Here is a 102,126-nt window from a genome sequence, read left to right on the forward strand (position 1 = left end):
TGTCGTTGTCGTTTCGATCGTTGGCCTCAGGCAAGTCAGTTGCCAAGCCATCAAGCTGCTCTTGTAAGTTGGCTTTTTCATTTACATTCGCAATATTATCAATCTGTTTCTGAGCGATCTTAATAGTTTCATCAAGTTCAGATTTTAAGGCGTCCAATTGTGCTTTTTCAGCTGGAGTAATCGCGCCATCTTCCCCTATAGCTTTAGCAATCTCAGCATCCAATTTCTGCTTAGCTTCCTTGGCTGTTTGCAGCGATTTTTCGGCTTCGCTCAGATCTTGATTATTCTCAGTATAATTTTTGTTATCTTTAGAGCCACTATTGTTAGAAGCAGCGCCAATCACTCCTGCCGTCGCCAGCCCAGCCAACCAAGGCAAAGCACCTCGCCCTGCTTGACCAGCCTCAATCCACCATGGAGCCACCAAGCTATCATCGCCCAGAATTTGACCTTCTATATCATTTAATTCAAGACGCGTAACAAAATCGCTCACCTCCCCACTTTCAGGAATGTAGTAATGGTAGTCGCCACTTTCTGCCAAACCGATCAAAGCGCTATCAAGATTATTGTAGAAATCTTCAATGATCAAATCAGCTTCGTCAGCATTATTCTCAAAGCTGATATGCAAATCCTGTCCAACACGTTTTGTAAGGATGCGCTCAGGACCACGACCTGTCGCTTGATCGATCAATTCATAATTGACCTTATTGGATGCTTGAATAACGGTTGGTGAGCCGTCTTGAGTAATGATTGTATATTCAGCAACGGTTTGGGTAGCAGTATTTAGTTTTAAAGAAATTGTTTTCATAATTTTTTCACTATATTACATCTAAATAAAATTAAAATATTTACAAAAATCGCATCATAAGTCCAAATATCATTGCAACAAAATGATATTGTATTACAAGACAAATTTTTCATGTGATCATGAGTTTAACTAGATAAATTCAAACATGATAATTTAATTATTAAATTTAAATATTAAATTTAATAATTAGACTTGTGCTATTATTACTCGCCATAATACTAACCTTGATTGGATTTTGCAAGTTTAATCGTGAACTGTTCAGTTTATTGAATAAAAACTAATATTTATCAATAAGATATGAATATTTATTTCAGATAATTTTATTTTATTAAGTTATTGAATAAAAAACTAACTAATAAAACAAACATTAGTTACAAATTTTAATTATTAATAATAATTACAGTCCAATAAATCACTCAAATTATTTGTACTTATTACTATATTTTTTATAACTGCAATTAATTGAATTATCTCATAAATTTTATGAGCAAATGTTTATTAGGTGTTAAATATTGTGGACAAATTTTGTCCATAATATTTTAATTGTTTCACGAAAATTCAAACTGAATAAAATTCATCTGTGCATTAAAATTTATCAAGTTAAATAAACGGGTGATTTTTACATTCATGATATAATATTGGACGTTTTGGTTTACAAAACTTTAACCAATAGCAATATTCATACATGAAGGTAATTTATGTCATCTTTTACCCTACGCTGTGCCATTGTATTGGCATTAGCCCCACTGTCTGCCGCAGCATTTGCCCAAGACACTCAACCCACTGAGCCAACCGTAATCCTTGATCCTGTGATCGTCACCGCTTCAAAAACAGACGGTCTTCTGAGCCAAACCCCTGCCCGTGTGAGCGTGATTGGTGAGCGTGAGATTCGACAAAATCCTGTCTCAAACCTTGCTAAAGTTATTGAAACAGACGCAGGCATCAGCTTGAAGCAATCAGGCGGTATCGGACAAATTAGCGAAATATCCACTCGTGGCACCAATGCTAACCACACCTTGGTCTTAAAGGATGGCGCAAGACTAAATAGCCAAAATCACCTTGCACCACTTTATCCTGCGTTTTTTGACTTATCTGATGTCAGCCAAATCGAAATCGTCAAAGGTCCTGCTTCGGTACAATATGGTGCAGATGCTGTGGGCGGTGTGGTGCAGATGCGCACATCGGCACCAAGCAAATCAGGCATCCAAATTACTGGTCTTGGCGGCGAAAATAATACCTACAAAGCTTTGTTAAAGGCAGATTTGGTGACCGATACAGGGTTATATGCTAGTATCCATGGTCAGCGCTTAGAGACTGATGGTACGCGTATTTTGGATAATCAAAATCGTGATCAAAAAGCAAACTATGACCAAAAAGGCTATGGTGCTGTGATTGGATTTAGTGATGATCGTTTAAGTACCAGCATTGGCATCAGTCAAAATGAAGGAATTAGTCAATACTTCAATTATGCAACTGGCAAAAATGACGCCACTCGTGATTTTGAAAATCAGCTGATCAACGCTAAGGCTAGTTTTGACGTCAGTCAGGACTTAACCATTGCTGCGCGTTATTCAGAATTCAAAGACACTCAAGTGGTCAATGACAGCGACCCTGATCATTTTAATACCAAAAATCAAGATGCTGACATTCACGCTAAATGGTATATCGCACCCAACCAAAACATTTTAGCTGGTATAAGCTATCTAAAATCTGACTTCAAAAGCGGCGATATTAAAGATGGCAAACAAGAAATAGACAGCTACGGCTACTATTTACAGCATCAATATAACAGCGATAAAATCAATACCCAATTGGGCGTCCGCTTAGAAGATAACGACCGCTTTGGCAACCATACTGTTGGCCAAGGTGCCATCCGTTACCACTTCACGCCTGCGACCAGCGTCTATGCCAATATCGGATCAGCGTTTAGAGCGCCAGCTTTGACAGAGCTGTATTATCAGACCAGCAGCTCCCAATTACACCCCGCAGATTGGCAAAGCTGGCATACCGACCCCACCAATTGGGTTACCAGCACTTACAACACCAACGGCAATCTTAATTTACAACCTGAAGAAAGCGTAACCTACGAGATTGGATTTGACCATCACCTTAATACCAATACAAAATTTTATTTATCAGGTTATTACAGTACAATTGACAACCTGATTGCTTATGGCACCGAATCAAATGATTATGTCAATCGCATTTATAATTCCAGCTACTATAATGTCAATGAAGCAACCATGAAAGGTGCAGAAGCTGGAGTAAAATGGGCAAAAGACGGCTACTTTGCATCACTAGACTATGGCTATGTTGAGACTGAGAATAAAGCGAACAATCTTGAAATTGCCTATCGCCCTAAACAAACATTGACTTTATCTACTGGTGTTGCCAAAGATGACTATGGGGTCAATTTATCCTTAGTGGCTCGCTCAAAAGCGTTTAGCAATGGTGCGAACACCGAGCGCGTCCGCGGCTACGCCACCGTTGATGTCGGCACTTACTGGCAAGTGACGCCAAATGCCAAATTCTTTGCCAATATTGAAAATATCGGTAATACTGAATATCGCCAAGTCAGCAATTTTGGTAATGGCTGGTATGTCAATGGTGGACGCTTGACCACCGCAGGTTTGACTCTGACCTACTAATATAAACCAACTTAAAAGCCGTTCAAGATGAGCGGCTTTTTTTAGTTATGATATTGTCTTTAAAATCAAGCGGATATTTGTTATAATATTAGGTTGCCAAGAGATGTTGCGTCCTTTTGAAGCGGTTTAAAAGGTCAGGCTTGGGGCTCTGATCAAGAGCAAAACAACGACATCTGCGTTTTTAACTTTTTTAACTTAGCCTATTTTAAGGAGTGGACGCAGTGTCTGCCATTGACCCAAATTTCACTGATTATAAAGTTGCTGATATCAGCTTGGCTGATTTTGGTCGCAAAGAGATTCGCCTTGCCGAAACAGAAATGCCTGCCTTAATGGGCATTCGCAAACGCTATGCCGATGAGCAGCCACTGGCAGGCGCAAAAATCGTCGGCTGCATCCACATGACGGTACAGACAGCAGTTTTGATTGAAACTTTGGTGGCGTTAGGTGCCGAAGTTCGCTGGACATCGTGCAACATTTTTAGCACCCAAGACCATGCTGCTGCTGCCATTGCCGCCGCTGGCATTCCTGTATTTGCTTGGAAAGGCGAAACCGAAGCAGAATATGAGTGGTGCTTAGAACAACAAATCCACAAAGACAGCAAGCTATGGGACGCCAACCTAATCCTAGATGACGGTGGCGATTTGACCGCTCTGATTCATGACAAATACCCACAGATGTTAGACAGCATTCATGGCATTAGCGAAGAAACCACGACAGGCGTTCATCGTCTGATTGATATGCTGGGTAAAGGAGAACTCAAAGTCCCTGCCATCAATGTCAATGATGCGGTTACCAAATCCAAAAACGACAACAAATACGGCTGCCGCCACAGTCTTAATGACGCCATCAAGCGTGGCACTGATATGCTCTTGTCAGGTCGCCGTGCCTTGGTCATCGGCTATGGCGATGTGGGCAAAGGCTCTGCCCAAAGCTTACGCCAAGAAGGCATGATTGTGCGTGTGTCTGAGATTGACCCCATTTGTGCGATGCAAGCGTGTATGGACGGCTATGAACTGGTTTCACCGTTTGTGGGTGGCGACCAAAGCCAAGGCGTGAACACGACGCTCCTACAAGACACCGATTTGATTGTGACCACCACAGGCAACTATCATGTGTGTAATAGCGACATGTTAAAAGCCCTAAAAGCCACCGCCGTGGTGTGTAACATCGGGCATTTTGATACTGAGATTGACACCGATTTTATGCGTAAGCATTGGACATGGGAAGAAGTCAAACCCCAAGTTCACCAAGTCTATCGCTCTGATGATGACGGCGATTATCTGATTGTGCTATCCGAAGGTCGCCTTGTTAACTTAGGCAACGCCACAGGACACCCATCACGTATCATGGACGGCTCATTTGCCAACCAAGTGCTGGCACAAATCCATCTTTATCAAGAAAAATTTGCCGACTTGCCAACCGACAAAAAAGCAGACAACCTGTATGTCAAAGTCCTACCCAAAAAGCTGGACGAAGAAGTTGCGGCCGCCATGGTGGCAGGCTTTAATGGCGTGATTACCAAACTCACCCAAGAACAAGCCGACTACATCGGCGTGCCTGTTGAAGGTCCCTTTAAGGCAGATGAGTATAAGTACTAATCAGTTTTGTATCACTCTTAGCTTTATCAAAGCGGTAAGTTCATTACCGCTTTTTTTTATTTAATCATAAATGATTGATGCTTGATACATCAGCACCGCACTTTTTACTAACTTAAAACCTTAACAGCTCACCCCAAAGGCAACGGGCGACAAGCACAGCTTTTTAAAGACTATCCAAGCGATGACATCCAAACCACAAGGTGTTGACTTCCTCCCCGCCCTATCGTTTGGGGATTCCTTCTACAAGACGGTCAAGCCCGACCGCAAGAATGTTTTTACTGGCATTAATATCTCTATCATGCCGTGCGCCACACTTTGCACAAGTCCATTCTCTGATTCGCAAACCTGCTCTACCTTTCGGACTACTGGACATATCGCCACAGCATGAACAAGTTTGGGTAGTGTATCGCTCTGATACGATTTCCAAGCGACAGCCTGTCTGCTGACATTTGTATTCCAGTTGTCGCTTTAATTCAAACCAACCAGCATCATAGACGCTTTTAGCCAGTTTGCCTTTTTTACTGTTAAATTGGGTGGTTTTCACATCACCGACCACGATTAGGGCATTGTCTTTGACTAATTGGGTGGTGAATTTATGAATTAAGTCTAACCTTGTATTTTTAATCTTGGCATGGATTGCTTTCACGCGTTGTTTGTTTTTGGCTCTTTGGGCTATCGCTAATTGTTTTGCATATTTGAGCGTTTGCTTAATGGTTAGCTTGTCACCGTTTGAGGTGGTCGCACTGTCTTTTAAACCAAGATCAATACCAACCGAACCTGTGCCACAAGTTTGTTTTGGATAGTTCTTGACAGTGAGACACGCATACCAACGATTACGGCTGTCTTGCACAATCTCACAGGTGTTAATTTGATATAGTGATAGGTTGTAGCTGTCCCATAGGTCAATGACTAGCTTTTGTCCTTTGGCTAGGGATAGTTGCAAGGTGGATTTTAAGCCCTTTTTACCGCTTTGTCGTGTCGCTAGGTGTTTGATGGCTGATTTCTTAAAGGGTATCCAGCCCAATGATTTGTGCTTAGATTTAGGGTTGTTGGTTCGCCACTTAAGCTTAGCTTTTTTAAATTGGCGACGCGATTTGGCGTGTATTTCATTGATGGCTTGAATGGTTTGAGAATGTAAGCCTAGTAGCTCACCACTGCCTTTGGTGTAGTCGTTTAAATCATAGGCAGATAAGAATTTGCCTGTGCGCTGTAAATATTTATAACCCAAGTCATTGACATAATTCCACACGAAATTGACTAAACCGCTTAGGTGGTTTAGTTGGTCTGTGTGTTTGTCTCGTATGCGTAGCTTGAGTGTTTTCATGGGTTTATTATATCATTTTATTAAGCTAAGAGAATAAAAAGTGAGATTTACCGCCTGATATCCACCGCCTAAAGTCGGTGGTTTTACGGCGGTGATGGATAAAATGAGTTTTAATGGCATATTTTTGTAAGATTTATCTCATCAAAAGCGTCTTATAAATATCTATGATCCAACAAGGAGCCGTTATGACAAAGCCACGCTTACGATCGCATGCCTGCGCCATCAGTCTTGGTATCTTTGCCAGTCTTAGTATGCTATCTGCTTGCGGTAAACCCAACGACATCCAAACCCAATCCATAACACATCAAGACATGCTGCCTAGCGACACCTTGGCGCAGTTATCCACCCTGCCCCAGCTCACCCAAGGCTTGGGCGCCACAGGCAAAAGCGTCATTGACCCAAATAAGCCCACCTTGGTCAAGTTTTGGGCAAGCTGGTGCCCTTTATGCCTATCCACCTTGCAAGAAACGCATGACTGGCGTGGCGACCCCAATTTGGCAGGCTTTAACATCATCACTGTTGCCAGCCCCACTCACTTAAACGAAAAAAATACCCAAGACTTTACCAACTGGTATCAAGCGCTGCAAGCCGATTATCCCAATCTGCCTGTGCTTATTGACAGCAGCGGTCAGCTCATTAAATCACTGGGCATACAAGTCTATCCCAGCTGGGCGATATTGGATAAAAACGGGCAACTTGTCTATCTAAATAAGGGCAATCTTAGCGTTGAGCAAGTGTCTTATTTGGCAAAAAACCCACAAGCATTGAGCGAGCTTAAAGCCCAAAGCCACCAAACTGCCATGCCCACCAAAGACAAAGACGGTGTGCATTATAACGACCAAGGCACGCCCCTAAATACCAAAACCATCTATTTGGCGGGCGGCTGTTTTTGGGGTGTGGAAGCCTATTTTGAGCGGATTGATGGTGTGGTAGATGCCGTCAGTGGCTATGCCAATGGCGATGAAACCCTCAAAAACCCAAGCTATGAACAAGTCATCGCAGGCTCAGGACACGCCGAGACGGTCAAAGTGGTCTATGATGCCGATAAAATGGATTTGGACACCCTGCTACGCTATTATTTTAGAATCATTGACCCAACCAGCGTCAATAAACAAGGCAATGACCGTGGCATACAGTATCGCACGGGCGTTTATTATACCGACCCAACCGACAAGGCAGTCATTGATCACGCCTTAAATGAATTACAGCAAAAATACAAAGCCCCCATTGTGGTAGAAAATCTGCCCCTAAGCCATTTTGCCCTTGCCGAAGACTATCACCAAGATTATTTGACCAAAAACCCAAATGGCTACTGTCATGTGGATTTAAGCCTTGCTAATGATAAAATTATCAGCAAAGCCCAAACCCTGCCCAAGGCAAGCACCATTCAAGAAGCCCTTGACCCCAGACGCTATCAAGCGTTTGATAAGGATAATTTAAAAAACACCCTAACCAAAGCTCAATATAACATCACCCAAAACGCAGGCACAGAGCGAGCATTTAGCCATGCCTATGACCATTTGTTTGATGATGGACTGTATGTGGATATTGTCAGCGGTGAGCCCCTGTTTTTATCCACCGACAAATACAACTCAGGCTGTGGCTGGCCAAGCTTTACCAAACCGATTGACCCACAAGTCATCACCGAGCATACCGACACCAGCTATAACATGGTACGCACCGAAGTACGCTCACGCATTGCCGATTCGCATTTGGGGCATGTGTTCCCTGACGGTCCAAAGGCACGGGGCGGACTGCGGTATTGTATCAATGGCGACGCCTTAAAATTCATTCCCAAAGCGGATATGGACAAACACGGCTACGGGGCGTTATTACCACTGATCAAACCTGCTCAGCCTTAAAGCAAACTGATAATGGCACAGCTTAGGTTGTGCCATTATTAATTCACTCAAAAAATCACGCCAAATCATTCAAAAAAGCTGTCATAATTTGATTCAAACTTATCAAAACTTGCTATAATAGCAAAATTTCAGTCATTTTTGAGATTGCTTCATGACACACACCTTAGACCGCTTGACTGCCATTGAGCAGCTGCTTGGCGAGTTAAAAAACGACTTACAAGCCACACCCAGCCATACGTCTAGCCAAGCAAAAACCACCAAAGTGCCGTTTTCTTTTGAGTTTTTTCCTGTCAAGACAGACGATGGGCAGGTGAAGCTGATGAAAACTTTTGATGAGCTCAATGCGCTAAATCCCACTTATTTTAGCGTGACTTATGGGGCGGGTGGTTCGACACGCGCACGCACACTGGGCATCGTTGAAGCCTTGATTCAGCAATCAAATACCCCCATTGCACCGCACATGTCATGTATCGGCGATACCAAAAGTGAGATTGCTGAGCTGCTTGAATTTTATAAATCACTGGGCGTCGACCGCGTGGTGGCTTTGCGTGGTGACTTACCATCTGGTCAAGTGGGTTATGGTGAGCTGCCTTTTGCGCTGGATTTGGTCAAATATATCCGCGAGCACAGCGGTGATTATTTTTCGATCAAGGTAGCAGCTTATCCAGAGATGCACCCACAAGCCAAAAATTTTGAAGCTGATATTGATAATTTGGTCGCCAAATATCATGCTGGCGCCAATGAAGCGATTACGCAGTTTTTTTATAATCCTGACAGCTATCTGTATTTGCGCGACCGCTTGGCAAAAAAAGGCGTGCATCAGGACGATTTTCCCATCATCGCAGGGATCATGCCCATCACCAATGCCTCAAACATCATCCGCTTCGCTGATGCTTGCGGTGCTGACATTCCTCGCTATATTCGCAAGCAGCTGGCTGACTTTGGCGATGATCGCAAAGCCATTCGAGCATTTGGCTATGACGTGGTGCACCATTTGTGCGAGCGCCTCATCCAAGAAGGCGTGCCTGCCTTGCATTTTTATAGCATGAACAACACCGAACCCAATAAGACTCTAGTGACTGAGCTGGGTCTGATTTAAGCTGTTTGACTGGTCAAATCATGCCAAGATTTTTTATTAATACACCGCTCACCACCGATCTGATTGGACAAAGCATGACCTTGCCTGATGATGTCACACATCACTGGTGTAAGGTGCTGCGCGCCTCTGTTGGCGATCGTGCTTTTTTGTTTGATGGGATGGGCGGTGAGTACGCCGTGACACTCACGCACATCAATAAAAAATCTGCCAGCGTTAAGATCGATGAGTACGATCCCATCAATCGTGTGCCAGTTTTTCAAGCAAGCATTGGTCTTGTGATGAGCCGCGGCGATCGTATGGATTACGCGATCCAAAAAGCCACCGAAATGGGCGTATCTCAGATCCATTTGCTGACCAGTGATCGCTGCCAAGCTCACCTAAAATACGAAAGAGATTTTAAGAAACTCACGCATTGGCAAGGTGTCGCCATCGCTGCTTGTGAGCAGTGTGGCATGAATATTGTCCCAAAAATCATCGCGCCCATCTCGCTTGATGAATGGGTGGCGACTTGTCAAGATAAGCTTAAACTGGTGCTTGCACTCAGTGAAGATAAACCTACCTTTGATAAGCCATTACCAAAACACATCAGTCTATTGATCGGTGCTGAAGGTGGCTTGAGCCCACGAGAGATTGATTTGGCGATCAGTCATGGCTTTATGCCATGGCGGATTGGTGAGCGCGTGCTGCGTACAGAGACTGCGCCTGTGGTTGCCTTGAGTGCATTGACCATTTTGGCTGACACCTGACTCTTTGACCCAATTTAATTAGCCGTATAATGCCTGCCATAGTCGCACCGCCTGCGCCATTGACTTGACATCATGCACACGCACAATATGCGCGCCCTGCTGTAGCGCAATAAAATGTGCAAGCGTCCCCAAATTATCTCGATCAATCGGTTGATGATTCTTAAGATAGTCAAGTCCGCTATTGGTTAAAATCTCACCCAAAAATCGCTTACGAGACACGCCAAACAGCATAGGCAGCTTAAAATGCTCAATGACCTGCTGTAAATTTTGCATGATTTGGATATGATGCTCATAAGTTTTTGAAAACCCCATACCGATATCGATGATGATTTTGTCTTGCTTGATGCCTGAAGCTATCGCCCCATTCACCCTATCTTCTAGCTCAGTGATAATCTCACCAAGTACATCTTCGTAATTTGCAAGTGTATTCATCGTCTGAGTCATAGTATCAGGTGCGCCGCGGCTATGCATGATGACCACAGGACACCCAAGCTCAGCGACCACATCACGCGCACCCTCTCGGCTAAGACCGCGCACATCATTGACAATGTCAGCACCTGCGCCAATCGCTTCTTGCATCACCAAAGGGTCACTGGTATCGACAGACAACCACAGCACATCACCAAAATTTTCACGAATGGCGCTAATGATAGGGATCACACGCTCAAGCTCTTCATCGGTACTCACTTTTGGCGCATGGGGGCGTGTGGATTCTCCACCAATATCAATGATATCAGCGCCATAAGCGATCATTTGCTCGGCATGACCCAAAGCAGCATCCAAATGGTTAAAACGCCCTCCATCCGAAAATGAATCTGGTGTGACATTGAGTACGCCCATCACTTTTGGCACATCAAAAGTCATGACCTTATCACGGTGGCGAATGGAGTTGGTCGTAGAATCAGACATAAAACACACTCAAGCTTAAAAATACCTTATAATACCATAACTTGATTTTTTGGGTAGGTCATCCCCATTAAAGCATTTTAAATTTCAATTTTAAGGATTTATATTGCAATATTTTGACAGACACGAAGGCGGAGAAAATGCCATTTTGGTTCATTTGGACATTCACCAGATCGCAGATCCAGATGACTTAGAAGAATTTCGCCTGTTGGTGCACTCAGCAGGCGCCAATGAAGTAGAAATCGTCACAGGCAGCCGCAGTAAGCCCCATGCCAAATACTTTGTCGGCACAGGTAAAGCCGAAGAAATCGCAGCGGCGGTCAAGCGCTTTCGTGATGCTAACGAAGAGGATGCTGATAACATCATTGTCATTTTTAATCACACGCTCACCCCAAGTCAGGAGCGTAACTTAGAATCACTGATCAAATGCCGTGTACTTGATCGCACAGGGCTTATCTTGGATATTTTTGCGCAGCGTGCACGCACTTATGAAGGTAAATTACAAGTTGAGCTAGCACAGCTTAATCACCTTGCCACGCGTCTTGTGCGCGGCTGGACGCATCTTGAACGCCAAAAAGGCGGTATCGGACTGCGCGGTCCTGGTGAAACTCAGCTGGAAACGGATCGCCGATTGCTTCAAATTCGGGTCACGCAGCTCAAAGCCAAACTTGATAAAGTCAAACAAACCCGCAAACAAGGTCGTGCTAAGCGCCAAAAATCAGACATACCAACCGTGTCATTGGTCGGCTATACCAACGCAGGCAAATCAACGCTATTTAACCGCTTGACCGACGATAATATCTATGCTGCCGATCAGCTTTTTGCTACGCTTGATCCGACGCTGCGCCGTGTGAAATGGCCGGGTGTGGGCAATGTAGTATTGGCAGACACAGTGGGATTTGTGCGCCATTTGCCGCACGAGCTGGTAGAAAGCTTTCATGCCACGCTAGAAGAGACGCTTGAGGCGGATTTATTGCTGCATGTGATCGATACCGCCAGTGAAGATATGCATGCCCAAATCGAGGCGGTGAATGATGTGCTTGAGCAAATACAGGCGGATGCGCCGATTTTATTGGTATTTAATAAGATTGATAAAAGTGGCGAGCCTGCCAAAGTACATTATCAAGACCAAGGCGTGCCGCATCGGGTTTATGTGTCTGCCAAAGACAATCTGGGCATGGATCAGCTGATGTTAGCAGTCCAAGAGCTGTTATCAGGGCATTTAAATCATTACACACTGACTTTGCCCCACCATGCAGGCGCCCTAAAAAACACCCTGCACGAGCTTGACGTGATTGAGTCAGAAAGCTTTGATGAGCTGGGTCATCAAGTACTGGGTGTGCGCCTGTCGCCTGCTAAGCTGACTCAGCTACTTGGGCAATACGCACTGAATCCCAATCAAGTCCTGCCCTCAGATCAGGCCAAAAGCTTAGAACCTGTGCTTGAGCCATTTGAAGAAGTGCTTAAGCAACATGATGATAAGTCAGACGATCAGCTGAATCCCTTTTGCTTATAATCAAAAAAGACTGCTTCATAAAGCAGTCTTTTTTGGTGCTGTCGCAATTAAAAATTAGCCATTAAATTTTTGTAGCGACGCAATCCGATCATCCAAAGTCGGATGTGAGCGGAATAAACTGGCAATGCTAAAGCCTTGAGATTGACCACTTGCGATGGCAAATGCTTTCATTGATTCAGGCATTTGATCTGGACGCGCTTCGGCAGGACGCAGGGCATTGAGAGCGCTGATCATCTTATCACGACCAGCCAGGCGTGCGCCCATCTCATCAGCACGGTATTCACGCAGGCGCGAGAACCACATGACGATCGCTGATGCCAAAATACCCAACAAAATATCCATCACGATACTGGTCACAAAATAGGCAATGCCTGGCGAATCACTTTCATTCTTAAAGATCGCACGATCCACAAAATTACCAATAATACGCGCAAAGAACATTACAAAGGCATTGACCACGCCTTGAATCAGCGCCAAAGTCACCATATCACCGTTGGCGACGTGACCGATTTCGTGCGCAAGCACCGCTTCGACTTCATCAGGTGTCATCGTATGGATAAGGCCTGACGATACAGCAACCAATGCTTTATTTTTATTCCAGCCAGTGGCAAATGCGTTGGGCTGAGCATTATCAAAAATACCCACTTCAGGCATGCCAATGCCAACTTCACGCGCTTGGCGAGCGACGGTGTCGACCAGCCACTGCTCTGTGCCATTTCTTGGGGTATCAATCACGACGGTGCCGGTTGATTTTTTAGCCATCCACTTGGACAAAAACAACGAAATGACCGAACCAATCATACCGTACAATAAACACATCACCGCCAAGCTGACATAGTTCAGCCCGCCCGCACCATGGACACTACCCAAGCCAAAGACCTGCGAGAGCACCATGAAAACGATGCTAAAGACGATCAATACGGCTAAGTTGGTTAATAAGAATAAACCAATTCGCATCATCTGTGAATTTCCTTTTATAAATCAAAAATATAACTGACAAAAGTCTTACTATTATAATGATAAATACGCAAAATAAAAGGCAAAAACTTCGACTCATCAAAGTTTTTGCCTGTATAGACACAAAAAGCTAACAACTTTTTGGGTTTAAGCAATTTTAATCCATCCTAAACGGAAGATCTCATTACTCATTGTTTGAAAAATAAATACGCGCAGAGGCTTCACGGCTAATCACAGGATTGCTTGGCGCCGCTTGGGTGACTGGCTGAGCATAGGAAGTCGTTGTGGTATTCACCTGTGCTGCTGGTGTGCTGTTCATCGCAAGCATAGTGCGATTGGCGTCATAGCCTTGATACAGCGCTGCATCCAGACGATAGATGTTATTATAGCGATCATTGACCTTGACCACATAGTTTCTGGTCTCACGAAATGGAGGAATGCCGCCGTGCTTTCTGACATTACCAGGACCTGCATTATAAGCTGCGATCACATGGTTTGGATTGCTAAATTGACGCTGCAAATATGCCAAATACTTGGTGCCGCCTTCGATGTTTTGGGCAGGATCCCACGCATTATACACACCCATATCACGAGCTGTGCCTGGCATTAGCTGCATCAGACCCATGGCACCCACGCGTGAACGCGCATTGGGATTAAAGCTTGACTCGGTGTGTATGACCGCCTTAATTAAGCCAGGATCTACGCCATGTCTTGCCGCAGATTCTCGGATCAGATGATCGTAGGCGCTACGCTCAGAATAGCCACCTGAATAGCTTGAATAATTACTTACCGCAAAATTGGCAGAAAAGTTGGTCGCAGACTCACCATTGGTATACAAACGGCTAACCACTTGAGGCTCACTGCTTAATCTGGTGAATTTTTGGGAATTGCTGGTATTGGTTTGCAAATTGGTCAATAGGCTAGACTCTACAGCGTTTTGACTATTTGCTAAAGTATAGGCTGTTGCCACAGTCGCATTGGCAGAGCCTTGAGGCGCAATATAAACCGAGACAGGGTTTTGGGCAAATGCACTACCGCTAAGCATGCCAAATGTCACTAAAGTCAGGGCATTTACATGGATTTTTGAAGTTTGCATATCGTCTGTTCGTCTTTTCTTCGGTAAAAAATTTGGCACATTATATCACAAAATTAATAAATAACATGATGAAACACTCATAACTACAAAATGCTACACTTTAGAAACACATAAACCCAACCATTTTTCTAAACTTTCAACAGTTTTGCTTGTTATTTGAAGCAGATCAGAGCGCTTTATTCATGAGATTATGTTATAAATAAAACACCCATTTACAGAGATTTTATTTTAAGACAGCCACCAAAGCACAGCCACAGGCAGCCACATGGCAGTCACCAAGCCATTGATCGCCAAGCCAAACGCTGCATAGCGCCCTGCTGTCGGACTGATCGTCCATGCTTCTACTGTACCGATGGCATGCGCCACCAATCCCAATGCCAAGCCTTGAGCGCGTTCATCGTGAATATTTTTAAATAAAATTCGGCACATGCCTGCACCCAAAATACCAGAAACGATGATGATCAAATTTGCCATCACCAAAGGCGCGCCAATGATTTGTGCAACCGACAATCCCACAGGCGTCGTGACAGAACGCGTCGCAAATGCCAAGATGGTATCCATATTAAGCGCAAACAGGTAGCTCAAAGACATCGGCAATATCGCCCCGACGATACTTGCCAATATCACCACCACACCCAGTTTTTTGACTGGCAAACCCTTAAAATCCATCCCTGCCAAGGGCACCGCCAACAGCACCGTACTATAACCAAGTAAGCGATCAAAAACAGGTCTGGCATGTGCGTAATAAGTATGATAATCAAGCCCAATGATGAATAACAAAAGTAGCGTCAATACAATGGCGACGATGATCATGGGCACGCCTTTGATAAACTTATTTAAGTAGCGCAGGACATATTTGGCGCCGACATGCGCAATCAAAGTGATGATAAAGGCGATCAAAATGGTGGTTGTATCAAGCATCATAACGCACCTCTGTCATTTTTGGCGTCGCGACCGGCAAGCCATAGTGCAGATAATTTGGCAAATGCCCAAAGCGGAATGAGAGTGCTGATAATAATGACTGCTGAGACCGGTAGCAAATCCTCGCCCAGTCCAAACAGCAAAATCCCTGCGCCTGCCGAAACCGGCAAAAAAGCAAAACCGCTATCAACCAGCAAGGTGCTTGCTGAACTTGATAACCATGTCGGCAGCCCTACCGTCATGCGCACACCTACCAGCACGACAAATAAGCTCACCAAACCCACGATATTTGCCGCCGTCGGCATCCCAAGCCAAGTACACACCACCAATGCCAGCTCACGAAACCCTACCACAATGGCGACTGTTCCTATCATTCCTAGCCAAAATCTTTTACTGCCCAACTTAAGCGTCATCGTTATTCCTTTAATATAAGCATCAAATATCAGCGGGTGTTTTACGATAGCTTACATTGAAACACCTGCTCAGTTCAAGGTCAAGCAGATGACCGATATATTCACTATTTTTATCAATGATACTAAAAGTTGCTAAATCCGCGATAATGATCGGCTTTGTTTGGCATTATTTTTGCTATCACTCTTTTAAAATAGGCTTTTAATCCCAATATACTCATCAGCTTTTGGAGAAAATTTGATGAATGAAAAGCCAGGATTTGTTATTAGAATATTTTTATAAAATGATAAATTTATATTTTTAATAAAAGCATGGCTAAGCCTTTCGCTGAGTTGAAAGCTACGCCAAAAGCCAGTATAATGAAATGTTTTTGACGCCGACCAAGAGACAAAATGCACATGAGTGAAAATAATCATATCACCGAAGATCACGACGCTTCTTCATCACAGTTAGGTGCACTGATTCGCCTAGGCAAGGAGCAAGGCTATCTCACCTATGCCGAAGTAAACGATCAATTACCAGAGTCCGTCACCGAAAGCGATCAAATTGAAGACATCATTCAGATGCTGACTGACGTGGGCATTCAAGTATTTGAAGTAGCCCCAGATGATGACGATATTTTGTTATCAGACACTGGTAGCGATGATGACATGGCAACAGATGAAGCGGCGGCGGTATTAGCATCTGTTGAGACTGAGCCAGGACGCACCACCGATCCTGTGCGTATGTACATGCGCGAAATGGGGACGGTCGATCTGCTGACCCGTGAAGGCGAGATTGGTATCGCCAAGCGCATCGAAGAAGGCACTCGTGAAGTTCAGTATATCATGGCGTATTGGCCAGGCACGGTAAAATTTGTGCTTGATGAATATCAGCAAGTGCTTGCTAGCGAGAAAAAAATCTCCGACATCGTTTCTGGATTCTTAAGTGGCGATGACAGCGATTTTATTTTGAGCGAAGAAGAAGTTGAGTTGGATCTTGACTCACCCAAAACCACGGTCGAAGATGACGCCGAAGAAGAGGATGATGGCGAGTCTGATAGCGCTGAGCTTGATGACACCGATGATTCAAGCCTTGACCCTGAAGAAGTGCGCGTCCGTTTTGAAGAGATGCAGCGCTTATATGATGTGGCCCAAGAAGCCCTAGCTAAGCATGGGCGTGGCAGCGAAGAAGTCAAAGCAGCTTATAATGAACTGGCCAATCATTTTATGCTCATCAAACTGAATAATCGCTTATCGGATCAAGTCATGAGCTTGATGCGTGAAGTTTATGAAGATGTGCGCACCAACGAGCGCCGTATCATGAAGCTTGTGATTCGCCGCGGCAAAATGCCTATGGATGAGTTTAAAAAGACCTTCCCAAGCAATGAAACCAATGTCGAATGGCTGTCTCACCGCATCGAAGGCGGTCCTGCTTTTGCCGACACTTTGGCCAAAATTGAGCCTGAAGTGGTCGCCTTGCAGCAAAAATTGTTGGCACACGAACAAGCCCTTCAAATGGACATCCGTGATATGAAAGCAGTGGCTCGCCAGATGGCAATCGGTGAGGCCAAGGCTCGTCGCGCCAAAAAAGACATGGTGGAAGCCAACTTGCGCTTGGTGATTTCTATCGCCAAAAAGTACACCAACCGAGGCTTGCAATTCCTTGATTTGATTCAAGAAGGCAATATTGGTCTGATGAAAGCGGTGGATAAATTTGAATATCGCCGTGGTTATAAATTCTCAACCTATGCAACATGGTGGATTCGCCAAGCAATCACGCGCTCTATTGCTGACCAAGCACGCACGATCCGCATTCCTGTGCATATGATTGAAACGATTAACAAAATTAACCGCGTCAGTCGTCAGCTACTTCAAGAAATGGGTCGTGAGCCGACACCAGAGGAGCTGGGCGAGCGTCTGGATATGGATGAGGCCAAAGTGCGCAAAGTCCTAAAAATCGCTAAGGAACCTATCTCTATGGAGACGCCGATCGGTGATGATGAAGATAGCCACCTGGGTGATTTTATTGAGGATAACACCATCTCAAGTCCAATTGAAAATGCAACGGCAGAAGGTCTTCGTGAAGCAACCCGTGAGGTGCTTGACAATTTGACCGAACGAGAAGCCAAAGTACTCAAAATGCGCTTTGGTATCGACATGCCAAGCGATCATACTCTAGAGGAAGTCGGTAAGCAGTTCGATGTCACTCGTGAGCGCATTCGCCAAATCGAAGCCAAGGCACTGCGTAAACTTCGCCATCCTTCACGCTCTGAGCATTTGCGCTCTTTTTTGGAAAATGATTAATCTTAATCTCAAATCAAACCTGCTGATATCATCGGCAGGTTTTTTATTTATCCGCGCCTTTGGGTCAGCGAGTCAGACTCACCACCCTTCAAAACAAAAACTTTGCCAGAAGCAAAGTTTTTTAAGATCAAGATTAAATCCAAAGGCAGCGATAGTTGAAAAAATACTTTGATGATCAGCCTGGTAAATTGGGCGGCGTTGAAGGTTTTGGTAAAGAATTGATACCATCATCATTATCATCAGATGATTTATTCACCAGATTACCTGATTCATCAAGTTCATCATTATGATAAGCCTCGATCGCCTCTCGGATGTCATCAGGCGCTTGGGCTTTTGACTCTTCTTTGGGTTTATTGCGCCCTAAGCGGCGGACAATCGAATCAGCAAAAATGCGATTGGCTTTTTCGTCTGCGGTTTCCTCAAAAATGATCTCACCCAGACTATTAATCTTGGCGTATTTGACCGTTTGTTTACGCGGCCAAAAAAAGTCTAGGGGGCGCGTGATAAAATGATTGGTAACCATCTTATAAAGCTGCTTCCATTCCGTGAATTTCACTTCTTTTGAGCGCAGTGCAACCATCAAGGCAAGCGAAAAGCTTACCAAAAGGTTCACCAAACCAATCAGCAGCACGCCAATAAAAGACAAGAGCGCAACCTGCCAAGTCAAGTGCTCAGGCGATAGGTAATACAGTCCATGCACAAAGTTGGCAGAAGCAAAAGCAATATGGCGAATATCTAAAGGCAGTCCAAGCATATAGCCCACTGTTGCTGTACTACCCAAAAAACAGCCAAAGATAAAGTTACCCATGATAGCACCAAGGTTGGCTTCCACAAAACTACCCATCTTATCTAGCCACCGCTTTGGCATCACACTGACGAGCATCCAGTGCCTGCGTATGCGTTCACCGATTTTATTATACGCCGCCAAATTATCATAATAGCCAGCAATCAAACCAGAAACAAACAAAAACACGCCAGCGATTGCCGCATGAGGCAATGCCAAAGAGCGGATTGGGTCTAGGTCATGCAGCAGATAAGCCGCCTGCGCGCCATCGATCATCGGTGTATCATAAAAATACCCCCACGCCAGCGCAATTAATAAAGCCACTGGCATCGCCACCGAAATATTGCCCAAAATGGCGATAAACTGCGTTCGCAAAATATCAACGACCAGTTCTGACAGCTTGGCCAGTTGCTGAGTTTTTTTGCCTGATGAGCCAGAAATGGTCGATGCGATCGCTGCCGCCGTCATTGCTGGCTGCTTGGTTGCAACCGTACCCCTAGCAATATGGATAAAAACAAAGCCTAAGCCATAAATCATGCTATTCACAAAAGCGCGTCCAATGGGCGCCAATGCCAAATGATAAGACAAAGTCTTTAGGGTCGCCATAAAACCGATAAATAAGCCGCCTATGGCTGCTTTTTTATACATTTTACGGTAGCCAGTTCTATCAGTACTGATATAGTGCTCGCCAACGCGCCCTGCATTTTCGGTAACTTTACGCGATAACAGGCGCGTATTTGATTCAATCAGTGAGCTAAAACTATAACGCGTCTTGGCAGTTTGCACCACCTCAACCGTCAGATCAACGATCGCTTGATCACGCTTATGCTCTGCATCACTCACCAGCTCAACCAAAGTCCGCATACGCTGCAAACTTTGCTCAAGGCGCGCCAACATATTGGTCAGACGAATTGAGATGCCAGTTTTATACACGCGCTTTCTTAGTGTATCGACAATATCTTCACATTGCTCCACCATCACCATCAACGGGGCAGGATCAATGTCCTGATCAGGCATCACATCTGTCATCAGATCCAGCTCATGCGCCTGTCGATACTGATTGACGAATAGTACCGCTTCTTGGTTTTGTGCCACAAATGCCGCTGAATAATTGAGCAGCTCAGGATAAAAATTCATCAGCTCAGGATGCAGACCAATGCCGCTGATGCGATAAGACAGGACAACGATGGCGTTTAAGATACTGTTTTTGGCTTGAGCCACCAAACTTAGGTCTTTTTCGGCTGGGCGAATCAGCTGCACCAAAGCATCCCAGCGCTCATCTGAGATAGACTCCACCCACTTCCAATCATTACGCCGATCAAACAGATAATTAGCAAGCTCTACCACCGAATCTTCTTCGGGTAAAAGCGGCAAAAATCGATGGCTAATTAAGCGCGAAACACTGCTTGAAAAACTTTGATCTGACGCAATGCCTGTATCAGTATATAGAGTAATTTGACGATATTTATTAATTAGTCTTAAGATAAAAGCTGCTAAGCCTGACCCGTATTCAGGGTTATCGCATAATAAATCAATCAGCTCATCAAATTTGGCGTCTACAATTTCATTATCTTCATCTTCGTCAGTCACGCGCAAGGCGTCGATCAAGCGCTTTAAGGCTTCAGGCTCTGGCAGCTCTTGTAGCACGACGATACGCTGTAATATTTGTTCAAGATTTGACGTGTCGTTTTCTAACACAATTAAACTCCACTGGCAAAAATAACGCTCACAAAGTGATGAGATGCTGACCGTTTTAGCGGCGGCTCATTTATTTTTAGTTTTTAAGGGTTGGTGATAGATATGGGTGAGAAATGGGTCTGCAAAATAAAAATAATTGTTAATGTATCACATTTAAATCCATTTACCAAATTTCATCTTTTAAATTTTTGATATAAATTGTATCAAAATCTTGTGATTTTCAAATAGTTGCTATTCTTCATAGCTATAATATCATTGCCCAAATATCAATAAAAAGCTGATATGAATCAAATCGCTAACATATAATAAAAATACAGTTTAAAAAAGGACAGGCAATCATGCCCATCCTTTGATATTTTTATTGATAATTTACACAAAGAACTCATTATCAAATGCCATAATTGCACTTGATCCTGCTTGCGCCATGTCAGCATGAGCGTATAGCTTAGGCAGAACACGGGCAGTGAAGTAGTCCGCAAGCTTTTGACGCTCAGCATAAAATTCACCATCCTTACCTGCGCTTGCTTTGACAATCAGCACATACATATAAGCATAGCACAGATAGCCCGCTGCGTGTAGATAGTCCACGGCACTGGCGTTGATGGCGTGTGGGTCATTGCCTGCTTTATCAAGCAGATCAGTGGTCAGCTCACGAACACGCTCGGCAGCTTTAAGCGTGGCTGCGCCAATTTGATGATCGCAATCGCTGGCAGCAGCTTGAATTTCTTCAAGCAATGCAAACATCGCCGCGCCACCATCTTTGACGACCTTACGACCCAATAAGTCAAGTGCTTGAATGCCGTTCGTACCTTCGTAAATTTGGCTGATACGCACATCACGAACGATTTGCTCCATGCCCCACTCTTTGATATAGCCATGACCGCCAAAAACTTGCTGACAATCCACCGTCGCCTCAAAGGCTTTGTCAGTCAAAAACGCCTTGGTGATCGGCGTTAATAGCGCCACTTTGGCATTGGCATTTTGGCGCGCTGTGTCATCATCGCTGAATTTGGCAATGTCCAAGTTATTTGCCACATACATCGCAAAGGTACGCGTTGCCACACTGTTTGCTTTGGCATTCAAAAGCATACGGCGAACATCGCCAAAATTAATGATCGGATCGGCTGCTTTATCGGCAAATTTGACACCATCATCAGCGCGACCTTGCAGACGCTCTTGGGCGTAGGCTGCCGCATTTTGATAAGCCAAGACACTGGCGCCAAGACCCTGTAGACCCATGGTCACGCGCTCATAGTTCATCATGACAAACATTGCCGCCAAGCCTTTATTTTCAGGACCAACCAAATAACCTGTGGCGTTGTCAAAATTCATCACACAAGTCGCAGATGCCTTGATACCCATTTTATGCTCAATTGAGCCTGCCTGTACACCGTTACGCTCACCCAATGAGCCATCACTGTTCACCAAGAACTTTGGCACCGCAAACAAAGAAATGCCCTTTGAGCCAGCTGGCGCATCTGGCGTCTTAGCCAGCACAAGATGAATAATGTTTTCGGTCAGATCATGCTCACCGCCCGTGATGAAAATTTTGGTACCAGTAATGGCGTAGCTACCATCTTCCTTAGGTACAGCGCGCGTTTTGATGATGCCCAAATCAGTACCTGAATGGCTTTCTGTTAAGCACATCGTGCCTGCCCATTGACCTGAATACATCTTTTCAAGATATTGAGCTTTTTGCTCATCACTTGCGGTAGCCAATAAGCTTAGCGTTGCCCCGACTGTCAAAATTGGATATAGGGTAAATGATTGGTTGGTCGCAAATAGCATTTCCTCAATCAGCATGGTCACCATTTTTGGCATACCTTGACCGCCGTACTCTGGGTCACCACCCAAGCCAATCCAGCCTGCATCGGCATAAGCACGGAAGGCTTCTTGGAAGCCTGATGGCGTAGCGACTTTGCCCTCACCTAGGTATTTGGCACCTTCTTCATCACCCGACTGATTTAATGGTAACAACACTTCTGTGGCAAATTTCGCCATTTCATCAAGAATCATATCAACCGTTTGCTCATCGACATGAGACAGCTGATCTGTATTTGACCAAAATTCAGGGGCTTTGAAAACTTCTTTTAGGGTAAAACGCATCTCATCAAGCGGAGCGGTATATTGAAGCGCCATAGACTTTCCTTATTGTTAAAAATTATATAAATAAAATCAATTCATTAAGACTGTCAAAGAACATCCAAAAAATCTTTAAGCTCAGAGTTTCTTTGCACAGTCTCATTAAATCCAAAGATCACGCTGTCATTTACTATAACTTAGACAGGATTAAAAGGCAAATTGTTCAGCATCCATCGCCATTAGGCTATCAAAGCCAGTATTAATGCGAGCTACATGAACCAAATGACGCGGCATCAGTTTGGCAAAATAAAACTCGGCAGTTTTGACTTTGGCATCATAAAAGCCGTATTCGCCTTGCAATGATTTGTCGGTGTCAAGATCGCCATCAAGCTCTGCCAATTTGGCTTTTGCCAATACAGCCGTTCTCGCCCACAGATACCCCAAGGTGACATAGCCACTAAAATACAAATAATCAACCGCAGCAGCGCCAACAGCTTCAGGGTTTAGCGTGCTTTGCATTGCGATGCGCGAAGTCAGATCGCTCCACTGCTTATTAAGCTTGGCAAGTGTCGTAATCATCTGACCGACTTCATCGTTATCTGCATTTTCTTGGCAGAATTTATGAATGATCTTGGTAAAGTTCGCTAACATGCGACCTTGTGAGCCAAGCACTTTTCTGCCAAGCAAGTCCAATGCTTGGATTTCGGTCGTGCCTTCGTACAAGCATGAAATGCGCGTGTCACGCAGGTTTTGCTCCATGCCCCATTCGCTGATGTAACCATGACCACCATAGACTTGTACGCCCATATTCGCTGACTCAAGACCAGTTTCGGTCAAGAATGCTTTGGCGATTGGGGTTAATAGTGACAACATTTCATCAGCAAATTTCACTTCGCTTGGATTTTCACCTTTGGCGACAGTATCTGCAAATTGAGACAGATAATACACCAGCGCACGACCACCTTCACTAAAGGCCTTTTGGGTAAGTAGCATGTTGCGCACTGCTGGATGATGGATGATGCTATCTGCTGGCTTGTTCGGCTCTTTGACACCTGATAAAGCACGCATGGCGGTACGCTCTTTGGCGTAAGTTAAAGACCCTTGAAAAGCAAGCTCAGACGCTGCCAAACCTTGGATGGCAGTGCCTAAGCGTGCCACATTCATAAAGGTAAACATGGCGTTTAGACCACGGTTTTTTGGTCCGATCAGATACCCTTTGGCATTATCAAAGTTCATCACACAAGTCGCTGATGCTTTGATCCCCATCTTATGCTCAATCGAGCCACAGCTGACTGTATTACGCTCGCCCACTGAGCCATCATCATTAACGATGAATTTTGGAACGATAAATAACGAAATGCCTTTGGTGCCCGCTGGCGCATCTGGCAGGCGAGCTAGCACGATGTGAATGATGTTCTCAGTCAAATCATGCTCACCTGCTGAGATGAAGATTTTTTGACCTGTAATGGCATAGCTGCCGTCTTCATTTGGCACAGCGCGCGTCTTGATGATGCCAAGGTCAGAGCCTGCGTGTGACTCAGTCAAGCACATGGTACCTGACCATGCCCCTGTATTCATTTTTTCTAGATATGTGGCTTTTTGGGCTTCTGTACCATGATGCTCGATGGTTTGAATGGCGCCATGCGACAGTCCCGGATACATCGCAAATGACCAGTTGGCAGTACCCATAATCTCACTGACTGCGCTTGATAGCGACACCGGTAAACCTAGTCCGCCAAACTCAGGCTCGGCATTGATCGCAGGAAAACCAAGCTCGCAGTATTGCGCATAGGCTTCTTTAAAGCCGGTCGGTGTGGTGACGACGCCATTATCAAACTGACAGCCTTCGATATCACCCGTACGGTTCAAAGGTGCAATCACCGACTGCGCAAAATCAGCTGCCGCCTCAACATAGCTATTAATTGTATCTGCATCTAGCTCTGCATAAGCAGACAGTTTACCATAGTGTGCTTGACTGTCTAACAGCTCGTGCATGACAAACTGGATATCACGGATAGGGGCAACATACTGCATGGTTCATTCCTTCATGATAAATAACGCTCAAACAGCCTTTGCTTCACTGAGCCAATCTTGGCTGATAAGCTCAATCAAAGCATCGCGATATGAGCGTCTAAAACTGATATACAAAATTCCTCTAATAAAATAGCCAATGCCATCCCACAATGCAAATCCCCCTTTTGACTCATCAGTCATAAAAGTAAGCTTGCAAAATGTTTGCCATCAAATATTGATTGTATTTTAGCATGGCAGTATGACAATTTACCCCAATATAAAAACCGTCCAATCGGTTCGGATTGGACGGTTTTTATAAGATCTCTCAATTACTTGATACGCATATCGCCTGTCTCAACGAAACGCTGATGCCATGATAGCGCTTCTAGTAGCAGATGTGGCGTGTGGATACCGCCTGCTTTTTGGCTCGCCACTAACGCACGATCATAATAATCGCGCAGCATATCACGATAATCTGGATGTGAGCAGTTCTCGATGATCAGTTTAGCACGCTCTTTTGGAGATTTACCGCGCAGATCTGCCATGCCTTGCTCAGTCACAATGAACATCACATCATGCTCGGTATGGTCGTGATGGCTCACCATCGGTACGATCGCAGAAATCGCGCCGCCTTTAGCGGTAGATGGGCTGACATAAAAGCTAAAGAAACCGTTACGCGTAAAGTCGCCAGAGCCGCCGATGCCGTTCATCATACGCGTACCCATGACATGCGTTGAATTGACATTACCATAGATATCAGCTTCGATCATTGAGTTCATGCCGATCACACCTAGGCGACGGATAACTTCTGGATTGTTGCTGATTTCCATTGGGCGCAAGATGATCTTATCTTTTAAGAACTCGATGTTTTCGTTAAAACGCGCCAATGCATCTGGGCTAAACGACAAGGCAGTCGCAGAAGCAGTTTTCATTTTCTTAGCCAAAATCAAATCAAGCATACCGTCTTGAAGTACTTCGGTGTAGCCTTCTAGGTCATCAAATGGCGCATCCAAAAGACCTGCCATGACTGCGTTGGCAACGTTACCAACACCAGACTGTAGCGGCAGTAGGCTCTTAGGCAGGCGACCTGCTTTGACTTCGTGATCAAGAAAATCAATCACTTGGGCGGCGATACGCTTAGAGACATCATCAGGTTCAGCAAACTTCGAGTTACGGTCGCCTGAATCAGTCATGACGATGGCAAGCACTTTATCTGGATCAATCGCCAAACCAGGCGTACCAACGCGATCAAACGCACCGACGATAGGAATTGGCTTGCGATGTGGTGGCAAGCCGACATCACCATAAATGTCATGCATACCCTCAAGACCTGGGCTTAGAGCAGCATTGATCTCAATGATCACTTTATCAGCATTTTTGACCGCCTCGACACCGTGACCGATACCCATCGCAAAGATCAGCTCGCCATTTTCAGTGATGGTGGTCGCTTCGACGATGGCGATATCAAATTTGCCATAAAACCCTTGGCGCATTTGCTGCTCAACATGCGACAGATGCATATCTTGATAAGCGATCTCGCCTGCATTGATGCCGTTACGAAGAGTTGGATCAGATTGAAATGGCGAGCGAAAATGTAGTGCTTTTGCCTCTGCTAGGACGCCATCACACTCAGGCGCAGTTGAAGCACCTGTTACCATACCGACAGTAAATTTTTCACCTTTTTCATGGGCAGCTTTAGCCTTATTAGCGATGGCAGTTGGTAGAGCTTTTGGGTAGCCTGCACCCGTAAAGCCTGTGATGGCAAGCATCATGCCATTTTGAACAAATTGGGCAGCTTCATCAGCACTCATGACTTTTTCGCGCAAACCTGCGTGTTTAATACGATCAATAGACATACTGTCTCCTTATAGATGTGTACAATTGTTTATAGCAAAAGCTATCAAGATTTTAGCACTAACCACAAATAAAATAAATAGCTTAGGCTAATATTTGTCATGATTATTCAAGATTTAAGCTCGTTTTGATGACAAATTTTAACCACCCTATTGCCTTTGAAAATGAGTCAAAATATCAATCTAAAAGCCAAAAAATATCGCCCATCAGGACGATATTTTTTATACTTTAGGCTTAAGTTATAGACCCGCCTTTAAGCTGGCTTCGATGAATTTATCTAAATCGCCATCAAGTACCGCACTGGTATTCGATGTCTCAACGCCTGTGCGCAGGTCTTTGATGCGTGAATCATCTAGGACATAAGAGCGAATTTGACTGCCCCACCCGATATCGGATTTACTGTCTTCAAGCGCTTGCTGTTTTTCCATGCGTTTTTGCATTTCTAGCTCATAAAGCTTAGCACGCAGCATCTTCATGGCGGTGTCTTTGTTGGCGTGCTGAGAGCGCTCATTTTGACATGCGACGACCACACCTGTCGGCTGATGGGTGATGCGTACCGCAGAGTCGGTGGTATTCACGTGCTGACCACCGGCACCGCTTGAGCGATACGTATCAATGCGTAAATCGGCAGGATTAATGTCAATTTCCACATTATCATCAATCTCAGGCGACACAAAAACCGCAGCAAACGAGGTATGGCGACCATTATTACTATCAAAAGGTGATTTACGCACCAAGCGATGCACGCCAATCTCTGTACGCAGCCAACCAAAAGCATAATCGCCTTTGACCGCGATGGTGGCGGATTTGATGCCTGCCACACCCCCTTCAGACACTTCCATCACGTCAGCCTTAAAGCCGTGGCTTTCGCACCAACGAAGATACATCCGAAGCAGCATCTGTGACCAGTCTTGGGCTTCTGTACCACCTGAGCCTGCTTGGATGTCAAGATAGCAGTTATTGGCGTCCATCTCACCACTGAACATGCGCTTAAATTCTAAGTCTTCAACCTTGGCAAGCGCTACATCAAGCTCGGATTGCACATCATCAAGCAGGCTTTCATCACCTTCTTCAACAGCCAGCTCAAGCATGGCAGCAGCATCTTCTAAGCTTGTGTCCAGCCCTTCAATCACGCCGATAATCCCATCTAGCATGGATTTTTCTTTACTGATTTTGGTGGCTTCTTCAGGATTGTTCCAGATGTCAGGATTTTCCAGCTCTAAATTGACTTCTTCAAGACGCTCTTTTTTGGTTTCGACGTCAAAGATACCCCCGAAGCTCTTGCCCACGGGCGGCTAAATCTTTGATCTGTTCTTGATATTGGGCAATTTCCATGATCTCTCCAGTAAAAATAATTCGGTAGCATGACCAAAATTGAAACGAAAAATTATAACAAATCTTGTGTAGTTTTACCATGCCAAACGCACAGTATAGCACCTAAATCATGGCTTGATGACGTGCTGCCTGATGACATCAATCACATCGACCAATCCACCACTTGCCACCCTTCTTCTTTGGCATGTGCTCTTAGGATATCATCTGGCGTTACACAGATGGCTTCATCAGCGTGGCTTAATAGTGGAATGTCGTTTTTTGAGTCAGAATAGGCGATGAGTTTATCAAAGGTGACACCTTGAGATTCAAAACGACTGATAAGATTTTTTAGATGATAAATTTTACCATCTTTAAAGTTAGGCTTATCCGCAACTTTACCTGTATAGGCATTATCCACCACTTCTAGACGAGTCGCCAAAGTGTGCTCATCATCCACCCCAAATAACTGAGCAATGGGCACCACCACAAAATCATTGGTCGCACTGATCACCACGACGGTATCGCCTTGGGCGCGATGAGAGGCGATTTGATCAATCGCCTTTGGACGCATATTTGGGCGTATCCAAGTCTTTAGATACTCATCTCGATAAGCCTGCAGATCGGTCATACTTTGGGTGCTCAAAAATGCCGCCACAAATTCATTGTATTCCACAGCATCAAGCGTGCCTGTGATATAATCTTGATAAAATTTATCATTAGCATCGGCATAGACTTGGAGGTCTACCAAGCCTTTTTTAACAATGTACTGCCCCCAACTGTGATCGCTGTCCACATTAATCAAAGTCATATCCAAATCAAATAGCGCTAAGTTTGCCATAATTTTCTCATCACTAATAAAATCAATACCTAAGATACCGCTATTTTGAATGAAAATGCTTGTCTCGTCAAACACTTCTGTTGGCAGAATCTAAAAAACAAGCCATAAAAAACAGGTCTTCAAACCTGTTTTTTATGGCTAAGCACAGACTACTGAGCGGCTTTCATTTTTGCCAACAGCTCAGCAATCTCATCATTGGCTTCTTTTTCGCTTGATAGATCGCCTTGGGGGGTTAAATCATCCACCACCTTAGGCAAAAGCTCGGCGATGCCTTGGCAAACTTCTGATTGGCTTGCGCCCGTTTGCTTACAAATTTGTTCAATTTCTTGATTGTCAAATAATCTGGCGATATCATCAGCATCAATGCCATCATTATTGGTATCAATATTCACCCAAGACTGGGCTTTATTTTGTAAGCCGCTGTTAGAAAATTTACCCAGCACGCCTGACAGACCGCCGTTTTTTTGGATAAATGCTAGTACAACTGGCAACAAAGCAAGCAACAGCGCACTTTTATTCATGCCAGCCGATTTGACATTACCGCCGCCTAAGACTGTGCCAAGGATATTACCTAAATCGCCAGCACTGGTATTTTGTTTATTACCGCCCAACAGACCGCCTAGCACAGAGTCTAACGCTGAGCCTTGTGCTTGTCTGCCCCCCATTTGGGTACCAAGCACACCACCTAACAGACCACCCAAGCCTGCACTTGCGGCATTAGATTGACCTGCGCCTGTCAAGCCGCTAAGCAGGCCACCCAGTCCGCCTTGCTGCGAGTTTTGTGACGATTGCCGAGCTTGCGGCTGCGGCTGTACGGCATTTTTTAAGACTTCTCCAACAATACTTTGTAATAAACTCATACGATTTCCCTTATCCTTAATAATCTGTTTTGTGATAACACTGTGCGATAACTTTTAACATTGTTTAACAACAACATTAAATAACGGTTTTATCTTAACAAAATCCAAGTCATCAAGGTACGGTGTTTTTGTAAACATTTGTGCTATTTTTGGTAAAGTCTTGCCAGTGCTGATAATTTTGAAAAATTCTGTGGATCTGTTTGATCACCAAAGATGACTACTCTCATGGGCTGCTTTTTTGGGCTGATGGCATAAAAATCCATCACCACCGCTGAACTTATCCCCAAATTCACCCAGCGGATATGGTGCAAATAGGCTTGATAGATCACTTGACCATCATTTGAGCCATCTTTGATAGCCGCTGACTGCTGTGAATGCACAGGAAACGATAAAAACCAAATGCCATCGATTTGACGGCTGCTCATTTGACGGATGCCTGATCGCTGATGATAAGCATAAAACCCGATCAATGCGCTAGCACACACCCCTAAGATCACCCACTGCCACCACAATAAGCCGACAGCCAAACAGATGAGTATCACCAAAAAGATGGCGACCATCCACAGATACCACCCTGCGCGCGTCGGCACAAAGGCTGCATCCAGCACCAAAGGATATTTAGAATAGACGCCCAAAATTTGGCTTACAATTTCATCATGACTGTTAGACAGCGTCAGTATGACGAAGCGATTTCATCTTATCAATCAAGGCGGCGACGCCGGGCTCTGATGGCATTTCTTGACCCAAAAAAAACACCAACAAATCCGGGTCTTCGTAGCTTAATAATGCTTCAAATGCCTGCTGCTCATCCGCGTCCGCACTCAAATAATGCGATTTGACATAAGGATCGATATAAAAATCCAATTCTTTAAGACCGCGGCGAGCTTGATAGATGATGCGGCGCTGTGCGTCGGTAGGCTGATGAGTCATACAATCTTCCCAAAAATTCATTTAAATTTTGCTATGCTTAGTATAGCAAAATTGCGTTATTTTTTACGATAAATTTTTAATCGGCGATTATTTATGATAATTTGTGATATACCCATTAAGTTATCAAATGAAATATGGATTTTTAATTTATCAGTGTTTATAATAGACCAAATTGCAAATCTAATAATTACCCTTCAATTCATTCTCACAGCGACAAAAGGATAAGCCATGACAATGATCAGTTCCACCACCTATTTGGCAAGCCCTGATGATTTTTCAGACAATTGCGGTTTTGGTTTGATTGCCCATGTAGAAGGCACGCCAAGCCATGATTTGGTCAAAACTGCGATCCACTCGCTAAGCTGTATGACGCATCGCGGCGGTGTGGCTGCCGATGGTCGCACAGGGGATGGCTGCGGTTTATTGATCGCAAAGCCTGACGCATTTTTTCGCGCGGTCGCTGCCGAAAACGGCTTTGAGCTGTCAGAAAATTTTGCGGTCGGTACAGTCTTTGTCAATTTGGATCAAGCCAAAGCCAAGCATAGTATGCAAGTCTTAAACGAAGCAATCACAGGCGAAGGCTTGGAAGTGGCAGGCTGGCGAGATGTGCCCGTCAATCTTGATATTGTCGGGGATATCGCACGCGAAAGCCTGCCGGATTTTAAGCAAGTCTTTGTCAATGCGCCAAAAGATATGCCTGCTGATGAATTTAATCGGCTACTATTTGTCGCGCGCAAAAAAGCAGAGCTTCAGCTGACCGAAGATGAGCTATTTTATGTGACAGCATTAAACTGTCAGACTGTGATTTATAAAGGTTTGGTGATGCCCAAAGACTTGCCAAACTTTTTTTTGGATCTGCAAGATGATCGCTTAAGCTCACACATTGTGGTATTTCATCAAAGATTTAGCACCAACACCCTGCCACGCTGGAATTTGGCTCAGCCATTTCGCTATCTGGCGCATAATGGCGAGCTAAACACCATCACTGGCAACCGTAATTGGTCAGTGGCGCGCACACCCAAGCTAAAATCTGACAAGCTGCCCGAGCTACAAGCACTGGCGCCGCTGGTGAATAGCACAGGCTCTGATTCATCAAGCTTGGATAATATGCTTGAAGTACTGATGAATGGTGGCATGAGCCTATTTCATGCCATGAGTATTCTGGTGCCGCCTGCATGGCAAAATGTCGACAGCATGGATATGGATCTGCGTGCTTTTTATGAATTTTATTCGCCGCACATGGAAGCATGGGATGGTCCGGCAGGCTTGGTAATCCAAGATGGTCGCTATGCAGTGTGTATGCTAGATCGAAATGGTCTGCGTCCTTCAAGATGGGTCACCACCAAAAATGGCTACATCACGGTGGCATCTGAGGTAGGTACATGGGATTATACGCCTGATGATGTCTTGGCAAAAGGTCGCATCGGTCCAGGTCAGATGCTGGTCATCGATACCTATAGCGGTCAGATCATGGATACCAAAACCATCGCCACCATTTTGAAAAAAGCTCATCCTTATCGCAAGTGGCTGCGCGAAAATGCCATGCGCATCCGCGACAATCAAGCCATCGAGCTATCACTGGCATCCGCCACCAAAGACACAGAGCATCTGGCAGCACTACAAAAGATGTTCCATATCACCAGTGAGGAGCGCACCGAGATCATCCGCCCTGCCGCCGAAAACGCTCAAGAAGCGGTCGGCTCTATGGGAGATGATACGCCGATGGCGGTGCTCTCACGCCAAATTCGCCATGTGGCTGACTTTTTTAGACAACAATTTGCACAGGTGACCAATCCACCGATTGATCCTTTGCGTGAATCGATTGTGATGAGTCTTCAAACTTGCCTAGGTGCCCAAACGGATGTCTTCAACCCTACCTCCAAAGACGCACACCGAATCATCTTATCATCGCCGATCTTATCAGCCAGTAAGATGCAGCAAATCGAAGCCACTCAAGACCCTGCTTTTTTGAGCCAAAGAATCGATCTTAACTATGATGACAGCCTAAGCCTAAAACAAGCCATTGATAACATCTGCCAAGAAGTCGTGGCTGCCATCAAGCAAGGCTACACTTTAATCATCTTATCTGACAAAAACATCAAAAAAGGCAAAGTGCCTGCCAATGCCGTTTTGGTGACTGGCGCTGTGCATCATCACTTGATCCAACAAGGCTTGCGCGCCGATGCCAATTTGATCATCGAAACAGGTCTGGTGCGTGATCCGCATCACGCCGCTGTCTTGATCGGTTTTGGGGCGACGTGTATTTATCCGTATTTGACTTATGAAGTGATTGATCATTTGGTGGAAACAGGTGAAATCAACACCGACGCCTTGAGCGCACGCGCCAATTTCCGCAAAAGCTTAGATAAAGGCTTATTAAAAATCCTATCCAAAATGGGCATCTCAACCATCGTCTCTTATCGCGGCGCACAGCTGTTTGAGGCGGTGGGACTGTCGCCTGAGATTGTGGATTTATGCTTTGTCGGCGTGGCAAGTCGCATCAAAGGCGCTACCTTTGAGGATTTGGCAAATGATCAAGCCATCCTAGCCAAAAATGCCTTTACACGCCGTACGCCCTTGGATAAGGGGGGTTTGATTAAATTTGTCTTTGATAAAGAATATCACGCCTTTAATCCAGATGTCGTGCGAGCGCTGCACAGCGCGGTTCGCTCAGGGGATTATCAGGAATATCAAAAATATGCCGACATTGTCAATCATCGCCCTGTGGCGACCATTCGTGATTTGCTCGCTCTAAAAACTGGCAGTGAGATTGATCTTGATGAAGTCGAAGGCATCGAGTCCATCCTACCGCGTTTTGACTCGGCGGGGATGTCTTTGGGCGCTTTGTCGCCTGAAGCACATGAATCCATCGCGATGGCAATGAACACCATCGGCGGTCGCTCAAACTCAGGAGAAGGCGGCGAAGATCCAGCGCGCTACGGCACGCTCAAAAATTCAAAAATCAAACAAATTGCTTCGGGTCGATTTGGGGTGACACCTGCATATCTGCGCTCTGCTGAAGTGCTGCAAATCAAAATCGCTCAAGGTGCAAAACCTGGTGAAGGTGGTCAGCTGCCTGGTGGTAAGGTCAATGATCTGATCGCACGCCTGCGCTATTCGGTGCCTGGGGTGACTTTGATTTCACCGCCGCCGCATCATGATATTTATTCCATCGAAGATTTGGCGCAGCTGATTTTTGATCTAAAACAAGTCAATCCCAGTGCTTTGGTTTCGGTCAAGTTGGTCTCGCGCCCTGGCGTTGGCACCATTGCTACTGGCGTGGCTAAGGCTTATGCAGACTTAATCACCATCTCAGGCTATGATGGCGGTACAGCAGCATCGCCTTTATCATCGATTCATTATGCAGGCTCGCCTTGGGAGCTGGGCTTGGCAGAAGCGCATCAGTCCCTGCGCGTCAATGGCTTGCGTGATAAAGTACGCATTCAGACAGACGGCGGTCTCAAAACAGGTCTTGATGTCGTTAAAGCTGCCATTTTGGGTGCCGAAAGCTTTGGCTTTGGTACCGCCCCGATGCTGGCTGTAGGCTGTAAGTATCTGCGAATTTGCCATCTGAATAACTGCCCAACCGGTGTCGCCACACAGCGCATTGATTTGCGTGATGAGCATTACATCGGTGAGGTGGATATGCTGATTAATTTCTTTAAATTTGTGGCGATGGAGACGCGTCACTGGATGGCGAAACTGGGCGTGCGCACGCTGGAGGAGCTGGTTGGTCGCACCGATTTATTGGACATCTTAGAAGGTCAAACCCCCAAACAGCAGCATCTGGATCTGACGCCGCTTTTGTACAGCCACCCACGAGCCGCAGACGCACCGCACACCTGTCAAGTGCCAAGCAATGTGCCATTTGATCAAGGCATCTTAGCTGAGCGCATGGTCAGCGATATGGCGATCAGCATCAAAAAAGGCTATGGCGGTGAATACAGCTACCGTATCAGCAACTGCGATCGCTCTATCGGCGCGCGTATCTCTGGTGAGATTGCTGACACTTGGGGCAATCTGGGCATGAGCGATAAGCCCATCAAACTACATCTGACTGGTACGGCTGGTCAGTCATTAGGCGTATGGAATGCAGGCGGTCTGAACATTGAGCTAGAAGGTGACGCCAACGACTATGTCGGCAAAGGCATGGCAGGCGGTGAGATTGTCATTTATCCACCCAAAAACATCCACATCAATACCACCGATTCTGCCATCATCGGCAATACTTGTCTGTATGGCGCAACTGGCGGCGCTCTGTATGCTGCCGGGACAGCAGGTGAGAGATTTGCGGTGCGCAATTCAGGCAGTCATGCCGTCGTCGAAGGGGCAGGCGACCACTGCTGTGAGTACATGACAGGCGGCGTGGTGACTGTCCTTGGTAAAACAGGCTTAAACTTTGGGGCAGGCATGACTGGCGGCTTTGCATATGTGCTGGATATGCAAGGTGATTTCTTTGATCGCTGCAACCACGAGCTCATCGATTTACATCGCATCTCAAGCGAGCAGACCGAAGAACATCGCATTTATTTGCGCAAAATCATTGAAACCCATGTTGAAAAAACTGACAGCGCATGGGGCAAGACCATCTTAAGTGATTTTGAGCATTATGTGCGCAAATTTTATTTGGTTAAGCCAAAAGCCGCCAATATCGCCACGCTGCTCAAAAGCACTTTGGCTGATCCACAATAAGAAAGAAAAATGACAGGCATTGTCGGCAGATACCCATCAATGCCCAATAAGGAGATTACCATGACAGCTCGTTTACACAATGATTTTCAGTTTTTGGAGGTGGCGCGCAGCGATCCTGCCAAAAAATCACTCGAAACTCGCAAAACCAAATTTATTGAGATTTATAAGCCTTTTGATCACGATTCCGCCGCTCAGCAGGCACACCGCTGTCTGGAGTGTGGCAATCCATACTGTGAATGGAAATGCCCTGTGCATAATTATATCCCCAATTGGCTTAAGCTTGCCAGTGAAGGGCTGATCGAGCAAGCGGCTGAGCTGTGCCATACAACTAACACCCTGCCTGAAGTCTGCGGTCGCGTCTGCCCCCAAGATCGGCTCTGCGAAGGGGCGTGTACGCTCAATGACGGCTTTGGGGCGGTGACGATCGGCAATGTCGAAAAATACATCAATGACACCGCCTTTGAGCGCGGCTGGCGACCTGATATGAGCAATGTGCTCTGGACAGGCAAGCGTGTCGCGGTGATTGGTGCTGGACCTGCAGGTCTTGGCTGCGCTGATATTTTGGTCAGAAATGGCGTGCGTCCTGTGGTATTTGATAAGCGTCCCGAGATTGGCGGGCTACTCACCTTTGGCATTCCTGAATTTAAGATGGAAAAACAGGTCATGAAGCGCCGCCGAGAGATTTTTAGCGATATGGGCATTGAATTTCGCCTAAACACCGAGATTGGTAAAGACATCACCATTGATGAAATTTTGGCTGAATATGATGCGGTGTTCATGGGTATGGGGACTTATACCTATATGCGCGGCGGCTTTGCTGGCGAAGACTTAGATGGCGTGTATGATGCGCTGGATTTTTTGATTGGCAATGTTAACGAATGCCACGGCTGGCAAAGTGATAATGAGCCTTATGTCAACCTAAAAGATAAACGCGTCGTCGTGCTTGGCGGCGGTGATACCGCCATGGACTGCAATCGCACCAGTATCCGTCAGCAAGCCGCTTCGGTGACTTGCGCCTACCGCCGTGATGAAGACAGCATGCCAGGCTCAAAGCGCGAAGTGACCAACGCCCGAGAAGAAGGCGTGCAATTTTTGTTCAATCGTCAGCCAGTTGAAATTATCGGCGAAAACGGCAAAGTCACTGGCGTCAAAGTCGTCACCACCGCTTTGGGCGAGCCTGATGCCAATGGACGCAAATCCGCCATCGTGGTCGAAGGCTCTGAAGAGATTTTGGCTGCTGATGCTGTCGTGCTTGCATTTGGTTTTCGCCCAAGCCCTGCTGATTGGTTTGGCGATCTAGGCATAGATATGCATGCTGATGGACGCGTGATCGCTCCAGAACAACAACCTTTCAAATTCCAAACCAGTCATCCAAAAATCTTTGCTGGTGGTGATATGGTACGCGGCTCAGACTTAGTCGTCACTGCCATTTGGGAGGGTCGTGAGGCTGCCAAGGGGATTTTGGACTTTTTGGAAATTTAATAATTTAAAAAAAATCGCCGCTTATGTCATCACTAAGCGGCGATTTTTGTTTATTGATTAAAATTTGGCTTTCGTTTTTCTTTAAAGGCAAGAACTGCTTCTTTGCATTCTGGCGACTGCACATGCCGCATAAAAATTTCAGCCTCATCATCGATGCATTGAATGATGCGCGCCAAATCATGCTTTAAAAGCTGCTTGGTTTGGCGTACCGTTTTATGAGGCATATTGGCGATTTTTTGGGCTTGGGAATACGCGTAGTCATAGACATCAGCCCCATCAGGCAGGGCATTGATCAATCCTAATTTTTCAGCTTTTTGGCGATCAAATTTTTGGGCGGTGTATAACAGTTCACAGGTCTCCACATAGCCGATACGCTCCACCATCAGCTGAGTGGCTGCTCCTTCGGGCGTCACGCCAAGCCCCAAAAAGGGCATCTGAAATACCGCCGTATCATCAGCATAAGCCATATCCACATGAAGTAGTAGCGTCACCCCAATCCCAATCGCTGCACCTTTAATCGCCAAAATAATCGGCTTGCCAAACCCCGCTACTGTCTTTAGCAGGCGAAACGGCGGCAGATCCCCTGCCTTAATTTTCTCAAGATCGTACTCAAAAAACTTAATAAAATCGCCCATGTCATTGCCGGCGCTGAAGTCATCTTCTGCACCGCGCAGCACCACAGCCTTGATTTGGTCATCTTTCTCGGCAGCGATCAGCGCATCACAAATGGCATGATATAACTCAGAGTATAGCGCATTTTTAGCTTTTGGACGGTTGATGGCAAGCACCAAAACGCCATGCTCTAGGCTTGCTTGAAGTTCAGGATGAGAAACTTCTGTATAAATCGTCATAGGGATCTTCCTTGTAATTATGATGGTTTTGATTGTTGCGCTCTGACAGTTTGGCTAACATTATAACAATGATAAAGCCGATCTGAGCATATCTTTGATTGGATTAGTATATTGCATTTTTTGAAAGTTGAATAGGTTATTATTATTTTAGGGACTGTATTAGATTAAATCATGCAATCTAATACAGTCCCTAAAACTTATTACCATTTCAATATCAAAGATGATGCAAGCTAAGCTTATCTTAAACCTGCCAGCTTTTGGCACATATCCAAAAGCCGATTGGCGTAGCCCCACTCATTATCATACCAAGCATAAATCTTAGCAAGCTCACCTGCCATCATCAGCTGCTGACCATCAATGACCAAAGAGTGGCTATCGCCGATAAAATCACTAGACACCAAAGGCTCATCACAATAATCCATGATGCCAACAAGATGCCCTTGGCTTGCTGTCATCAGCGCGTCTTTGATCTCATCTAGCCGAACCGATTGCGCAAATTTGACAGTCAGATCAATCGCAGCGACATTGATGGTGGGAACTCGGATGGAGTGTCCGTTGATTTTACCGCGCATCAGGGGCAGGACGCGTTCGGTGGCATTGATGCTACTGGATGTGGTGGGAATGATATTATGACCGCTGGCTCTGGCACGGCGAAAGTCGCGATGCGCTTGATCAAGCACGCTTTGATCTGCCGTTACGGCGTGGATCTCGGTCATCATGGCACTTTGGATACCAAATTTATCATCAAGCACCGACAATAGCGGCACCAAAGCTTGGGTGGTACAAGACACCCCAGATATGATTGGCAAATCAGCGTTTAGCTCATCGTCATTTACCCCGATGACGATACTGGCATCTACGCTATCAAACGGTGCTGCACCAATGATCACTTGCTTTGCGCCTGCTGTACGATGGCGATTGGCATCGGCATAGGAGCGAAATTGACCTGTACACTCAAGCACGACATCGACATCCAGATCCTTCCAAGGCAAATTCTCTGGCTCATCACAGCTTAGCAAAAGAATACGGCGTGACGACCCGCCTTTAGTGATCGTCAAATATGAGGTATCTTGATCGGTGGTTAATGAAACCTGTGCGGCATTATCCCCTTGATCGAATCGCCCATGCGTACTGTCAAATTTTAATAAATGCAGCAGTACTTCGTTGTCGGCGATATCATTGATCGCGACAATGTCAATATTGTCAAAAACCCCCAACTTCTTAATGTACGCTCTTAATACATTTCTACCAATACGACCAAAGCCATTGATGGCTAAGCGTAATTTGGGCGTATCGGCTTGGCGGTGTGAATTATTTGGTATCACGATCAGCGTCCATCTTTGAAGTCTCTATATACGCCAAAGCCAAGCGTATTTCATTATAAGTATAAGTTTCTCGCAGCTCATCAAAGATCGGTCTGATCTTGATCCCATCAGCAAATTCACCTCGGGCATCCAAATCGCATATCGCACCTTCAATCTCAGTGATCATCTCATCATCTGGGCGATAGTCTTGGATGGCATCAGTACCCATGATTTTGCCAATATCCGCCACATGACCGATAATGGTTGAGACAGACAAACTGCGCTTGGCGGCAATCTCGTCTAAATCCAGCTTTTGCTGAACGAGTTCATAAGTTTCATTGACGGTGCTGGTCAGTCCATTGGCTTGGATTTGTCCTGCTTTGGCTTGATTTTGGGCTTTGGTTTTTTGGCTGAGCGCGCCTTGCTTTTTGAGCGCTCGAAATTTTTGGTTGGTGGCGATAACTTCAGGATTGGTCGTGCCGCCGCAAGCATGGATAAAGGCTTTATAAATCTCATCGAGCATCGACTCATCAAACACTTCAAAAGCCTTGGCGTGCTCAGAAGACAGCTCAATGAATCGCTGATCAATGCGCTGCACCCATTCATCTAGCAGCAAGCTTTTGACATTAAAGCCAAGCAATTTTAGCCCATCTAGCGAGCGCAGGCGTGACAGCGCCACATAACCCTGCCCCATCTCAAAGGTCTTGGACAAGTCAATCTCAGCTGCATCCAAGGTCATGCCTTGGGATTTGTGTACCGTGATCGCCCAAGCTAAGCATAAAGGCACTTGGGTATAGCTTGCAAGCACAGTGCCATCCTTATCCTCAACTGTCCACTCTTCAGGCTCAGCAGCCACTTCGCCGCCAGTATTGTGCCGAACCAAAGGATATGCCGTTTCGGTAATTTCATCATCTGCATTTTTATAGGCTTTGCCCGATACGCCAATAAAGCCGATCACTTCACCCATCGTACCATTATACACGCCCAAAAGCGGCAGATTTTTGACGAACATCACCTTAGCGCCGATCGCAAGCGTCAGCTCATCAGGGGCGCGGACACTCTTTGACAGTGAGTCTTGCAAGGGTTTTTCGCCCATTTTGGCGGCACTATACGTAATAGTCTTAGCGGTCAATTCATTGAGCTGCTTTTGATTGATACTATCAACATCGGCATTATGCGTATAAAGTCTTGTGCGGTTCAAATCAATGGTATGAGCTTGGGTTGATGTCAGCACATCGATCGCCTGCTGCGTCACTGTTTGACTGCGGATTTGGTTTAAAATCTCATTCAAAGATAAACCAAAGCGCTGCTTTTCATCGCCGCCCGTTTGGCGATGCTGCTCGGTGAGATAACAAATTTGAAATTTACACTCAAGCCAAGCCTGCGACATAAAGGCGTATTTTTCTTTCGATGTTTCACCTTTATCGCCAATCGGTGGTAGCTGAAAAAAATCCCCCGAAAAAATCACCTGAACGCCCCCAAAAGGCATCTCATTTTTTCGAAAATGCTTTAAAACTTGATTGATCGTGTCAACTTGCTTGGCGTGCAGCATGGAGATTTCATCAATGATAAGCACCTTGGTATTTTTGATGCGCTCAAGGTAGTCATCACGCGTGGCAAGCCTTTGGACATTGACTTTATCAAACTCATTTTGGATGCCGATACCCGACCATGCATGAATTGTCATGCCATTCATGTGAGTTGATGCGATGCCCGTGCTGGCAGTCACTGCCACAGGAATTTGGCGCACTCGCAAATACTCAATGTACTGATTGAGCACATAGGTTTTACCTGCGCCTGCTTGACCTGTCAAAAAAACATTTTGCCCTGTCTTTAAAATCGCAAAGGCGGTCTCTTGTTTCATAGCATCAACTTGATTGATTGAATTTGATTGAGTTTGAGATGATTTGTCTTCTGCATCCATGTCTCACCCTCTCTACCAAAGCGCACTAAAATCCTGGCGCTTTGGTAAACTGTGGGCAACTGATGAGCGTGCAATCACTCAGGCTTAAAGCTGTCTTTAAGCCCAACGATTTGATTAAATACTGGCAACGCTTGGGTATGCTCGGCGCTGTCAGCCACAAAATAGCTTTCGCGCTCAAACTGGAATCGCTCACCTGGATTGGCTTTTGCCAAATCAGGCTCAATCACAGCTTCATAAACCGTCAGCGAATTGGGATTTAGGTGCTTGCGAATCCACAGCTCATCAGCATCAGCACCAGAGTCATTGACATCCACAGCGTCTGTTATTTCATCATCTTCTAGTAGCAAATGCTCATACAAGCGCACCACTGCATTCACCCCGTGGCTTGCCGATACCCAATGGATCACGCCTTTGACTTTGCGACCTTCTGGATTATTGCCCAGTGTATTTTCATCGATCGTCGCGATCAGTTCGACCACAGCGCCGCTTTCGTCTGTCTTATGCTCTTCTACCTTGAGCACATAGCTGTTGCGCAAGCGGATTTCTGGATTACTTGGCGACAGACGCTTATAATCTGCCGGCGGCTCAATCTCATAATCTGTGGCATCAATGTAAATGGTTTTGGTGAACGGAATTTGGCGCATACCCATGTCCAAATGCGGATGCTTAGGCTGGGTCAGCCAAAGCACGTCACCATCAAATTCTGCCACTGTTTTTTCATTTTTAAGCTCATTAAATTTGGCAACAGCGCTATCAAAATTGGTGATAGTCACTTTCAGTGGGCGTAGCACTGCCATTCCGCGCGCGGTGGTCTCTTCAAGCGACTTACGCACGCTAAACTCAAGCATACGATGATCAACCAAGCCATCAGATTTGGTGACGCCCACGCGTTCACAAAAATCTCTCAAGCCTTCGGGCGTATAGCCGCGGCGACGCATACCTGCCACCGTCGGCATACGCGGATCATCCCAGCCAGACACCACACCCATATCCACCAAGCGCTTGAGCTTACGCTTAGAAGTTAGGGTATGATCAATGTTCAGACGGCTAAATTCATACTGACGTGGTGGGACGTCGAACCCAACTTTTTCGACTACCCAATCATAAAATGGTCGATGATCTTCAAATTCAAGCGTGCACAGCGAGTGTGTGATTCCTTCATAAGCATCTGACAAAGGATGCGCAAAATCATACATCGGATAGATGCACCACGTATCGCCCGTTTGGTGATGATGTGCGTGCATGACACGATAGATCACAGGATCGCGCATGTTCATGTTTGGGTGTGCCATATCAATCTTAGCACGCAAAACCGCTTCGCCATCGGCATATTTGCCCTGCTTCATATCCTCAAAACGAGCCAAATTCTCCTCAATGCTCGCCTCACGCTGCGGTGATGGCACGCCTGCTTCGGTGAATGAGCCACGATTGGCACGGATCTCATCAATGCTTTGTAGATCCACATACGCATCGCCTTGTTTGATCAGCTGAACTGCCCAGCCATACAGCTCATCAAAATAGCCTGACGCATAGCGCACATCGCCCGCCCACTCAAATCCAAGCCATCGAACGTCTTCTTTAATGCCATCAACAAAATCTTGTTTTTCAGCGGTGGGGTTAGTGTCATCAAATCTTAAATTACAAGCACCGCCAAATTCATTTGCCACGCCAAAATTTAGGCAGATCGATTTAACATGCCCAATGTGTAAATATCCGTTTGGCTCAGGCGGAAAGCGCGTCAAAATGCTATCATGCTTACCCGATGCCAAGTCATCACGGATAATTGCGCGAATAAAGTCATTTTTTTCAGTCGGTTGTGTGCTCATAACTTATTGTCCATGGTGATCAGTTTTAAATGTCATAATTGAATTATTTTAGCATAATTTTAGGTCTTTAAGCATGATTTTTATAAATCGAACACGCTTGGCAAATCATCATGCCCTTTAAATTTGCACAAGCACACCCCATGAATGTTATGCTATAATAAGCAAAATTTCATTCCATTCATTAATAGTTATAAGGATACTTCATGGATATGCCAGTTGTAGAATTTGATACCACATTTGGTCAAATCAAAATCGAGCTAAACGCCGAAAAAGCCCCTGTTACCGTTGCCAATTTCCTTGATTATGTCGAGTCAGGTCATTATGATGGACTGATTTTTCATCGTGTGATCGACGGCTTTATGATTCAAGGCGGCGGTATGGACGCACAGATGAACGAAAAACGCACTGGTACCCCCATCAAAAACGAAGCCGATAATGGTCTAAAAAACACCGTCGGTAGCATCGCGATGGCGCGCACTTCTGATCCACATTCTGCCACGGCACAGTTTTTTATTAATGTCAAAGACAATGACTTTTTGAATTATTCAAGCCCAACACCGCAAGGCTGGGGCTATGCTGTCTTCGGTCAAGTGATTGATGGCATGGATGTGGTCAATCAAATCAAAGGCGTGCCAACAGGTCGTTTTGGCTATCACGCTGATGTGCCAACTGAGCCTGTCGTCATCAACAGCGCCAAAGTCATCAATAAATAATATGCTGAGCGCTGATTATTTTTTTACCACAAGACCGTCTGAGATTCAGGCGGTTTTTGTTAGCGATTTGCATCTATCACCAATGACGCCTAAGCTTAGCGCGGCTTTTATCCAGTTGCTTGGTGACCTAAAACAGCTGCCTAATTTAGATTCGCTTTTTATTTTGGGAGATTGGTTGGATGCTTGGCTGGGTGATGATACTTATGTATCGCTATCGCAGGCTGACAAAGCCAAGCATTGGCTTCATCCTGTGATTCTTGCGCTGAATGCTTTGGCGGATCATAAAGTGCAAATTTTTGTCATGCAGGGCAATCGTGATTTTATGATTCGTCAGGCGCTTTGTGATACGTTCAAAGGCGCGCTGATCCAAGAGCCTTATCCCATTCATACCACCCAAAGTCGCATTCGCTTGGAGCATGGCGACGCGCTGTGTACAGACGATATGAGCTATCAGCGTTATCGGTCTGTCATTCGCCATCCTGTGACGGGATTTATCTTAAATAGATTGCCGCTATCTGTGCGTAAAAAGCTCGCTGGCAATATTCAAGATACTTCCAAAAACCAGAAAACCACCAAAGCTTTTGCCATCTTGGATGTCAATGAAGACGCAGTATCCGCTGCACTCAAGGAGTATGATATTTTATTACATGGGCATACCCACCGCCCACATGTGCATCATTATGGTCATCAAGCGCGCATTGTGCTTGGGGATTGGCGCATGGAAGGGACTCAAGTCTGCGCAGAAATTGGCTTGATGATCGGTGAAGATTTGCAGCTTGCGCAATTTAAGCATGGCTAATCTTGCAAATTTCAATAAAAAAGAGCGCAATACACGCTCTTTTTTTTATTCGCCAGGTAGGGATTACTTACCTTTTTTGCTGGCTTCTACCTGAATGTCGATACGCACATCTTTAGGAATGCCCACATCCACCAAATAATTCATGCCCCACTTGGTGCGATCAACTGTCGCGGTAAAATCGCCACCACAAACTTCAGCATTCAAAATTGGGCTGTTATAGCAATTAAACTTAGTCGCTGTTAAAGTCACAGGATGGGTTTGACCAAGTAAAGTTAAGTTACCTGACACAGACTGCAGTTTACGATTTGCGCCTGTCCCTGTGAAATAAAATTGATTTGAAACAAAACGCATGGTTGGATGCTGTTCAACATTGAACAAATTAGCCGCTTTTAGGTGCTGTGTAAATAGCGATGAAGGGGCTTTTAGGCTACCAACAGGAATACTGATATCGATTGAGCCTGTGCCTGCCGCACGGTCAAATTGCATCACGCCTGATAGCTCATAAAAGCCTGCCATGTTGGTTGAGGTGCCAAAATGGTCAATGCTAAAACGTGCGTTGGTGTGATATGGATCCAATTCATAAGTAGCCGCATTGGCAAAACCTGCCACAGCCAATAACGCGATTAAAGATAATTTTTTCATAACATACTCCATGTGACTAGTCATTAATTTAGTGAAATCAAGGTAAACCCTGCGATTTCATCTTAACCAAAATCATATTAAATGACAAGTATCACTTTGGTGAAAAAATTGTTGCCAAATCTGCAAATATTTACACAACAGTTGTTAATGTTTTAACATTTTTAAAAGTTTTGAAAATGAGCATCTGACTTATTGATACATTCAAATTTCATCTAGCTTTCACATTGAGTCAAATTATAATAAAAAAGCAGGTCAAAGCCTGCTTTAAAATCAATCCAGCAATTTAAAAAAATGCTCGCGATAATGGCGCAATTCACGAATCGAATCTCGGATATCATCAAGCGCCAAATGTGTGCCTGTTTTTTGATACCCAGAGGCGACATCAGGACGCCAGCGGTAGCAAAGCTCTTTGACGCTTGACACATCCAAGTTGCGATAGTGAAAATATCGCTCAAGCTTTGGCATTTGACGCGCCAAAAATCTGCGATCTTGGCAAATGGAATTACCGCACATCGGAGAGATGCCTGCATCCACCCACTTTGATAAAAACTCGATCGTCTGTGCTTCAGCTTCAGCAAGCGTCGTCGTGCTACGGCGCACCCGATCAATCAAGCCTGACTGACCATGCTGATTTTTATTCCAATCATCCATACGATTTAAAATCACATCACCCACTTTGATCGCAAATACTGGTCCTTCGGCAAGAATGTTCAGATCATCATCGGTCACGATGGTGGCAATCTCAATAATCTCATCGTGCTGCGTATCCAGACCTGTCATTTCTAGGTCAATCCAAATGAGTGCTTTTTTGGCTTTTGCAGAAGGTTTTGGGTGTTGAATTTTAATTTTATCAGTCATAAGTGCATCCTAAGTGATTTCAAGCATTCTATCACAGTACGCCTAAGCCTGCTATAAGCTCTTAAAAATTCAACAAAAATAACGGTGTTTGCGTCGTTTTATCAATAAAAGTTTGCTATAATTTAGGCTTTATCTACACGATAGCCACCTCCATGCCCAAGAATAAGATTAAAGCCTGGTTACCCACGCCCGAAAAATTGCGCCAAAATCGTTTGATTGCGATATTTGCGCCTTTTTTGGCGGATCCTCGACTGTGGCAAATCAATCGCAGCTCGTTGGGTCGAGCGGTTTATGTGGGTGTGCTGGCGGCTTTTTTTCCTTTGCCTGGCCAGATGCCACTTGCATTGATTGGCGCACTGCTCACCCGAGCTAATATTCCGATGGCGATTGCACTGACTTGGATTACCAATCCTTTGACTGCCATTCCTGTTTTTTGGTTAGCGTATTCGCTGGGAGCGATATTGCTTGGAGAGCCTACCATTGGGCTTAGGGCGATTGGCATGATCTTAACCGATTTTACCCTTTGGATGACCGCTGATGGCATTAATCCGCTTAAGGCGCATCGGCATATTTTTTCGTGGCAAGCGATGGCGGTTGGGCTACTTTTATCCGCCATCATCACCAGTATCGTGCTTGGTTTGGCATTTCGCGCATTTTGGAATTATCGGACTGTCAGAGATTGGCAAGCGCGCCACGGTTACAACGCCAATGCCCCCAAATTCAAACATCAAAAAGGTCATAAAAAGCGCGAGCAAGATCTACAAAAACAAAATCTGCAAAATGAGCACGATCACACAAAAGTCGATAAAGGCGATAATTTTTCCATCTAAATAGATACTTTATTATATTGACGCCTTATCATTTATCCAAAGCATAACTTCTCAAAGATCACTCCGCCTAAGCAGCTTTCACTCATTTTAAAGAAGTATATTCCACCGCTTATTTTAATATGAATAATTTTCATTGGTATTTATGGGCATTTTGGCGTATAATTTTCCACCAAATACCTTTTATTAATGATCACTCTACAATCATTGCCCCACTCTACAGTCGCAGACTGCACCGTGATTTATTTTTACTTGTGTGAGCGGTATTTATTCTGTCAAGCCTAAAAAAGCCACCAGAATTTGCACAATTTTTATTTTATTTTTTATTAAGTGAAACCTTATGAACTACTCAGTATTTACTTCAGAATCAGTGAGCGAAGGTCATCCAGATAAGATGGCAGACCAAATCTCTGATGCCTTGCTTGATGCCATCTTGACTCAAGATAAAGATGCACGCGTCGCCTGTGAAACCTTAGTCAAGACAGGTGCTGTCGTCTTAGCGGGCGAGATCAGCACCCATGCCAATATTGATGTCGAAGCGATCGTGCGTGATACCGTCAATAAAATCGGCTACAATCACTCAGATTTGGGCTTTGATGGCTCGACTTGTGCGGTGATTAATATGATTGGCAAGCAGTCACCTGAGATTGCCCAAGGCGTTGACAGACAGCGCCCAGAAGACCAAGGCGCAGGTGACCAAGGTTTGATGTTTGGCTATGCCACCAACGAAACTGATGTGCTGATGCCTGCTCCGATTCAGCTGAGCCATCGTCTGATGGAGCGTCAAGCTGAGCTGCGCAAAAATGGTACTTTGCCTTGGCTGCGTCCTGATGCCAAAGCTCAGGTGACTATGCATTATGACGATCAGTTCAAGCCTTTTGCTGTTGATGCACTGGTGTTATCGACGCAGCATGATCCTGAGATCAGCCAAAAGCAGCTGCAAGAAGCCGTCATGGAAGAAATTATCAAAAAAGTCATTCCATCTGAGCTACTGCATAAAGATACGCTTTACCACATCAATCCAACGGGCAAGTTCGTCATCGGTGGTCCTGTGGGCGATGCAGGTCTGACAGGTCGCAAAATCATCGTGGATACTTATGGCGGCATGGCGCGTCATGGCGGCGGTGCATTCAGTGGTAAAGACCCTTCCAAAGTCGATCGAAGCGCTGCTTATGCTGGACGCTATGTCGCCAAAAACATCGTCGCCTCAGGCTTGGCTGAGCGCTGTGAAGTACAGGTGAGCTATGCAATCGGTGTGGCTGAGCCGACATCCATTTCGGTGAATACTTTTAATACCGGTAAAATCAGCGATACCGACATCGTCAAGCTGATTCGAGCGCATTTTGACCTGCGTCCGTATGGTATTACGCGTATGCTTGACTTACTACAGCCCATGTATGAAGTAACGGCAAGCTATGGTCATTTTGGTCGCCAAGGCTCAGATACTGCCTTTACTTGGGAAAAAACAGACAAAGCCGACTTGCTGCGCGCGGCGATCTAAATGACTCAGATAAGCCTTGAGCAAGCCAATCTCAAGGCTTATCACACACCAAATAGCCCAAAATCATCAAATCACCCAAAAGGATAGCACATGAGTGACACTAAAGAATTTAATGAAGAAGAATTCCAAGCGCAAATGAATGCGTTTTTTGAGCGTGCCGATGCTGTCATCACGCTTGCTAACAGCCAGCTTTCGCCATCATCACACGCTGGTCAAGTGGCAGCCAGCCTCAATTATGCTGCCGCAAGATTTGCTGTCTCGGCGGCGACCATCGGCTTTGTTAAAGGTAGCGATCTTGCCAAAGAAAAAGATGACATCATCAAATTCTACACCGAAAAATACCAGCAAATGCTCTCTGAAAATCTAGAACAATATATCGAAAACTTTGACCAGTACACTCAGCTTGCCAAAGGGACACAGGCTTAAAACTTCCATAAAAAAAAGCAGGAAATCTTCCTGCTTTTTTAAGTTTAGCTCGCCCATTGACCACTTTTCATCTCAAGAATTTTATCAGCTTGGGCTGCCAAATGCCGATCATGGGTCACCATCAAAAGCGCCATGCCAATAGACGCTTGAAGCTCACTTAACAGCCCAAAGATCGCTTGTGCATTTTCGTCGTCCAAGTTGCCCGTCGGCTCATCTGCCATCACCAAGGCAGGCTCTGTCACCAAGGCGCGCGCAATGGCGACACGCTGACGCTCACCGCCTGACAGCTCACTGGGACGATGATGCAGTCGATGCCCAAGTCCGACGCGCTCAAGTAAATCATTAGCGCGTTTTGTCGCCTCTTTGATACTCACATCGCGGCGCATGAGCAGTGGCATGGCGACATTTTCGGTGGCGCTAAACTCTGCCAACAGATGATGAAACTGATAAATAAATCCCAGATGACGGTTGCGCAGCTCGCCGCGCTTGGTTTCATTCAGATTGGTCAAGCACTGCCCTTTTAGCCATACCTCGCCTGTCGTCGGCGTATCTAGTCCGCCAAGCAAATGCAATAGCGTGGATTTGCCCGAACCGCTACTACCCACGATGGCGATGCGCTCGCCTGCTTGTATTTGCAAATCAAGCCCTGACAAGACGGTGGTTTTGATTTTGCCTTCGTCATATACTTTGCTGATATTTTTGGCGTGTAAAATGGTCGTCATACTGATCCTTATTCGTATCGCAAAGTTTGCGCAGGTTCGATTTTTGAGGCTCTGAGCGCAGGATAAATGGTCATTAAAAAACTCAGTAAAAATGAGGCTGTCGTGATGAGTAGCACATCAGATGCTTTGACTTCAGAGGGTAAAAAGTCCACCGGATAGACACTGCCATCAAATAAACTGACCCCAAATACTCGGCTGACAAACAGCAAAATATCATTGACCGATAAAGCAAGTACCACACCAAGCACCGTTCCAACCACTGTGCCAATCACCCCGATGATCATGCCTTGCACCATAAATACTTGCATGACAAGCTTTGGCGATGCCCCAAAGGTCTTTAAAATGGCGATGTCTGATTTTTTATCCGTCACTAACATGACCAAGCTTGAAACAATATTAAACGCCGCCACAACCACAATCAAAAACAACAAAAGTCCAATCATGGCTTTTTCCATTTGGATAGCACTGAATAAATTACCATGCGTCGTCGTCCAATCACTAGGATATAGGCGTGGGTCAAGACTGGCAGCTTGATTAGCCACTTGCGGCGCTTTAAAGATATCATGAAGCTTCATGCGCAGACCTTGCGCACCTTCGGGCAACCGAAGCATGATGCCTGCATCGCGCATCTGCACATAACCCATCGTACTGTCAATTTCACTGCTAATATGGTACACACCCACCAAAGTAAAACGCTTAAATCTTGGAATCACGCCTGCGGCAGATGGTGAGGCTTCTGGTAGCACCAAAGTGACCTTATCACCCAGCTGCAGACCCATATTAAACGCAATCGACTCACCCAAAACAATGCCAAATTCGCCAGGGCGCAAGTCATCGAGGCTGCCTGCGATCATATGCTCATCAATGATCGAGACTTGTTTTTCGTATTCAGGTTCGATGCCTGAGACAATGATGCCAGAGACCTGACCTTCGGCGGTGAGCATGCCTTGTAACTGAATATAAGGGGCGACTGCGTCCACTTCCTGATTTTGAGCTTTGATTTGTTCGGCGATGGGCTGCCAATCCGACAAAATCTCTGTCGAGGTGACCGCCGCTTGAGGCACCATACCCAGAATGCGCGATTTGATCTCACGATCAAATCCATTCATGACCGATAAGACGGTAATCAGCACCGCCACGCCAAGCGTAAGCCCAATGGTTGAGATAAACGAGATGAACGAGATAAAACCGTTTTTGCGTTTGGCTTTTGTATATCTAAGCCCAATAAATAACGCTAAAGGACGAAACATAAGCGGTGTTCCAGACGATAAATCATGCTAGTTTAGCATTTTTTATGAATAAATACCAAATAAAGCCGCCAATACCATCCGCCCACTCCATCAATCACACAAATTCATCAAGGATATCAGATCAAATGCTTGATATTTTTTGGTGCATCCCCATGTAGATGGCAGTTATCCATGAGTAATGATTATGAGCAGTCAGACCATTCGTTATAATTATACGCACGAAAGCGCACCCATTAAAGTCGATTTGCCCCATGATGAAAATGCCAGTCATGGCGATCATTGGGCGATTTTGACAGATAATATCGCCCAAGATGTGCCCAATTGGCTACATGCCATGCTAGATCAGGCGACCTTACCCAAGGGTCTGTCCGCCCAAAATAGTACGGATAATGCCAAGCTATTATTAGGCATGAATGACACTTGCCACATCAAGCAGATTTTAACCATCAAAGATGGCGCGCCCAAGGCTTTTATTAATGCGTTTCCTGCTGTAAATAGCCCTTATGGTTTGACTTGTCAAATTGAGCGCATCATTCGCTGTGATTCGACTTCCGATGCGATTTTGTGCCTAAAAACACCATATGGCGCAACAATTTATGCTTTTGATCAGCTATATGCAGTCAATCGCGCCGATTATCGCACGCAAAAAAAATACTTTGTCAATTTTAGTGCTTGGGCGTATCACATCGAGCCAAGCAACCAAGAAGAAACCATCGTCGTTGAAGACCAAGAAGCCATCCGCCATCATCGCGCCTTTAATGACATTGTGGCAAAAAATAACGGTCAAATTCCTGATGATATCGACGAGCAAATCCGCACATGGCAGCCTGAAGACCACGAAGCAGGTAAGCCCTTTGCACCCGTTGAAATTAATTTGGGGCATATGTGTGCGTATTTGTATGGCGAAACTTTTGGTCAAGAAGATGAAGCGTGGTGCCAAGGTCAAGTCTTAGGCAAATCAAAAACCGAGTTCTTTGGCAAAGACATCACGCTGTTTGATGTGGTGATTTTGCGTGAGCCGGACGCTGATCCATTTGTGGTGCGTATCGCAACGCCAACCACGGATCAGACCGATGCCATTTTGGTTCATGATTATATCCAAGCCAATATTTGGCTACAAGCCGCCATTTATGAAGCCAATCAACGCTCGTCTATGTGATTGATTCCTAAAAATAAACCACCCTAAGTGCTGGCATTTGGGGTGGTTTATTAATAACTTACTGTGATTGAGCTTATATTATGCGATCAAGTCATTAAGCCAATCACCAATACTTTTGATTTGTGCTAAGCACACTTGATGCGCCATGGGATAGGTACGATAAACAGGGTTTAGTCCAAGCTTTTTTAGGGACTCTGCAGCTTGCACGCCCAAGGCGGCAGGCACGACATCATCAAAATCCCCATGATCAATTTTAACCGCAATATCATCATTGACTGTAACAGACTTGATCTGCTCAGCAGTCGCAAAGTAAGTTGACAGCGCAAGCAATCCGCCAAGCTTTCGTGTATTAGTCAAGACGGTATGATACGCCACCGCGCCACCTTGTGAAAAGCCTGCGATGATGATATTTTGGCTATCAATACCTTTGGCAATCTCGCCATCAATGATCTCATTGATCAGCTCACTAGAAGCGGCGATGTGTGCCACATCAACCTTACGATTTAGGCTCATCTCCAAAATATCATACCACGCTGGCATGACATAGCCCCCGTTAATCGTCACAGGAATCTGCGGGGCATGCGGAAAAATGAATCGTACCGCCGCTTCTTTGGCAAGTCTAAGCTCAGGGACAATCGGCTCAAAGTCATGACCACTCGCGCCTAAGCCATGCAGCCAGATCACCGAATGCGTGATGGGCTGATCAGATGGATTGTGTTCAACAATCACTGAAGCTAATTTTGACATCGTTAATTTCCATCATTGATAAAATAAGTCAAATTATCATACGACGATCACGGATAAATTGCAATCTAATCCAGATATTCATTATCCAAGCATCATGATAAGTCGCAAGTGCATTCATAAATTATTGAGCGATAAATTGATGATCCTGTCAGATAGTGATATTATATGGGCATCTGACCTATGGGTGATGCGCGCTGGCAGTTCTTAGGATGACTTAGCGGGTGTATTAGGGTCAATGTTATGGTTTATTATTTAGGATAACTTATGCAGTGGCGTGGACGCAGACAAAGCAGCAATATCGAAGACAGGCGCGGCGGCGGCGCCAAAAAAGTCGGTGGCGTGAGTATTTTTGGCTTAATCATCGCCGTCATCTTATGGCAAGTGTTTGGTATCAGTCCAGAGACCACGCTGGGCGTCACTCAGCAGATGCAAGGACAAACTCAAGCATCAGCGCCGGCTAACGAAACCGCGGATATGGCAGAATCCAGAGAGTTTGTTGCCACGATTTTGGCTGATACTGAAGATGTATGGACGCCGATATTTGCTCAGGCAGGACATCGCTATCAACCGCCAAGCTTGGTTTTGTTCAGCGGCGCCGTCCAATCCGCCTGTGGATCAGCCACGTCAGCGAGCGGTCCATTTTATTGCCCTGCTGACCAAAAAGTTTATTTAGACACACAATTTTTCCGTGATATGCGCACTCAAATGGGCATCACAGGCGAACGCAACCAAACCGAGCTGTCACGCCAAGACCAAGCCGGCGACTTTGCTCAAGCATATGTGATCGCGCATGAAGTCGGTCATCATGTGCAGACCTTGCTGGGTATCTCTCAGCAAGTACGCCAAGCTCAAGCACAAGCAAGCCCCGCCGCTGCCAATAATTTATCAGTGCGCCAAGAGCTACAAGCCGACTGCTTTGCAGGCTTGTGGGCGCGCCATAATCATGAGCGCACACAGTTTTTACAAAAAGGTGACATCGAAGAAGCTTTAGATGCTGCCGAGAAAATTGGTGATGACTATCTTCAGCATAAAGCCCGAGGCCATGCCGTCCCTGACAGCTTTACCCACGGAACCAGCGCTCAGCGCAAACAATGGTTCTATAAAGGCTTTGAGACAGGCGATGTCAATCAATGCGACACATTTGCCACTCGTGACATCTAATCTGACGGAAATCCCTATGCAGTTGCCTGATCATCTCATCCAGCTACTCACTCAATATCTGACCGAACGCACCCATCAGCCCATCAGCATCGATCCGTCTATCCTGGCTTATCGCTGGGTGGGCGGTATGCTTGGCAAGCTTGAGCCGATTGAAGTCAGTTTTGGAGGTGGCTTGGAGGATTTGCTTGGTATCGATACCCAAAAAAATAAACTCATCAATAATACTGAGCAGTTTCTTGCTCGCCTGCCAGCGAATCATGTGCTGATGACAGGCACTCGCGGTGCTGGCAAATCATCGCTGGTGCGTGCACTACTTAAGGCATATCACCCTCAAAGGCTGCGCGTCATCGAAGTTGCCAGAGATGATTTACTGCATCTAGATAAAATCCGCAAAGCCATCAAAGCCTCTGCAGATCACGGTAATCAGAATCGTTATATCATTTATTGTGATGACTTGGCATTCAATGCTCAGGATGAAAATTATCGCACCCTAAAATCAATTTTAGATGGTGCACTTGACAGTGAGCACAGTCAGCTACTCGTCTATGCGACCAGTAATCGCCGCCATCTCTTGCCACAGATGATGAAAGATAATGTCAATATCTATAATGGGCAAACCGATGAAGTCAATCCCTATGAAGCCATTGATGAGACAGTATCTTTGTCCGATCGTTTTGGGCTGTGGCTATCATTTCAGCCGATGAATCAGCCTTTATATTTACAAATCGTCGAGCACGAACTTAAAAAAGCCAATCTGCCCTTCGATGCACAGGCGCAAAGCCAAGCGCTTCAGTGGGCAGGCACGCGCGGCGGTCGCTCTGGTCGTATCGCCTATCAGTTTGCTCAGCATTGGATTGGTCAAACTCGCCTCGCCCAAAGCCCTTAGCCGATTGATCTATCCCACTGATAAGCCTACATCTTCAAGCCATCAGGTGCGCCATGTACACTCATGATGCCTTCTTTGGTGATGGATACCGTCATCAGATCCTCAGCCAAGATGAGTCTGCCGCCATACACTGATTCAGTTTCGGCGCGGATATGTCCCATATTTGGCTTGGGGCTGTCAGGATCATCAAAATTTAAAAATCTGGCGCTAAAATGCGTCAAAATCAAATTTGGCACCTGCATCTCATCTGCAAAGCTGCCTACCGCCTGTGCGCTACTGTGCTGCGGATCAAAAACCCCTTTGGCTAAAATCTTATCCATCACCGCCTGCGTATAGGTCGCCTCATGAATTAATAAGCTTGCGTCTTTGACCGCATCTGTCAGGCGTGTGGGTGCGTCATTATCGCCTGCGATGACGATTTTTTGGGTGATGGTCGATCGATGAAGATAATCAGATGGGTAAATGGTTTGGTTTTGGGTGCAGATTTTGGGCTCGCCGCTTTTTAGAATGCGTCGCCAATATGAGCGGTCAATGCCATCTTGGGTGAGTCGCTCGGTATTGAGCTGTAATTTATCAAGCTGTTGGGTGATGGCAAATCCATAGCAGTCAATGCGGTGACTCATCGGATAAATCGCCACATCCGCACGCCACTGCTCGCCCATCTCAAGTCGCACGCCCTGCGATAACACCGCCTCAATCTCGATCATCTCAAGAGCGTAGCTAAGATTCATCTGAGTCAGCGCCTGCCCTGCCCGCACAAACGCCAGCACCGACGCTGGCGCAATCAGCTTAAGCGACTCTTTTCGTCCATGCATCGCAAGACTTGACAATAAGCCAAGCAAGCCATAGCAATGGTCGCCATGTGCATGCGTGATAAAAATCGCCCTAAGCATCGACGGCTTATGATGCGTATACAGCAAGCGATGCTGCGTGCCCTCACCACAATCAATGAGTATCCAAGGCGTTGATTTGCCTGCTTTGGGCTGCTCACCTAGTAAAGATACTGCAAGCCCTGAGACATTGCGTGATTTGGTGGGTACACCGCTTGATGTGCCCAAAAAAGTCAGCTCAAACATATCTACTGCCCCACCGTTGCCTATCAAGATGTAAAGGGGTTGATTATAGCAGGTTTTGGTAAGGCTGTGAGCTTTGATAAGGCGTGGTGAGGATTGTATTAAAGGCGATTTTATTAAAGACGACTTGCAACTTTACCAGTTTTGATATGCACAGGTATAAATTGATCGCTAAACCCTTCTGATGGATAAAAATCAATACACAGCTTATAATTTGGATGGGCAGAGTCTCCGCCAACATACATCCAGCCATATGGCGACAAACTGGTATCATCACCCTGAGTACAGACGCGATTACTATTTTTATTAAAGGCTATCTTGTCTGCCTGATTATCATTTAACAAATTTTGAATCGCATAAGGCATTACAAAAACTTGTTTTTTAACTGAATCGTTTGCAACAAAACTGGTGTTATACATCTTGGCTAAGACATATTTATTCGCAAAATTGATATCTTTGGTGCCAAATTTTTTATAAGTAGATGCCGCTTTGTGATTACAAAAATCCCCATTCAAATCTTCTTTAACATTATCCTTACCTTCAATTTCTGCTGGTTTGCAGATATCCACAGAATAGCCCTGGAGTTTACCACTATTAGCGTGTGCAACCATTGAAATAGCAGCGCCAAATACACCTACACACGCTGTCAACTAAATCGATTTCATTCTCCCTCCATCGTCGCTCAAGATAACAATTGATGCCTATTAACAGGTAATGCATTGTCAAATATAAACATCATGAGCTTATCATGACAACCACTGCCTCCTCGCATTCTTGGATGCGCCCATTAATTATTAAAATTTAAAATTATTATAACAAAAGTGTTATGGCTAAAACATATCCACACAGCAATTTTTGCCCTCTCATTGTTTGATAAAGATAAGCACAAATAGCTTAATCAGATGGATTTTTTATATTTCTAAAAGTCAGGTTTATCCGACTGCTTAGCATCTTTTTTTGCTTAGGGACGCTGTGCTGCCAGTGGTGCTGCAGCCCACCTGCCATCACCAAAATACTACCGTGGTGCAGTGGTAGCTCAAGCTTGACGGCGTGATCATCACATAAGCGCAGTAAAAACCGCCGAGATTCACCAAAGTTCACCGAAGCAATCAAGGGGTTATCACCCAGTTCTTTTTCGTCATCTTGATGCCAGCTGATATGATCCTCACCAGAGCGGTACCAGTTGAGCAGTACGCTATTAAATCGTCTTTTACATATCTTAGCCAATTCATCATTGAGCATGAGCAGTCGCTCTGTCCATGGATTTGGATTTAGGGTGATCCCAGAGTAAGTATAGGGACAGTCATTATCGCCATACCATGCCGAGATGCGTGGCAGCTTGTGCGTTTTACCATACATCTTGATCGTGTCTTGGCGCCAATGAATGTTGGTAAACTGCACGGTGTCCATATCGGTATCGTGCCAGTCGTGCGCACGGTGATTGATCGGCTGACCATCACGATGACTTGCCAACAAATAATCCAAATACGCATCCGCTGTCTGCTCATCAAAATAATGCGGCGCATAGTACAGCCTGCCATAAGGAACAGCGATAACAATGCCTTTGCCGTCCTCGTGACGATGAGCGTCAAACTGCGTATCCATAAACTTGCCTTGACAAATCAAAGCATCCAAATCAGGCGCAGTATCAAAAAGTTGCATGAATAATCACCCATAGGGTAGCAAACGGATAAATTTATCAATTATATAATAAAAAGAAATAAGCCATAACTGACCGTTATGGCTTATTTTGTTTGAGCAGTTTATATCATCATAACTGCCGATTTTTTATTATTTGGCTGAATCGAAGCGCTTTTGAGCTTCATCCCAGTTTACCACTTCCCAGAACGCTTTGATATAGTCTGGGCGTTTGTTTTGGTATTTTAGGTAGTAGGCATGTTCCCACACATCCAAACCAATGATTGGGAAGCCTTTGCAGCCTGCGACCGCTTCACCCATCAATGGGCTGTCTTGGTTAGCAGTAGAAACGACTTTTAGTGAACCTTCATCCAATACTAGCCATGCCCAACCAGAACCAAAACGGCTTGCCGCTGCTTTTTCAAATTGACGCTGAAATTCTTCAACAGAACCAAAGTCTTGCATGATCGCATCTTTTAGCGAACCGCCAAGCTCAGTGCCAGTTTTTAGGATTGTCCAAAATAGGCTGTGGTTAGCGTGTCCGCCCACATTGTTTCTTACGCCTGTTCTTTTTTCTTCAGGGATTTGGTCAAGATTTGCGATCACTTCTTCGGCTGACTTGTCTGCCCACTCAGTGCCTTCTAGCAAATCATTAGAATTATTAACATAGGTTTGATGGTGGCGTGAATGGTGAATTTCCATAGTTTCTTTATCAAAATGTGGCTCTAATGCGTCGTAGCTGTAGCCTAGCTCTGGTAGAGTAAATGCCATTGCGATTTTCCTTCTTTTGTGGATTATAAATGTCAATATAATAGGACAACTCAAAAATCATCGTCCACTATCACTATAAAGCCATCACTGGATAAATTCAAGCAAATTTACAAATTTCACAGTAATTTCATAATCGAGCAAGTTTTGGTCAAGTCACCCTTGTTTGCTGTGATTAGCCATCAAAGAATTTTCAGCTTTTGGCAGCAAAATTCCCAAACTCACCCAAAAACTGCTAAAATACCAACACACTCTCCACACTCACTATCAAGCCCACGCTATGACACACATTCAAACACTGGTCAATCAAATCCATCATTATTATCGCCTGCCGCACCACACAGACACCAAGCTATCGGCTGCCTTAGATGACATTCAAGCATGGCAACGCGATCGCATTCATCGCGCCAATGCGCCTTTGTTTGATCATCCAAAAACCGCACCGCTTGCCCATTATTTGATCGACCGCATCTATAATCATGCGACATTTGACACCATCGCCGAGCAGCTATTAACCGCAGGTAACAATGCCCTAAACGGCTCAGGCAAATTAGAAAAACTTGTACCAAAAAATGCGCTGTCGGCAGGCTTGGTCAGCGTGTCGGCTGCCATCACTGCCATGGAGCTAGACCTTGAGCTTGCCAAGGCTTATCTTGAGCACTTTGATGGGCAGCCTTTGGATGATGAGCTGATGGGCGCACTGTATCGCAAAGTCGATGCCAAAGATGCCAGAGTTGCCCAAATTGCTGAAGTTGGACAAGTGTGCCACACCTGTTATCAAAGCTTTAATTCTTATTTTTTGTATAAAGCCTTTAAGCTTGCCAAATCCACCGCCTACAATAACGGCTACCAAGCACTATATGACTTTATTCATGATGGCTTAAGCGCCATTCAAGCCATTGATAAAATTGAGCATTTTAGTACGCCATTCATCGAAACCGAAACCCAAATTATCGAAAAAATTCACGCCCAAATGCCGATTTTTGATTAGGTTTTATTGATTAATTATTCATATAATTAAGACATTGAGCGGATAAATTGGGTAAAAATTTGGTAAAATTTACCCAAAAATCCCTAAAAATGGTGTATTATTAACCATTGCATTGACATATTTTTGAAAATTATTTGAGCGGATCAGCATGACAACCAATAGCCAAAACGACCAATTCACCAACCCAAACATCCTACCCACTGGCACCCCACAAGGTCAAAGTGAGCTACAACGCCCCCAAGGCGAAACGCCAGTCGATGACGAGACCACACATTTTGGCTACCAAACAGTGCGCAAATCAGAAAAACAAGCCAAGGTTGCTGAAGTTTTTACTTCGGTTGCGCGCAAATATGATGTGATGAATGACTTGATGAGCTTTGGTATTCATCGCTTATGGAAGCGCTATGCCATCAGCTTGACAGGCGTTAGAAGTGGTCAAAGCGTTCTTGATATCGCAGGGGGCACAGGCGATTTGGCGAAGGTATTTAGCCGCGAAGTGGGACGCTCTGGGCGCGTGGTGCTCTCTGATATTAATGAAGCGATGCTTGAAGTGGGGCGTACTCGCTTGATCAATGCAGGCTGCAATAATGTGGATTTTGTACTAGCCAATGCTGAGACGCTTGAGCCTTTTGAAGATAACTCATTTGATTTGGTGACGATCAGCTTTGGTCTGCGTAATGTTACGGATAAAGATAAGGCACTGGCTGCCATGCACCGTGTCCTAAAGCCAGGTGGTCGTTTGCTTGTGCTTGAGTTTTCAAAGCCTGTGTTTGAGCCACTGTCCAAGGCTTACGATTTGTATTCATTCACCGCTCTGCCGATCATGGGTAAAATTGTCGCCAATGATGCCGAAAGCTATCAATATCTTGCTGAGTCGATTCGCATGCATCCTGATCAAAAAACTCTCAAGCAGATGATGGAAAATGCCGGCTTTGTCAATTGTGATTATCATAACTTAACAGGCGGAATTGTCGCTGTCCATCGCGGATTTAAGGCGCGTTCATGAATATGATTGGTGTGCTGTCGCTTGCGATGGGCGAAAAACTGATTAATACAGCCATCAGCTCAGATCCATCGGTGAAATCTGATCTCAAAAACTTATCAGGCAAGACCCTGCGTGTGATCATGCGGTCGCCAAGCTTGTCAATTGATATACTGTTTGGTGATGAGCGGGTGCGTTTTGAGCCTGTTTTAGAGCAGATTTTTGAGCCGCAAGGCAGCGCACCTACTTTGCCTGATTGCACTTTGAGTGTGGATAATCCAAGCCATCTGATCTCACTGATCAAGCATCCGATGGGCAATATCCCTGTACGCGGTGATCATCACGTGTTGATGCATGCCAAAACGATGTTTGAGCAATTTCATCCTGATTTTTGTATGCAGATTGAAGGACTGATCGGACCTGACGCTACCAGTCATTTATATCTCTTAGGTAAAGAAATTACGCCCCTGTTTTCGCCTGCGGTGCAGATGGTCAAAAACTCGTTGGAGCACCTAATCACAGGTGCCGCCAATCATGATTTGATCGATCAAGACATTCACCACAAAAAACAAGAGCTGTTACGTCTTCAAAGTGAGATTGAGCGCAATCAAGCCAAATTAGAAGAAATTCAAAACGCCCTTAAGCAAAATCACTCAAAAAACCCTTAATTGACCACTGATATGCTCATCACTCACCGTAAACGCCTGTTGTCGTTATACCGCATCGCAGCCAAACATCGTCTGGATACGCATTTTGCCGATGTGCCAGAATTTGCTCCCATCGCTCGTCTGCTTCGCGCGCATCCTGCCAGCTTCGGTCGCTCGCATCAGCCTTTGGGTGTCAAGCTTGCTCTTGAAGAAATGGGAACGCTGTTTTTAAAGCTTGGTCAGCTGTTATCCACCCGCTCGGATCTCTTACCGCCGCAGATCATCGCGCAGCTGTCCTTACTCCAAGATAAGGTCGCCCCATTCGACGCCAAGACAGCCATTACTGCCATTGAAGATGCCAAGCATGGATTAGGTCGTCCGATTGGTGAGCTGTTTGCACGTTTTGATGAGATTCCTTTGGCGGCAGCCAGTGTTGCACAGGTGCACACCGCCGCATTACATGATGGGCGCGAAGTGGTCGTCAAGGTTGTGCGTCCCAACATCAAAGAAGGCATCATTTCAGATTTTGAGCTGCTGCGTCAAATGGCAGCATGGGCATCTGCCCGCCTTGAGGCAGCACGCGCTGTTTATCTGATCGACGTGGTCGAGGATTATCGCCAAATTATGCTCAATGAGCTAGATTTGACGCTTGAAGCCGCTAACAGTACCAAGATGCGTGATAATTTTACTGGCTCTCGGCTGATCTATGTGCCCGAGGTGTACGCAGCCGCTAAGCAAGTGATGGTATCTGAGCGTGTCTTTGGCGTGCCGATCTCACAGACTGACTTATTTGACGCTCTAGGCTATGACCGCGCCGTGCTCGCCGAAAAAGGCTTGACGATATTTTTTACCCAAGTATTTCGTGATAACTTTTTTCATGCAGACATGCACCCAGGCAATATCTTTGTTGAGACCATGCCTGATGGAAGCGCTGTCGCCGCGCCGCGCTACATCGGTCTGGACTGCGCCATCATGGGTGAGCTATCCAAGGAAGATCAGCTCATCGTCGCACGCATGCTATTATCGGTGATGAATGGTAATTACACAGCACTCGTTGATATCATCTCACAGGCAGGCTGGATCCCACCATCAGCAGATAAACACGCCCTAATCCGCGATATGAGCCGCACAGTCTCACCGATGGTGCTAAAGCCGATTGATGAAATTGACTTTGCAGGCGTGCTGTTTGAGATTTTATCCATCGCGCGTCGTCATCGCATGAGCATCCCGCCGCAGCTTATGCTGCTACTGAAGACCTTAGTCCATGTTGAGGGGCTGGGACGTGAGCTATATCCTGATTTGGATATTTGGTCACTTGCCAAGCCGATCTTGACCAGCTGGGTCAAATCCCAACTCGATCCTGTCAAAAATATGCAGGACATTCAAGCCCATCTGCCTGAGATTTTATTATCGTCAACAGATTTGCCTAAGATGCTACACCAAAGCCTTCAAAGTCTAGCGACCTCAGGCGCGCATCAAGATGCCATATTACGTGAGCTGCAGTCAATCCGAGCAGATGGGCTAAATGAGCGTCGCCATGATTGGATTGCTTTGGCAGGTTTTGTGATCATGCTTGGTATGGCGTGGTGGTCAGCACTGGCCATTCACTTGTATGTGGCGCCGTTGTTTTTTGTGTTGGCGTTAGGATTTGTTTTGTGGCGCGTGCTGCTATAACCGATTGATATCAATATGAAAGGAAATTTATGAGCCAAGATCTTTGGGCGCATGTTCGCACTGTTCCAGATTTTCCAAAGGCGGGTATTGAATTTTATGACATCAGCCCCCTGCTAAATCAACACCTAAATCAACTGATTGATGCATTGATTCATGCGCTGCCAAGCGAAATACTGGCGGCTACTGAGGCATTTGTTGCGATTGAGTCTCGCGGATTTGTGCTTGCAAGCCTTTTGGCCACCCGCCTTGATAAAGGGTTGATTCTCATCAGAAAGGCAGGCAAGCTTCCTCCCCCTGTCCACCGCGAAAGCTATGGTTTGGAATATGGCAGTGATACGCTTGAAATCAGCTGCGATCTTGATGCTGCCAATGTCTTACTGGTAGATGACGTGCTTGCCACTGGCGGTACTTTGGTGGCTGCTGACAAACTATGCAAAGCGGCGGGCTTAACCACCCTTGGATCATTGGTGTTACTAGATTTGACTGAGCTACACGGTGATTTAGGTTTGGACTATTGGAGTGTTTTAAGTAAATAACCCTCCGTCAACAAAAGCCTACCAAAATCCTACCCATAAAAACTGCCTGTATGACGACACAGGCAGTTTTTAGTTCAGACTTTATCAACCCAGCCCTTTATTAGCAAATTTATTGCTTAAATTTTACAACCTGCTCGGCATTCGGGTAGTGATGATCATGCTCAACATCACATTCTTCACCCACCACAGAGCCATCTTCTTTTATAGGTCTATGAATATAGCCTGTGCGCTCAGTGACAGGCAAATATTCATGCTCCCAAACCATGACTGCCTGCATACAGGTTTGGCGCTGCGCATCGGTGAGCTTCTCACCATTCTCCCAACGACCAATCTCAATGGCGGTACGAAATTTATCAACAATTTCAGGCGTGAGACTATTAAGAATATCTTGTTTGTTCATCAGTGATTTTTCCAATTATTTATCAAGTGAAAACTCTTCACTATATAAATTCCAATGCAGTTTTGTACGGCAGGCTTCATAAAAACTATAACTGTTTGGATGTAATAATAAAAGCGTCTTATCGTGCTTAGCAATCATGAGCGTTTGACCATTATCCAGCGGCGCCGACGCCTTACCATCAGCGCCAACCATCGGCTGCGTGCGGTTGTCCTTATGAATATTAATCATAATTTGGCTGCTACCAGCAACGACAAGCGGACGGCTAGACAGCGTGTGTGGATGCATCGGCACCAGACAAATCGCGTCCAAAGTTGGGTGAATGATAGGTCCCCCTGCCGATAATGCATAGGCAGTCGAACCAGTCGGTGTCGCCACGATCAGACCATCGGCATGCTGACGATACACTTCGTTATTATTAATTTTTAGTTTAAAATCTATGGTATGTACCGACTTGCCTGCATGTAGCACAATGTCATTGAGCGCCACATCTTCATGAATGATTTGATCGGTAGGATTGCCATTAATGTCATTTTGAACAATTTTAAACTTAATTAAAAAGCGTTCAACAAGCCAATACTGCCCATCAAGCACTTGGATGACTTTTTCGGTCAGCTCATCAGGATTGACATCTGCCAAAAATCCCAATCTACCACGATTAATCCCCAAAACTGGCACATCTGTACCTGCCATCACAGATGCAGCCTGAAGCATTGAGCCATCACCGCCCACCACGATGACCAAATCGCAGTGCTCGCCCATTTTTTGGCGCGGCACAATCTTAAGAGTCACCCCGTCAATTTGATCAAAGTCAATCAACATACCATCAATCGCCGCCGTCTCTGTATCGATGATGATCGATAGCTGGCGGCTCTGTAGCAGATTGATGAGCTCATTTAAGGTCTCTACAATACTGGCTTTACCTGCACGCCCCATGACGCCGATGCGCTGAAATGGTGGGCGTTTTGGGTGATTGTTGATAAAATTTGACATGGCTTAGTTTGATCACAAATAATGCGTATCATACCAAAAAAACGCCTATAAGCACAACAAACGAGCCAAGCTTTGCGATTAATTTTTTTATACACAAAGTAGTGTGTGATTAACTTGACAAATTTACTTGGTTTTAAGATAATCGGTGCTAGGTTTATATTTTGATTAATTTTAAGGAATGACTATGGCTAATCCAATCGTCAGCCGCACGACGCTCATGACTGGCGCCGTCGCCATGAGTGTGCGCGGTGTTGTGGCTAAGACGGCATTTTTGCTGAGCTTGGCAGCTGTTTCAGGATTTGGCGTATTTTTCTATGCGCTATCCATCAATTTATCGTCATCGCTATTATATGGCATGGCATTGGTTTCACTATTTGCTGGCATGGGTTTGGGATTGGCAAGCGCCATGAAGCCACACCTTGCCAAATCTCTTGCCATACCATACGCACTGATTGAAGGGGTGCTGCTTGGTGCCTTTAGTCTGATTATGTATCGCTACTACCCTACGGTGCCGCTATCGGCGCTGTCAGCGACATTCATCACCGCTGCCGTCATGCTAACCCTTTATGTGACAGGTGTAATCAAAGTCACCGAAAAATTCCGCTCTATGATTATGTCTGCGATGATTGCGATCGGTATTTTGTATTTGGTGCAATTAGGCTTTCGTTTATTTGGCTCAAGTCTGCCGTTTTTATTTGACGGTGGTATGATTGCCATTGGGTTTAGTATTTTTGTGATTTTTATTGCGTCGTTTAGCTTATTGCTTGATTTTGATAATGTCGAAAAAGGCACGGCTTTCGGCGTCGCGCGTGAATATGAGTGGGTGTACAGCATCGGTATTTTATCGACATTGGTTTGGATGTACATCGAATTTTTGCGTTTGATTGGTTATTTACAAGGCGACTAATCATCGCATCAAAAAACCCGCTATTGATTAGCGGGTTTTTTATCGACTGTCATGAATTAAAAAGTTAATAACCCAAACCCATGATCGGCACAACCAAATCTTCTTCATCGGACAGATGTCGATACAGCCATTGACCGCTGTCAGCCATTGCTTTGGCAAGTTTTTCAGCCAACGCCATATCCGCCGCTTCAGCTTGCCGAAGCTTAGCGATCAAAGCACGGATATCATGTATCTGCGCATCGATCGTGTGATGATCATTATCCAAAATGGCAAATCCGCGCGCAAGCTTGGGATGATTTTTGCGCATTCTTGGGAAGATGTGCAAATCTTCTCGTTCGTGGTGCCCTGTCAGATTTTGGTATTGGGTACTGGTTTCACGCAGTAGCCGCTGCTTGTAGCGATCCCACTGCATTCGCCCTTCCAAAAATTCAGTATTGATATAATTAAGCTCTTTTTGACCACGCCTGAGACTAAAATGCCCACCAAGCCAACTTGAAGCAGGATGATGACTGGGCAATTGATCCCATGTCTCAGGCGGCATCAGCTCATGTAGGTACAAAAGTTCGCTGTCAAGCAAGCTCTGTTTATGAGCAGGCATAAATTGGGTCATCATCTTCTCCTAAATTGGTGCGGCAATGGGGCTTGCGGATTAATTGACCAATGCACTGTGTTTTTGGGCATCGCGAAGCTTGGTTGGGGTTATGTCATTGCCTGCTTCATCCAGTAGCGTCACTGTGCTCAGTGAGTTTAGCACTTGACCGCGGATTTGTGCCAAATAACGCTGTCTTAGCTCATCGCGTTCACTCAGCTCATCTTGGGTTAAGCCAGTGGTTTTTGCGATACGCGCCAATTCATTGATACGATCAAGTTCTACAATCCGCATTATTTTCTCCTAATTACTGCCTTTGTTCAGATTTTACTAGGCATTGTATTGATATAAGTGTATTATAAGGTGTACATAGTATTTTACAAGTACGCACATTTTTTATACTAAAAATTATTTAATAAATAATTAAATTATGATAAAAGAAACGAATTATGAGACTTGCTGCCCTGTGGTGACCACCCTAGACATCATCGGCGGCAAATGGAAAGTGCTGATTTTATATCATCTTAGCCAAGAGACGCGCCGATTTAATGAGCTTCAGCGTAGGCTTGGGGCTGTCACCCAACGGATGCTGACTTTACAGCTCAGAGAGCTTGAGCGTGATGGCATCGTACACCGAGAAGTGTACAATCAAGTACCGCCTAAGGTTGAGTACTCATTGACTGACTTTGGGCGCACACTACTGCCAGTCATCGAAGCGATGCACGACTGGGGGCAAACTTATGCCAAGGCATCTTGGATGCACCAAACAGCCGAAACATAAAACCTGCGCTCATCAAGGCGCAGGTTGAGTTGAGGGCTATATTCAGGCGTTAGTATTAAGCGGTTTTGATGCGCATGGCATTTAGGACCACTGCAAGGCTTGATAATGACATCCCAATCGCCGCAAGCCAAGGCGGTACATAGCCAAGCGCCGCTGGCAAGAGCACCGACGTATTATAAATCAGCGCCCATCTTAAGTTTTGGCGAATAATGGCTTGGGTTTTGGTGGAGACCTGCATGGCTCTAGGGATGGCTAATAGCCGACCGCCAAGCAGCACGCTATCACTTGAGACTTGCGCCAAATCTGCCGCCCCTGCGATGGCGGTCGAGACATTGGCAGCTGCCAAAACGGGCGCATCATTGATCCCATCGCCCACCATAAGCACGATCTTACCTTCGTTCTGCAGGCGCTTGATATGGGATACTTTATCCTCAGGCGTCAAGCCATAATGCGCCTCATCAATACCAAGCTCGCCTGCTACCTTGAGCGCATTTGGGTTGGGATCGCCGGTGAGCATGAGCGGTGTGATGCCCGCTGATTTGATTTGCTCAATCATCTGATAGGCGTCTGCACGGATCGAATCATTAAAATAAAATCGCGCCACCAGTTGCCAAGCACCATCTTGCCAAGCTGATAACAGCACCGACATATTGGCTTGATATTCTTCCAGATTTTCTTGAAATTGACCATAATCAAAGTCAGGATGGCTACTTGCTTGATCAGTCACAAAGCTGCCATGCCCAATGCGATAACGCACACCATCACAGACCGCCTCGATGCCGCCAGCGATATGATGACTAATCTCTTCGGTTTTTGGTAAATGAAGTCCATGCGCCGCAGTTAGCAGCGCCTTAGCGACAGGATGGCGGCTGCCGATCTCCAGTGCCGCTGCCAATGCCAGCACCTGTGCTTTGGGACGCTCAGAAATCACCGCCAATAAATTTGCTTGTCCAACAGTCAGCGTCCCTGTTTTATCAAATGCCACGTGCGTAACATCTGCCAAGGTCTGCACTGTATGTCCACGCGTCGATAAAAAACCAAAACTTGCCAAACGATTGGTCGCCACCGTCAGCGCAATCGGTGTGGCGAGCGACAGCGCACAGGGACAAGTTGCCACCAATACCGCCACTGTCGCCCATAAAGCTTCGGTTTTATCAATAAAATACCAAACCGCAAACACCAACAAAGACAGTACCAACACGCGTGCCACAAACCAGCGCGCCATCCGATCAGCATCCTGGGCGATTTTGGGTTTTTCGCTCATGGCACGATTCATCAGCCGATCAATGAGCGCAATTTGACTATTATCCACATCACTTGTAACCAGCATGAGTAAAGGCTGGCTGTCGTTTTGTGAGCCGCCCACCAATGTCTCACCGCACGATTTGACGATCAAATCACTTTCACCAGTTAATAAACTTTGTGAAACGGTTGCCGCCTCTGATAACAGTATGCCATCGGCGACGATCTGAGAGCCAGGCTCAATCCAGATGACATCACCAACTTTGACGCTTTGAGCCAAGATTTTATCATCGCTTGGATCTTGAGAAGATGACGAAGTATCGCTTTGGCTTGACTTAGCCAGCCAAGTGGTGATCTTAGATGAGCTTAGCTGTCCATCCACTGATGCCTGAACCAAATCAGGCGCTTCATCAACTTTGGTCACCAGTATCGGCTCAATCACCACCAAGTCTGATGCCATATTTGACGCTTTTAGGCGCGCGTTTTGCTCAATGTATCGCCCTGCCAACAAAAAGAAAATGAACATGGAGACCGAATCAAAATAAGTCTCTCCAGCACCAATAATGGTCGCGTATAAACTGGCGAAAAATGTCAAGATCAAGGCGATCGATACTGGCACATCCATGTTAATTTGCCGAGCACGCAGCGCATTATATGCCGACACAAAAAACGGCACGCCTGAATAAAAAAACACAGGAATACTCACAAACAGCGACACATAACGCAAAAAATCCCGATGCTCAACCAACATCCCACTATAAGCACCAAAATAGATGCCAATCGAAAACATCATCGCCTGCATCGCACCGAGCGCAGCCACGCCAAGCCGTATAAGCATTTGTTTGTTTTGCCGCTTGAGCATGGCTTCGTGAGTATCTTGGCGATATGGCTTGGCATCATAGCCCACCGAATGCACCGCTTTTAGGATATCACCGATTGGCAAAATGCTGTCATCCCAATTCACCCGCATTCGCTGCTGTGTTAAATTCACCTGACAATCTTTGACGCCCTGAAGCGATCTGAGACGCGTTTCAATCAGCCAAGTACATGCCGAGCATTTTAGATTACTGACCGAAAGCTCTGCGGTGCTGCCGCCATTTTCAGCATACACAAACTGCCCTTTGATGTCTTCATGGTTATAAGCCTCAAAATTCATCGCCTCAGGCAGGCTTGCCGTCGGGCTGATCTCGCGGCGGTCAAGGTAATACTGCGACAATCCCGACTCAACGATGCTTTGTGCTGCCAACTGACAGCCAAGGCAGCACATCGCTCGCGGCTTATCAAATACTGGCGTAAAAAAAGGCTCTTTTGGCAAAACTTCCCCGCAATGAAAGCAGCTACCTTCAGGCGGCAGGATGAGGCTTTGTTCGATGACATCAAACTCAGCAGAGGAAGAAGATGGGGAATCAGGCAAAATATCAGATTGGCTCATATTCAGGCATAAAAGACAAGACAATTGATCATTATACCACATTCCAAAACGACTCAGACGACTGCAGACCATCAGATTTTGGCAACACTATTACGGCTGTAGAAACAAACAAAGTAAGCGCACACAGTTGTGTATAAATATTTGTAAAATTTCAGCAGTTTATCTAAAATAGCGCTACGTTTCGCCTTGAAAAATCATAAAAATTAGGCGATAGTATAACCTTTTCGTTTTGGGGTTTTTGTTGTGTCCAAATCATCGCCTTGCCCTAATCATCGCCAGTCAGGTTTTGTTGCCACAGGTCTTTTGCTGATTATCATACTTGTCATGATCGCAGCGTTTGTGGTGTATGCCATGTATCTGAATACAGCGGTGGTCAGCAAATTTGAAAAGCGCAAATGGGATATTCCAGCCACACTTTATTCACGCCCCCTAAATCTACATCAAGGCGCTAATTTATCAGCATCAGAGCTTGAATCTTGGCTAAAGCTGCTCAGATATAGTAGCGGCAGCACCGATCAAACTGGACGCTATCAAAAAAATGGTCAAACTTACACCATTTATACGCGCGGTTTTAATTATGGTGACACCGACAAAGACCCAAAACAGCTGATTGAGGTTCGCTTTGAAAACAGCACCATCAAAAGCCTAAAAAGCACTGTCCCAAACCCCCATGGCATATTACGCCTAGAGCCCATCAAAATCGGTAGCATCTATCCTGATAATAATGAAGATCGCCTTCTCATCACCGCCGATCAAATGCCCAAACCGCTCATTGATGCTCTGATCGCAACTGAAGATCGTGCGTTTTATCGGCATTATGGCATCTCGGTGCGTGGGATTACGCGTGCATTGATTGCCAATTTATCAGGCGGTCAAGTGCAGCAAGGCGGCTCAACCATCACCCAGCAGCTGATTAAGAATTTTTATCTAAATTCTGAGCGCACATTTAAGCGTAAAGCCAATGAAGCTTTGATGGCGCTGTTACTTGAGCTGCATTACGATAAAGACGAAATTTTATTGGCTTACATGAATGAGATCAATCTGGGTCAAAATGGCAATCAGTCGATCAATGGCTTTGCGATCGCCTCGCAATTTTATTTTGATAAGCCGCTTGGTGAGCTGTCACTGGATCAATATGCGTTATTGGTTGGGTTGGCGCGCGGACCAAGTCACTACAATCCGCGTAAAAATCCTGAGCGTGCGCTAGATCGCCGAAATACGGTGCTCAATAATATGCTTGTCACTGGCAAAATTGATGAAGCCACTTATCAAAAAGCCATAGAGCAGCCCCTGGGTGTGGTCAAAAGTCCCGCCATCGCCAAACCGCAATTTCCAGATTTTTTTGATGCAGTGCAGCGCGAGCTAAAAACTCATTATCGCCAAGAAGACTTGCAAAATCGTGGTCTGCGCATCATCTCGACACTAGACCCCTTAGCTCAGCAGGCTGCCAATACCGCAATGGCGAATAAACTTGGCGAGCTTAGAAAAAAAGGCAGCCGCACGCGCGACCTACAAGGTGCCTTGGTGAGCGCTCACCCAGCGACAGGTGAGCTGGTGGCGTTGGTGGGTTCTGGCAGTGAGTTTACAGGCTTTAACCGCGCCATCGATGCCAAAAGACAAGTCGGCTCCTTGCTAAAGCCTGTCATATACCTGACCGCCTTTCAGTCAGGCAAATATAATCTCACCACCCCAGTGAACGACAATCAAGTCACCTACACCGTCGGCGGTCGCTCGTGGACGCCAAAAAATTACGGCGGCAACTCACATGGCAGCGTGCCACTACTCACCGCATTAGCAAATTCATACAACCAAGCTGCGGTGAATGTCGGCATTGAGCTTGGTATGAATGCCTTTAAGGCGCAGATGGGTAATTTGTCCATCACCGCTGACATTCCGCCCTATCCGTCAGTCATGCTGGGGGCGATTGACCTATCGCCCATGCAGATGCTTGGCATGTATCAGATTTTTGCCAATGGCGGGGCTTATACACCCATTCACACCATCCGCACCGTGATGGATGATAAAGGGCGTATCTTGCAGCGCTCGCAGCCAAATCATCAATTCCGTGCGCCGCCCCAAGCCGTCTATCTGCTCAATCGCGGATTACAAGAAGTCATCAAATCAGGCACCGCTAAAGCTGCTAACAGCATCAACGGTCAGCTGGGCTTGGCAGGCAAAACAGGCACAACCAATGATAATCGTGATGCTTGGTTTGCAGGTTATAGCGGCAACTATGTCAGCGTGGTTTGGGTGGGTCGTGATGATAATAAGCCCATTGGTCTGACAGGTGGCACAGGTGCCCTGCCGATCTGGACGGATTATATGAAGCGCCTGAATTTAACGGCTGTCAATCTGCCATTGCCCGCTGGCGTAACTTGGCAGTGGATGGATGGCAATTCAGGCTTACCCACCCTACAAGCTTGCGCGGGCGCAAAATGGTTGCCGGTGATTGATCTGTATCGCCCCCATCAGATGAGCGCGTGCGCCGCCGAAGTTCAATATCAAAACCAAAGATATCAGCAGATGCTTGAATATGGCTCACAAGGCATCGCCGACACAGGAGATATCTATATCGAAGATGCGCCCATTTATGATGAGCCTGCCGAAGATAGTGATAATCCTTGGTGGTGAACATAAGTTAAGATAAATGCCATTAAAATCTGTTTGATTTTAATGGCATAAATTAAATTTATGATAATTTAGAATTGGTAGTTGAGCGACAGCTTTGCTTCAATTGGCGTTTTTACCTCCTCTTGATATTGAGCAGATGCCTCTCCTGAAATAGAGAACCTAGAGTTGATTTGACTTGTCACGCCCAAAGCACCTGCGAAACCAAATCCCGATAAATCGGTTGACCACTGAGATACTTCATTATTCATATCAATAATGTTCAAATCTTGCTTGGCATCTTGATAGAACACTTTAGCTTTTAAATAAGGCTGCAACAACCCATAATTCTTGGAAATTTTTGTACCGATATTTACCGTGGTCATAGATGCCTTTTCTGGATTAATTTGCAAATTAGGCATCTGATCATATCTAAACGATTTTGGATTTGTTTGAATATGACTAATTTCAAAAGAAGGTTGGAAATCCACATTGTGGAGTTTCATCTGCTGCTGAGCACCCAATGCAATCGCCCAGGCATTATCCTTTATACTTGCTGTTAAATTATCATGATTGGCTTGTTTAGCATGTATTTTTTGCCTGACATTTTGCCACGCGCCTTGGATAAAGATCTCTCGTTGATTTGGTAATAAGCGATTAAGATAAACCCCAAAGCCTGTTGCATCAAGATCATTTTTACCACCAAAAGCATGATCAACATCGCCTTCACTCTTGTTAATATAGGCCCCAAGATATGTTTGCCCAATTTTAGAACCTGCTCCCAATGTCGTTTGATTAAGCTTTAAATCAAACTGGGTATCGCGACTTTCAATATTATTTTCTTGGTAACGATGATTTAGCCAAACACTTTGTCTGTTATTCATCGAGCCTAAATTATTCATCTGGCTACTTAATGTATACAAACTCCCCATGCCGGTATTTAAGGCGGTCTTAGTCATTGACGATGCAATGGGGCTATTGTCATTGGCAAATTGGCTAAGCTGCAAAGTATTATTTGGCCGCATTACTAATTGATAAGCATATGCTCCTTGTTCAGCTGCATCAACAACATTGTTATTTGTGTCAATCAAATAAAAACTGCCTTGATTGTTATCGACTTTCAATAAGCTTTGATGATTTTTATCTTTTGATATATGGCTGGGGATGCTAACACCATGCCTACCTTTTAGCTCATTTATCTTGACGGGTGCATCGCTTGGATTGATGGAAAATCTCGTCTCACCAGATAACTTATCAATATGTAAATTAGAATGGTCTTCAACAATCACATGACCTACACCAGACAATGTTTGAATGCTGATTTGAGAATCGGTGGTGGTGTTATTTTCTTGGGAATTTGCATTGACTTGATAAACACCCTTTGGGGCAACATAAATCCAGCTGTCTTTGGCAGACAGTTCAATCTCTTGAACAGTAGTTGGTTGATCACTCTGACCAAAAATCATCATCTCAGCATCATTGTTAAGCACCACTTTTGATTGGAATTGACCTGTAACGCTCATTGTTCCTTGATTAATATAACTATCATCAGTCAATGCATTATTGCCCGTAAATTTAAGGTGGCCTTGCTTAACGGTTGCACCAGCAAAAGTATTATTACCAGATAAGGTTAATTCGCCTGGATGATTTAAAATCAGTCTACCAGTACCTGAGATGTCATTTTTCCAGGCGTCTTTCAGGGAAAATCCTGCGAAATCCAAATGTTTATCCTGAGTCGTTGTCTCTATATCCTTATAAATATGAGAAATACCATCATAAGCTTTCGGCAAATTTATTAGGCCCCATGTGTGATTTTTATTATCTAAATCGCCCATGTGAGCATGGGAATTTTTGGGATAAGCGGTAGAAGCTAATACTTGACGTCGCGCATCGCCATCCAGATAATTAAAACGCAACCTTAATAAAGCTTCAGCTGTATCAGGTATTTCCTCTGGTTCTAAACGACTTGCTTTTTCATCACTTTTTAGCGCACCATAATAGCCAATTTGATAATCAGAAGCTTTGTATTGCTCATGCAAATCTTGAGGAAGCATCTCTAGACAGTTTTTTAATGGTGCATTCTGACAGCCTTCTTCAAATGGCTGTCTGGCTTGTTTAATGCTCCTAACTAATCCTTGAGCAATCTCATCGTCATTTAACAACTGCGCCATATAATAATAGCGTGATAGTCGAGAAGTCATAGTATCTGTTGGAAAATGCGCACCCACAATGACTCGGCTTTCTCCATACTGCAATGCGCGAGAGAATACCTCTTGACCTCGCTCAGGAAATGCCATCGCCATAACAACTGCTTGACCAAAGCCATTGGAGGTATGCCCACTTGGATAAGATGAATTTTTTCTTTCTCTGCCTTGGCTATCAATATAGGTTTTGAGATTTTCATAACCCTCAATATAATTGCCTTCCATATCCATAACTTGATAAGGGCGGCCACGCAGATATTTGTCTTTCAAAATAAAATCATAAGCTCTCATTCTACCCGCATTAGAATCATAGCTATAAATAGCATCAGCTGATAAATATTCTAAATTTTTAAAGATATTTAAAAACTGTTCATCAGTTATATGCGGAGCAAACTCCTTTAAGGCAGATTTTCTAAATTCATGACTAACATGAGTAAAGCTTTGATTTTTATCCTCTTCTGCAAGGGCTAGCCTTTCTGCTGTTGTATTGTTTTGCATATCCCAAGAAATTTGACGATCAACTTCTGCTTCCAGAGTGCCCTTTTGAGGAAAAGGTGTAACAACCTGGGCATCAAGATGTTGAAACCAACTCTGACTTTGGCTAGCTATCTTTGTAGACAATTTATCAAATTCTTCATCATTAGCATAAGCTTGATGGCTCATCAATAATGAAAAAGCGATGCTGGCTGATAACAGCTTATATTTAGGCATAACAAACCCTTAAGTTAACAAAATTAGGTTGCATTTTAAGTTGTAACTGTGACAAAACAGTGATAATTTTGTGACAATTTGACACAATGTGGAAAATTATTAATATCTTAATGTTGCATTATAACTATTTACTTAAGGCGATATTAGGCCCGCCATTTAGCCACAAATTCTTCAAAAAACTTTGCTATAATAAACCCATTAAGCAAACACATATTTGAATTTTTAGGATGGTTTTTAATGTCTTGGCAACAACTTCACCTTCAATGCCCACAATCCGCCGTAGAGCTTGCCGAAGCCTTATTTTATGAGGCTGGCGCTGTGTCTATTTTACTTGAAGATGCTGGCGATGAGCCTTTATTTGAGCCCATGCCTGGTGAAGAGCCTTTGTGGAGTGATGTGGTCATGACTGCCATCTTTGACACCAACAGCGATGACAGCTGGGTAGGCACCAATTTTGAAAACTTAGCTTCTGAGATCGCAAGTGAGGTGAATGCCACGCGATTTTGGCTGACGCGCTTAGATGATAAAGACTGGACGCGTGAGTGGATGACTTATTATCAGCCCATCAAATGCGCAGGCAATTTATGGATTGTGCCTGAATGGCTTGATGCGCCAGATCCTGATGCCACCAATCTCATCTTAGATCCAGGTTTGGCTTTTGGGACAGGGTATCATGCCACGACGCGGCTTTGCTTGGATTGGCTGTCTGAGCAAGACTTAAAGGATAAATTGGTCATTGATTATGGCTGCGGTTCGGGTATTTTGGGTGTGGCAGCACTACTGCTGGGCGCGCGTCAAGTACTGGCGGTTGATATTGATCCGCAGGCGGTGCTTGCAACCCGCCAAAATGCCGCTTTAAATGGCGTGTCTGAGCGCTTGATGGCATTTTTGCCCGAAGAATTTATAGAATATCGCAGTCAAAACCCACAATTAGCCGACACCATCACCGCCAATATCTTAGCCAAGCCGCTGATCATGTTTGCGCCAACTTTTAATCAATTGCTCAAGCCAGGCGGCTCAATTGTACTGGCAGGCTTGATCCAAAACCAAACTCAAGATGTCATTAATGCTTACGCGCCGTATTTTGACATTGAGGCACCGTTTAATTATCAAGACGCCGAAGATCACCACTGGCACCGCCTAAGCGGCATCAAAAAAGCATGATTCGCCAAAAAAAGCACTGAGTAGCGCCATACATTCTCATATTAAATGATTTGCCAGTGGGTTAAAGCTGTAAAAATTAGAGTCTAATTATGACAGATGAGCACAATGACATTGACACCATCCCTTTACATGTTCATGTAGAGCGTGCCGCTGAGCGTTATTTTGAGGCGCTTGGCGATGCTGAGGCGCATAATTTATACAACATTTTTTTGGCAGAATTTGAAAAGCCTTTATTGATAGCGACCTTGAAACACACTCGCGGCAATCAATCTAAAACCGCCCAAATTCTTGGACTAAATCGCGGGACTTTGCGCACCAAGCTCAAAGCCTATGGGCTGCTTGAGTAGAGATTATTGACACCCAACACTGTTTTGGGTGTCAATTTTTTGGGGCGTTAAATCCACAATTACTCTTTATAAATGCTATAATAAATGGTATCATTTTGTTTTTTATTGTTACGCAAAGCGGCTTGGTATGCCATCTCTGTGGCAATCAAACCAAATTATAATTTTCAATGATGGTGAGTGGTTATGACAAAAAGTTATGCGCTGTTATCTGTATCGGATAAGACGGATATTGTTGAATTTGCCAAAGGTTTGGTAGAAACTGGTTTTGGCATCTTATCAACAGGCGGCACTTTTAAATTATTAAAAGACAATGGCATCGAAGCCATTGAAGTGTCGGCACATACTGGTTTTCCCGAAATGATGGATGGTCGAGTTAAGACGCTGCATCCCAAAATTCATGGTGGTATTTTGGGTCGCCGTGGTACTGACGACGGCATCATGCAAGAGCATGGCATTGATCGCATTGATATTGTCGCCGTTAATTTATATCCTTTTGCAGCGACCGTTGCTAAGGCCGATGTCACCATGCCCGATGCCATTGAAAATATTGACATCGGCGGTCCTGCCATGGTGCGCTCTGCTGCCAAAAACCACGCCCATGTTGGCATCATCACCAGCCCAAATGATTATCAAACAGTCCTAGATGAGCTAAAATCTCATGGTGCACTCAGCCACAGCACGCGTTTTGATTTGGCTGTCAAAGCCTTTGAACACACCGCCGCTTATGATGGCATGATTGCCAGTTGGCTTGGTGCGCGCCTGCCTAAAGATGACAGCGCTACCCCAAGTGATGATGCGACCGCAACCACCATCTTCCCGCGCACGTTTAATAGTCAATTCACCAAAGCCCAAGATCTAAGATACGGCGAAAACCCGCATCAATCCGCAGCGTTTTATGTTGAAAGCGGCTCAAAAGAAGCATCGGTGGCGACTGCACGCCAGCTACAAGGCAAAGAGCTGTCTTATAATAACATCGCTGATACCGATGCTGCGCTTGAGTGTGTCAAATCATTTGCCAAGCCTGCTTGCGTCATCGTAAAACACGCCAACCCTTGTGGTGTCGCTGTTTCTTTAGATGGTATTTTAGAAGCTTATAATTTGGCTTATGCGACTGACCCTGAGTCTGCGTTCGGCGGTATCATTGCCTTCAACCGTCCGCTTGATGTTGATACAGCGCGCGCCATCGTTGAGCGTCAATTTGTCGAAGTCATCATCGCACCAAGTATCGAAGATGGCGTTTTGGAAGTGACTGGCGCGAAGAAAAATGTACGCGTGCTGGTTTGTGGTGAGCTGCCAAGCATCACTGAGCGCGCCGCCCAGTTTGATTTTAAACGTGTCAATGGCGGTCTGCTTGTCCAAGACCAAGACCTTGGTATGGTGGATAAAGCCGATCTAAAAGTCGTCACCGATCGCGCACCATCAGATGAAGAGCTTGATGATCTGATCTTTGCTTGGAAGGTCGCCAAATATGTCAAATCAAACGCCATTGTCTATGCCAAAAATCGCCAAACCATCGGTGTTGGCGCAGGTCAGATGAGCCGCGTAAACTCTGCACGCATTGCCGCGATCAAGGCCGAGCACGCAGGCTTAATCGTGGAAGGGGCAGTGATGGCATCTGATGCTTTCTTCCCATTCCGTGATGGTATCGACAATGCGGCAGCAGCAGGCATCAAGTGCATCATTCAACCTGGTGGCTCGATGCGCGATGAAGAAGTGATCGCTGCTGCCAATGAGCATGGTATCGCCATGGTCTTTACCGGTATGCGTCACTTCCGCCATTGATTGTATGGTGTTTAATAGTGTAACTTAATAAAAATCCTCAAAAGCGGTGCTAATATTTAGCACCGCTTTTATTTTCATCATTAAAACTATGGGAATTTCCGATAAATTAATTTTATTTTTAAATAAATTTATAATTAATAACAAATGGTTTTTTATCATTAAGTCTTGGCAATGATTTTTCATTAGACAGATCCGGTCTTTTTACTTATGATAAAAGAATAAAAGTGCACAATAATTCACTTAATAATCTATCATATAAAAGTCATGCAAAGGAATGTTATGAGTCAACACACACGCTATCAGGCTCGTATGCCGGATGAATTTGGTGTCATTCACTACAGTGATGAAGAGCATCGGATTTGGCAAGATTTATTTACCAGACATCAGCACAGCATCCAAAATCGCGCCTGCCAAGATTATCTGGATGGGCTTGATGAATTGTCTTTGTGTGCTCAAAAAATCCCTCAGCTCAATGACATTGATCAAGTCCTACAAAAGCACACAGGATTTGCGACCGCTATAGTGCCTGCTTTGATTTCTTTTGCTAAGTTTTTTGAGCTGTTAGCCGCGCAAAAATTTCCGGTGGCGACCTTCATTCGCTCTCGTGAAGATTTTGATTATATCCAAGAGCCGGATATTTTTCATGAAGTTGTCGGACATTGCCCTTTACTCACCCACCCTGCTTTTGCTAGATTTACCCATACTTATGGAAAACTTGGCAAAAAAGCCGATCAAAAGACGCGTGGTTTTTTGGCGCGCTTATATTGGTTTACGATGGAATTCGGGCTGATGGAAACAAAGCAAGGTCTGCGCATCTACGGCGGCGGTATTCTAAGCTCGCCCAAAGAGACCCTATACGCCTTAAGCGATGCGCCAGAATATCGAGAATTTCGGCTCAATGATGTGCTTCGTACACCATATCGCATTGATAAGCTGCAGCCCATTTATTATGTCATCAAAAACCCTGATGAGCTTTTTTATTTGGATGAAAATCAGCTACTATCCGCCATCGAGACAGCCAAAATCGATGGTATGTATCCGATGCATCCAAGCTTAATGGACAATGGATCACCCAACACTTAAGGAGAAATGATGTCAACATCACTAAAAAATCAGACCTGCCAAGCCTGCAGTGTCGGCGCGCCACTCATACAACCAGAAGCATACCAAAGCTTTCTCGATCAGTTATCAGACTGGCATATCATCACTGTTGATCATATTGATCGGCTGACCAAAGTATATTCATTTAAAAATTTTAAAAAAGCACTTGATTTTGCCAATCAAGTTGGCGAGATCGCCGAAGACGCAGGTCACCACCCTGCTTTACTTGTCGAATGGGGGCAGGTGACGGTGACGTGGTGGTCGCACGAAGCAGGCGGCTTACACCAAAATGACTTTATCATGGCGGCAAAAACCGATGCACTACTTTAGAATCGTATAAAGAAAAGCCCAAAATTTTGGGCTTTTACTGATTCAATACAGCTTAAGCATGAAAGCTTGGTTAAAACTGCTGTGCCTTGAGCGCATCTTGGTTGATAACAAGCTCGCTGCTTTCACGCAAATAATGCACATAGTCCTCTAACTGATCGGCACCGACATTATCTCGGATCACCGCCACAGCACGCAGACGATCAGCATCTGACAGCTGAGATTCGCTGCTTTGATTCACCGGACCGCCCACAATGACGCTCGCACCTTCTTCGGTTTGTGTCGCCCAAACGTCATGACCCTCTGCGCTGCGATTTAGGAACAAACTGGCAAGCTCAAGCGGGCTTAATAAAGGACTCATGCGTGTCGCCAGACCAATATTGGCAGCGGTGGTCGTCAAAGCAGCCACGCCAGAAGTTTTAGCTTCATCGGCGACTCTTTGGGCATCTGCCATCGCAAGCTCAATGGCTTTTTGTTTGGCTAGCGTTTGTTTGATCTGTGCCTTGGCTTCCTCAAATGTCAATGGGCGCTCTGCTTCATAATTCGTCGGCTGCACCCAAACATTTTTCTCACCCAAAGAAATATTTGGGCTTACGCCTTGATCTTGAATGGTGAAATCGTCAAAAGCGGCGGCGATCACTGCCGGCTGTGGCAATGCTGTTGTATTATTGGTTTGTGGATAGGCGGTGATTTGCTTCACTTCCACACCAGCTTCTTTGGCAATATCAGCCACTCCCATGCCATCAGTTGCCATGGTGTTAATCCGAGCAGATAGATCTGCAAATGCTTGGTCGCGCTTAAGTTTGGCGGCTCTATCCATCAATTGATCGCGCATACTGGCGATATTCGGCGCATTGTCGCTGACTTTAGTCACCTTAAAGATATGATAACCAAATCCTGTTTGGACAGGCTGACTGATCTGACCAACACCCAACCCTGACAAAGCCTGCTCAACCCCAGCGGCATGCTCTCCGAATACCGAAGGATTAAAGCTGCCAATCACACCACCATTTGAGCCACTTGGGTCATCAGAATGAACTTTGGCCAACGCCTCAAAAGACTCTCCAGCATCCAGTTTAGCTTGGATTTCAGCAGCACGCTTTTGAGCATCTGGACCTGTCAATAAAATCTGTGCCAACTCCCGACCGTCTGTCATGCCATTTTCTCGAAGATAGGCGGCGTGCTGTGCGCTGATTTCTTGTTCGGTTGGCGTCTCAACATTCAACACATTTGGATCCAATTCAATGTAGCTTAGATCCACTGTCGCAGGCTTGATCAGCTTATCTTGGTGTTCATCAAAATAAGCTTGGATTTGCGCATCGCTGATTTGTACTTGATCCACATAATCCTGCCAATGATATCGATGCACCCAAACCTCGCGCGCCTCCAATTGTAAATCAATCAATTTTGAAACTTCACTGTTTGGATAAATTGCGGTGCCAACGATACTGGTAATCAGCTGGCGCAAACTTAATCGCAGTCGTTCAATGGCGAATAAAGCATCTTTGGTCAGACCATTTTGCTGTAGATAAGCGGCAAAACGATCATTTGAAAACTGTCCATTATCATGAAAAACTTCATAGCTCTGCAAAATCTGCGTCAGCATCTCATCAGAAACCGTCATGCCCAAATACGACGCCTGATTTTCAAGCAGTGCTTTATCAGTTAATCGCTTTAAGATCAGCTGCTGTAGTGCTTGCTCATTGATCAAACTGGCATCGATACCCTGCTCAATCAAGGCATTGCGCTCAGCATTGACCTCGGCTTGAAAAGTTGCGACATCCACCACTTGATCACCCACCTTAATCAGCTCATTTGGCTGAATCGATGGACCGCCAAACGTGCCCACGCCCAAAAAAGCCATTGGTATCAAAGTGCCTATCAAAACCAGCCGACCCGGCCAGCTTTTTAAGAAGTTGCGCATATTTTCCATAGGTTTGCTATACTCTACAAATCAGTCGGTGTTACAAATAAAATAGTGACAATAAAACTTACATATCATACGCTAATTTATAAGATTTCTCAAAACACTTTTTGTAATCCAAGATGAGCTTTTTATTTGGGTTATTTATTTAAATATCTTTTATGCTTGACATAAAAAAAGCCGCCCAAATAGAGCAGCTTTTTTATTTCATCACTTAAGTCAATCAGTTCACTGATTCTTTTAGACCTTTACCTGCTTTAAAGCTAGGTACTTTGCTGGCTGCGATTTGGATCTCTTCGCCAGTTTTTGGGTTACGGCCTACGCGAGCAGCACGCTCTTTGACACTGAAAGTACCAAAGCCAACCAATACAACGTCATCACCACGCTGTAATGCGCCTTGAACGCTTTCAGTAAAAGCACTAACCGCTTTGGCAGCTTGCTCTTTGGTTAGGCCAGCACTTTGTGCAATGCTATCTACCAATTCAGACTTATTCATAAGATATCCTCTTTACAATGAATGAAACTTTTTCAAATGATTCTGCTAAGTTACCAAAGCATCTTTATAACAACGCATTTTAAAAGCATCCCCGAGCTTTTACAAGTGCTAAATACAAAATTTTGCAGAAAAATTGCAAAAATTTTATGGTTTAATACCCAAACCTAACAAAAATTTATAAATATCAGGCAAAATCGTGCAAAGCCATGGCTACCTTTATAACAAGCACAGTAACAATAAGCAAGTAAAATTACATATTTTTATGTAAAAGCTGTAAAAAAATGCTATTTTTATGCCCAAATATGCAGTAATATGAACAAAATTTATTGATCACACCAGGCTTTCATTCAGGTTTTGGCTTAGCGGTAACATTTGCAATATTGACACCCACTCCAAGCGTCGGTATCTTAAAGCTTGAAAATCTAGGGCAGCGCATCGGCTTTGATGATATTTTTGATCTATTCGACTGGTAATGTGCGATTAAAATTAGAGTTATTATTTTAGGAAAATCCAATGACAACCGAGAATTCAAATACAGCAAACACTCATTCTAGCGGAGGCATCGTCTCAAAAAGCCTGCTGAGCATTGTATTAATTTTTGTTGAGTCTGCACTGACATTAATGTTACGCTTTGATCCAAAATTACGCCAATTGGCTTATCCGCTTGCCAAGGCAGGTACAGTTGTCTGCATTCGCTCGTATTTACCTCACATCACCATTTATGCCACCTTTGGTTATCGGGGGATTTTATTAGACAGCGAATTACCCGAAGATAAACCTGCAGCTGACGTCACCATCAATGGTTATAGCTTTCAGCTGATCAATGCCTTAATCAATCACAATCCTGATCATGTCGATGCCCTGCAAATTCGTGGCGATGCAGCATTGGTCGAAAATCTAAAAGCGTTGATGGTGCGCATGGGCATTGGCGGTGCAATTCATAATGCCTTAGCCAAATTCACAGGCGGCAACAAACAAAAACCCACCCCCGAAGAAAAAGCGGAAAAAATTGCCAATTATCAATTAAAAATCAATGAGCAAGCTGAGCGTATTGATGCGTTATCTATGGAAAATAAACGCTTAGCCATACAGTTAGCTGAACAAAAAAGCAAAAATAAATCCACATTCATTGCCATGATCGTTGCGATCGTTGTAGCGGTGGTGAGTATCGTTGCCCATTTTTTCATTTAACCTGATCGGCTTAGTTTTTGTTATAATATAGCAAATTGAGTAAAATCAATCCATTGGATTAAAATATCTGATGGATTTTTTATTGCTTTAATCTTGACCTATTTACTCGGAATTATTATAATACTGCCATTCACCACCCAAATTCTGATGCATGATTGTATGGATCAGAATTAGGCAATTATGGAAGTATTCAAATGCGTTTAACAACTCGTGGACGGTATGCCGTCACTGCCTTATTGGATTTGGCTGTCCAAGAGAGTCGCCATCAAGGCGCAGTGTCTTTATCAGACATTGCCAAACGCCAATCCATCTCCATATCTTATTTAGAGCAGCTGTTTTCAAAGTTGCGCAAAAAAGGGTTGGTTAATAGTACTCGTGGTGCTTCAGGCGGCTATCATCTAGCAAAACCGCTTGAAGATATTGATATTATGAGTATTATTACTGCAGTCGACGAAAGCATCAATGCCACTCAGTGTGGCGGTAAAGGCGACTGTCATGATGGTGCGATGTGCTTAACTCATGATTTATGGCATAATTTATCCAATCATATTGAAACGTATCTAAGAAAAGTGACGCTCGCTCAACTCTTAGAAACCAAAAACACTCAAGCCATTGCAGACATTCAGGTGAATCGCATGAATGGCTATGAAAAAGACAAATCACAAATCACAACAATTAATTTAATCGGGAATCCAGCATGAGCCAGACTTCATTGATATATTTAGATTATGCCGCTACCACACCTGTCGCTAAGGAAGTAGCAGACAAAATGGTTAAGTACCTTACTTTTGATGGTACTTTTGGTAACCCTGCTTCACGCTCGCACGGTTTTGGCTGGCAAGCAGAAGAAGCGGTTGAAAACGCACGCTTACAAATCGCCGAAACCGTTGGCGCTGACCCAAGAGAGATTGTGTTTACTTCAGGTGCGACCGAGTCGGATAACTTGGCGATCAAAGGCGTGGCACATTTTTATGAAGGTCGTGGCAAGCACATCATCACCAGTAAGATTGAGCATAAAGCAGTGCTAGATACCTGCCGTCAGCTTGAGCAAGAAGGCTTTGAGATCACGTATCTTGAGCCTGAAGCAGGCACAGGCTTGATCCACCCTGAGCAAGTTGAGCAGGCGCTGCGTGATGACACCATTTTGGTGAGTCTGATGGCGGTCAATAATGAGCTTGGTACCATCACCGATATCGCTGGCATTGGCGAGATCACGCGCGCAAAAGGTGTGCTATTTCATGTGGACGCTGCCCAAGCGGTCGGCAAAATCAAGATCAACCTAGGCGAGCTAAAAGTGGATCTGATGAGCTTTAGCGGTCACAAAATCTACGGACCAAAAGGCATCGGCGCTCTGTATGTCGGTCGTAAGCCGCGCGTTCGCATCAAGGCTGAACAGCACGGCGGCGGTCATGAGCGTGGTATGCGCTCAGGTACATTAGCGACTCATCAAATCGTTGGTATGGGAGAGGCATTTGCTCTGTCTGTACAGCGTTTTGATGAAGACCAGGCGCATATCAAGGCGCTGCGTGACAAGCTTTGGAATGGCTTACAAGACATCGAAGAAGTTTACTTAAATGGCTCAATTGAACACGGTGTACCCAATGTCCTAAATGTCAGCTTTAACTTCGTTGAAGGCGAAAGCTTGATGATGAGCCTTAAAGACTTGGCAGTGTCTTCAGGTTCAGCCTGCACCTCAGCCACCCTTGAGCCTTCGTATGTGCTGCGTGCGATTGGACGCCCTGATGAGCTGGCTCATTCATCGATTCGTTTTAGCTTTGGTCGCTATACGACCGAGGCAGACATTGACTTGGTATTGACCCAAATTCACGAAGCCGTGGATAAGCTGCGCGAATTATCACCGCTTTGGGATATGTTCAAAGAAGGGATTGATCTAAATACCGTAGAATGGCAAGAACACTAAGATAACGGCTGGCTGGGCGGATTAAAGGATAGACGCTCAGCTGATACAAGCTTAATTTCGACATAAAATCCAGCAGACGCAAGGTTTTATGCATGAACCTAACTTTTAAGAGAGAAATTTATGGCATATTCAGACAAAGTCATCGATCATTATGAAAATCCACGCAATGTGGGCAATTTAGATAAAGCCGCTAAAAATGTCGGTACTGGTATGGTAGGCGCGCCTGCGTGTGGCGATGTGATGCGCCTACAAATTCAAGTCAGCGATGATGGCATCATCGAAGATGCGAAATTTAAAACCTATGGCTGCGGCTCTGCGATCGCTTCAAGCTCATTGGTTACCGAATGGCTCAAAGGCAAGACACTGGATCAAGCCGCTGCCATCAAGAATAAAGACATCGCCGAAGAGCTTGCTCTGCCACCTGTTAAGGTGCACTGCTCTGTTTTGGCAGAAGATGCCATCAAGGCAGCCATTGAAGATTATCAAACCAAAGCGCAAGCATAATTTGTTTGATTGTATTGAATTTAATTGAGCAAACTTGCCAATTTTGGTTAATTAAGGAGTAACTATGATCAGTTTAACCACACGCGCCGCACAACATGTCAAGGATTTCCTTGAAAATCGTGGCAGCGGCGTGGGCATCCGAGTCGGTGTGCGTACGGCAGGATGTTCTGGTCTTGCTTATGTACTTGAGTTTGTTGATGATCCAAACGGTACCGATGAGCGTTTTGAATCTCAAGGCGTTTCGGTATTCGTTGACCCAAAAAGCTTGGTATATTTAAATGGGCTACAAATGGACTATGTGACAGAAGGTCTCAATTCTGGCTTTAAGTTCACCAATCCCAATCAAACGGGCGAATGCGGCTGCGGCGAGTCATTCACCGTTTGACCGCCAATCTTGATAAGGAGCTTATGATGAGTGAGGCTAATTTTTTTGGTTTATTTGGATTGCCTATCGAATTTGATATTGATAAAAACGCCTTAAAATCAGCATTATTATCACTACAAAAACAGCATCATCCCGATCGCGTAGATACCAATAAGACCAGTACTAACCAAGCTTCACTCATCAATCACGCTTATCAAATTCTCTTTCATGACGACAGCCGAGCGGCGTATATGCTTGAGCTGTCCGATCAGACGGTGGATCTGTCACAATCCATTGATGATTGGGATTTTTTGGATGAGATGATGGACTTGCGCATTCGCTTGGATGCAACAAATGACAGATCGGCTTTGGATCAAATCTCAAGTCAAGTTCAGGTACTGAGCAAAGATCAATCCGCAAGATTTGTACAAAATTATCAAAATCAAGCCTGGGCAGAAGCCATGGATGCGACGCGTAAGCTTCAATTCCTTGGTAAGCTATTGGTCGATGTCGACGCTAAAGTCACCGACTCATTATCTCAAAGTAATGATGACGATGATTTGTATGTATAGTCAGACCGCTTTTATCAAACTTTTGGCGTAGCAGGATTTTAAAAGCTTAGTAATTACCGTATAATGCACACATTTTAAGTGACTTTTAGGCTAATGCCGAATCACTTAAGCTCTTATTTTTAGCCATATTAGCCAGTATAAGAATTCATCATGTCTTTATTACAAATCAGCGAACCCAATCAAAGCAAAAACCCCCACCAGCACCGTTATGCCCTTGGCATTGATTTGGGCACAACACATTCTTTGGTGGCGGTCGTGCGCTCAGGTCGCGCCAATGCCCTGCCCTTTGGCGATTCGCCACTGCTACCTTCCGTGGTTTATTATGGCAATAAAAGCAGCGTGCCTGTGGTGGGTAATGCTGCCTTGGCTTATGCTGATGATTTGAAAAATACCATCATCTCCGCCAAGCGCTTTATGGGGCGTGCTAAGTCTGACATTAAATTTTCTCATCCTTATACGCTTGCTGGTAATGACAAGACCATGCCGGCGTTCGTGACCGCTCAAGGTGAAAAATCACCTGTGGAAACTTCAGCGCATATCCTAAAACACCTAAAAAATCATGCCGCTGCCGCTCTGCCACCCGACAGCATCCAAGGTGCGGTCATTACAGTACCTGCCTATTTTGATGATGCACAGCGTACCGCCACCAAGGATGCCGCCACCGCTGCAGGCTTGACCGTGCTCCGCTTGCTCAATGAACCCACCGCTGCAGCGATTGCTTACGGGATCGATAAAAACACCGCTCAAGGCAACTATTTGGTCTATGACCTTGGTGGTGGGACTTTTGATGTATCACTCCTTCGCTTGTCCGATGGCGTTTTTGAAGTGCTTGCCACAGGCGGCAACTCGGCACTTGGTGGTGATGATATTGACCGTCTAATCGCGAACTGGCTGATCAAAACCGCCAATCTCAATCCAGCGGACATCGATCATTCAGAAAAATCTCGTTTAGCAAAACTTGCCAAAACCTATAAACAAGCTTTAAGTGAGCAAGATAGCGTTTTGATTGAGCTTAATATTGCCAATACGCCAGTATCAGTTAGTTTGGATAATGCCACTTTAAGCCAGATCATCGAGCCTGTGATTCGTCGCACCCTGCAGTCTTGTGAGCAGGTGATGCTAGACGCCAAAGTGGATAAATCCGCCTTAAATGACATCATTTTAGTGGGCGGCTCCACACGCATGCCTGTGATACGAGACGCTGTGGAGGCGCATTTTGGGCGTGTGCCTTTGTGCAGCATCAATCCAGATGAAGTCGTGGCGATCGGAGCTAGTATCGCTGCCGATCAGCTGATCAACCAATCCAAAGATGCCCTGCTATTATTAGATGTCACGCCGCTGTCACTTGGTATTGAGACCATGGGCGGACTGGTGGAAGTGATCATTCCGCGTAACACGCCCATTCCTGTGACTCGCCGTCAAGTTTTTACCACACATCAAGATGGTCAGACGGGTATGATCATCCAAGTGGTGCAAGGTGAGCGTGATACGGTAGCGGATTGCCGAGGATTGGCACGCTTTGAGCTACATGGCATTCCGCCGATGAAGGCAGGCTTGGCGCGCGTTGAGGTAACCTACGCCATCGATGCCAATGGACAATTGACCGTGTCTGCCCGCGAGACCACAACCGATATCGTCAGCCAAATCCAGGTCAGTCCAAGCTACGGTCTGTCTGAAGAGCAACAAGAGCAGCTTTTGCAAGCAGGTTTCATTCATGCCGCTGAAGACAAAGCCGCTCGTATGCTGATCGAAACCAAAGTCGAAGCCGAAAGAGAGCTGCTTGCTCTGCAATCAGCCTTGGCTGAATTTGCCGATCTGCTGAGCGATGAAGACCAAGCCAATTTGCGCCATCACATGCAAGCGACGACAGATGCCCTTACCACTGATGACAAAGCAGTCATTGATCAAGCCATCAAAGCCTTGAAGGTGCATAGCGACCATTTCGCCAGTGTGATCATGGATAAAAATGTCAAAGATGCCCTTGCTGGCACACGCACCAGCGATTGGTAAGTGATCGTTGATTTGATTCATTTTAAAATTTTAATGCATTAATAAGAGAAACTCATGACCGTTGTAACCATTTTACCGCATCACGAAATCTGCCCAGAAGGCACAACCATTGAAGTTAATCCCGGCGAAAATCTGTGTGAAGCCATGCTTGATCGCGGCATTAAAATTGAACACGCCTGCGACATGTCCAAAGCATGCACCACTTGCCACGTCGTCGTCCGCCAAGGCTTTGATAGCCTAGAGGAGATGGACGACATCGAAGGCGACTTATTAGATCGCGCTTGGGGGCTTGAGCCAGATTCACGCCTATCTTGCCAATGCATCGTTGCTAATGAAGATTTAGTCATCGAAATCCCAAAGTACACTCTAAACCACGCCAAAGAAAACCATTAACTATCTATAAATCGCCTGCAAATTTACAGCAGGCTTTTTATTGCATCACAAATGGACATCAAGCCCATCTTATGATTTGGCGGATGCTTTATTGCCAAATGGTGCGTTTTGGTTTATTAAAACCCATAAACTTAAGCATTTGAAATTTATTCATGTTAAAATGAGAAATTTTCAAGTAAAAATTTTGGGTTAGTCATGTCCACCGCCTACAAACACCGCCAAACCGCCAAGAATATTTTAGATTATGACAAATATTGGGCGTCTTGCTTTGAACCTGCGCCATTTTTACCGATGAGCCGAGAAGAAATGGACATGCTCGGCTGGGACAGCTGTGATTTTATTTTGGTGTGCGGTGATGCTTATATCGATCATCCATCGTTTTGTTCAGGCGTGATTGGACGCACCCTTGAAGCCCAAGGCTTTCGCGTCGGCATCATCGCTCAGCCAGACTGGACATCACCAGACGCTTTTCGAGTGCTTGGTAAGCCTAACATTGCCTTTGGGGTCACAGCGGGCAATATGGATTCGATGATCAACCGTTATACCGCCGATCGTAAAATCCGCTCCGATGATGCGTATTCGCCAAATAATGAGCCTAATAAGCGACCTGATCGCGCAGCAACAGTGTATTGTCAGCGTTGCCGCGAGGCTTATTCAGATGTACCGATCATTCTTGGCGGTATTGAGGGCAGCCTAAGGCGGATTGCGCATTATGACTATTGGTCAGACAAAGTGCGCCGCTCGGTGCTGATGGATGCTAAGCCTGATCTTTTGGTGTATGGCAACGGTGAGCGCGCTTTGATCGAAATCATGCATCGCTTAGCACGAGGCGAATCCATCAAGAACATCGTCGATGTGCGAGGCACAGCGTTTATTTTAAATAAATCCAATCGCCATCTAAAAGCAAATTTTATAGAAATCGCCAGCAATGATGTCGATAGCATCGGTCGCGTCGATCCTATCATCAATCCTTATGTGATGACTGAAGATGTCGCCGATTGCGACATCGAAAAACAAAAATCCCCTCAGTACACCAATTTTAATAAAGACATTGTCAAGGATATCATCGTCAAAGCAGGCGATGATCTGCCCGATGACACACAGGTGGTTCAATTACAATCCTCCAAAGCCATCAAGCATAAGCTGCCGCCACGCGAGCTTTCAGTGATTCGTATGCCGTCGTTTGAAGAAGTTGCCAACGATCGCGTTCTTTATGCGCATGCTAACCGTATTTTGCATCTTGAGACCAATCCTGGTAATGCCCGAGCGCTTGTACAGCGCCACGGCGATCGCGATGTTTGGCTAAATCCGCCTGCGCTGCCATTATCCACCGAAGAGCTAGACGCCGTTTTTGATCTGCCTTACGCGCGCCTGCCTCATCCAAGCTACGGCGACGCGCGCTTTCCTGCTTTTGATATGATTAAGTTTTCGGTGAATATCATGCGCGGCTGCTTTGGCGGCTGTACATTTTGCTCAATCACCGAGCACGAAGGACGCATTATCCAAAATCGCTCCGAAGAATCCATCTTAAGAGAAATTGAAACTATCCGTGATACTGCGCCCAATTTTACAGGCATCATCTCTGATCTTGGCGGTCCGACTGCCAATATGTATCGCCTGCACTGTAAAGATCCTGAGATTGAGCGTAATTGCCGCAAGCCATCTTGTGTCTTCCCTGGTGTCTGCCAAAATCTGCACACCGACCATGCGCCGCTCACTCAGCTGTATCGCAAGGCACGCCAACTCCCAGGCGTCAAAAAAATTCTCATCAGCTCAGGTCTACGCTACGATTTGGCAGTCTTAAGTCCTGAATATGTCAAGGAACTGGTAACGCATCATGTTGGCGGCTATTTGAAGATCGCCCCCGAACACACCGAAGCTGCGCCTTTATCCAAAATGATGAAGCCTGGCATTGGCACGTATGATCGCTTTAAGCAGATGTTTGAGCGCTACAGTCGTGAAGCAGGCAAAGAGCAGTATTTGATTCCCTATTTTATCGCAGCCCATCCTGGCACCAGTGACTATGATATGATAAATTTGGCAATTTGGCTGAAGAAAAACGGCTTTCGAGCGGATCAAGTACAAACCTTTTATCCATCGCCCATGGCGACAGCCACAGCGATGTATTATAGCGAGAAAAATCCGTTATCTAAGGTAGCGCGTCACTGTGAAGATGTTGATATCGTCAAAGGTGAAAAGCGCCGCCGCCTACATAAGGCATTTTTGCGTTATCACGATCCCAATAATTGGGAGCTACTTCGCCAAGCCTTAAAAGACATGGGGCGCAGTGATTTGATCGGTAATTCCAAACGCCATCTCATCCCGACTTATCAGCCAGTAGGCACTGGCGGTAATTATACGTCAGCGCGTAAGAAAAACTCATCTCAGCAAGGCGACAGCATCAAAAGACGCACCCAAAAGCCTCAGGCTCATCACACCAATAAACCGTCTGGGCAGCCCAAAAAGGGGCAAGTGCTTAGCCAGCATACAGGTTTACCCCCACGCCGACATAAATAACATAAAAATCACTCATCAGTTACCTGATGAGTGATTTTTTATGAATGGTTTTTGACCAAAAAGATACTTAAAAAGCTAAGACATATAGCCCATGATGCGCAAGTTTTCTTTAGCGTCGTCAGGCAGTTTGTCTAACATGGCGGCTTTGAGTGCGTCATCACCCTTTTCTAATACTAAACTGATCAAAGGCAGCACATCAAAGGGTAAGTTTTCGGCAGTCTGTGCAAAATCAACCAAATAACTGGCACCGATCACATCTTCATCAGCCATCACGCGATTATACACCACTTGCCAAGACAGCTCGCCTGCGCCGCCATGTTGTAATATCAGATGGATGGCTTGCAGTGCAGTGTTTGGCGTCTCACAAATTGTCAAAATCTGCTCAGAAACTTGCTTGATGGCTTGTACTTTTGTTTGATTTGTCATAATTTTCCCCATGTTTGATTAGTTACTTAATGAGGTCAAATTCACAAAATACAAGCCTAGTCCCTAATCGCCCATCACTCGACCTTCTCGGCGTGGATCGGCGCCGCCCACCAGTCTGCTTGGCTCTATAACGATGGCTTGAACGCCAGAATTAAGCTCACGCACCTCAGTCTTATAGCCCAAGTCAGTTAAGGCTTGTTGCCACTCGGTGGCAGCTGTGCCTGCTTCTAGCTCATAGCTACCAAAGCGGTTTAATAAATTGGGTGCACTGATGGCATCTTGGATGGGCATATTCCAGTCACTATGCGCCACGATCGTTTTCGCGACATAGCCGATGATTCGACTGCCACCTGGAGATCCAATCGCCATATAAGGTTTGCCTTCTTTGAATACAATGGTTGGTGCCATTGAAGAGCGTGGTCGCTTACCAGGCTCAACACGATTGGCAACCTGTCTGCCCTGCTGTGTCGGCTCAAAACTAAAGTCCGTCAGCTCATTATTGAGCAGATAACCATTTGCCATCAAGGTTGAGCCGAACGCATTTTCTATAGAAGTCGTCATAGACAGCACATTCCCTGCCTTATCCACAATTGAAATATGACTGGTGGAAGGCAGCTCAATCGCTTTTGCAGACACCCATTCACGAATAAAATCACCTGCAGATACGCTGGGCAGCGCTTTATCCGACTGCTCAAGCAGCTGGCTACGCTGTTTTAGGTAGTCTTTGGAAATCAGCTGGTGAGTCGGTACAGGTACAAAATCAGGATCGCCCAAATAGACATCACGATCAGCAAAGGCAAGCCTAGAGGCATCACCCAAGCGGCGCAAGCCTTCGGCGTCATATCCCACTTGGTTGGGCGAAAATTCATTTAAAATACCCAAAATCTGACCCACCGCAATCCCGCCTGAGCTCGGCGCACCCATGCCGCATACTTCATAAACACGATAAGTCACACAAACGGGCGGACGCTCTACCACTTGATAATCAGACAAATCTTGTAAGGATAATTGACCTGGGTTATCCTTAGCGTTTTGGACAGCCGACACGATATTTTGGGCGTATTTGCCCGTGTGTAGAGCTTTTGCACCTTGGGTTGCCAATGCCTGAACACTGTCAGCAAAATCTGGATTTTTTAGTAAACTGCCTGCTTTTAGCGGCATACCATTTGGCAAAAAATAAGCAGCGGTTTCTGGATAGCGGGACAAATATTGCTGATTTTGCTCAACTGAAATGGCAAGCCTTGGCGACACCTCAAAGCCTTGCTTTGCCAAATTGATCGGTGTGTCAAATAGCGCTTTCCAGGGCAATACGCCATAGCGCTGATGCACTGCCTCCATCAGCTTAGGGATGGCAGGCGTCCCAACCGAGCGACCGCCCACCACCGCTTCCATAAATTTCAATGGCTGACCTTCTTTATCCAAAAACAGCTCTGGCGTCACGCGCATCGGTGCCGTCTCACGCCCATCAAAGGTGGTCAACGTTTTGGCGCTATTATCCCAATACAGCACAAATGCACCGCCGCCCAAGCCTGACGATTGTGGCTCCACCAAGCTTAGCGTGGTCTGCACTGCTACCATCGCATCTGCAGCACTGCCGCCTTGCTTTAAGATATCATAGCCTGCTTGCGTTGCCAGTGGATTGGCTGACGCCACCATAAAATCACTGGCAATCACCTGTCTTTGTTCGGTCAGCCCTGTTGCGCGCTCAGGGGCGTGAGCGTCAGCGCCTACGATGCCAGTAGGCTGATCATCAGTCTTTGCCTGATTGCCACCGATGGCTTGGCACCCCGAGATCGCCATAGAGATTGCCAATACGGTCAATAGATAAGTTTTGGTCATACGCACTCCTTCGCTTTAGTTGATTGATCTTAAAAAAGTGTGCTTGTCATTGTAGATAATACCAGTCAACAATTCAATCTAATTTAAAAAACGACCGCCAATTTTATCAGCGGTCGTTCATGAGCATGCTTCAGTCATCAGACTTCTGGGCTGTGCTCTTCGATCAGTGGCTTAAGCTCGCCAGCTTGATACATCTGTAAAATGATGTCGCTACCGCCGATCAGCTCGCCATTCACCCAAAGCTGTGGGAAAGTTGGCCAATTTGCGATCAGTGGCAAAGTTGAGCGAATTTCAGGATTTTCCAAAATATTCACAAATGCAAATGGGCGACCAATTTGTGTCAGCACTTCCACCGCGCGCGCCGAAAAGCCACACTGTGGAAACTGCGGCGTACCTTTCATGTATAACAAAACGGCATGATCTTTGATTTGATTTTCGATCAGTGTTTTAATTTCTGGATTGATCTGAGTCATAATTTCTCCAAATGATTTGATAAGCGATTGTCTGATTATACGCTATTTTCAAGATTTTGCCAAAATTTATCACTCAAAATCAGTTGGCTATTCATGACGGTGGCAAATTCACCATGTAAATTGGCAAGGCTAATCTGATGCACTGTCTGGCTGTCATACTGCCTGCCATCAAAACCCACCCTATCAAAAGTCGCCGTTGCATCTTCGACCACCACTACCTCAAACCCTAAATTGCCCGCCATTCTTGCCGTTGTAGAGACGCAATGATTCGTAGTCAGCCCCACCAGCACCAGTTGGGAGATGTGATTATCGGTTAATAATTGATGAAAATTGGTGCCAATAAATGCAGAATTAACCGTTTTTTCAATGACAATTTCATCGGCTAATGGCGCAGTCAATGGTTTGAACTGATTGCCTGAATGGCTGGGGTGTAACGCAGAGTCGGGATTCGTGGAATTATGGCGGATATGAAAAATCGGCAGATCATAGTTGCGCCACTGCTTTAAAAGCTGATGACACACCTTTTCGCAGTCAGGATTATTACGATTGCCGCCCCAACGGCTCGCGTCATCAAAACCAAGCTGCAAATCTATTAAAACAAGTGCCGTATTTTTATTCATGATTGGCACTCACTTTTTGTAGAAGCACCACACTGCTGGCAAAAATCCCCTCACCGCGCCCCAAATAACCCATTTTCTCATTAGTCGTGGCTTTGATGCTGATACAGTCCACATCAACATCCAAAACGCCTGCGATGCATTCACGCATGGCAAGATTATGCGGTGATAGTTTTGGTAATTCACAAATCACCGTCATATCAGCATTGACAAGCTCATACCCTTTTGATTTGACCAGCTCATACACATGCTGAAGCAGCACTTTACTGTCCGCACCTTTATACGCATCATCGGTATCAGGAAAATGCTGTCCAATATCCCCAAGCGCCAACGCCCCAAGCAGTGCATCTGATAAGGCATGTAAAAGCACATCGCCATCAGAGTGCGCCTTGATGCCGTGCGTGTGCGCTACCTGTATGCCACCAAGCGTCACAAAATCACCGTCTGTAAATGCGTGTACATCCAACCCTTGACCAATTCTTAGCATAAAAACCTTTGAGTTACCATTGAAATTCACCAATTATAGCACAAATAAATGTTATAATAATGCAAAGCTTTGGCAGTCAAATTTGCCATTTTTGATCATTTTAGCCAGTTTATTTTTGGCATCATCCATTTTATTTCAGTATTTTATCATCTATGACAACTACCCCATTTACGCTTCTCGATGTCGCGCCCAGCCTAAATAAATCCCCAAAAGACATCAAGGTCATCGTCGGTATGTCTGGCGGTGTCGATTCTTCGGTTTCTGCCGTATTATTAAAGCAAGCAGGCTTTGATGTTGAAGGCTTATTTATGAAAAACTGGGAAGAAGACGACGGCACAGAGTACTGCACTGCCATGACCGATTTGGCAGATGCGCAGGCGGTGGCGGATAAGATTGGCATTGTGCTACACACCGCTAACTTTTCGATGGAGTATTGGGATCGGGTTTTTGAGCATTTTTTGGCAGAATATGGCGCAGGTCGCACCCCAAATCCTGATATTTTGTGCAACAAAGAAGTCAAATTCAAAGCGTTTTTGGATTATGCCATCACCTTGGGGGCAGATTTTATTGCCACGGGTCACTATACTCGCAGAAGTCACGCCACCAAGGGTGTCGCTAAGCTCATGCGTGGATTGGATAACAATAAAGATCAAAGCTATTTTTTGCACGCTGTATCAGGGGATAAGATCGCACGCACGCTATTTCCTGTCGGCGAGCTTGAAAAACCCGAAGTGCGCGCCATCGCCGAAAAATATCATTTGGCAACCGCCAAGAAAAAAGACTCAACAGGTATTTGCTTTATCGGTGAGCGTAAGTTTAAAGACTTTTTACAAACTTATCTGCCCGCCAAAAAAGGTGATATCTACACCGATGATGGTGTGCGGATCGGTGCACATGATGGCCTCATGTACTACACCATCGGTCAGCGCGGCGGTATTGGCATTGGTGGTGTATCGGGTCGTCCTGAAGAGCCTTGGTTTGTGCTACACAAAGATTTGGTGAATAATCGTTTGATTGTCGGTCAAGGTCATGACCATCCTTGGCTACAGAGCACCGAGCTGACCGCCTATAAGCTTGACTGGGTGACAGGTGCGCCGCCTGAAATTTTTGGTGAGGGTCTAAAATGCACCGCCAAAACTCGCTACCGTCAGCCTGATCAAACTTGCACCATTTTTCAAAATGGTGATAAAGTCAAAGTCGTCTTTGATGAGCCGCAGCGTGCCGTTACTTTGGGGCAATCTGTCGTGTTTTATGATGGTGAAGTCTGTCTTGGTGGTGGTGTGATTGACTGGTGTAATGCAAAAATTGGATAAGTCATTATTGGAGCGTTTATGAACGATAAATTTAATCAAAACCTGCAAAAAATAAGCACAAAAATTAATGCCCCACGAGAAGCTTTAATTGAAAAATTAACACAGGGCTTGCACGACAACACCACCTTAACTTTAACTTTGGATGAAATGCAGTTCTTGCATAAAGAGCTATCAAAAACAGTTTTCGTACCTTTACTGGAATTGGAAGATATTGCCAAAATGTCAAAATAATTTGGCAGATTCACAGACCATTCATTATAAACGTTTTTGCTGATAAATACTGTGATAAAAATCCATCGCTGCTGTCACGCCCACTTGCTCAATCGGAATGATGGCAGTGGATGCGCCAAGTTTAATGGTCAAATACCGCTCATCAAGTGCAAAATCACCCACCTTATGCCACGCCCACTGTTTGGTTTTGCCATTCATGGTTTCACGGATGCCTATATTAGTGATTTCAATCACCGCAGGCTTGCACCAAAACGACAACAAGCCAACGATTAGCGCATACACCAATACAATGGTCGTAACAAATACACCCATCCCAATCCAAGGAAATCCCATTCCTTGATTGACCGACTGGAAACCCACAACAAACACACAGATGATTATCAGCATAACCATCCAATCAAATTTATAAGTAAAATATCGGTTAAGCTCTTTGACTGTCAAATGATATTCAAGTTTCATGATACATCTCCTTTGATTTTATGCATCATACATTCACCTTATCAGCCAAGTCAAACTCTCGAACAATTCCATAAAATTTGTGTAACATCGCTACTTTTGGGTCATAAACCGCCAAAACTGTATCAACTTTTGTTATAATGACTCAAACCTTTTATTAATCACTTTAAGGATTGTACATGACCTTATCTGCTCTTACCGCCCTGTCACCGCTTGATGGTCGTTATGCTTCAAAGTGTGATGCACTGCGTCCTTTTTTGTCAGAATTTGGCTTGATTCACGCGCGTGTCACTGTTGAGGTGCGCTGGTTACAGGCATTGTCTCGCCACCCACAGATTGATGAGCTACCAGCTTTTTCAGACCAAACCAACGCGCGCTTAGATGCCATTGTTGCCAATTTTAGCGAACAAGACGCCCTGCGCATCAAAGAAATTGAGCGCACCACCAATCACGACGTTAAGGCAGTAGAATATTTTTTAAAAGAGCAAATCGCTGACATCGACGAGTTGGCAAATGCTGGCGAATTCATCCATTTTGCGTGTACCTCTGAAGACATCAATAATCTGTCACACGCCCTGATGCTAAAATCAGGTCGTGATACGCTGGTCTCATCCATGCAGCAGATCATTGATGAGATTGCCAAACTTGCCGATACCCATGCCGCTCAGCCTATGCTATCTCGCACACATGGACAAACCGCAAGCCCAACCACGCTCGGCAAAGAAATGGCAAACGTCGCTTATCGCCTACACCGCCAAATCAAGCAATTCCAAGCGGTTGAATTATTGGGCAAGATCAATGGCGCGGTAGGTAATTACAATGCTCATCTGTCAGCTTATCCTGAGATTGACTGGGCGAAGCATTCTCAAGACTTTGTCGAAAGCTTAGGCTTGACCTTCAACCCATACACCACACAGATTGAGCCGCATGACTATATGGCAGAGCTGTTCGATGCGCTGCGCCGTTTTAATACCATTTTAATCGACTTTAACCGCGATGTTTGGGGCTATATCTCGTTGGGATATTTCAAACAAAAACTCAAAGAAGGCGAAGTGGGTTCATCCACCATGCCGCACAAAGTCAATCCGATTGATTTTGAAAATTCTGAAGGCAACTTGGGTATCGCCAATGCCGTGCTTGCGCATCTTGGAGAAAAATTACCGATCAGTCGTTGGCAGCGTGACTTGACTGACTCAACCGTTTTACGCAATATGGGCGTAGGTTTTGCCCAAAGCTTGATTGCTTTTGATGCTTGTTTAAAAGGCATTGGCAAGCTTGAGCTTAACGCTGAGCGCTTGGCTGAAGATTTGGACAATGCTCAAGAAGTATTGGCAGAGCCTATCCAAACTGTCATGCGCCGCTATAATGTTGAAAAACCTTACGAAAAACTCAAAGCGTTAACTCGTGGTCAAGCCATGACACGCCAGATGATGGTAGATTTTGTTGATGGCGATGAGCTAAACGCAGTGCCTGCCGACGACAAAGCGCGCCTGCGTGATCTTAGTCCTGCCACTTACATCGGCAATGCTGACGCTCAAGCCAAAAATCTGAAAGATTATTTAAAATAAACAATCATTAAAAAATCACCGCTGATCAATTCAGCGGTGATTTTTTAGCTGGCTTTTAATAACATTGGCGCGCTAACTGCTGCCAAAGAAGTAATTGGTTAGGCTTTTGGCGCCTTATTGGGACCGCCTGTCAGCTGACTCACTCTTTTGGTGACAACCAAAGCCACAGGCAGGCTTACGACCGCACCAACCACTGCCGCACCAATGATATGCACACCTTTATCAAAACCAGTCACAAACGCAATAATCATCAATACACCGATAATCACCGTAAACGCAATTGTAAAAATTACACTAAATAATGGCATATTCATATCAAAACCCCATAGTTATTGTGGAATACTATATTTATACACTTTTTTTGCACAAATGTTAAGCGATTTTTCAAAAATTTCTATGAAATTTTTATGACGCTTGGTTTTATGTACAAAAATTGCACCAAGCCTGCATAAATCACTTACATTTACCATCATTTATGCTAAAATTAATCGTTTGCGGCGACTATGACGAGTAATTTTTGACAAGCATTTTGTTTATCTAAGCCCACTTGGTTGCCCTATCAATTTAGCCCATAAATACAAAACACCCGCCGCCTTTGGTCAAGGATTTTTTATATGAAAACCATGCAGTTAAATGAAGTTCGTAAAGCATTCATTGACTTTTTTGTCTCAAAACAGCACACCCATGTGCATTCATCTAGCCTAATTCCCCATGACGATCCGACACTGTTATTCACTAACGCAGGCATGAACCAGTTTAAAGACACCTTTTTAGGTCTTGAAAAAAGGGACTATGTCCGAGCGGTATCATCTCAAAAATGCGTGCGTGCCGGCGGTAAACACAATGACTTAGACAATGTGGGTTACACCGCGCGCCATCATACATTTTTTGAGATGTTGGGCAATTTTTCTTTTGGGGATTATTTTAAGGCAAGTGCCATCGCTTATGCTTGGGAGTTTTTGACTTCGGATGAATGGCTGGGCTTACCCAAAGACCGACTATACGTCACCGTTTATCACACTGATGATGAAGCCTATGACATCTGGCGCAAAGACATCGGACTTGAGCCTGAGCGCATCATCCGCATCGGTGACAATAAAGGCGGCGCGTATCAGTCTGATAACTTTTGGATGATGGGCGATACAGGTCCTTGCGGTCCTTGCACAGAGATTTTTTATGATCATGGTGAGCACATCTGGGGCGGACTGCCAGGCACGCCCGAAGAAGATGGCGACCGCTATATCGAGGTTTGGAACTGCGTTTTTATGCAGTTTAATCGCCAAAAAGATGGGACAATGGAGCCACTGCCAAAGCCATCGGTGGATACAGGCATGGGTCTTGAGCGCATCAGCGCCATCACCGGTAACCTGCATAGCAACTATGAATTGGGCATTTTTGTCAATTTAATGAACGCAGCTGCTGAGATTTTGGGCATCAATAATGATGGTCAAGCGTCGCTCAAAGTCATCGCTGATCACATTCGTGCGGTTTCATTCTTGATTGCAGATGGTGTCCGCCCAAGCAATGAAGGACGCGGCTATGTACTACGCCGTATCATTCGCCGTGCCGTCCGTCATGGTAATAAGCTGGGTGCTGATGGTGCCTTTTTCTATCACATGGTGCCTGCATTGGCTGCCGAGATGGGTGAAGCTTATCCACAGCTGAACGAAAAACTAAACGAAATCCAAAGCGCCATCAAAAAAGAAGAAGAACAATTTGCCAAGACACTGGCACAAGGTCTGCGCCTGCTTTCAGCTGAGCTTGACAAGCTTAGCGCCGGTGAGACGTTGGACGGTGAGACAGTATTTAAGCTTTACGATACTTATGGTTTTCCAACCGATTTGACTGCCGATATTGCCCGTGAGCGAGAGATTAGCATTGATGAGCATGGATTTGAGATCCATATGCAAGCTCAGCGTGAACGCGCCCGCGATGCAGGTAAATTTGACATTGATTACACCGCTGCGATTAAAGTTGATGCCCCAACTGAGTTTTTGGGTTATGAGTCACTGGCAGCACAAACCACCATTGTCGGCTTGTATCAAGAAGGTAAAGAAGTTGATCAACTCAGCGAAGGTGATCAAGGCGTCATCGTACTGTCTGCCACACCGTTTTATGCCGAAGGCGGCGGACAGGTTGGTGAAACAGGCGAAATCAGCACAGCATCAGGCGTCTTTGCTGTCGAAGATACCAAAAAATCAGGCAATGCCGTCATTCATCATGGCACTGTGAAAATGGGTCAAATCTCCAATCACCAAGATGCCGCTGCACAAGTGATTGACGATGTACGCCGCGCCTCTGCCAAGAACCACTCTGCCACCCACTTGCTACATGCAGCACTGCGCACTGTATTAGGCGATGGCGTCGCCCAAAAAGGCTCTTTGGTGTCCAGTGAAGTGTTGCGTTTTGATTTTTCTTATGATGGCTCAATCAGCGCTGATGACTTGATCTTAGTTGAACGCTTGGTCAATGAGCAAATTCAAAAGAACACCGAAGTTAGCATTGAGCATATGGACATCGATTCAGCCATGCAAAAAGGCGCTATGGCTTTGTTTGGTGAAAAGTACGGCGACACTGTGCGCGTACTGACCATGGGCGAAAATCAAGACCGCTCTGCATTTTCTATCGAGCTATGTGGTGGTCTACATGTCCACAGAACTGGCGATATCGGTCTGTTTAAGATCGTCTCAGAAGGCGGTATCGCCGCTGGTGTTCGCCGTATCGAAGCCTTGACAGGCATGGGTGCGCTTCGATATATCCAAAATGGCGAACGCACACTAAGCACTTTGGCAGGTAACCTAAAAGCCAAGCGAGATGAGATATTACCGCGTATCACAAGTTTAAGTGATAAACAGCGCGATTTGGAAAAACAGCTTGAGCAGCTCAACCAAAAACTGGCAAGCCTAGAAGCCAAATCATTGATGGATAAAGTTATCACCATTAATGATACTCAAGTTTTGGTTGCCAAGCTTCAAGGATTGGATGCCAAATCGCTGCGTTCACTGGCAGATGATATCAAATCAAAACTACACGATGGCATTGCCGTATTAGCCAGTGTCTCAAATGGCAAAGTCGCCCTGACAGCAAGTGTTGGCAAGGACTTGACCGCCAAAGTCAAGGCAGGCGATATCATCAAACAGCTTTGCCAAGACCTTGATGGCAAAGGCGGTGGCAAACCTGATTTCGCCCAAGGCGGCGCCAATGACGTTGATGGCACCGATAAAGCATTGGCATCTTTGCTAGATGATTTAAAGCACAAACTATAACCACCTACCATTAAATAAGGACGTGTCAGGCGTCCTTATTTTTAACCATTCAGGAATAACCTATGTCAGACAATTCACTCACCAAAGGTAATTACACGCGCCATAGCAACAAAATCGGACTGTTCACCGCCAACGATGCGCGTACAGGATTTTTGATGCATAACGATGACGTGGTGCTCAGCTTCCCATTCAAAGATACTGTGCTAGAAGCAGGCATGAGTAAAGAAGACACTGCACGCAACGAACGCTTTTTGCATTTAGAGGTGGACAGACAAGACATTGATGTACTTTTTGAACCAAAAGTATTGACAAATTATCAATATTTTTCACCAACCAACCAACCAACCA

General features: G+C 45.3%; 88 protein-coding genes and 1 pseudogene. 44 read left to right on the plus strand and 45 right to left on the minus strand.

The genetic code is table 11. The features are described from left to right. The coding region (locus B0180_RS00005) for a GA-like domain-containing protein (protein ID WP_208609367.1) at positions 1-805 on the minus strand (805 nt) is incomplete at its 3' end. A gap of 698 nt (positions 806-1,503) precedes the next feature. Here B0180_RS00005 and B0180_RS00010 point away from each other — a divergent pair. Beyond that, positions 1,504-3,453 carry a TonB-dependent receptor plug domain-containing protein gene (locus tag B0180_RS00010; RefSeq protein ID WP_078255102.1) on the plus strand — a complete coding sequence of 650 codons (1,950 nt, stop codon included), beginning with the start codon at positions 1,504-1,506 and terminating at the stop codon, positions 3,451-3,453. Between the two features lie 221 nt (positions 3,454-3,674). Beyond that, a complete protein-coding gene (gene ahcY, locus B0180_RS00015) occupies positions 3,675-5,051 on the plus strand; it encodes an adenosylhomocysteinase (RefSeq protein WP_143821246.1) in 1,377 nt (458 codons plus the stop codon). Between the two features lie 220 nt (positions 5,052-5,271). Here ahcY and B0180_RS00020 read toward each other — a convergent pair whose 3' ends face one another. Next, complete coding sequence (locus tag B0180_RS00020) at positions 5,272-6,375, minus strand: RNA-guided endonuclease InsQ/TnpB family protein (RefSeq protein ID WP_078255104.1); 1,104 nt, start codon at positions 6,373-6,375, stop codon at positions 5,272-5,274. 185 nt (positions 6,376-6,560) lie between these two features. On the opposite strand from B0180_RS00020, the gene msrAB reads away from it, so the two are divergent. The 3 genes from msrAB to B0180_RS00035 all read left to right on the plus strand — a co-directional run bounded on the left by msrAB (position 6,561) and on the right by B0180_RS00035 (position 10,082). Next, the gene (msrAB, locus tag B0180_RS00025) at positions 6,561-8,237 is read left to right on the plus strand and encodes a bifunctional peptide-methionine (S)-S-oxide reductase MsrA/peptide-methionine (R)-S-oxide reductase MsrB (protein ID WP_078255105.1); all 1,677 of its coding nucleotides are present in this window, start codon (positions 6,561-6,563) and stop codon (positions 8,235-8,237) included. Between the two features lie 151 nt (positions 8,238-8,388). Next, positions 8,389-9,336 (plus strand): methylenetetrahydrofolate reductase [NAD(P)H], encoded by a 948-nt coding sequence (gene metF / locus B0180_RS00030; RefSeq protein ID WP_078255106.1) that lies wholly within the window; start codon positions 8,389-8,391, stop codon positions 9,334-9,336. Between the two features lie 20 nt (positions 9,337-9,356). Further along, positions 9,357-10,082, plus strand: a complete 726-nt coding sequence (locus tag B0180_RS00035) for a 16S rRNA (uracil(1498)-N(3))-methyltransferase (RefSeq protein WP_078255107.1) — start codon at positions 9,357-9,359, stop codon at positions 10,080-10,082. Between the two features lie 18 nt (positions 10,083-10,100). Here B0180_RS00035 and folP read toward each other — a convergent pair whose 3' ends face one another. Beyond that, entirely contained in the window at positions 10,101-10,991 is an 891-nt protein-coding gene (folP, locus tag B0180_RS00040; RefSeq protein WP_078255108.1) for a dihydropteroate synthase, read from the minus strand. A gap of 103 nt (positions 10,992-11,094) precedes the next feature. Here folP and hflX point away from each other — a divergent pair, with 103 nt between their 5' ends. Further along, positions 11,095-12,504 carry a ribosome rescue GTPase HflX gene (gene hflX, locus B0180_RS00045; RefSeq protein ID WP_078255109.1) on the plus strand — a complete coding sequence of 470 codons (1,410 nt, stop codon included), beginning with the start codon at positions 11,095-11,097 and terminating at the stop codon, positions 12,502-12,504. A gap of 54 nt (positions 12,505-12,558) precedes the next feature. On the opposite strand, the gene htpX is transcribed toward hflX, so the two are convergent. From htpX to B0180_RS00065, 4 genes are all read right to left on the minus strand, one after another. After that, positions 12,559-13,464: a protease HtpX gene (gene htpX, locus B0180_RS00050; RefSeq protein WP_078255110.1), complete on the minus strand. Its 906-nt coding sequence runs from the start codon at positions 13,462-13,464 to the stop codon at positions 12,559-12,561. Between the two features lie 181 nt (positions 13,465-13,645). Beyond that, positions 13,646-14,557: a lytic transglycosylase domain-containing protein gene (locus B0180_RS00055; RefSeq protein WP_078255111.1), complete on the minus strand. Its 912-nt coding sequence runs from the start codon at positions 14,555-14,557 to the stop codon at positions 13,646-13,648. 228 nt (positions 14,558-14,785) lie between these two features. Then, a complete protein-coding gene (locus B0180_RS00060; RefSeq protein WP_049236303.1) occupies positions 14,786-15,478 on the minus strand; it encodes an LrgB family protein in 693 nt (230 codons plus the stop codon). Beyond that, positions 15,478-15,891, minus strand: a complete 414-nt coding sequence (locus B0180_RS00065) for a hypothetical protein (protein ID WP_049236164.1) — start codon at positions 15,889-15,891, stop codon at positions 15,478-15,480. The genes B0180_RS00060 and B0180_RS00065 overlap by 1 nt, the downstream gene beginning before the upstream one ends. Positions 15,892-16,287: 396 nt before the next feature. Between B0180_RS00065 and rpoD the strand changes: the two genes are divergently transcribed. Then, on the plus strand, positions 16,288-18,174 hold the full coding sequence (gene rpoD, locus B0180_RS00075; RefSeq protein WP_078255113.1) for an RNA polymerase sigma factor RpoD: 1,887 nt from the start codon (positions 16,288-16,290) through the stop codon (positions 18,172-18,174). 175 nt (positions 18,175-18,349) lie between these two features. Here rpoD and B0180_RS00080 read toward each other — a convergent pair whose 3' ends face one another. From B0180_RS00080 to B0180_RS00120, 10 genes are all read right to left on the minus strand, one after another. Next, entirely contained in the window at positions 18,350-20,656 is a 2,307-nt protein-coding gene (locus B0180_RS00080; RefSeq protein WP_407666560.1) for a site-specific recombinase, read from the minus strand. 369 nt (positions 20,657-21,025) lie between these two features. Continuing rightward, a complete protein-coding gene (locus B0180_RS00085; RefSeq protein WP_078255115.1) occupies positions 21,026-22,795 on the minus strand; it encodes an acyl-CoA dehydrogenase C-terminal domain-containing protein in 1,770 nt (589 codons plus the stop codon). Positions 22,796-22,945: 150 nt separating this feature from the next. Next, positions 22,946-24,772 (minus strand): acyl-CoA dehydrogenase C-terminal domain-containing protein, encoded by a 1,827-nt coding sequence (locus B0180_RS00090; protein ID WP_078255116.1) that lies wholly within the window; start codon positions 24,770-24,772, stop codon positions 22,946-22,948. A 27-nt stretch (positions 24,773-24,799) separates the two neighbouring features. After that, positions 24,800-24,952, minus strand: coding sequence for a hypothetical protein (locus B0180_RS10095; protein WP_167366894.1), 153 nt, complete (start codon positions 24,950-24,952; stop codon positions 24,800-24,802). Between the two features lie 128 nt (positions 24,953-25,080). Then, the gene (locus tag B0180_RS00095) at positions 25,081-26,607 is read right to left on the minus strand and encodes an acetyl-CoA hydrolase/transferase family protein (protein WP_078255117.1); all 1,527 of its coding nucleotides are present in this window, start codon (positions 26,605-26,607) and stop codon (positions 25,081-25,083) included. A 237-nt stretch (positions 26,608-26,844) separates the two neighbouring features. Then, positions 26,845-27,940 (minus strand): peptide chain release factor 2 gene (prfB, locus tag B0180_RS00100; protein ID WP_122973863.1). Its coding sequence is split into 2 segments (ribosomal slippage): positions 26,845-27,867 and positions 27,869-27,940, totalling 1,095 coding nucleotides; the frame shifts between segments, so codons are not numbered across the junction. A 142-nt stretch (positions 27,941-28,082) separates the two neighbouring features. Next, positions 28,083-28,757: an HAD family hydrolase gene (locus B0180_RS00105; RefSeq protein WP_078255430.1), complete on the minus strand. Its 675-nt coding sequence runs from the start codon at positions 28,755-28,757 to the stop codon at positions 28,083-28,085. A 149-nt stretch (positions 28,758-28,906) separates the two neighbouring features. Next, on the minus strand, positions 28,907-29,617 hold the full coding sequence (locus B0180_RS00110) for a YidB family protein (protein WP_078255118.1): 711 nt from the start codon (positions 29,615-29,617) through the stop codon (positions 28,907-28,909). Positions 29,618-29,760: 143 nt separating this feature from the next. Beyond that, positions 29,761-30,252, minus strand: coding sequence for a hypothetical protein (locus tag B0180_RS00115; RefSeq protein ID WP_233424878.1), 492 nt, complete (start codon positions 30,250-30,252; stop codon positions 29,761-29,763). Between the two features lie 28 nt (positions 30,253-30,280). After that, complete coding sequence (locus B0180_RS00120; RefSeq protein WP_078255432.1) at positions 30,281-30,547, minus strand: FAD assembly factor SdhE; 267 nt, start codon at positions 30,545-30,547, stop codon at positions 30,281-30,283. A gap of 228 nt (positions 30,548-30,775) precedes the next feature. Here B0180_RS00120 and gltB point away from each other — a divergent pair, with 228 nt between their 5' ends. Both gltB and B0180_RS00130 read left to right on the plus strand, forming a co-directional pair. Continuing rightward, a complete protein-coding gene (gene gltB / locus B0180_RS00125; RefSeq protein WP_078255119.1) occupies positions 30,776-35,239 on the plus strand; it encodes a glutamate synthase large subunit in 4,464 nt (1,487 codons plus the stop codon). Positions 35,240-35,299: 60 nt separating this feature from the next. Continuing rightward, the gene (locus B0180_RS00130) at positions 35,300-36,721 is read left to right on the plus strand and encodes an FAD-dependent oxidoreductase (RefSeq protein WP_078255120.1); all 1,422 of its coding nucleotides are present in this window, start codon (positions 35,300-35,302) and stop codon (positions 36,719-36,721) included. 50 nt (positions 36,722-36,771) lie between these two features. Here the strand turns inward: B0180_RS00130 and B0180_RS00135 are convergent, their stop codons facing one another. From B0180_RS00135 to B0180_RS00150, 4 genes are all read right to left on the minus strand, one after another. Further along, complete coding sequence (locus tag B0180_RS00135) at positions 36,772-37,572, minus strand: enoyl-CoA hydratase-related protein (protein WP_078255121.1); 801 nt, start codon at positions 37,570-37,572, stop codon at positions 36,772-36,774. 236 nt (positions 37,573-37,808) lie between these two features. Next, positions 37,809-38,897, minus strand: a complete 1,089-nt coding sequence (locus B0180_RS00140; RefSeq protein WP_078255122.1) for a type I glyceraldehyde-3-phosphate dehydrogenase — start codon at positions 38,895-38,897, stop codon at positions 37,809-37,811. After that, a complete protein-coding gene (locus tag B0180_RS00145) occupies positions 38,884-40,800 on the minus strand; it encodes a helix-turn-helix domain-containing protein (RefSeq protein WP_267888869.1) in 1,917 nt (638 codons plus the stop codon). The genes B0180_RS00140 and B0180_RS00145 overlap by 14 nt, the downstream gene beginning before the upstream one ends. Positions 40,801-40,874: 74 nt before the next feature. Next, positions 40,875-42,626 carry a glutamine--tRNA ligase/YqeY domain fusion protein gene (locus tag B0180_RS00150; protein WP_078255123.1) on the minus strand — a complete coding sequence of 584 codons (1,752 nt, stop codon included), beginning with the start codon at positions 42,624-42,626 and terminating at the stop codon, positions 40,875-40,877. A 203-nt stretch (positions 42,627-42,829) separates the two neighbouring features. Between B0180_RS00150 and B0180_RS00155 the strand changes: the two genes are divergently transcribed. Further along, positions 42,830-43,339, plus strand: coding sequence for a peptidylprolyl isomerase (locus tag B0180_RS00155; RefSeq protein ID WP_078255124.1), 510 nt, complete (start codon positions 42,830-42,832; stop codon positions 43,337-43,339). Position 43,340: 1 nt separating this feature from the next. Beyond that, positions 43,341-44,138 carry a UDP-2,3-diacylglucosamine diphosphatase gene (locus B0180_RS00160; RefSeq protein WP_078255125.1) on the plus strand — a complete coding sequence of 266 codons (798 nt, stop codon included), beginning with the start codon at positions 43,341-43,343 and terminating at the stop codon, positions 44,136-44,138. Positions 44,139-44,201: 63 nt separating this feature from the next. Here B0180_RS00160 and B0180_RS00165 read toward each other — a convergent pair whose 3' ends face one another. Together B0180_RS00165 and orn are read right to left on the minus strand one after the other, a co-directional pair. Then, positions 44,202-44,780, minus strand: coding sequence for a YceI family protein (locus B0180_RS00165; protein WP_078255126.1), 579 nt, complete (start codon positions 44,778-44,780; stop codon positions 44,202-44,204). 270 nt (positions 44,781-45,050) lie between these two features. Then, entirely contained in the window at positions 45,051-45,638 is a 588-nt protein-coding gene (orn, locus tag B0180_RS00170; protein WP_078255127.1) for an oligoribonuclease, read from the minus strand. Between the two features lie 152 nt (positions 45,639-45,790). On the opposite strand from orn, the gene B0180_RS00175 reads away from it, so the two are divergent. The 3 genes from B0180_RS00175 (at position 45,791) to B0180_RS00185 (ending at position 48,392) form a co-directional block, all read left to right on the plus strand. Continuing rightward, positions 45,791-46,468, plus strand: coding sequence for a DUF2062 domain-containing protein (locus B0180_RS00175; protein WP_078255128.1), 678 nt, complete (start codon positions 45,791-45,793; stop codon positions 46,466-46,468). Positions 46,469-46,805: 337 nt separating this feature from the next. Continuing rightward, a complete protein-coding gene (gene metK, locus B0180_RS00180; RefSeq protein WP_078255129.1) occupies positions 46,806-47,966 on the plus strand; it encodes a methionine adenosyltransferase in 1,161 nt (386 codons plus the stop codon). 90 nt (positions 47,967-48,056) lie between these two features. Beyond that, positions 48,057-48,392: a DUF3144 domain-containing protein gene (locus tag B0180_RS00185; protein WP_078255130.1), complete on the plus strand. Its 336-nt coding sequence runs from the start codon at positions 48,057-48,059 to the stop codon at positions 48,390-48,392. Between the two features lie 44 nt (positions 48,393-48,436). Here the strand turns inward: B0180_RS00185 and lolD are convergent, their stop codons facing one another. Next, complete coding sequence (gene lolD, locus B0180_RS00190; protein ID WP_049236200.1) at positions 48,437-49,114, minus strand: lipoprotein-releasing ABC transporter ATP-binding protein LolD; 678 nt, start codon at positions 49,112-49,114, stop codon at positions 48,437-48,439. Between the two features lie 8 nt (positions 49,115-49,122). Then, positions 49,123-50,364 (minus strand): lipoprotein-releasing ABC transporter permease subunit, encoded by a 1,242-nt coding sequence (locus B0180_RS00195; RefSeq protein WP_078255131.1) that lies wholly within the window; start codon positions 50,362-50,364, stop codon positions 49,123-49,125. A gap of 184 nt (positions 50,365-50,548) precedes the next feature. Between B0180_RS00195 and B0180_RS00200 the strand changes: the two genes are divergently transcribed. Beyond that, positions 50,549-51,523: a hypothetical protein gene (locus B0180_RS00200; RefSeq protein WP_078255132.1), complete on the plus strand. Its 975-nt coding sequence runs from the start codon at positions 50,549-50,551 to the stop codon at positions 51,521-51,523. A 78-nt stretch (positions 51,524-51,601) separates the two neighbouring features. On the opposite strand, the gene B0180_RS00205 is transcribed toward B0180_RS00200, so the two are convergent. Beyond that, positions 51,602-52,270 carry an alpha/beta hydrolase gene (locus B0180_RS00205; RefSeq protein WP_078255133.1) on the minus strand — a complete coding sequence of 223 codons (669 nt, stop codon included), beginning with the start codon at positions 52,268-52,270 and terminating at the stop codon, positions 51,602-51,604. A gap of 264 nt (positions 52,271-52,534) precedes the next feature. Between B0180_RS00205 and ypfJ the strand changes: the two genes are divergently transcribed. Together ypfJ and B0180_RS00215 are read left to right on the plus strand one after the other, a co-directional pair. Next, a complete protein-coding gene (gene ypfJ / locus B0180_RS00210) occupies positions 52,535-53,431 on the plus strand; it encodes a KPN_02809 family neutral zinc metallopeptidase (protein ID WP_049236206.1) in 897 nt (298 codons plus the stop codon). A 16-nt stretch (positions 53,432-53,447) separates the two neighbouring features. Then, entirely contained in the window at positions 53,448-54,317 is an 870-nt protein-coding gene (locus B0180_RS00215; protein WP_078255134.1) for an ATP-binding protein, read from the plus strand. A 26-nt stretch (positions 54,318-54,343) separates the two neighbouring features. Here B0180_RS00215 and B0180_RS00220 read toward each other — a convergent pair whose 3' ends face one another. The 4 genes from B0180_RS00220 to B0180_RS00235 form a co-directional block, all read right to left on the minus strand. Further along, the gene (locus B0180_RS00220; protein ID WP_078255135.1) at positions 54,344-55,393 is read right to left on the minus strand and encodes a ribonuclease Z; all 1,050 of its coding nucleotides are present in this window, start codon (positions 55,391-55,393) and stop codon (positions 54,344-54,346) included. A gap of 113 nt (positions 55,394-55,506) precedes the next feature. After that, on the minus strand, positions 55,507-56,040 hold the full coding sequence (locus B0180_RS00225) for a hypothetical protein (RefSeq protein WP_143821247.1): 534 nt from the start codon (positions 56,038-56,040) through the stop codon (positions 55,507-55,509). Between the two features lie 244 nt (positions 56,041-56,284). Next, positions 56,285-57,052 (minus strand): alpha-ketoglutarate-dependent dioxygenase AlkB family protein, encoded by a 768-nt coding sequence (locus B0180_RS00230; RefSeq protein WP_078255137.1) that lies wholly within the window; start codon positions 57,050-57,052, stop codon positions 56,285-56,287. A 129-nt stretch (positions 57,053-57,181) separates the two neighbouring features. Then, complete coding sequence (locus B0180_RS00235) at positions 57,182-57,799, minus strand: Fe-Mn family superoxide dismutase (RefSeq protein ID WP_078255138.1); 618 nt, start codon at positions 57,797-57,799, stop codon at positions 57,182-57,184. Between the two features lie 277 nt (positions 57,800-58,076). Between B0180_RS00235 and B0180_RS00240 the strand changes: the two genes are divergently transcribed. From B0180_RS00240 to B0180_RS00260, 5 genes are all read left to right on the plus strand, one after another. Continuing rightward, on the plus strand, positions 58,077-58,787 hold the full coding sequence (locus B0180_RS00240) for an FFLEELY motif protein (protein ID WP_078255139.1): 711 nt from the start codon (positions 58,077-58,079) through the stop codon (positions 58,785-58,787). Between the two features lie 148 nt (positions 58,788-58,935). Further along, positions 58,936-59,793: a bifunctional demethylmenaquinone methyltransferase/2-methoxy-6-polyprenyl-1,4-benzoquinol methylase UbiE gene (gene ubiE / locus B0180_RS00245; RefSeq protein WP_049236218.1), complete on the plus strand. Its 858-nt coding sequence runs from the start codon at positions 58,936-58,938 to the stop codon at positions 59,791-59,793. Continuing rightward, positions 59,790-60,437, plus strand: a complete 648-nt coding sequence (locus tag B0180_RS00250) for a hypothetical protein (protein WP_233424879.1) — start codon at positions 59,790-59,792, stop codon at positions 60,435-60,437. Before ubiE ends, B0180_RS00250 begins: the two co-directional genes overlap by 4 nt. A gap of 12 nt (positions 60,438-60,449) precedes the next feature. Next, a complete protein-coding gene (locus tag B0180_RS00255; RefSeq protein WP_078255140.1) occupies positions 60,450-62,090 on the plus strand; it encodes an ABC1 kinase family protein in 1,641 nt (546 codons plus the stop codon). Positions 62,091-62,119: 29 nt separating this feature from the next. Further along, entirely contained in the window at positions 62,120-62,626 is a 507-nt protein-coding gene (locus tag B0180_RS00260) for an adenine phosphoribosyltransferase (protein ID WP_078255141.1), read from the plus strand. Positions 62,627-62,735: 109 nt separating this feature from the next. Here the strand turns inward: B0180_RS00260 and B0180_RS00265 are convergent, their stop codons facing one another. After that, positions 62,736-63,026, minus strand: a complete 291-nt coding sequence (locus tag B0180_RS00265; protein ID WP_049236223.1) for a YeaC family protein — start codon at positions 63,024-63,026, stop codon at positions 62,736-62,738. Positions 63,027-63,041: 15 nt separating this feature from the next. Further along, complete coding sequence (locus B0180_RS00270; protein ID WP_049236224.1) at positions 63,042-64,016, minus strand: NAD(+) kinase; 975 nt, start codon at positions 64,014-64,016, stop codon at positions 63,042-63,044. A 184-nt stretch (positions 64,017-64,200) separates the two neighbouring features. On the opposite strand from B0180_RS00270, the gene B0180_RS00275 reads away from it, so the two are divergent. Then, positions 64,201-64,923, plus strand: a complete 723-nt coding sequence (locus tag B0180_RS00275; RefSeq protein ID WP_078255142.1) for a Bax inhibitor-1/YccA family protein — start codon at positions 64,201-64,203, stop codon at positions 64,921-64,923. A gap of 64 nt (positions 64,924-64,987) precedes the next feature. On the opposite strand, the gene B0180_RS00280 is transcribed toward B0180_RS00275, so the two are convergent. Together B0180_RS00280 and B0180_RS00285 are read right to left on the minus strand one after the other, a co-directional pair. Continuing rightward, positions 64,988-65,533, minus strand: a complete 546-nt coding sequence (locus B0180_RS00280) for a hemerythrin domain-containing protein (protein WP_049236228.1) — start codon at positions 65,531-65,533, stop codon at positions 64,988-64,990. A gap of 39 nt (positions 65,534-65,572) precedes the next feature. Next, positions 65,573-65,806: a DUF896 domain-containing protein gene (locus tag B0180_RS00285; RefSeq protein ID WP_078255144.1), complete on the minus strand. Its 234-nt coding sequence runs from the start codon at positions 65,804-65,806 to the stop codon at positions 65,573-65,575. A 136-nt stretch (positions 65,807-65,942) separates the two neighbouring features. On the opposite strand from B0180_RS00285, the gene B0180_RS00290 reads away from it, so the two are divergent. Beyond that, the gene (locus B0180_RS00290; RefSeq protein WP_049236230.1) at positions 65,943-66,293 is read left to right on the plus strand and encodes a winged helix-turn-helix transcriptional regulator; all 351 of its coding nucleotides are present in this window, start codon (positions 65,943-65,945) and stop codon (positions 66,291-66,293) included. Positions 66,294-66,348: 55 nt separating this feature from the next. On the opposite strand, the gene B0180_RS00295 is transcribed toward B0180_RS00290, so the two are convergent. Next, complete coding sequence (locus B0180_RS00295) at positions 66,349-68,967, minus strand: heavy metal translocating P-type ATPase (RefSeq protein WP_078255145.1); 2,619 nt, start codon at positions 68,965-68,967, stop codon at positions 66,349-66,351. A 243-nt stretch (positions 68,968-69,210) separates the two neighbouring features. On the opposite strand from B0180_RS00295, the gene mrcB reads away from it, so the two are divergent. Next, positions 69,211-71,598, plus strand: a complete 2,388-nt coding sequence (mrcB, locus tag B0180_RS00300) for a penicillin-binding protein 1B (protein WP_078255146.1) — start codon at positions 69,211-69,213, stop codon at positions 71,596-71,598. A gap of 68 nt (positions 71,599-71,666) precedes the next feature. Here the strand turns inward: mrcB and B0180_RS00305 are convergent, their stop codons facing one another. Beyond that, positions 71,667-74,489 (minus strand): phosphatase PAP2 family protein, encoded by a 2,823-nt coding sequence (locus B0180_RS00305; RefSeq protein ID WP_078255147.1) that lies wholly within the window; start codon positions 74,487-74,489, stop codon positions 71,667-71,669. Between the two features lie 237 nt (positions 74,490-74,726). Between B0180_RS00305 and prmA the strand changes: the two genes are divergently transcribed. The 5 genes from prmA (at position 74,727) to B0180_RS00330 (ending at position 79,213) form a co-directional block, all read left to right on the plus strand. Beyond that, positions 74,727-75,653, plus strand: coding sequence for a 50S ribosomal protein L11 methyltransferase (gene prmA / locus B0180_RS00310; protein ID WP_078255148.1), 927 nt, complete (start codon positions 74,727-74,729; stop codon positions 75,651-75,653). 89 nt (positions 75,654-75,742) lie between these two features. Next, a complete protein-coding gene (locus B0180_RS00315) occupies positions 75,743-76,000 on the plus strand; it encodes a helix-turn-helix domain-containing protein (RefSeq protein WP_078255149.1) in 258 nt (85 codons plus the stop codon). A 183-nt stretch (positions 76,001-76,183) separates the two neighbouring features. Continuing rightward, on the plus strand, positions 76,184-77,782 hold the full coding sequence (gene purH / locus B0180_RS00320) for a bifunctional phosphoribosylaminoimidazolecarboxamide formyltransferase/IMP cyclohydrolase (RefSeq protein ID WP_078255150.1): 1,599 nt from the start codon (positions 76,184-76,186) through the stop codon (positions 77,780-77,782). Between the two features lie 279 nt (positions 77,783-78,061). Then, positions 78,062-78,865: a phenylalanine 4-monooxygenase gene (gene phhA, locus B0180_RS00325; protein WP_078255151.1), complete on the plus strand. Its 804-nt coding sequence runs from the start codon at positions 78,062-78,064 to the stop codon at positions 78,863-78,865. 9 nt (positions 78,866-78,874) lie between these two features. After that, on the plus strand, positions 78,875-79,213 hold the full coding sequence (locus tag B0180_RS00330; protein ID WP_078255152.1) for a 4a-hydroxytetrahydrobiopterin dehydratase: 339 nt from the start codon (positions 78,875-78,877) through the stop codon (positions 79,211-79,213). A gap of 70 nt (positions 79,214-79,283) precedes the next feature. Here B0180_RS00330 and B0180_RS00335 read toward each other — a convergent pair whose 3' ends face one another. Both B0180_RS00335 and B0180_RS00340 read right to left on the minus strand, forming a co-directional pair. Continuing rightward, positions 79,284-81,143: a SurA N-terminal domain-containing protein gene (locus B0180_RS00335; RefSeq protein WP_078255153.1), complete on the minus strand. Its 1,860-nt coding sequence runs from the start codon at positions 81,141-81,143 to the stop codon at positions 79,284-79,286. A gap of 214 nt (positions 81,144-81,357) precedes the next feature. After that, entirely contained in the window at positions 81,358-81,630 is a 273-nt protein-coding gene (locus B0180_RS00340) for an HU family DNA-binding protein (RefSeq protein ID WP_078255154.1), read from the minus strand. Positions 81,631-82,143: 513 nt separating this feature from the next. Between B0180_RS00340 and B0180_RS00345 the strand changes: the two genes are divergently transcribed. From B0180_RS00345 to B0180_RS00385, 9 genes are all read left to right on the plus strand, one after another. Next, on the plus strand, positions 82,144-82,821 hold the full coding sequence (locus tag B0180_RS00345; protein WP_078255155.1) for a phage tail tape measure protein: 678 nt from the start codon (positions 82,144-82,146) through the stop codon (positions 82,819-82,821). A 194-nt stretch (positions 82,822-83,015) separates the two neighbouring features. Further along, entirely contained in the window at positions 83,016-83,522 is a 507-nt protein-coding gene (locus B0180_RS00350) for an Rrf2 family transcriptional regulator (protein WP_078255156.1), read from the plus strand. After that, complete coding sequence (locus B0180_RS00355; RefSeq protein WP_078255157.1) at positions 83,519-84,742, plus strand: IscS subfamily cysteine desulfurase; 1,224 nt, start codon at positions 83,519-83,521, stop codon at positions 84,740-84,742. Before B0180_RS00350 ends, B0180_RS00355 begins: the two co-directional genes overlap by 4 nt. Positions 84,743-84,862: 120 nt before the next feature. Further along, positions 84,863-85,246, plus strand: coding sequence for a Fe-S cluster assembly scaffold IscU (iscU, locus tag B0180_RS00360; protein WP_049236252.1), 384 nt, complete (start codon positions 84,863-84,865; stop codon positions 85,244-85,246). Between the two features lie 64 nt (positions 85,247-85,310). Then, on the plus strand, positions 85,311-85,631 hold the full coding sequence (iscA, locus tag B0180_RS00365; protein WP_049236253.1) for an iron-sulfur cluster assembly protein IscA: 321 nt from the start codon (positions 85,311-85,313) through the stop codon (positions 85,629-85,631). Positions 85,632-85,657: 26 nt separating this feature from the next. Beyond that, entirely contained in the window at positions 85,658-86,182 is a 525-nt protein-coding gene (hscB, locus tag B0180_RS00370) for a Fe-S protein assembly co-chaperone HscB (protein ID WP_078255158.1), read from the plus strand. Positions 86,183-86,332: 150 nt separating this feature from the next. Beyond that, the gene (gene hscA / locus B0180_RS00375; RefSeq protein WP_078255159.1) at positions 86,333-88,192 is read left to right on the plus strand and encodes a Fe-S protein assembly chaperone HscA; all 1,860 of its coding nucleotides are present in this window, start codon (positions 86,333-86,335) and stop codon (positions 88,190-88,192) included. A gap of 54 nt (positions 88,193-88,246) precedes the next feature. Next, entirely contained in the window at positions 88,247-88,585 is a 339-nt protein-coding gene (gene fdx, locus B0180_RS00380) for an ISC system 2Fe-2S type ferredoxin (protein WP_049236260.1), read from the plus strand. Between the two features lie 195 nt (positions 88,586-88,780). Then, on the plus strand, positions 88,781-91,102 hold the full coding sequence (locus B0180_RS00385) for a YgiQ family radical SAM protein (RefSeq protein ID WP_078255160.1): 2,322 nt from the start codon (positions 88,781-88,783) through the stop codon (positions 91,100-91,102). Positions 91,103-91,177: 75 nt separating this feature from the next. On the opposite strand, the gene B0180_RS10100 is transcribed toward B0180_RS00385, so the two are convergent. From B0180_RS10100 to ispF, 5 genes are all read right to left on the minus strand, one after another. Next, the gene (locus B0180_RS10100; RefSeq protein ID WP_078255161.1) at positions 91,178-91,528 is read right to left on the minus strand and encodes a hypothetical protein; all 351 of its coding nucleotides are present in this window, start codon (positions 91,526-91,528) and stop codon (positions 91,178-91,180) included. Positions 91,529-91,591: 63 nt separating this feature from the next. Then, the gene (ggt, locus tag B0180_RS00395) at positions 91,592-93,367 is read right to left on the minus strand and encodes a gamma-glutamyltransferase (RefSeq protein WP_078255162.1); all 1,776 of its coding nucleotides are present in this window, start codon (positions 93,365-93,367) and stop codon (positions 91,592-91,594) included. 137 nt (positions 93,368-93,504) lie between these two features. Next, on the minus strand, positions 93,505-93,840 hold the full coding sequence (grxD, locus tag B0180_RS00400) for a Grx4 family monothiol glutaredoxin (protein ID WP_049236267.1): 336 nt from the start codon (positions 93,838-93,840) through the stop codon (positions 93,505-93,507). 35 nt (positions 93,841-93,875) lie between these two features. After that, positions 93,876-94,460, minus strand: coding sequence for a cysteine hydrolase family protein (locus tag B0180_RS00405; protein WP_233424880.1), 585 nt, complete (start codon positions 94,458-94,460; stop codon positions 93,876-93,878). Next, complete coding sequence (gene ispF / locus B0180_RS00410; protein ID WP_078255163.1) at positions 94,453-94,944, minus strand: 2-C-methyl-D-erythritol 2,4-cyclodiphosphate synthase; 492 nt, start codon at positions 94,942-94,944, stop codon at positions 94,453-94,455. Before ispF ends, B0180_RS00405 begins: the two co-directional genes overlap by 8 nt. Before the next feature lie 152 nt (positions 94,945-95,096). On the opposite strand from ispF, the gene mnmA reads away from it, so the two are divergent. After that, a complete protein-coding gene (gene mnmA, locus B0180_RS00415) occupies positions 95,097-96,257 on the plus strand; it encodes a tRNA 2-thiouridine(34) synthase MnmA (protein WP_078255164.1) in 1,161 nt (386 codons plus the stop codon). 18 nt (positions 96,258-96,275) lie between these two features. Further along, the gene (locus tag B0180_RS00420) at positions 96,276-96,488 is read left to right on the plus strand and encodes a hypothetical protein (protein WP_078255165.1); all 213 of its coding nucleotides are present in this window, start codon (positions 96,276-96,278) and stop codon (positions 96,486-96,488) included. Positions 96,489-96,512: 24 nt separating this feature from the next. Here the strand turns inward: B0180_RS00420 and B0180_RS00425 are convergent, their stop codons facing one another. Beyond that, complete coding sequence (locus tag B0180_RS00425) at positions 96,513-96,947, minus strand: hypothetical protein (protein ID WP_078255167.1); 435 nt, start codon at positions 96,945-96,947, stop codon at positions 96,513-96,515. A gap of 176 nt (positions 96,948-97,123) precedes the next feature. Between B0180_RS00425 and purB the strand changes: the two genes are divergently transcribed. Then, on the plus strand, positions 97,124-98,512 hold the full coding sequence (gene purB, locus B0180_RS00430) for an adenylosuccinate lyase (protein WP_078255168.1): 1,389 nt from the start codon (positions 97,124-97,126) through the stop codon (positions 98,510-98,512). Between the two features lie 98 nt (positions 98,513-98,610). Here the strand turns inward: purB and B0180_RS00435 are convergent, their stop codons facing one another. Next, positions 98,611-98,826 carry a hypothetical protein gene (locus B0180_RS00435; RefSeq protein WP_078255169.1) on the minus strand — a complete coding sequence of 72 codons (216 nt, stop codon included), beginning with the start codon at positions 98,824-98,826 and terminating at the stop codon, positions 98,611-98,613. A 300-nt stretch (positions 98,827-99,126) separates the two neighbouring features. Here B0180_RS00435 and alaS point away from each other — a divergent pair, with 300 nt between their 5' ends. Continuing rightward, complete coding sequence (alaS, locus tag B0180_RS00440) at positions 99,127-101,778, plus strand: alanine--tRNA ligase (RefSeq protein WP_078255172.1); 2,652 nt, start codon at positions 99,127-99,129, stop codon at positions 101,776-101,778. A gap of 62 nt (positions 101,779-101,840) precedes the next feature. Then, positions 101,841-102,126: pseudogene (locus B0180_RS00445) on the plus strand (site-specific DNA-methyltransferase); the annotation flags it as partial.

The organism is Moraxella canis (assembly GCF_002014965.1).
Classification (GTDB): domain Bacteria; phylum Pseudomonadota; class Gammaproteobacteria; order Pseudomonadales; family Moraxellaceae; genus Moraxella; species Moraxella canis.

What these genes read in the sequence shown, in the direction of transcription:
- B0180_RS00010 (WP_078255102.1), top strand. Translation starts at nt 1,504, where the DNA reads ATGTCATCTTTTACCCTACGCTGTGCCATTGTATTGGCATTAGCCCCA.
- B0180_RS00020 (WP_078255104.1), bottom strand. Translation starts at nt 6,375, where the DNA reads ATGAAAACACTCAAGCTACGCATACGAGACAAACACACAGACCAACTA.
- msrAB (WP_078255105.1), top strand. Translation starts at nt 6,561, where the DNA reads ATGACAAAGCCACGCTTACGATCGCATGCCTGCGCCATCAGTCTTGGT.
- metF (WP_078255106.1), top strand. Translation starts at nt 8,389, where the DNA reads ATGACACACACCTTAGACCGCTTGACTGCCATTGAGCAGCTGCTTGGC.
- B0180_RS00035 (WP_078255107.1), top strand. Translation starts at nt 9,357, where the DNA reads ATGCCAAGATTTTTTATTAATACACCGCTCACCACCGATCTGATTGGA.
- folP (WP_078255108.1), bottom strand. Translation starts at nt 10,991, where the DNA reads ATGTCTGATTCTACGACCAACTCCATTCGCCACCGTGATAAGGTCATG.
- htpX (WP_078255110.1), bottom strand. Translation starts at nt 13,464, where the DNA reads ATGATGCGAATTGGTTTATTCTTATTAACCAACTTAGCCGTATTGATC.
- B0180_RS00055 (WP_078255111.1), bottom strand. Translation starts at nt 14,557, where the DNA reads ATGCAAACTTCAAAAATCCATGTAAATGCCCTGACTTTAGTGACATTT.
- B0180_RS00060 (WP_049236303.1), bottom strand. Translation starts at nt 15,478, where the DNA reads ATGCTTGATACAACCACCATTTTGATCGCCTTTATCATCACTTTGATT.
- B0180_RS00065 (WP_049236164.1), bottom strand. Translation starts at nt 15,891, where the DNA reads ATGACGCTTAAGTTGGGCAGTAAAAGATTTTGGCTAGGAATGATAGGA.
- rpoD (WP_078255113.1), top strand. Translation starts at nt 16,288, where the DNA reads ATGAGTGAAAATAATCATATCACCGAAGATCACGACGCTTCTTCATCA.
- B0180_RS00085 (WP_078255115.1), bottom strand. Translation starts at nt 22,795, where the DNA reads ATGGCGCTTCAATATACCGCTCCGCTTGATGAGATGCGTTTTACCCTA.
- B0180_RS00090 (WP_078255116.1), bottom strand. Translation starts at nt 24,772, where the DNA reads ATGCAGTATGTTGCCCCTATCCGTGATATCCAGTTTGTCATGCACGAG.
- B0180_RS10095 (WP_167366894.1), bottom strand. Translation starts at nt 24,952, where the DNA reads ATGACTGATGAGTCAAAAGGGGGATTTGCATTGTGGGATGGCATTGGC.
- B0180_RS00095 (WP_078255117.1), bottom strand. Translation starts at nt 26,607, where the DNA reads ATGTCTATTGATCGTATTAAACACGCAGGTTTGCGCGAAAAAGTCATG.
- B0180_RS00105 (WP_078255430.1), bottom strand. Translation starts at nt 28,757, where the DNA reads ATGGCAAACTTAGCGCTATTTGATTTGGATATGACTTTGATTAATGTG.
- B0180_RS00110 (WP_078255118.1), bottom strand. Translation starts at nt 29,617, where the DNA reads ATGAGTTTATTACAAAGTATTGTTGGAGAAGTCTTAAAAAATGCCGTA.
- B0180_RS00120 (WP_078255432.1), bottom strand. Translation starts at nt 30,547, where the DNA reads ATGACTCATCAGCCTACCGACGCACAGCGCCGCATCATCTATCAAGCT.
- gltB (WP_078255119.1), top strand. Translation starts at nt 30,776, where the DNA reads ATGACAATGATCAGTTCCACCACCTATTTGGCAAGCCCTGATGATTTT.
- B0180_RS00130 (WP_078255120.1), top strand. Translation starts at nt 35,300, where the DNA reads ATGACAGCTCGTTTACACAATGATTTTCAGTTTTTGGAGGTGGCGCGC.
- B0180_RS00135 (WP_078255121.1), bottom strand. Translation starts at nt 37,572, where the DNA reads ATGACGATTTATACAGAAGTTTCTCATCCTGAACTTCAAGCAAGCCTA.
- B0180_RS00145 (WP_267888869.1), bottom strand. Translation starts at nt 40,800, where the DNA reads ATGGATGCAGAAGACAAATCATCTCAAACTCAATCAAATTCAATCAAT.
- B0180_RS00150 (WP_078255123.1), bottom strand. Translation starts at nt 42,626, where the DNA reads ATGAGCACACAACCGACTGAAAAAAATGACTTTATTCGCGCAATTATC.
- B0180_RS00155 (WP_078255124.1), top strand. Translation starts at nt 42,830, where the DNA reads ATGGATATGCCAGTTGTAGAATTTGATACCACATTTGGTCAAATCAAA.
- B0180_RS00160 (WP_078255125.1), top strand. Translation starts at nt 43,341, where the DNA reads ATGCTGAGCGCTGATTATTTTTTTACCACAAGACCGTCTGAGATTCAG.
- B0180_RS00165 (WP_078255126.1), bottom strand. Translation starts at nt 44,780, where the DNA reads ATGAAAAAATTATCTTTAATCGCGTTATTGGCTGTGGCAGGTTTTGCC.
- orn (WP_078255127.1), bottom strand. Translation starts at nt 45,638, where the DNA reads ATGACTGATAAAATTAAAATTCAACACCCAAAACCTTCTGCAAAAGCC.
- B0180_RS00175 (WP_078255128.1), top strand. Translation starts at nt 45,791, where the DNA reads ATGCCCAAGAATAAGATTAAAGCCTGGTTACCCACGCCCGAAAAATTG.
- metK (WP_078255129.1), top strand. Translation starts at nt 46,806, where the DNA reads ATGAACTACTCAGTATTTACTTCAGAATCAGTGAGCGAAGGTCATCCA.
- B0180_RS00185 (WP_078255130.1), top strand. Translation starts at nt 48,057, where the DNA reads ATGAGTGACACTAAAGAATTTAATGAAGAAGAATTCCAAGCGCAAATG.
- lolD (WP_049236200.1), bottom strand. Translation starts at nt 49,114, where the DNA reads ATGACGACCATTTTACACGCCAAAAATATCAGCAAAGTATATGACGAA.
- B0180_RS00195 (WP_078255131.1), bottom strand. Translation starts at nt 50,364, where the DNA reads ATGTTTCGTCCTTTAGCGTTATTTATTGGGCTTAGATATACAAAAGCC.
- B0180_RS00200 (WP_078255132.1), top strand. Translation starts at nt 50,549, where the DNA reads ATGAGCAGTCAGACCATTCGTTATAATTATACGCACGAAAGCGCACCC.
- B0180_RS00205 (WP_078255133.1), bottom strand. Translation starts at nt 52,270, where the DNA reads ATGTCAAAATTAGCTTCAGTGATTGTTGAACACAATCCATCTGATCAG.
- ypfJ (WP_049236206.1), top strand. Translation starts at nt 52,535, where the DNA reads ATGCAGTGGCGTGGACGCAGACAAAGCAGCAATATCGAAGACAGGCGC.
- B0180_RS00215 (WP_078255134.1), top strand. Translation starts at nt 53,448, where the DNA reads ATGCAGTTGCCTGATCATCTCATCCAGCTACTCACTCAATATCTGACC.
- B0180_RS00220 (WP_078255135.1), bottom strand. Translation starts at nt 55,393, where the DNA reads ATGTTTGAGCTGACTTTTTTGGGCACATCAAGCGGTGTACCCACCAAA.
- B0180_RS00230 (WP_078255137.1), bottom strand. Translation starts at nt 57,052, where the DNA reads ATGCAACTTTTTGATACTGCGCCTGATTTGGATGCTTTGATTTGTCAA.
- B0180_RS00235 (WP_078255138.1), bottom strand. Translation starts at nt 57,799, where the DNA reads ATGGCATTTACTCTACCAGAGCTAGGCTACAGCTACGACGCATTAGAG.
- B0180_RS00240 (WP_078255139.1), top strand. Translation starts at nt 58,077, where the DNA reads ATGACACACATTCAAACACTGGTCAATCAAATCCATCATTATTATCGC.
- ubiE (WP_049236218.1), top strand. Translation starts at nt 58,936, where the DNA reads ATGACAACCAATAGCCAAAACGACCAATTCACCAACCCAAACATCCTA.
- B0180_RS00250 (WP_233424879.1), top strand. Translation starts at nt 59,790, where the DNA reads ATGAATATGATTGGTGTGCTGTCGCTTGCGATGGGCGAAAAACTGATT.
- B0180_RS00255 (WP_078255140.1), top strand. Translation starts at nt 60,450, where the DNA reads ATGCTCATCACTCACCGTAAACGCCTGTTGTCGTTATACCGCATCGCA.
- B0180_RS00260 (WP_078255141.1), top strand. Translation starts at nt 62,120, where the DNA reads ATGAGCCAAGATCTTTGGGCGCATGTTCGCACTGTTCCAGATTTTCCA.
- B0180_RS00265 (WP_049236223.1), bottom strand. Translation starts at nt 63,026, where the DNA reads ATGAACAAACAAGATATTCTTAATAGTCTCACGCCTGAAATTGTTGAT.
- B0180_RS00270 (WP_049236224.1), bottom strand. Translation starts at nt 64,016, where the DNA reads ATGTCAAATTTTATCAACAATCACCCAAAACGCCCACCATTTCAGCGC.
- B0180_RS00275 (WP_078255142.1), top strand. Translation starts at nt 64,201, where the DNA reads ATGGCTAATCCAATCGTCAGCCGCACGACGCTCATGACTGGCGCCGTC.
- B0180_RS00280 (WP_049236228.1), bottom strand. Translation starts at nt 65,533, where the DNA reads ATGACCCAATTTATGCCTGCTCATAAACAGAGCTTGCTTGACAGCGAA.
- B0180_RS00285 (WP_078255144.1), bottom strand. Translation starts at nt 65,806, where the DNA reads ATGCGGATTGTAGAACTTGATCGTATCAATGAATTGGCGCGTATCGCA.
- B0180_RS00290 (WP_049236230.1), top strand. Translation starts at nt 65,943, where the DNA reads ATGATAAAAGAAACGAATTATGAGACTTGCTGCCCTGTGGTGACCACC.
- B0180_RS00295 (WP_078255145.1), bottom strand. Translation starts at nt 68,967, where the DNA reads ATGAGCCAATCTGATATTTTGCCTGATTCCCCATCTTCTTCCTCTGCT.
- B0180_RS00305 (WP_078255147.1), bottom strand. Translation starts at nt 74,489, where the DNA reads ATGCCTAAATATAAGCTGTTATCAGCCAGCATCGCTTTTTCATTATTG.
- prmA (WP_078255148.1), top strand. Translation starts at nt 74,727, where the DNA reads ATGTCTTGGCAACAACTTCACCTTCAATGCCCACAATCCGCCGTAGAG.
- B0180_RS00315 (WP_078255149.1), top strand. Translation starts at nt 75,743, where the DNA reads ATGACAGATGAGCACAATGACATTGACACCATCCCTTTACATGTTCAT.
- purH (WP_078255150.1), top strand. Translation starts at nt 76,184, where the DNA reads ATGACAAAAAGTTATGCGCTGTTATCTGTATCGGATAAGACGGATATT.
- phhA (WP_078255151.1), top strand. Translation starts at nt 78,062, where the DNA reads ATGAGTCAACACACACGCTATCAGGCTCGTATGCCGGATGAATTTGGT.
- B0180_RS00330 (WP_078255152.1), top strand. Translation starts at nt 78,875, where the DNA reads ATGTCAACATCACTAAAAAATCAGACCTGCCAAGCCTGCAGTGTCGGC.
- B0180_RS00335 (WP_078255153.1), bottom strand. Translation starts at nt 81,143, where the DNA reads ATGGAAAATATGCGCAACTTCTTAAAAAGCTGGCCGGGTCGGCTGGTT.
- B0180_RS00340 (WP_078255154.1), bottom strand. Translation starts at nt 81,630, where the DNA reads ATGAATAAGTCTGAATTGGTAGATAGCATTGCACAAAGTGCTGGCCTA.
- B0180_RS00345 (WP_078255155.1), top strand. Translation starts at nt 82,144, where the DNA reads ATGACAACCGAGAATTCAAATACAGCAAACACTCATTCTAGCGGAGGC.
- B0180_RS00350 (WP_078255156.1), top strand. Translation starts at nt 83,016, where the DNA reads ATGCGTTTAACAACTCGTGGACGGTATGCCGTCACTGCCTTATTGGAT.
- B0180_RS00355 (WP_078255157.1), top strand. Translation starts at nt 83,519, where the DNA reads ATGAGCCAGACTTCATTGATATATTTAGATTATGCCGCTACCACACCT.
- iscU (WP_049236252.1), top strand. Translation starts at nt 84,863, where the DNA reads ATGGCATATTCAGACAAAGTCATCGATCATTATGAAAATCCACGCAAT.
- iscA (WP_049236253.1), top strand. Translation starts at nt 85,311, where the DNA reads ATGATCAGTTTAACCACACGCGCCGCACAACATGTCAAGGATTTCCTT.
- hscB (WP_078255158.1), top strand. Translation starts at nt 85,658, where the DNA reads ATGAGTGAGGCTAATTTTTTTGGTTTATTTGGATTGCCTATCGAATTT.
- hscA (WP_078255159.1), top strand. Translation starts at nt 86,333, where the DNA reads ATGTCTTTATTACAAATCAGCGAACCCAATCAAAGCAAAAACCCCCAC.
- fdx (WP_049236260.1), top strand. Translation starts at nt 88,247, where the DNA reads ATGACCGTTGTAACCATTTTACCGCATCACGAAATCTGCCCAGAAGGC.
- B0180_RS00385 (WP_078255160.1), top strand. Translation starts at nt 88,781, where the DNA reads ATGTCCACCGCCTACAAACACCGCCAAACCGCCAAGAATATTTTAGAT.
- B0180_RS10100 (WP_078255161.1), bottom strand. Translation starts at nt 91,528, where the DNA reads ATGACAAATCAAACAAAAGTACAAGCCATCAAGCAAGTTTCTGAGCAG.
- ggt (WP_078255162.1), bottom strand. Translation starts at nt 93,367, where the DNA reads ATGACCAAAACTTATCTATTGACCGTATTGGCAATCTCTATGGCGATC.
- grxD (WP_049236267.1), bottom strand. Translation starts at nt 93,840, where the DNA reads ATGACTCAGATCAATCCAGAAATTAAAACACTGATCGAAAATCAAATC.
- B0180_RS00405 (WP_233424880.1), bottom strand. Translation starts at nt 94,460, where the DNA reads ATGAATAAAAATACGGCACTTGTTTTAATAGATTTGCAGCTTGGTTTT.
- ispF (WP_078255163.1), bottom strand. Translation starts at nt 94,944, where the DNA reads ATGCTAAGAATTGGTCAAGGGTTGGATGTACACGCATTTACAGACGGT.
- mnmA (WP_078255164.1), top strand. Translation starts at nt 95,097, where the DNA reads ATGACAACTACCCCATTTACGCTTCTCGATGTCGCGCCCAGCCTAAAT.
- B0180_RS00420 (WP_078255165.1), top strand. Translation starts at nt 96,276, where the DNA reads ATGAACGATAAATTTAATCAAAACCTGCAAAAAATAAGCACAAAAATT.
- B0180_RS00425 (WP_078255167.1), bottom strand. Translation starts at nt 96,947, where the DNA reads ATGAAACTTGAATATCATTTGACAGTCAAAGAGCTTAACCGATATTTT.
- purB (WP_078255168.1), top strand. Translation starts at nt 97,124, where the DNA reads ATGACCTTATCTGCTCTTACCGCCCTGTCACCGCTTGATGGTCGTTAT.
- B0180_RS00435 (WP_078255169.1), bottom strand. Translation starts at nt 98,826, where the DNA reads ATGAATATGCCATTATTTAGTGTAATTTTTACAATTGCGTTTACGGTG.
- alaS (WP_078255172.1), top strand. Translation starts at nt 99,127, where the DNA reads ATGAAAACCATGCAGTTAAATGAAGTTCGTAAAGCATTCATTGACTTT.